A 111,622-nucleotide genomic window follows, 5' to 3' on the forward strand; every position below is an offset into this window, starting at 1 on the left:
AAATGGCCAAGGAATTCGGTGCCGACGCCGTGATCTGCAAGCACTGGGCCGAGGGTGGCGCCGGCGCGGAGGACCTGGCGAGGATCGTCGCCGAGAAGGCCGATGCGGGCGCGCCCGATTTCGACCAGCTCTATCCGGCGAATGTCTCGCTGGCCGACAAGATCCGCACCATCGGCACGGAAATCTACCGGGCAGACAACGTCCACCTCACCCCGGCGATCGAGAAGCAGCTCAAGCAGTGGGAAGAGATGGGCTACGGCCACTTCCCCATCTGCATGGCCAAGACGCAGTACTCGTTCTCCACCGATCCCACCAAGCTGGGCGCGCCCGAGGGCCACGAGGTGAACATTCGCGAAGTGCGCCTGTCCGCGGGCGCGGGCTTCGTGGTCGCCATCGCGGGCGACATCATGACCATGCCGGGCCTGCCCAAGGTGCCGAGCGCCGAGGCGATCCATCTCGACGAGAACGGCCAGATCGAGGGTCTGTTCTAGAACCGCCTCGTCATCCGAACAGCAAGGGGCCGCCTGCATGGGCGGCCCTTTCTATTTGGAGCGCTGCCTTCCGTATAACTTCGTCAGCGGCGTACCGGTTATGCCGTAGGCGACCACCGACAGCACGACCGTCAGGCTGATCAGGGGCCACAACAGCTCGCTGGCACCGTGCCTCGCGGCGAAGGCGGCATAGAACAAGGCGGCGACACCAATGGGACCGAACCAGCCGGCAAAGGCCGCCTCCCGGTAATCCGCATAGGGCCTGCCGACGGCTTGCAGCAGCAGGAACAGCGGCAGGCGGCGGAGCGCCACGATCGACAGCGCCGCTGCCAGCAGCGGCCAGCCCATGTCCATCCAGCCGGCGACAGGCGCGATCAGGCCCAGCAGGATGAACACCGGCAGGGTAAGCGAGCGGTCGACCGCGTCCTGGAAATGCTCGTGGCTTTCCTGCCTTTCCTCCTTCATCGCGCGGTTGAGCACCAGGCCGGCGACGAAGACCGACAGGATGCCGTCCGCGCCCAGCAGCGATACGCCCGCCAGCGCCAGTATCGCCAGAGCGAAAGTGGTCGCCGTGAGCGACTTGGTTTCCGCGAAGCCGTGCTTGCGGCCTGCCTTGAAGACCCACCCGGTCGCCTTGCCCAGCAACCAGCCCAGCGTCAGCGCCCCGATCACTTCCCACGCGAGGAAGCCGAACGAACCGCTGAAGGCGTCCCTCGTTTCGTCCATCAGCAGCAGGGGGAACAGCACCAGCGGCAAGGCAAGGCCATCGTTGATGCCGCTTTCCGCGGTGATGATGTTGCGCGTGCGCTTGGGCACGCAGCTTTCCGCAAGCCGGCCCGATATGATGCTGCGCGCCAGCACCGGGTCGGTGGGCGTGACGACGGCTCCGGCAAGCAGCGCAAGCATGAACGGAAGGCCAAGCCAGACCATGGCGATCCCCGCCGAGGCAAACCACATCAGCGCGGTGCCGGGCACCAGGATCAGCGCGAGGCTGCGCCAGTTGTCCGTTACATAGCCGGTGGGAAGCGAAAGTGCCGCGCTCATCACCGATAGCGCAAGGGTAAGCCGGGTGAACTGCTCGACGAAGGCGAGATGGCCCTCGTTGGCGACCGGGTCGACGTGCAGCAGCCCGATCCCGTGCTAGCCGAGCACCATGCCCACCAGCAGGCAGACCAGCGCTTCGGATGCCCACAAGTGCGACTTGATCCAGCCACTTACCAGCGTGAGCGCCAGGACCGTACCGGCAGCCACGGCAAGCGGGATATCGAGCGCCTCCATCCCGCCGCTCTAGCTCAAGCCACTCACCCTAGCCAAGGCACGTCCCCGCTCTTTCGGGGAACCCGATGATCCAAGCATCCGTAATGCCAGTGAAACTCCAGCAAAAGGCGCGCCCCCCAATGGCCAAGAACAAGCTCGGCAATCAGGTTCCCCCCACGACCACCGATGCCGGTATCCCCGCCCCCAGCGACGAACATTCGCTGACCGTCGGCAACGACGGCCCCATCGTCCTGCACGATCACTATCTGCTCGAACAGATGGCGGTGTTCAACCGCATCAACATTCCCGAACGGCGCCCGCATGCCAAGGGATCGGGCGCTTTCGGCCATTTCGAGACGACCGGCGACGTGGAGAAATACACCCGCGCCAAGCTGTTCCGGAAGGGTGCGAAGACCGATGTCGGCATGCGCTTCTCCACCGTGGCGGGCGAACGCGGCAGCCCCGATACCTGGCGCGACCCGCGCGGCTTCGCGGTCAAGTTCTACACCGAGGAAGGCAATTTCGACATGGTCGGCAACAATACGCCGATCTTCTTCGTGCGCGATCCGATGAAGTTCCAGCACTTCATCAACTCGCAGAAGCGCCGCGCCGACAATGGCCTGCGCGATCACGACATGATGTGGGATTTCTGGACCCTGTCGCCCGAAAGCGCGCACCAGGTCGCCTACATGATGGGCGATCGCGGCGTGCCGAAGACGTGGCGCGAGATGAACGGCTATTCCAGCCACACCTATATGCTCGTCAACGAAGAAGGCGAGAAGTTCTGGGTGAAATTCCACTTCCATACCGACCTCGGCGACGGCAACGCCCACTTCACGCAGGACGAAGCGGTGGAGAAGGCGGGCACCGACCCCGATTACCACCGCGAGGACCTTTTCAAGGCCATCCGCGACGGCAATTATCCCAGCTGGACGCTGAAATGGCAGGTCATGCCCTACGAGGACGCGAAGACCTACAAGTGGAACCCGTTCGACCTGACCAAGACCTGGCCGCACGAGGACTATCCGCTGATCGAGGTCGGCAAGCTCGTGCTCGACCAAAACCCCACCGACTGGCACACCGAGATCGAGCAGCTCGCCTTCGAGGTGAACAACATGGTGCCCGGCATCGGCCTGTCGCCCGACAAGATGCTGCTGGCGCGCGGCTTCTCGTACGCCGATGCGCACCGCGCCCGCCTGGGCGTCAATTACAAGCAAATCCCGGTCAACAAGCCGCAGTGCCCCGTACATTCCTATTCGCAGGGTGGATCGATGCGGGTCGAGAAATCGGAGGACCCGGTCTACGCCCCCAATTCCTATGGCGGCCCCTCCGCAGACCCGCAGCTGGCTGGCGAGGCAGGCCATTGGCAAGCCGACGGCCAGATGGTGCGAGAGGCCTACACTCTGCGTGAATGCGACGATGACTGGACCCAGCCGCGCCTGCTGGTGACGAAGGTCTTCGACGACGAGGAGCGCGAGCGCTTCGTTTCCAACGTATCGGGTCACCTGGCCAAGGATGTCAGCGAACCCGTACTGAAACGCGCTTTCGAATACTGGCGCAACGTGGACAAGTCGATCGGCGACCGGATCGAGAAGGCTACCCGCGACATGATCGGCGGCAAGTCAGAAAAGCCGGGCATGGCATCTGCCGAAGCGATCGCCGAGCCGGAACCCGCTGAATAGCACACCAAGGAGAGAAACCATGTCGATCAAGGAAATGATCAAGGAGCACCCCAGCGTAGGTGCCGACTACAACGATGAACTTGGCGAGGCCATTCGCCACGCGATGTACTGCGCCGCCATCTGCAACAGCTGCGCGGATGCCTGCAACGCCGAAAGCGGCGACATGTCGGAGTGCATCCGCAAGTGCTCGGATTGCTCGGATATCTGCCAGGCGCTCAGCCGCGTTGCCGCGCGCCGCACGCACGGCAATACGGTGGTGATCAAGTCGCTGCTGGAAGCCTGCATCATCGCCTGCAAGGTCTGCGCGGAAGAATGCGCGAAGCACGACAACGCTCACTGCAAGCGCTGCGAGAAGATGTGCCGCGAATGCATGGAAGACTGCACCAAGGCGCTGCAGGGCATGGTTGAGGCCGCCGCCGCCTAATTGCCGGCCGGCTGGTTCCAATCCCGTTCAGATAGACGGGCCTAGGCAATTTGCCTATATCGGCCTCCGGGTGCGGCCTGTTCGTTGCACCTGCTATCTGGATGGGAAACAAGATGCGTATTCGAACCGCTCTCATGGGCCTGCTGCTCGGCAGCGCGCTTGCGATCTCGGGCTGCAACACCGTTCGCGGTGTCGGCGCGGATCTCGAGTCCGTGGCCAACGCCGGAGAGGAAGCGATCAACTGACGAAGGGCGCCCTCGCTGGCGCCCTTTTTCATGGCGCGCCAGGCACAGGCGACGCCTCGACCTTTCAATTCCTCCGCGCGTCGCGCCTGGCCAGGCGGTTCATCAGAAACCGATAGCCCCCCGTGAATGCAACGAATGAAAAGGCAAAGCGAATTGCCAGTTCGTCAAAGGTCGGAGACTTGCGAAAATAGGTCCATCCGCAAGCAAGGACAGCGAAGATCAGGCCGCTGATTGCCGCTTGCCGCCAGCTGATGTGGCCCTGCCTCAGGCTGCGCGGGCCTTCTGCAGCTTCTTCAGCGCCATGCTGCGCTTTAGGCGCGAGAGGTGGTCGATGAACAGGATGCCGTTCAGGTGGTCCATCTCGTGCTGGATGCACACGGCCAACATGCCGTCCATGTCCTGCTCGTGGGTGTTGCCGTCGAGGTCCTGCCAGCGCACGCGGCACTTTGCCGGGCGCTCCACGTCCGCGAAGATGTCGGGCACCGAAAGGCAGCCTTCCTGGTAGCTCTTGGTGTCGTCCGAGGGATCGAGGATTTCCGGGTTCACGAACACGCGCGGGTCGTTGATCACCGGCTGATGCGTGTGGTTCGTGCCGTCGTGGTCGCACTCCACCGGCTCTGCGTCCGGGTCTTCTTCCTGCAGGTCGATAACCAGCAGGCGAATGGGCTCGCCCACCTGAATGGCGGCAAGGCCGATGCCGTGCGCCGCGTACATCGTCTCGAACATGTCATCGACCAGAGTCTTCAGATCGTCGTCGAACGTCTCGACGGGCTTGGACACGGTCTTGAGCCGGGGATCCGGCGCTTCCAGGATTTCACGAATAGCCATGCCGGGAATATAGGGCGAACCGCCTTAACCTTCAATTGCCGCCTTGCGCCTGGCGTCAGCCCAGCGGCCGCCGCGCCCGCAGCGCCTGTGCCAGGGTGCCCTCGTCCAGGTAGTCGAGTTCGCCGCCCACCGGCAGACCGTGGGCGAGCTGGGTGATGCGAACCGCGTGATCCTCCAGCCGCTCGGCGATGTAGTGTGCGGTGGTCTGCCCCTCCAGCGTGGCGTTCATGGCCAGCACGACCTCGTCCACCCCGCCCTTCTCCACGCGGCCCAGCAGGCTGTCGATGGCGAGATCCTCCGGCCGGATGCCGTCCAGCGCGGAGAGTCGCCCGCCAAGCACGTGGAACGTGCCCGTGAACAGGCGCGCCCGGTCCAGCGCCCAGAGGTCGGCCACGTCCTCCACGACGCAGATCGACTTCGGATCGCGCTTGGGATCGGCGCAGATAGTGCAGGGGTTCTGCGTATCCACGTTGCCGCAGATATCGCATTCGACCAGTTTGTCTTTCACCGTCCCCAGTGCGTCCAGCACCTGCTCCAGCGCCGTTTCGCGGTGCTTCACAAGCCACAGCACCGCGCGCCGCGCCGAGCGTGGGCCAAGGCCCGGAAGGCGCGCCAGGGCGGCGGCGAGGTTCTCGATCTCTTGCGATGCCATGCTCCGGCAGATAGGGCCGCGCGCAACGAATAGGAAGGCTGGCAATGCGCGTGATTTTCATGGGAACGCCCGATTTCGCCGTGCCGACGCTGAATGCGCTGGTCGAGGCCGGGCACGATGTGCCGGCGGTCTACAGCCAGCCTCCCAGCCGTTCGGGCCGCGGGAAGAAGGAGCGCCCCTCCCCCGTCCATGCGCGTGCCGAGGAACTGGGGATCGAGGTTCGCCATCCTGTCAGCCTGAAGGGCGCGGAGGAGCAGGACGATTTCGCCGCGCTGGATGCAGACGTGGCGGTGGTCGCCGCCTATGGACTCCTGCTGCCGCAGGCGGTGCTGGATGCGCCCAGGCACGGCTGTCTCAACGTGCACGGTTCGCTGCTGCCGCGCTGGCGCGGTGCCGCGCCGATACACCGGGCGGTGCAGGCCGGGGACGAGATGACGGGCATCACCATCATGGAGATGGAGCGCGGGCTTGATACGGGGCCGATGCTGCTGATGGCCGCGACGCCCATCGACCGCAAGACGACCGGCGAACTCCACGACGAACTCGCCGCCCTCGGCGCGGCCCTGATGGTGGAGGCTCTGGAGAGGTTCGACACGCTGGTGGCCCAATCGCAGGACGACACGCAGTCCACCTATGCCCCCAAGATCGACAAGGCGGAAGCGAAGCTGGATTTCACCAAGCCCGCCGAGGTGCTCGAGCGCGAGATCCGCGCATTCTCTCCCTTTCCCGGCAGCTGGTTCGAACTGGATGGCGAGCGGATCAAGCTGCTGCGCGCCGAAATTGCCGAGGGTGCAGGAGAACCCGGCACCGTGCTGGACGATCAACTTGCCATTGCCTGCGGATACGGGGCCATCCGTCCGGTAACGCTGCAACGCGCGGGTAAGCCGGCGATGCCGCTGGGCGATTTCCTGCGTGGCAACAAGGTGGCGGCAGGAGCCAGCGTCGCTTGACCCGCTTCGCCCTCACCATCGAATTCGACGGCGGCCCCTTCTTCGGCCTGCAGCGGCAGGACAATGGCCCCAGCGTGCAGCAAGCCATCGAGGATGCAGCCCACGCCGTGACCGGAGAGCGGGTCACGATGCACAGCGCCGGGCGCACCGACAGCGGCGTGCACGCGCTCGCCATGCGCAGCCATCTCGATATCGAGAAACCGTTCGAGCCGTTCCGCCTGATGGAAGCGCTCAACGCGAAGCTGCGGCCCGATCCGGTGGCGATCGTCGCCTGCGAGGTTAAGCCGGAGGACTGGCACGCTCGCTTTTCCTGCGTGGGCCGGGCCTACGAATACCGCATCCGCAACCGCCGCGCACCGCTGACGCTGGAGAAGGGATATGCCTGGCACGTCGCGCGCCCGCTGGACGCGGGGGCCATGCACGAAGCGGCGCAGGCGCTGGTGGGCAACCACGACTTCACCACGTTCCGCAGCGCCCACTGCCAGTCCGCCAGCCCGGTGAAGACGCTAGACCGCCTCGACGTCAGCCGCGAGGGCGACGGCGTGATCATCCGCGCCGCCGCGCGCAGCTTCCTTCACCATCAGGTGCGGTCGATGGTGGGTTGCCTCGCTCTGGTGGGACAGGGCACCTGGGGGATAGATCAGGTGGCCGAAGCGTTGGAAGCGAAGGATCGCTCCGCTCTCGGGCTGAATGCCCCGCCCGAGGGCCTGTACTTCGTGAAAGCCACATACCCGGAAGAGGAATAGCCGCCATGACCACCACCGGACGCCAACTCGTCTCCACCCTTTCCGCCGACGGCACCATGGTGCTGGAACTGGAGGAGAAGACCTTCCCCAAGCCGACCGGAAACCAGGTGCTGGTCAAAATGGAAGCGGCCCCCATCAACCCTTCCGACCTGTTCCTGATGACGACGGGTGCCGACCTCGAGAATGCCGATTACCGGTCCGGCAAGGTGACGATGAAGGTTGCCCCGCAGGTCGCCGCCGGACAGGCCGCCCGCCACGGCAAGCCGCAGACTGTCGGCAACGAGGGCGCGGGCGAGGTGATCGCGGCGGGCGACGGCGACATGGCTCAGTCGCTGGTGGGACAGCGCGTGGCCTGCGTGCCCGGCAACGCCTTCAGCGAATATGCCATCGCCGATGCCATGATGTGCCTGCCGCTGGGCAATCATTCCTCGGAAGAAGGCGCAAGTTCCTTCGTCAACCCGATGACCGCTCTGGGTTTCGTTGAAACCGCGAAGCGCGAAGGGCACGATGCCATCATCCACGCCGCCGCCGCTTCGAACCTCGGCCAGATGCTGAACCGCATCTGCCAGGAAGACGGCATGGGACTGGTGAACATCGTCCGCAAGCAGGAGCAGGTCGACCTGCTGAAAGGCCAGGGCGCTGCCCACGTGGTGAACAGTCCGGACGGCGATTACGAGAAACAACTGGCCGAAGCGATCCGCGCGACCGGTGCATATCTCGGCTTCGATCCCATCGGCGGCGGACAGACCACCGACACCTGCCTTCGCGCCATGGAACGGGTCGCTGCTTCGCAGATGACCGAATACAGCCGCTACGGCTCCAACCAGCAGAAGAAGATGTACATCTACGGTCGGCTGGAACTCGCGCCCACGGTCCTGACGCCCAGCTACGGTTTCGCCTGGACGGTGTCGGGCTGGTTGCTGATGCCGTTCCTGGAAAGCTGCGACATGCAGACCTTGATGGCCCTGCGCCAGCGCGTGCAGCAGGGCCTCACCAGCACCTTCGCCAGTTCGTACAAGACGAAGGTCGGACTGGACGAGATGCTGACGAAGGACGCCATGATGGATTACGCGCAGATGGCGACGGGCGAGAAATACCTCGTCACGCCGCACGGCTGAGCACCAGCCTACTGCTGCATTTCCTGGTCAAAGCGGCGTTGCAGTTCGCGCTCCGCCGCTTGCTCGTCCAGTTCCATCGAGATCTCGCCGTCGCGCACCCGCAGTTCCAGCGGCACGCCTTCGATGTCGGTGGAGAACACGGCCTCGTCGTCGTTGATGATCAGGCGACGGCCGTCACCCAGCGGGATGTCCTGCAGGTCCGGCACGTCCTGCGGCTGCACCGGCCCGCTGGGATCGGGTGATGGCGTGGGACGCGGCGGCGCGGCGGAGGCGCCCAGCGCGGCCTGCATGAAATCGCGCCAGATGCGCGCGGGCAGTCCGCCGCCGGATATGTTGCCCAGCGGCGAGTTGTCGTCGTTGCCGATCCACACGCCTACCACCAGCCTGTCGTCGCCCTGGCCGGCGTAGCCCACGAACAGGGCATCGCGGTTGTCCTGCGTGGTGCCGGTCTTGCCGTAGTTGGCGACGGAGAGCGTCGCCGCGCGCCCGGTGCCGGAATTGATCGCGCCGCGCAGCATCTCCTCGATCGCGCGGTGGTCGCTGGAGGCAAGGCTGCCCGTTCCGTTCCACAGGAAGTCGAGCCAGCCCGCTTCCTCGCGCGGGAAGGCGTGCGGCTCTACCGGGAAGTTGTTGCCGGCAATCCCGGCATAGGCGGATGTCAGTTCCAGCAGGCTCATGGTGGAGGTGCCCAGCGCCATGCTGGGATCGCCCTCCGGCAGGGCGGAGGAGACGCCGAGTTCGCGCGCGGTCTCGATCACCGCGTCGCTGCCCACGGCATTCAGCAGCCGCACGGCGGCAACGTTCGACGACTGGGCGAAGGCATCGCGCAGCGTGATGGTCTGCGAATAGCGACCGTTGGAGTTGCTCGGGCGATAAGAGCCTTCGGTGAATTCGGCGTTGGAAATCGTGTCGTCGGGCTCCCAGCCATCGCGAAGCGCGGCGAGGTAGACGAACAGCTTGAAGGTGGAGCCGGGCTGGCGCCGCGCCTGCGTGGCGCGGTTGAACGGACTTTCGGAATAGTCCTTGCCGCCCACCATGGCCACGACTTCGCCGTTCGGCCGCATCGCCACCAAGGCCACCTGCGCCCCGCCCAGCGGCGCACGCTGGATCGCGCGGTTGGCGGCGGCCTGCAACCGGCTGTCGAGCGTGGTGGTGATGGTCTGGCGCGAATAGGTCATCTCGCTCTGATCGCGGGCGGTGGGCAGCGCCCAGTCGGCGAAATAGGTGCCGGTCGGCAGGTCGTTGCGCGTGCGCACGTCCAGTGTCGGCACGCGCATCGCATCGGCTTCGGCCTGGGTGATGTAACCTGCCGCCACCATCGCGCCCTTCACCAGCGCGTAACGATCGGCGGCCAGATCGGGGTTGCGGGTGGGAGCCAGCCTGCTGGGTGCCTGGAGCAGGCCCGCCAGCATGGCCGCCTGTTCCGGCCGCAGGTTTTCCGGCTGGCGATAGAAGTAGTGCAGCGATGCCGCGCGTAGGCCGTACATGTTGTCGCCGAAGTAGGCGTTGGAAAGGTAGCGCTCGAGGATCTCGTCCTTCGTCAGCCACGCCTCCAGCCAGAAGGCAATCAGCGCCTCGCGCGCCTTGCGGGTCAGCGTCTGTTCGGGCGTCAGGAACGTGAACTTGGCAAGCTGCTGCGTGATCGTGGAGCCACCGCCCACGCCGGTGAACAGCGCCCGCGCAACGCCGCGCGGGTCCACCCCCCAGTGATCGTAGAACCGCCTGTCCTCGATCGCCAGAAACGGCTGGGTCACGTGATCGGGCAGGTTGGCGACTTCGACCGGCTCGTCCACCATGGCGCCGTTGCGGGCGATGGGCGTGCCATCGGCGGCCAGCAGGGTGATCTGCGGCGGCGCGATGGGCTCCAGGCTCTTGGACAGCGGCGCGGTGATCGCCAGCCACGCGACCAGCACGAACAGGACCGCCAGCATCGCCGCCAGGATCCGGACGCCCCACCACAGCTTGCCTCTTCCGCGCGCCCGCTCGGGCAGGAAGCGCCGCCAGCCGCTGCGGTAGCGGGAGCGGTCGTAGTGACGCCACGGACCGCCGGCATTGCCGAAATCGTCGTCGTCCAGTCCGGACAGCGGCGACCACGGCGCATTCTCCAGCGCCAGGTCGAGCTCTGCCCACCTGTCGTCGAGCGATTTGCTACGTCTGAAGGGATTTCGCCACATGCGATTCATATCGGTGTGTTAACAGAACAACACACATTTTGCGAGGGGGAGGATGAGCCTGCGCTGAAGACGGTCCTATTCCTCTCCGATGATGCGTCCGCCGAACGTGGTGCCGAAAAAGTCTCCCGGCTGCCAGGCGGGCGTCTCTTCCATGTTCGCCACGTTGCGCGCGATGGCGTGATTGACGGCGGTGAACCTTTCAAGCCCGGCGAAGTCGATGAGGCCGATCTCGTCGGACGGTTCGTGATAGTGGTTGTCGAACACCACGCCCTGCGCTTCCTCGCCCCCGTTGGCAAATCCCAGGTCCAGATACACGGCGGGAATTCCGGCCTTCACGTAGGAATACTGGTCGGACCGGGTGAAGAAGCCCTGCTCCGGCTGGGGATCGGGGCTGAGGGCGAGGCCAAAGGCCTCGGTCGCCGCCACCACCTGCGGATAGAGGTTGGATCGTTCCGCGCCGAAGGCCACGACATCGGTGAAGTCGTAGGTGATCACCGGCATGTCGAGATTGACGTTTGCCACCACCTGGTCGGCGGGAACGGTGGGATTGGCGGCATTGTAGCTGGAGCCGAGCAGCCCCTTCTCTTCTGCCGTCAGCGCGATCACCAGCACCGGGCGGCGCGGCGGATCGGCCTTCAGCAGCCGGGCGACCTCGATCATGCTGGCCACGCCCACGGCATTGTCCAGCGCGCCGTTGTAGATCTCGTCGTCGCCCTCTTCCTCGGTCGGCTGCACGCCGACATGGTCAAGGTGCGCGGTCAGGACCACGTATTCATCGGCAACCGCCGGATCGGAACCGGGCACCAGCCCGATCACGTTGGGCGTGTCGACGTCGTCGAACTCGCTGGCGAAATTTATCGTCACCGTCCTGTTCAGCGCGAAGCTTGGCAGATCCGCGTCATCGGATTCCTCGGCTTCGAGCAGGTCGCCGTAATCGAAAGCCTGCCCTTCCAGCAGTTCGCGCGAGAGATCGGGTGAAAGCGAGCCGCTGGCCAGGATATTGGGCCCGGTAGAATGGGCGCGCCCGTCCGGCCCGACCCAGGTCATGGAACTGCCGTGGCTGGAAACCTCCACCAGCCGATCCCAGGTGTAGATCTGCTCCAGCGCCGGCGTCGTCATCAGCAGCACGCCCACGGCCCCGCGATCGGAAAGCCGCTGGTTGAGCGTGGAGCGATAGTGCGCCGATTCCTCGGTGTTCAACGCGCTCGGGCCGCCATAGACGCGAATGGCGACGGCCCCTTCCAGGTCCACGCCCTCGAAGTCGTCGCGCCCCGGAAGGTCCAGCCCGTATCCGATGAAGACAAGCGGCGCCGTGAGGCTGCCGCTTTCCTGCTGAGCCGTGCCCTGGACGAAATAGTCCTCGAACATCTGCAATTCGCCCAGCCCCTCTATGGAAAGCGAATTGCCATCCTCCGCGCGCGAATAGCTGCGCATGGGAACATGCTGGAAATAGGTGCCCTCGTCTCCCGCCGGCTCCAGTCCGAGCGAGACGAAGCGGCCCGCGACGTAGCCCGCCGCGCGCTCGTGCCCGCGCGTGCCGGCCTCGCGCCCTTCCATGTCGTCGGCGGCTAGGATGGCCACGTCGCCTTCCAGCGCGTTCCGATCAACGGATTCGGCATGGGCGGCTGCGGCGAAAGCCAGCGAGGCCACGGCGGCGACAGCGGCGCCCGAAATGCGATTGAACACGAACAAGTCCCCGTATCGAAAGAGAACCGCCTGCTAGCCGAAGCAATCCGACTGGCAAGTGAACAATCGACAAACCGCGGACTCGCGGCGGACCTACGCCTTGGAAACGACGCTTTCGGTCAATTCCTCGCCCATCACGCGCTGATAGTATTCGGCCACCAGCATCCGCTCCGCCTCGTCGCACTTGTTGAGGAACGACAGGCGGAATGCGTACCCCACGTTTCCGAATATCTCGGTGTTCTGGGCCCAGGTGATGACCGTGCGCGGGCTCATCACGGTCGAGATGTCGCCGTTCATGAAGCCCTGCCGCGTCAGGTCCGCCACGCGGATCATGTCGGCCACCACCTTGTCGTCGAGCTTGGTCTTCGCCCCAACGATCTCGCGCTCGGTCTCGGCAGGCAGGTAGTTGAGGCCGACCACGATGTTCCAGCGGTCCATCTGGCCCTGGTTGATCGCCTGCGTGCCGTGATACATGCCACTGGTGTCGCCAAGGCCCACGGTATTGGCCGTGGCGAACAGGCGGAAATAGGGGTTGGGCGTGATCACGCGGTTCTGGTCGAGAAGCGTCAGCCTGCCCGACTGTTCCAGCACGCGCTGGATAACGAACATCACGTCGGGACGCCCGGCATCGTATTCGTCGAACACCAGCGCCACCGGGTGCTGCAGCGCCCAGGGCAGCAGGCCTTCACGGAATTCCGTGACCTGCAGTCCGTCGCGCAGAACGATGGCATCGCGCCCGATCAGGTCGATACGGCTGATATGGGCGTCGAGGTTGATGCGGACCGTCGGCCAGTTGAGCCGCGCCGCCACCTGTTCGATATGCGTCGACTTGCCGGTGCCGTGATATCCCTGGATCATCACGCGGCGGTTGTGCTGAAAACCGGCGAGGATCGCCAGCGTGGTATCGGGGTCGAAGACGTAGGTGGGATCGACCAACGGCACGCGCTCGTCCGGGTGCTCGAACCCCATCACCTTCATGTCGGTGTCGATGCCGAACGTCTTGCGCACGTCCACTTCGCGCGTAGGTTCGGACTGGGCGAAATCCTCGTAGGCGATCTGATTGTCGAACTGTTGCATGACCGGCGCTGCCTAGACGCGCTTGAGTTGGGCTGCAACATACATGTGCCAAGGGAGGTATGCCGATGCTGACGATCTTCGGTTTTCCGACAAGCCCCTACGTTCGCAAGGTGCTGCTGGTCATCGCGGAAAAGGGCCTGGAGACCGATCTCGTGCCCGCCACGCCGCACAAGCCGACCGACGCGTTTCTCGCGGCCAGCCCGTTTCGCATGATGCCGGCCATGGCGGACGGCGATTTCACCCTGCCCGATTCGACCGCGATCTTCATGTACCTGGACGCGAAACATCCCGAACCGCCCCTGCTGCCGGCCTCGCCGGAAGGGCGCGGGCGAGCGATGTGGTTCGATGAATTCGCCGACACCATCCTTTCGAACTGGTCGCGCACCATCGGCTTCAACCGCACCATCGGCCCCGCCCTGCTGGGCCTGAAGGGTGACGAGCAGGCCGCAGCCCGGGCCCAGACCGCCGCCACACCCGCGCTGGACTGGCTTGAGACGCAGGTGCCGGAGACCGGATGGCTGGTCGGCGAGGGATTTTCGCTGGCCGACATTTCCGTCGCCAGCGCGATGCGCACGATGATGTACGGCCTCGATCCCGATTTCCTGCGCGCACGGCCCAGGATCTCCGCCTGGTTCGCGCGGGTGGAAGAGCGGGCTGCATGGCGGCAGGTGAAGGATCGCGAGGAGAAGCTCTGGAAGGAAGCCGTTGCCAGCGGCGAGCACAGGCAGGCCTAGTCGCCGTCCAGCTTGGGCGGCAGGGCAAACAGCGACAGGAAGCGTTCCGCCACCGCGCGGTCGCCCTCGACGACGAGGCCCGCTTCCTCCTCCAGCACTTTCAGCGGCAGTCCCGAATACAGCGCACCGGCCACGGGCCGCGCGTTCGGCGCGCGCAGCACGGCGTCGCCAGCGACTGACTCGCTGCGGACCGTCGTCAGCCGGCCCTCGCGGATGTTGGCAACGAAGGTTTCGCCACCCAGGTCGAAGCCGATCGTCATGTCGGGCGCATCTGCCAGTTCCGGAAGCTGCATCGTCCGCATCGAGGCCATCAGCGACGCGGTGGAGAGCGGCAGGTTGGGGTCGTGCCGACACGAACGCGCAGCCCAGCGGCCCAGTTCATTCAGCGCCTTGTCTGCGGCATAGCCCCATTCGGTGAGCTCGTAGACCTGCACCGAGGCAGGCGACGGAAGCTGGCGTTTTTCCAGCACACCCCACGTCGCCAGCGTCTCCAGCCGCTCTGTCAGCACCTTCGCACTGATGCCGGGCAGGCTTGCCCGCAAATCCGAAAAGCGCCTCGGCCCGAGCATCAGTTCGCGCACCACCAGCATCGACCAGCGCTCGCCCAGCACCTCCAGCGCGAAGGCCGTGCCGCAGGCGTCGCCATACCATTTTCCGTGCGCAATCTCCGCCTTAGTTTCTTTTTGTAACTTCATAGTTGCTTTTAGTAACTCATTGAGGGATGGTTGCGCAAGTCGAGTCGCCGAGAGGAGAGCACCGATGTCCGCGATGCAAGCGTCCCCTGTTACCGTATCCGCTTTCTCGTGGGTGCCCGAATTCGCACGCGGGAACGTTCGAGACCTGCCCGTTCGGTGGGCGCTGGAAGAGATCGGGCGGCCCTTCGAAACCCACCTTCTCGATGCGAATACGCCGCGCGATGCCGAATATCTCGCCTGGCAACCCTTCGGCCAGGTTCCGGCCATGCGCAATGGCGGTGTGTCCGTGTTTGAGGCGGCGGCTATCCTGCTTTACCTTGGCGAACAGGAAGAGCGTCTCTTGCCACGCGATCCCGCGCCCCGCTGGCGCGCGATCAGCTGGCTTTTCGCATCCGTCAACTCGCTGGAGCCGCCCGTCAGGCAAGTCGCCCTGCTGCCTCTCTTCCACGGTGACCAGCCGTGGTGCGAGGGCGCCGTGAAGGGCCTGACGCCGCTGGCCGAGCAGCGATTGCAGCGCCTGTCCGACGCGCTGGACGACAACGACTGGATCGCGGGCGAGTTTTCCATCGCCGACATCATGCTGGTTTTCCTGCTCCGCACGGTTGGCGGGGAAGCTGTCACGAAATTCGCCAATCTCGTTGCCTATGTCGAGCGCGGAAAGGCCCGCCCCGCCCATGCGCGGGCGCTGCAGTCCCAGCTTGACGATTTCGAGGTCGAGGCAGAGGCTTGAACCGGGATTAGAGGAGAGTGCCGATGTATGTGCAGGGATTTCTGATCGCCGTGCCCGAAGGCAACAAGGACGCCTACCGCGACCTTGCCGCGCGGGCTGCGGAAAAGTTCGCCGAATACGGCGTAATCGAGATCGTCGAGGCGTGGGAGGATGACGTGCCGGAGGGCAAGGTCACCGACTTCCGCATGGCGACGAAGGCGGAAGCGGACGAGAAGATCGTCTTCAGCTGGATGGTCTGGCCCGACAAGCAGACCTGCGAGGCCTCGCATCAGAAGATGCAGGAGGACGATTTCTGGAACGAGAACATGGAAATGCCCTTCGACGGCATGCGCATGATCTACGGCGGCTTCACCCCGCTTTTCACGATGGGAAGGGACTAGCGATGAGCGGCTTTCCCATCTGGTACGAACTGATGGCGCCCGATCCGGTCGCCGTCGCTCCGTTCTACAAGGCGGTGCTGGGGTGGACCATTCCCGCCACCGGCAACGCGATGCCCAACGGCAGCGAGTATCGCGAGATCAAGCGCCCGGACGGCGGCAACGCCGGCGGCGTGCTGACGCTGACCGAGAGCATGGCCGAGAGCGGCATGCCGCCATTCTGGGCCGCCTATTTTGACGTTCCCGATACGGACGAGGCCGTCAGCAAGGCCAAGGCCATGGGAGCGGAAGTGTTCATGGAGCCGATGACCATGGACGGCGTCGGACGGATGGCCATGATCGCCGATCCGCAGGGTGCGCCTTTCTACGTCATGACGCCCACCCCGCCGGCGGACGATCCGGACGCGCAGAGCGACGTATTCAAGCCCGATACCCCCGGACATGCGGCCTGGAACGAGCTGAATACCGATGCCGCTGCCGAACAGATCGACTTCTATACCGGCCTGTTCGACTGGCAGGTGGCGGGCGAGATGCCGATGCCCGATGCGCACATCTACAAGTTCCTTGCGCACGGGGACGTCGGCGTCGGTGCCATCGGATCGATGAAGCCGGACGGCATGCCCAACGCCTGGCTGCCCTATTTCCGCGTCGCCGATATCGATGCCGCCAGCACGGCGATCGAGGCCAACGGCGGCACGCTGGTGATGGGGCCGCACGAGGTGCCCGAAGGGGACCACATCGTCGTCGCGATCGATCCATCGGGCGCGGCAGTGGGCATTGTGGGGAGGAAAGTCTGATGTCCGGGAAGCTGGCAGTATGCCTGTGGCTCGACGGCACCGCAGAGGAAACGGCGCGCTTCTATTGCGACCTGTTTCCCGACAGCGAGATCCGCGACATCCACCGCGCCCCGGCCGACAATCCCGGAAGCGAGGCCGGCGCAGTCATGCTGGTGGCGTTCAGCCTGATGGGCCAGGACATGACGGCCCTGAACGGCGGCGGCAATACCGGGTTCACGGATGCGGTCTCGTTCCAGGTCCATACCGATACGCAGGAGGAAACCGACCGCTACTGGGACGCGCTTGTCGCGGACGGCGGGGCGGAAATGGCCTGCAGCTGGTGCAGGGATCGTTTCGGCATGCGCTGGCAGATCGTGCCGCGCGTGCTGATGCAGGCGCTGGGGCACCCCGATGCCGCCGTGCGCGGACGGGTGTTTGCCGCCATGCAGCAGATGGTGAAGATCGACCATGCCGCCATCGAGGCGGCGATTGCCGGGGAATGACATGCAGGAACTCAGCGTGACGATATACATCGACGCTCCGCCGGCAAGGGTGTGGGACGTGATGGTCAACCGGCAGGAAGAGTGGTTCTGCCCCGATCCCTGGCGCTGCGAAGTCGTTCAGCAGGAAAGGCGCGCCGGCGGGGCGAACAAGGCCGTGTTTCGCGGACCCGACGGAGAGGAAATGCCGCAGGAAGGCATATACCTCGCCTGGGACGAAGGACGGCGCTTCGCGTCGACGGACGCGGTTACCGGCGATCTCGAACCTGCCGGTCCGTTCATGATCGGCATCTGGGAAGTGGAGGCCGAAGGCGACGGCTCGCGCTACACCGCCCGCGCCCGTCACTGGCGAGAGGAAGACCGGAAGGCGCACGAGGAGATGGGCTTCGTGCAGGGCTGGCAGGCCTGCGCCGAGCAACTCAAGGCGATCTGCGAAGCCGATTGACTCAGCTTCGCGGTGTTCTCATTATGTTCCTATGATTCGCGGGAGATGATCGATGGCTGGCTATACCCTGTTCTTCAATCCCATGAGCCGCGCCCTTATCGCGCAGTGGGCCTTCGCCGAAGCAGGGGTGGAGCCCGAACTGGCCATAGTCGAATGGGACAACAAGCCCGCCGCACTGCTCGAGGCCAATTCGATGGGCAAGATCCCCACCATCATCCATCATGCCGACACGGGCGACCGGGTGGTGAGCGAAGGGGCCGCCATCTGCCATTACCTGGCAGAGATGGAAGCCCCTGACCTGCTGCCGCGAGCCGAGGAGAAGGCCGACTATTTCCGCTGGCTGTTCTTCGCAGCCGGACCGGCTGAAACCGCCCTCACCAACAAGGCGATGGGCTGGGAGCCCAAGGACGCCAAGCAGGAAGGCACCGTGGGCTTCGGCAGTTACGACCGCGTGGTCGATACGCTGGATAAATGGTTTCAAGACCACGATTACACCTGCGGAGACCGGTTCACGATGGCCGACGTTTATGTCGGCAGCCAGGTCGACTGGGGCCTGAATTTCGGCACCTTGACCGACCGCCCCTCGTTCCGGGCCTATCAGTCCCGCCTTCAATCGCGCGATGGTTACAGGGCGACGCTCGGAGCCATGGGCCAATAGCCCCCTCGTAAAGGACCGTGCCGCCACCTAGATTGTGGTGATGGCCCGCCCCGACCCCATCGAACTCGCCCGCCGCAAGCTGGTGGAGGGCGTTCGCGGCGTCTTCAACGATACCCTGCAGGGCGAAACCCCGGTGCCGCCTTCGGACGAGGCCCTGTTCGCCAAGGATACGCCGATCCGCATGGTGCATGCCGACGTGGTGAGCATGATGGTGGGCGGAATGTCGGCGCTGCTGCTGCAGATGCTCCACCCCCACGCCCTGCGCGGCGTCCTCGACTTCTCCGATTTCCGCGCCGACATGCATGGCCGACTGCGGCGCACGGCGCGCTTCATTGCCGTCACGACCTACGGCCACCGGGACGAGGCCCAGAAGGCCATCGACCGCGTCAATCGCATCCACGCCAAGGTGAAAGGCACCCTGCCCGACGGCACGCCCTACTCCGCCACCGATCCCCGCACGCTGGCCTGGGTTCACGTTACCGAATCGCTGATGTTCCTCGAGGCATGGCTGACCCATGTCCGCCCGGACATGCCGCGCGAGGAGCAGGACGAGTATTTCCGCCAGTTCGCGGTCATCGCCCGGCGGCTGGGCGCCGATCCCGTGCCGGAGACAAGGGCAGAGGCACAGGCCATCTTCCGCGACATGCGCGCGGACCTGCGTGCCGGGCCGGAGGCGCGCGAAGTGGCCCATCTGATCGTGAAAGGCCGCGTGGGCGGCGTGACGGGAACGATACAGCCCTTCCTCGCCAATGCCGCGGTCGACCTCGTGCCGCCTTTCGCGCGGACCATGCTGGGCCTGGAGCGTCCCGGCTGGCAGGCTACCCCGTCGAAGCTGGTGACCGATGCGCTGGGCTCGACGCTGCGGTGGGCTTTCCGTCAGTCGCCGTCGGGAGCTCGCTCTCGCTGACGAGCGCCCGTGCGATGGGCGTCAGCCCAGGGCATCTGCCCGCCGCAGGATCTGGTAGGCCTCCACCACCCGCTGGAGCCGGGATTCGTAGGTGCGGTCGCCGCCGTTCCTGTCCGGGTGATAACGCCGCACCAGTTCCGAATAGCGCCGCCGCAGTTCCGGTCGGTCGGCCTTCGGCCCAAGGCCCATCACCGTCAACGCTTCCCGTTCGCGCGGAGTGAAACGGCTGTGCGCGGCATGGCTGCGCCCCCTTGCTGCCGTCCGCATGTCCGCCGCGCGGGCACCGATGGCGTCGAGCGGATCGTGGAAGTCGGCCCAGCGCGGCAAGCCATCGACACCGGCGGTCGGCTTGAACGCTGGCGTTTCGGTCTGCCAGCCGGATCCGGGGGCCTGCGCGGCGTAGATCTCGTCTGCGTTCATGCCTTCGAACCAGTCGTATCCGGCATTGAATTCGCGCACGTGATCCAGGCAGAACCAGCGCCATTCACCCGGCCCGTCGAACGAGTTTCCCCGCGAGCCCGGCGCGCGGAATTCGCCGGGTTCGCGGCAGGTGGGATGTTCGCAGACTCGTCCCTCGCTCTCGTAGCGTCCGTGAAATCGCGTGTTCCGCATGAACGCCCCTTGATGGGGATTGCGCAGCGTGAAGTGAAGCCCCAATTGGGGCGCATGAGCGGACCTGTTGCACAAGAGATCGAAACCCTGCTGCGCGGCGCGCTGGCCCCCACGCGGCTGGAAGTCATCAACGACAGCGCGAAGCACCACGGCCACGCCGGCGACGACGGCAGCGGCGAATCGCACTTCACCGTCATCGTCGAAAGCCCGGTGTTCGAGGGCAAGAACCGGCTTCAGCGCCAGCGCATGGTATTGGGCGCGCTGGGAGACATTCCCGGCGAGCGCGTCCATGCCTTCGCGATGAAGTGCATCGCGCCCGGAGAAACCGCGTGAGCATAGAGCTGTGGTACTGGCCGCAGATCCCCGGTCGCGGCGAATTCGTGCGACTGTTCTGCGAGGCGTTCGAGATCGAATACAGCGACATGGCGCGAGAGCAGAATGCCGATGCGCTGGTGGAACACATGCACGCCCTTGAAGGCGTGCGCCCCTTCGCCCCGCCCTACATCGTCGATGACGAGGTGACGATCGGCCAGACCGCGCTGATCCTGCAATACCTCTCCGACAAGGAAGGCCACGGATCGGGCGAGATGGAAGTGGACCTGCAACTGTTCCAGCTGCAGCTCGACATCGCCGATTTCGTTGAGGAAGTGCACAGCGTGCACCACCCTGTCGCCAGCAGTCTTTACTATGCGGACCAGATGGAGGCCGCCTTCGACAAGGCCCAGCATTTCCGCGCCGACCGCATCCCCAAGTACCTGATCCATTTCGACAACGCCATTGCCGCGCGCGGCGGGCCATTCAGCCTCGGGCAGCAGCCCACCCATGTCGACACCAGCTTGTTCCAGGTGATGGAGGGGCTGGACTATGCATTCCCCAACTACATGAAGCAGATGCAGGGCAGCTGGCCTCATCTGGAGGGCCTGCAGGGCTCCGTGCCGGAGATCGAGCCACTGGCCGACTACCTCGCCAGCGAACGCCGGATGGATTTCAACGAGGACGGAATTTTCCGCCATTACGAGGAACTGGACGAACAATAAGGGGTCAGTAGGCCATGAGCATCGTGAAGACCGTCACTCCCGTCAGCCACGACCTTGGCGACTTTACCGTGCGCCGCGCGGTGCCCAGCAAGGAGTGCCGCATGGTCGGCCCCTTCGTTTTCGTGGACCAGTTCGGTCCCGCACAGCTGGACCTTGGCAGCGGCATGGACGTGCGACCCCACCCGCACATCAACCTCGCCACCGTCACCTGGCTGTTCGACGGCGCCATCGACCACCGCGACAGCCTGGGCACCTTCTCCACCATCCGTCCCGGCACGGTGAACCTGATGACCGCGGGCAAGGGCATCGTCCATTCGGAGCGCAGCCCCAGGGAGGAACGTGCCAAGGGTCCCTCGCTGTACGGAATGCAGACGTGGCTCGCCCTGCCCGATGGCAAGGAGGAGATCGACCCCGCCTTCGAAGCCGTCAGCGACCTGCCGTGGATCGACGGCGACGGCGCCAGAGCGCAGATCATCATGGGCGAACTGTGGGGCGAGCGGGCCCAGACCACCTGCTATGCCGACACGATCTATGCCGAAATCCTGCTGCAGGAAGGCGGCTCTGTTCCCATCGACGCCGAGGCGGACGAGCGCGCGGTGATGCTCGTCGGCGGCGATGCCACGATCGATGGCATTCCCCTCACCTTGTACGATCTTGTGGTGCTGAAACCCGGCGATGCCATGACACTGGCCAGCCGGTATGGCGGACGCGTGATGTTGCTGGGCGGCGAAGCCTTTGCCACCAAGCGCCACGTGTGGTGGAACTTCGTCAGTTCCGACCGTGAACGCATCAACCAGGCAAAGGAAGACTGGCGCGAACATCGCTTCGCCGCGGTGCCGGGCGACGAGGCGGAATTCATTCCCCTGCCCGACGGCGAGCCGAAAACTGTGAGTTATCCCTGAGCCGATCACTGAGCAGGTGACGGTGCAAACACAGCGCGCTATCGACACCGCATGAACAAGCTCATCCTAGCCCTCGCCGCCCTTTCCCTTTCCGCCCCCGCCGCCGCGCAGGACGCTTCGCAGCCCGAACCCGGTGCGCCCGGCAGTCTGGCATGGCACAACACCCAGCAAGCCGCTCTTCACACCCGAACGCAAGAGGACGGGTGGGCGACGCTGGAGGACGGTATCAAGCTCCGCCGCGTAGAGGGCGATGGCAGCGGCCCTGCCCCCATCGTGCAGGACCAGATCACCATCCATTACACGGGCAGCTTCGTGGACGGCGAAGTGTTCGACAGCTCGGTGCAGCGCGGCGAGCCTGCGACCTTCCCGCTTTCCGGCCTGATCCGGGGCTGGCAGGTGGCCATCCCCTACATGGGCGTGGGCGACACCGCGGAGATCGCCATTCCCGCAACCGCCGCCTATGGCCTGCAGGGGCGCGGCCCGATCCCCGGCGGCGCGACCCTGCTGTTCACCATCGAGCTGCTCGGAATTCCCAGCCAGGGAGTGTGACATGAGCGAGCTCACCCGCGTCAAGCTGCCCACCGGGATAGAGCTGGACGTGTGGGACACCGGCCCGCGCGAAGCGCCCGCGCTGGTGTTCCTGCACGGATTTCCCGAGAACCACCGCACCTGGCGGCACCAGATCGAACACCTGAACGACCGCTTCCGCTGCATCGCGCCCGACCAGCGCGGCTATGGCAATTCCTCCCGGCCCGAGGGCGCGGAGCATTACGAGGCCATGGCGCTGGTGCAGGATATCGCCGGCCTGGCGCAGGTGCTTGAACTGCCGGAATATACCATTCTCGGCCACGACTGGGGCGGCGCGCTGGCGTGGCTGGTGGCGGCCTTCGGGCAGGCGACGGGCCATGTCACCCGCGCGGTGATCGCCAATGCTCCGCATCCGGTGATCTTTCAGCGGCTGCTTCTGACCGACAAGGACCAGCGCGCCGCCAGCCAGTACATGCGCACGTTCCGCGATCCGGCGCATGACGATACCATCCGCGAACACGGCCTTGCCGGGCTGGTGCGCACCGCGCTGACGTGGAAGGACCGGCCCGAATACGATCCCGCCGAACTGGCCCTGCTGATGGAGCAGTGGCGCAATCCGGAAAACAGCTTTGCAATGCTCAACTGGTATCGGGCCAGCGGCATTTCGGTCCCCTCGATGGACGACCCCTACGGCCTGCCGCCGGAATACGCCCCGCCGCCAATGCCGGAGATAGAGGTCCCGACCCTGGTCATCTGGGGCATGAAGGACGAGGCGCTGCTGCCCGGCAATATCGAGGGGCTGGACGAGGTCGCCTCCGACCTGACGATCGAGAGGATCGAGGGCGTCGGCCATTTCGTGCCCTGGGAAGTGCCCGAAAAAGTGAACGCGGCGCTTGACCGGTTCCTCTCCGACTAGGAAGTCGCTGGGGAAGTCCTAACCCTGCCACTCCACCCAGGCACCATGCGGGTGGGCCTCGGCCAGTTGCACCCATTCCTCGCCGCCGGGCCAGTAGCGGACCTGGCATTCGTGCTTGAAGGTCGCGCGATTGGTTTCCACGCGTATCCAGGCCAGCGGCTTTTCCTCGGTGGCCTTCTTGCCGGCCTCTTCCATCGCCGCCGTGATCCGGTCGCGGGTCGCGGTGGGCAGGTATTGCCACATGACCGTGTGGAACAGCACGCGGGTCACGCCTGCTTCCTGCTCCGAGGCCAGCATGTCGTCCACGAAATCGCTGGCGTCCTTCTTCTCCAGATCGGGCGGCGCGCGCTCTGCCATGGCGATGGCGGCATCCATGCGGGCCAGCCGGTCGAGCACTTCGGGCCAGATGTAGCTCTTCAGCTTGATGGCCTGCTTTTCGTCCGTCAGGTCGATCGGCGCGATGTCGCAGCCTTTGATACCGACGATCTCCACCGGATTGTCCGGCGGCGGATCTCCGCGCCATTCGGGCTCGATCTTGATCGATGACAGGCTTGGCCCGGTCTTCACCCCGCCAAGGTTGAAGAAGAAGCGCGCCATCATGGTGTTCACGCCCGCGCTGGCTCCGATCTCGTTCAGCTCGAACTTCGGCCCCAGCTTGCCCGACAGCCACAGTAGCGCCGCCATCACGCTGGCGCTGCGCCCGGCCTCGTTGGTCTGCGGCGGCCCGTCCAGCCAGGGCAGCAGGGTATGGTCGTGACGCTTGGCGATCTCCACGATGATGTCGTCGATCTGCCCCTGGTCGGTGATCAGGCCGCGATAGATGTCGCCCAGCCTGTCTTCCTCGCCCGTCAGCAAAAGGTAGTGAAACCCGCCCGCGACACGCAGCGGCATGGCGTCTTCCAGGGAGAGGCCCTGCCAGTTGGCCATGCGCCGCCCGGTCGCGGTATCGGTGTCCAGCAGCGCCAGCAGCGCCCGGATCACCTTGGCGTTGCGCTCCGCTCCCGCGCGCTCAAGGTGCTGCGCCTGCCATTCGATGGCCTCGGGAACGCTGGCGATTTCCATCACCTTTCCGGTCTCGTCTGCTCCTGCCATTCGCATTGCCCTTTTTGCGTTACGTCCCTACATCGCGCGGCCATGACATCCAGTTCCGACGCCAGCACTGACGATAGCCGCTTCGGCCCGCTTATCTTTGCCGTGCCCAAGGGCCGCATCCTCGACGAGGCGCTGCCAGTGATGGCGAATGCCGGCGTCGTGCCGGAAAGCGCCTTCCACGACAAGTTGGATCGCTCGCTCAGCTTCGCCGACGAGACGGGCACCATGCGCATCCTGCGCGTACGCGCCTTCGATGTCGCGACCTTCGTCGCATTCGGCGCGGCGCAGGTGGGTATCGTGGGATCGGACGTGATCGAGGAATTCGACTATACCGAGCTCTACGCCCCGGTGGATCTGGGCATCGGCCGTTGCCGGTTGTCCGTGGCCGAGCCGAAGCAGCCGGTGGAATACAAGTACGGCAACGCCAGCCACCTGCGCGTGGCGACCAAGTATCCCAACATAACAAGCCGCCATTTCGAGGCGCAGGGCATCCAGGCCGAATGCATCAAGCTGAACGGCGCGATGGAGCTCGCCCCCTCAAGCGGCCTCGCCGGTCGCATCGTGGACCTCGTTTCTACGGGCGGCACCCTGAAGTCCAACGGGCTGGTGGAGAAGGACACGATCATGCAGGTCAGCGCCCGGCTGATCGTGAACCGCGCGGCGTGGAAGACCGATCCGCGCGTTTCCGCCTTGGTGGAGCGCTTCCGCGCCGGGGCCGAAAGGCAGGCCGCCTGATGCGCCGTCTGACCGCCTCCGCCGAGGATTTCGAGACGCAGTTCGCCCGCATCGTGAACGACCGGCGCGAAAGCGACGAAAACGTCGCCAGCGACGTGCGCGGCATCATCGAGAACGTGCGCCAGAAGGGCGACGATGCCCTGGTCGAGCTGACCATGCGCTACGACAAGCATGCACTGACCGCGGACCTCACCAGCTGGCGGATCGGCAAGGACCAGTGCAAGGTCGCCTACGACATGCTGATGCCCGAGGTGCGCAAGGCACTGGACACCGCGGCAGAGCGTATCCGCGCCTATCACGAGGGCCAGCTGCCGCAGGACCGCGACTATCGCGACGAGACGAACGTTCGTCTTGGAGCGCGCTGGACAGCCGTGGAGGCCGCCGGTCTCTACGTTCCCGGCGGACGCGCGGCCTATCCCTCCAGCCTGCTGATGAACGCGATCCCGGCAAAGGTTGCCGGCGTCGATCGGCTGGTGGTGACCACCCCGACACCGCGCGGCCAGATGAACGACCTGGTCCTGGCCGCAGCGCACGTCGCCGGAGTGGACGAGATGTGGCGCATCGGCGGCGCACAGGCGATTGCCGCCCTCGCCTACGGCACGCGGCGCATCAAGGCCGTCGACGTCGTCACCGGTCCGGGCAATGCCTGGGTCGCCGAAGCCAAGCGCCAGCTCTACGGCGTGGTCGGTATCGACATGGTCGCCGGGCCCAGCGAGATCCTGGTGATCGCCGACGAGAAGAACGATCCCGACTGGATAGCCGCGGACCTGATGAGCCAGGCGGAGCACGACCCCTCCAGCCAGTCCATCCTCATTACCGACGACGAGAGCTATGCAGCGGCAGTCGAAGACGCGGTGGACGTGCTGCTGGCGCAGATCGACACCAAGATGGTCGCCCGGCAGAGCTGGGAAGACCACGGCGTGGTGATCGTGGTTGAAGACCTGATGGCCGAGGCCCCGCCCCTCGCCGACCGGCTGGCCGCCGAACACGTGCAGCTGGCGGTGGACGATCCCGAAGCGATGTTCGCCAGGATCCGCCATGCCGGCAGCGTCTTCCTGGGCCGCCATACGCCCGAGGCCATCGGCGATTACGTCGCCGGGCCGAACCACGTGCTGCCCACCGGGCGGCGCGCGCGCTTTTCCAGCGGGCTGTCGGTGCTCGATTTCATGAAGCGCACCAGCTTCATTTCGCTGGACAAGGAAGCGCTCGGGACCATCGGGCCAGCCGCCGTGACCCTCGCCGAGATCGAGGGACTGCCCGCCCATGCCGCCAGCGTGAAGGTAAGATTGCCATGAACATGCCCGCCCGCTCCAGGGCCCGCTCCGCCGCCCGCCTTGCCGCCGTGCAGGCACTGTACCAGCGGCACATGGAGAAGACGCCCACCGCTCGCCTGCTCAACGAATTTCACCAGCACCGTCTTGGCGCGGTGATCGAGGACGAGCAGTACGAGGAAGCCGAGGTAGATTTCTTCGACGATGTCGTCTCCGGCGTCGTCGCGCGCGAGGAAGAGATCGACGCCGCCCTGGTGGAGCGGCTGGCGCAGGGCTGGACCCTGGCCCGCCTCGACAAGACCATGCTGCAGATCCTGCGGTGCGGCGCTTACGAGCTGATCGCCCGCAACGATGTGCCCGTGGCCACTGCCATCAGCGAATACGTCGACGTGGCCCACGCCTTCTTCGACGAGCGCGAGGCGAAGTTCGTGAACGGCATCCTCGATGCCGTGGCGAAGCAGGTCCGTAGCTGAGCGCTTTTCCGCAGAACCCGTAGGAGGGCGGTGTGAACGAACTCGATTTCATCGCCGCCCTGCGGAACCTGCCCCTGCATCCCGGAGCACGCGGTCTGGCGGACGATGCCGCCGTTATCGAACTGGGCGGCGAAACGCTGGTGCTCACCCACGATACCATGGTGGAGGGCGTCCATTACCTGCCATCGCAGGACATGGCCGACGTTGCCTGGAAACTGGTCGTCTCCAACCTGTCGGATCTCGCCGCAATGGGCGCGGCACCGCTGAGCGTCCTGCTGGGGCATACCCTGGGCGACGACGACGAGCGGTTCCTGGCTGGTTTGCGCGAAGTGCTGGAGCACTACGGCGTAGGCCTGCTGGGCGGAGACAGCGTGACAGGCGCCGGCCCGCGCACGCTGGGGCTGACCGCCGTGGGACGCGCCGTTCATGCTCCGGTGCCGTCGCGCTCGGGAGCGCGGGTGGGCGATGGGCTGTTCGTCACCGGCACCCTGGGAGAGGCCCTGCTCGGCTTCGAGGCCCTGCGGGACGGTACGGGAGCCGATGCCTCCGCCTACACTCGCCCGCTGGCCCGCGTGGCCGAGGGCGAGGCGCTGGCCCCGCTCGTTACCGCAATGATGGACGTGTCCGACGGCCTGCTGCTCGACGCCTATCGCATGGCGGAGGCGAGTGAAATGAGCCTCGCCATCGATACCGCAGCCTGTCCCGTGGCCGACCCGGCGCGCCTGATGGAATGTCTGACCTGGGGCGAGGACTACGAACTGCTGTTCACACTGCCCGCCGAACTGGAGCCTCCCGTGCGGGCCACGCGGATCGGCGCGGTGGAGCCGCGCGGCTTCGCGCCGCTGTTCGTGGATGGCGAGCCGGTGACCAATCCTCAGGGCCTGGGATACCAGCACCGATAACGCCCCACGGGGCCGCAATCCCGCCTCACACGGGAAAAACGCGCATTCACGCTTGTGAAAGCCTGTCTTTGTGTTAGCCCTGTGCTCCTAGCGGACCCGGCAAATAACCGGGCCGTTTTCATTTTGAGGAAGAGGGGAATAGCAGGTCATGGACCTCATACTTATCGCTATTGTCCTGGGACTGCTGGCCATCGTCTATGGCTTTATCACCAGTCGCCAGGTTCTCGGGGCCGATGCCGGCAACGCTAAAATGCAGGAAATCGCCGGTGCAATCCAGGAAGGCGCGCGAGCCTATCTGAAGCGCCAGTACACCACCATTGCCATCGTTGGCGTGGTCGTGGCGGTGCTGGTGTTCGTCTTTCTCGACATGCCTCGCGGCGGCGTGCCCATCTCTGCGGCGGGCTTTCTGCTCGGCGCAATCCTTTCGGGCGTGGCGGGCTTCATCGGCATGAACATCTCGGTGAAATCGAACGTGCGCACCGCCGCTGCGGCGATGAAGGGCCTTCAGGAGGGCCTCACCCTGGCTTTCCGTGCGGGCGCGATCACCGGCATGCTGGTGGCGGGCCTCGCCCTGCTGGCGATTGCGGTCTTCTACTGGGTGCTCACCAACATGCTCGGCCTGTCGCTGGCCGAAGCGGCGGAGCGCCGCGAGATCGTGGACGCCCTGGTGGCCCTCGCCTTCGGTGCCTCTCTCATCTCCATCTTCGCGCGCCTTGGCGGCGGCATCTTCACCAAGGCTGCAGACGTCGGCGCGGACCTCGTCGGCAAGGTCGAAGCGGGCATCCCCGAGGATGACCCCCGCAACCCCGCCGTTATTGCGGACAACGTGGGCGACAACGTCGGCGACTGCGCCGGCATGGCCGCCGACCTGTTCGAGACCTATGTCGTGACCGTCGGTGCCACCATGGTGCTCACCCTGCTGCTGCTCTCCGACGTGCCGGCAGATGTCTTCGCCGGGCTGGTCGCCCTGCCCCTGCTGATCGGCGGTGCCTGCATCGTCACCAGCATCATCGGCACCTACTTCGTGCGGCTTGGCAGCGGCACCAACGTGATGGGCGCGATGTACAAGGGCTTCATCGTCACTGCCGTGCTGGCCGTGCCGCTGATCTACTTCGTCACCCAGTTCGCGCTGGGCGACATGACGACCCCCATCGGAGGAGAAAACCTCGGCAACATCGATACCGCCGCGCCAATCGCGGAGGAAGGCACCGCCGCGGTCACCTCGTTCACCGGCATGGACCTGTTCTGGTGCTCGCTGCTGGGTCTGGTCATCACCGGCCTGATCATCTGGATCACCGAGTACTACACGGGCACCAACTACCGCCCGGTGCGCTCGATCGCCAAGTCGTCCGAAACGGGCCACGGCACGAACGTGATCCAGGGTCTGGCGATCTCGCTGGAATCGACTGCGCTGCCGACCATCGTGATCGTTGCCGGCATCATCATCTCCTACCAGCTCGCCGGCCTGATGGGCATCGCCTATGCGGCTACCGCCATGCTGGCGCTGGCAGGCATGGTGGTGGCGCTGGACGCCTATGGCCCCGTCACCGACAATGCCGGCGGCATTGCCGAAATGGCGGGCCTGGACGAAAGCGTTCGCGAGAAGACCGATGCGCTTGATGCCGTGGGCAACACCACCAAGGCCGTGACCAAGGGCTATGCCATCGGTTCGGCGGGTCTTGCAGCCCTGGTGCTGTTCGCCGCCTACACCACCGACCTGGCAGAGCTGTTCCCGACGCTGGACGTCGATTTCAGCCTCGAGAACCCCTACGTCATCGTGGGCCTGCTGCTGGGCGCGCTGCTGCCCTACCTGTTCGGCGCCATGGGCATGACTGCCGTGGGCCGCGCCGCGGGCGACGTGGTGAAGGACGTGCGTGAGCAGTTCGCCAACGATCCGGGCATCATGGCCGGCACCAGCCGTCCCAACTATGCCCGCACGGTGGACCTCGTCACCAAGGCCGCGATCAAGGAGATGATCATCCCCTCGCTGCTGCCGGTGCTGGCTCCCATCGTGGTCTACTTCGTCATAACCGCCGTGGCCGGCCAGCAGAACGGCTTCGCCGCGCTGGGCGCGCTGCTGCTGGGCGTGATCGTCGGCGGTATCTTCGTCGCGCTTTCCATGACCGCCGGCGGCGGCGCATGGGACAATGCGAAGAAGTACATCGAGGACGGCAATCACGGCGGCAAGGGCTCCGACGCCCACCATGCCGCCGTGACGGGCGACACGGTCGGCGATCCCTACAAGGATACTGCCGGCCCCGCCGTGAACCCGATGATCAAGATCACCAACATCGTGGCCCTGCTGCTGCTGGCCGCCCTGGCGGTCTGATACCGACCAACAGCTGATGGTTACCAAAAACCCTGTCCGGCCCGCGCCGGGCAGGGTTTTCTTTACCTTTGCGATTAAAGCTTCCTTGTCGCCTCGTGCCCTAGGCAAGCAGGATGTTTCCAATGTCCCTTGCAACAGGCGGGTTAACCTTCTTCGTTGGCTTATGACGCTCCCCTCCCCCGGCTAGGTGCCTATCTCGGCGGCGCGACAGGTTCGCTGCCCGCGCTAGCCGCGCCGCGCGTGATGGTGGAGGAATACGGCTGGCACGAGTTCGACCGGCGGGACAGGATCGGGGCGTGGGACAAGCTGGCCGAGTGCGCGACCGAACCCAATCCGTTCTACGAAAGCTGGTATCTGCTGCCCTCGCTGCGCGCGCTGGATGCCTCGCACCACGTTACCTTGCTGGCGCTGGAGGCGGATGGCCGGCTGGCGGGCCTTATGCCGCTCGCCCGCTCGCGCGATTACTACGGGCATCCCCTGCCGCATCTCGCCAACTGGATGCATCCCAACTGCTTCCTCGGCCAGCCTCTGGTCGCGAGCGGCTTCGAGCGCGAATTCTGGCGCGCCCTGCTGGCCTGGTGCGACCGAGCCACCACGCTGCCGATATTCCTGCATCTGTCCCACATTCCGACCGATGGCCCGCTCCACGACGCGCTGGCCGCGGTGCTGGCCGAAGACTCGCGCCCCGGAGCTGTGGTGCACCAGGACGAGCGCGCCATGCTGCACGGCGAAACCTCTGCCGAGGACTATTTCGAGGCGTCGCTCTCCACCCGCAAGCGCAAGGAACTGCGCCGCCAGCAGCGCCGCCTGGCAGAGGAAGGCGACTTCCAGGTGGAACGGCTTACCGATTACACCGACATCGCCGGATGGACGCGCGAATTCCTGCAACTGGAAGCGCGCGGCTGGAAAGGCGAGGCCCGATCGGCGCTGCAGTGCAACTTCGCGACCCGGCAGATTTTCCAGCACGCCATCGCGGGCGCTGCCGCGCGGGGACGTCTGGAACGGCTGGCCCTGCGGCTGGACGGCAAGCCGATCGCCATGCTCGCCAATTTCCTCACCGCGCCGGGTGCGTTCTCCTACAAGACCGCCTTCGACGAGGATTACGCCCGCTTCTCGCCGGGCGTGCTGTTGCAACGGGAAAACCTCGCCCTGCTGGATCGCGAGGACATCGCCTGGGCCGACAGCTGCGCCGCGCAGGATCATCCCATGATCGACCACATCTGGCGTCAGCGCCGGGCGATGCGGCGCTTGTCCATCGGTATCGGCGGAGCGCTGCGCCGCGCTGCCTTCGGTGCCGTGATCCGCGCCGAAACGGGCACCTGGGCGGGGGGGCTGCGATGACCCACCACGTCGGCAATCTCCACGGCCGGTCAATCGGCGGGAAACAGGTCTTCCCGGCCCGCAGCCGCGCCTATTTCGCCGCTTCCTACCCGGAGGGTGCGCACAAGCTGACGCACGACCTCTACGAACATCCCTTGCTGGAACTCGATGCGCTGGCGATGCTGGCGGAAAGCCTTCCTGCCGAAAGCATCGAATACAACCGCGGCGACGTGCCCATCGGCGTGGACGGCAAGCCCGGCCCGACCGGGCGCGCCATCGGCGAGACGATCCGCGAGATCGATACCGCCAACAGCTGGGCCGTGCTCAAGAACATCGAGCAGGACCCGGCCTATGCCGCCCTGCTGCACGAGTTGCTGGGCGAACTGCGCGAAGCGATAGAGTCGAAAACCGGCGCATTGCTGACACCGCATTGCTTCGTCTTCGTGTCCAGCCCGGACGCGACGACCCCCTATCACTTCGACCCCGAGCACAATATCCTGCTGCAATTGCGCGGTCGCAAGTCGATGACGGTCTTTCCCGCGGGCGACCAGCGCTTCGCGCCCGACAGTGTTCATGAGGCCTATCATACCGGCGGCGGTCGGGAACTGGGCTGGCATGATAGCTTCGCCAAGGACGGAATGACGTTTCCGCTGGAATCGGGAGAGGCGGTCTACGTGCCCGTGATGGCACCGCATTTCGTGCGCAACGGCTCCGAACCGTCGATCTCGCTGTCGATCACATGGCGCTCGCAATGGAGCTACGAGGAGGCGGACGCCCGCGCCTTCAACCACTGGCTGCGCGGCCTGGGGCTAGATCCGCGACCCACCGGCCGCTGGCCGCAGCGCAACCGGCTTAAGGCGCTGGCCTGCCGCGTTGCGCGGCGAATTCGCGGCCAGTGGTAGTCCGGCCTGCTTGACGCAGCCGGGCTTACGCGCAATGGCGCGCGGGCATGGCATCGCAATCCTCCCTGACGCCCGAACAGCTGGTCGCCGACCTGGTCCTGCTGCTGGACCTCGAGCCGAAGGGCGCGGATCGTTTCGTCGGGCGGCGGCGACCTGACGGCACCGGCCGCGTATTCGGCGGACAGGCCATTGCCCAGGCGCTGGGTGCGGCAAGGCGAACGGTGGACGGCGCGCGAGAGGCACACTCGCTGCACGCCTATTTCCTGCGCCCCGGCAGCGACGATCTTCCTATCGAATACCGCGTCAAGCGCGACCTGGACGGGCGCAGCTTTTCCAACCGACGGGTGGTGGCGAGCCAGGACGGGAAGCCGATCCTGAACCTCACCGCATCGTTCCAGCTTCCCGTGGACGGGCCGCACCACCAGGCCCCGCAGATGCCGGACGTTCCCGGCCCCGAAAACCTTGAAACCGATGCAGAAGTGCGGGCCAAGGTCGCGAAATTCCTGCCCGAGGGCCAGCTGCGCACGCTGGCGCTCCGCCCCTCGCCGGTGGATTTCCGCTCCGTCGAACCGCGCGACTGGATGAAGCCCGAAGTGCGCGAACCGGTCAGCCACGTGTGGTTCCGCACCGTTGCCGCGCTGCCGGCAGAGGCCGCCGTCCACCGCGCCGTATTGGCCTACATCTCCGATTTCCAGCTGCTGGCCACCGCGTTGCAGCCCCACGCGAAGAACATCTTCGATCCATCGGTAAAGGGCGCCAGCCTCGACCACGCGCTGTGGTTTCACGAGTCGTTCCGAGCGGACGACTGGCTCCTCTACGTCACCGAGGGTCCGTGGTCGGGCCATGCGCGCGGCCTGGGGCGCGGACAGATCTTCACGCGCGACGGGCGACTGGTGGCGAGCGTGATGCAGGAAGGCATGCTGCGCCACACCTGACAGCGGCGGGTGGCGATCAGTGCGCCATCAGCACCGGCATCGGCGGCTCCGACAGGACAGAGCGCGTGACTCCGCCGAACAGCGTCTCGACAAGTCGCGACTGGCCGTAGGCGCCCATCACCATGAAGCCCGCACTGCGCATTTCCGCGGCCTTGCGAAGCGTCTCGGGCACCGAGCCCTTGCCGCCCGGCAACTCGACGATCTCGCACTCGACGCCGTGACGTTCGAGATATTCCGCAGCCGCGGTGGCGGGCAGCGCCTCTTCGACCTCGTCGCTGATCTCGCCCACGGTAAGCACGTGGACCGTACCGGACTTCTGCAACAGCGGAACCGCCGCGCGCATCGCTCGGGCAGCCTCGAGGGAGCCGTTCCAGCACAGCACCGCGGGCTCTCCCGTCGCGAAACCCTTCGAACCTTCGGGCACTACCATGATCGGCGTGCGGCAGTGGATGGCCAGCATTCCGGCCAGCGATGCCCCGCGCCGCCCGTCCTTCGCGGCGGAAGATCCGCCCACGATGGCAAGATCGTTAAGCGCGGCCCGCCGGATAAGGCTCTGGCCTTCGTATCCGGATTCGGCGTGCCAGTCCCAGCGCACGTCTTCCTGTGCAAGGCGCCTCTCAAAGCGGCCGCGAAATTCCTCGGCCTTCGCCATGGTCGCCTTGGATACGTCGACGGCGGAGAGGCCGTAGGGATCGGTCGGCACGACCAGGTCGTAGGCGATGGTCTGCATGATGGTGAGATGGCCGTCGAACACGCGGGCCAGGTCTAGGGCTGCCTGAAGGCGGGCCTCGAAACAGGCATCGTCGCTGGCGTGGACAAGGATTGAACGCATGGAAATATCCTCCTGATGACTGAAGAATAGGGCTTTCGCCGCCCGCCAACATTGACCCGTGTCAACCAACCGCAGGGGAACGCATGAAATCCGGCGGGGTTTTAGGGACATGGACTTTGAAAAAGAGCAGGCGCGCTTCCGCCGCAGCAAACCCTCCCGTCTCGGTCGCGGAATCGAGCGACTGACCCACCCCTTCGGCAAGGCGATCGCCAGCGTCGTGCCGAAAAGACTGGTGGAAGGAGTGCTGAAGGGCCTCGATACCGCCGTGGCCATGCCGCCGCTGGTGAAATTCTCGCACGATCCGGAAGACCTCGAGGCCGCCCGCAAGGCCGCCAAGAGCGTGTCCCGCGCCGCCAGCGGTATCAGCGGCGCCAGCGGGGCAGCCGCGGGCCTGGGCGGCGTTATGACGGCCGGGCTCGACATTCCCGCAACCATCGCCATCGCGCTGCGGGTGATCCGCGACACCGGCAAGGCCTACGGCTATTCCGGAGACGGCCCGCGCGAGAAGCTTTTCCGGCTGCAGGTGCTTGAGCTTTCGGCGCTCGACGACCCCGAGGAACGGCACAAGCGCATCGCCGCGCTGGAAGCGGCCATCGGTCGCGACGGCGAACTGATCGACGCAGAGCACGAGGAAATCACCCCGGTCATCGACCAGGCGGTGGAGCGCGTCTCGCGTGCCATCGCGCTGACATCGTTCCGCAGCAGAGCGGGCATGATCGTCCCGGTCGTCGGCTCCGCCATCGGCGGCATCGTGAACTCTTCCTTCCAGAACGACGTCGGCAAGGCCGCCCGCTTCGCCTTTCAGGAACGGCGGCTGAAGGCGCGGAGCATCGACATGGGTGGCGTTCCGGCGTGAAAGCGGGCTGCGCTATCCGCTGGCGTGGTAGAAATCGTAGATCGTCTGCGCCACGCTTTCGCTGACGCCCGGCACCCGTTTCAGATCGTCCAGAGCCGCGGCGCGCACCTTGCTGGCGGTGCCGAAATGCAGCAGCAGCGCGCGCTTTCTCGCCGGCCCGATGCCGGGAATCTCGTCCAGCGGAGAGGCTGAAATCGCACGGCTGCGCTTGGCACGGTGCGCCCCGATGGCAAACCGGTGCACCTCGTCGCGCAGGCGCTGGAGGTAGAACAGCACCGGCGAATTGGTCGGCAACATCTTCTCGCGCCCGTCGGGGAAATGGAACACCTCGCGCCCCTCGCGTCCGTGGTGCGGTCCCTTGGCGATGCCGATCAGCGGCACGTCCTCGATCCCCAGTTCCTCCAGCGTATCGCGTACCGACGACATCTGCCCCTTGCCCCCGTCGAGCAGTACGAGGTCGGGCCACATGCCCCCTTCGCGGTCGGGGTCTTCCTTCATCGCGCGGCTGAACCGGCGGGTCATCACCTCGCGCATCATGGCGAAGTCGTCGTTCGTCTGCGCGGACTTGATGTTGAACTTGCGATACTGGTTCTTCAGGAAGCCTTCAGGCCCCGCCACCACCATGGCGCCGACCGCCTTTGAGCCCTGGATGTGCGAGTTGTCGTAGATCTCGATCCGCGCCGGGATCTCGGGCAGCTCCAGGAAATCGGCCATTTCCCGCATGATCTTCGCCTGCGTGCCGCTTTCCGCCAGACGGCGGTCCAGCGCCTCGATGGCGTTGCGACTGGCCTGCTTCATCAACTTGCGCCGGTCCCCTCGCTGGGGAACGCTGATCTCCACCTTTCGCCCGGCGAGTTCGCCGAGCGCCTCTTCCAGCAATTCGCGTTCCGGCAGGTCGCGGTCGACCAGCACGGTGCGCGGCGGCGGTACTTCCTCGTAGAATTGCGCGAGCACGCGGGAGAGCACCTCTTCGGGCTCTGTTTCCTGCGTGTGCGTCGGGAAGAAGGCCTTGTGCCCCCAGTTCTGCCCGCCGCGCACGAAGAAGCCCTGGATGGCGATCTGGCCGCCCTTGGCCGCCAGCGCGAATACGTCCGCATCGCCGACGCCGTCGGCATTCACCGCCTGGCTGCCCTGGATGAAGGTCGCGGCGCGCAGCCGGTCGCGCAGCAGGGCGGCCGTCTCGAAATCGAGATCCTCGGCCGCCTTCTGCATCTGCGCCTCGATCTTGGTCTGCACAGCGCCCGACTTGCCGCCGAGGAAATCCTTCGCCTCGCGCAGCAGTTCGTCATAGCCCTCCTTGTCGATCCGCCCGACGCACGGCGCGCTGCACCGCTTGATCTGGTAGAGCAGGCACGGCCGGTCGCGGCGCGCGAAGAAGCTGTCGGTGCACGACCTCAGGAGGAACAGCTTCTGCAGGGCGTTGATCGTGGTGTTCACCGACCCGGCGCTGGCAAAGGGACCGTAATAGCTGCCTTTCGCCTTGCGCGCGCCGCGGTGCTTCATGATGCGCGGGAAGTCGTGGCCCTCGCGCAGCAGGATGAACGGAAAGCTCTTATCGTCGCGCAGCAGCACGTTGTAAGGCGGGCGGAAGCGCTTGATGAACTGCGCTTCGAGCAACAGCGCCTCGGCTTCCGAATTGGTGGTGACGATTTCCATCGCCCGGCACTGGCTGACCATGCGTTGCAGGCGGTTGGTGAGGTTCTTCACCTGCGTGTAGTTGGCCACCCGCGCCTTCAGGCTGCGCGCCTTGCCCACGTAGAGCACGTCTCCACGCGCATCCAGCATGCGGTAGACGCCCGGCTTGGGCTTCAGGGTCTTCACCACGTCCCGGATGGCGGTGACGCCCGCCTCTAGGTCTGGCTGTGAACTGCCTTTCACCGTGTAGGTCGCACGCTCCTCGTTGAAGCGTTCCGCTCCACGGGGGTCGGCAGGGGATCCGGCTTCGGTTCGCGACATGGCTGGTGAGATAGGTTGTGTGCATGCACTTGGCAAAGCTTGCGCTGCCCGTGGTGAACAGGCAGCGTGCCGCTTTCGGGTCCAGACAGGGAATTGGGATGGAAAAGTCAGCCGCCGTTCTGCCGCGCACGGTGGGATTCTGGGGCACGGCCCTGTTCCCGGTGAACGGCATGATCGGATCGGGCATCTTCGCCATGCCCGCGATTCTGGTCGCGGCCGTGGGCAATTTCGCCCCGTGGATGATGCTGCTGGGCGCGCTGCTGATCCTGCCGCTGGCGTGGGTCTTCGCCGCGCTGGCCATGCGGTTCGACGGCCATGGGGGGCCGGTGCTCTACGCCGATGCCGCGTTCGGCAAGTTCCTCGGGTTCCAGTCCGGCTGGATGCGCTATGCCTCTGCCGTCGTGGCCGTGGCCGCCAATGCCCACGTCGCCATCGCCTATCTCGCGGTGCTGATCCCGGCGCTGGAGGACACGACCGTGCGGTCCGTCGCGGTAGTCGCCTTCATCGCCTTCATCACGCTGGTGAACCTGGTGGGAATGCGCGCTTCCGTGCTCACGCTGGGCGCGATGACGGTGGTGAAGCTGGCGCCGCTTGTGGTGCTGGTGGTGTGGGGACTGGCCACGCGCGATCCGGCGGTGGGCTTCAGCCTGCCCGAATTCGGCGCGTTCGAAAGCGTCGTGCTGCTGACCTTCTATGCCTACATGGCCTTCGAGAACGGCAATTTTCCCGCAGGCGAATTGAAGAACCCGCGCCGCACGATCCCGCTGGCGCTGATGACCACGCTGGCAGCGGTGGCACTGTTCTACATGCTGGTGATCTGGGCCTACCTGGCCATCGCCCCCGACGCCGGGGAAGGCACCAGCGCGCTGGCCGCTGCGGCCGAGGTCATCGCCGGGCCAGCGGGAGCCATCGCCATATCGATAGCCGCCGCCTTTTCCGTTGCCGCCAACACGCTGAACGGCGGAATCGTGGTGCCGCGCATGACCTTCGGCATGGCCGAAAAGGGAACTCTGCCCGCGGTGTTCGCACACGTTTCCCCGCGCTTCAAGACGCCCGATGTCTCGATCCTGTGCTACGGCGGCGTCGCCATCCTGTTCAGCTTCTGGGGCGGGTTCGAGCAGCTGGCCATCGCCAGCACTCTCGCCCGGCTGGTGACGTACCTGCTCTCTGCCCTGGCGCTGCCCGTGCTGGAGCGGCGGGACGCCGTTCGCGCCCCGTGGTGGCACTTGCCCGCCGCCCTGCTGGCGGTGGTGGCAACGCTGTGGGTTGCCAGCCATGCCGACATCGCGGAATTCCGCATGCTTGGCATCATCTTCGTGGTGGGCACCGCGCTGTTCTTTGTCGCACGGCGCCGCGACATCACTCCGGCAGTCGATCCGGCCTGATTTCAGTGACCCAGAGTTACGATGCCATCATCCTGGGCGGCGGCGCGGCCGGCCTTTTCTGCGCAGCGCTGGCCGGGCAGCGGGGCCGCAACGTGCTGGTGCTGGAACGCGCCGGTGCCGTGGGCAAGAAGATCCTCATCTCGGGCGGCGGACGCTGCAATTTCACCAATATCGGCGCAGGGCCTGCCAACTACCTCTCCGCCAACCCGCACTTCGCCAAGTCCGCCCTCAGCCGATACACGGCGCGCGATTTCCTGGCGCTGGTGGAGAAGCACGGGATCGCCTGGCATGAAAAGACGCTGGGACAGCTGTTCTGCGACGGATCGGCGAAGCAGGTCGTCGACATGCTGCTGGACGAATGTGCAGCCGGGCCGGGCAAGGTCGACATCCGCTGCAACGAGGACGTGAGCGACGCGAAACGCGACGGCGAGACGTTCACCGTCACCACGCGGACCGATACGTTCACCGCCGCTTCGCTGGTGATCGCCACGGGCGGGCCGTCCATCCCCAAGATGGGCGCGAGCGATTTCGCCTACCGCCTGGCGCGCCAGTTCGGCCTGAAGGTCGTCGAGCCGCGCCCTGCCCTCGTGCCGCTGACGCTGGGCGGAGAAGATGCGCTTTTCCGCGAGCTGTCGGGCGTCGCTACCGAGGTGGAGGCCAGCGCCAACCGGACGACTTTCCGCGAGGCCGCCCTGCTCACCCATCGCGGGCTTTCGGGCCCCGCCATCCTGCAGGTCAGCAGCTACTGGAAGCCTGGGGACCCCGTGACCCTGCGCTTCCTGCCCGACAAGGAAGCGGACTGGCTGCCGGAGGAAAAGCGCACCCGCCCTTCCCTCACCCTGCGCACCGTCTTGCGCGAGCACCTGCCCGACAGGCTGGCCGACACCTTGGCCGAGCGCCTTGGCGTGGACGGCGATCTGGGCAACGTGCCCGACAAGACCCTTCGCGCTGCCGAAGATCGCCTGTCGGCCTGGCCATTCCGTCCCAATGGCACGGAAGGCTTTGCCAAGGCTGAAGTGACGGTGGGCGGCATCGACACGCGCGAACTGTCCTCCAAGACGATGGAGGCGCGCAAGGTGCCCGGCCTCTTCGCCATAGGGGAAGCGGTGGACGTGACTGGCTGGCTGGGCGGCTACAATTTCCAGTGGGCCTGGGCCTCGGCCCACGCTGCGGCGCAGGCATTGTAGTTAACGAACAGGGTTATTTTCGCGTTAATGCTACCGACCGTGCGGGCTTCGCGCCCGAACACGGTTAACGACATTGTTCTGTCTCGCGAACGTGATCCAATTCCGGTGGGTCGCCAACAGTCGAGGATCCTGCCTTGCGCGGATCCTTCGAGGAGACCGGCTATGAGCGATCACGAACACCACGGAATGAAGCCGCTGGAAGGCATGACCGCCTTCTGTGTCCGCGGCCACTATGAGACACACCAGCGCGACGACCGTTTCGGTCGCCTGTTCGGTCATCTGAGCCCCGCCTATACCCCGCCCGCAATCCTGCGGGACATAGGGGCGAAGAACGGCCCGATGGACGGCAAGTCCGCGAACGATCGCACCGACAGCGTGCCTGTGGGCATGGTGTTCTTCGGCCAGTTCGTGGACCACGACATCACGCTCGACGCCTCGACCACCTTCGACAGCGTGGTCGACAACCCCGGCGAGATCACCAACGTGCGCACGCCCACGCTGGATCTGGACTGCATCTATGGCCTTGGTCCGGAAGCGCAGCCCTATCTCTTCGAGCAGGGCGGCGCATTCGGCGGAGCGAAGCTGCTGACGGGGGCGGACAACCCGGGGCAGGCGGGCATCGCCGCCAGCGACCTGCTCCGCAGCCCGAACGGGCGCGCGATCATCGGCGATCCGCGCAACGACGAGAACCGCGTGATCAGCCAGCTGCAACTGGCGATCATCCGCTTTCACAACCACGTCTGCGACACGCTGAACAGCGAGCATGGATACACGGGAAGCAAGCTCTACGAGGAAGCGCGCCGCGACACGACCTGGCATTACCAGTGGGCGGTGGTGAACGACTTCCTCACCGCCATGTGCGGCACTCCGGTGGTCCACAAGATCCTCGGCTGCGGTCGGGAGCACTACTGCGGCAGCGTGCCCTACATCCCGATCGAGTTCTCGGTGGCCGCCTATCGCTTTGGCCACTCGATGATCCCGATGAAGCTGCAGGTGCAGCAGGGCGAATCTGCACTGGAGCTGTTCGGCTCCATCCTGGGCGGCGGATTCGATCCGCTGACCGACGGCAAGGGCGTGGTGGACTGGCACGAACTGCTGTTCACGCCGGAGAACCGGCAGGTGGAACGCGCCCAGAAGCTGGATACCAAGCTGGCGGGCGACCTTCTGGCCCTGCCCTTCATCGCCCCGCCGGACGAGAATTCGCTGGCCGTCCGCAACCTGCTGCGCGGCAACACCTTCCTGCTGCCCGGTGGGGAGAAAGTGGCCGAAGCCATCGGCTGCGACCGGCAAACCATCGACAAGGTGGTGAAGAAGGTTGCCCAGCTGAGCACAGACCTGCCTGCCGACGGCATCCCCCTGTGGCTCTACATCCTGGCCGAGGCCGAGGTGATCGGCCGCGCGGAAACGAACGGCAGCACGAAGGAAGGCGAGGCCCTCGGCCCGGTCGGCGCGACCATCGTGGCCGAGACGATCATCGGCCTGCTGGAGCTGGACGATCATTCCTATCTGGGAGCCAATCGCAACTGGCACCCGCGAGACGAGTGGAACACGCTCGGCAAGCTGGTGACCGTGGCCCAGCCCTGACCCGCGATCAGGGGGCCGGTCTGCGCGGCCGGCCCCGTGCTGCTTCTTCAGAAGATCTTGCGGAACTCGATTTCGAAACTGCGCCCGACCGGATCGATCAGGAACGGCTGGTATCTCAGGGGAACATCGCCGTTTCCGTCGGTCACGCTCTGGCGGGCATCGAACACGTTGTCGATGCCGATACCCACGCGCGTGCCCTTCAGGAAGGGCACCGCTTCCACCAGCGATTCCCGCCGGTCGAGGTCGGCAAAGGCGCGCAGGTTGATGGTCAGGTAGTCGCCAAAGAACAGGTCCGTGCTGCCCGCCTGGCCAGATCCGTCGAGACGCGAGGACCCGGTGTAGTTGGCAAAGGTGATCAGGCCGAACCCGTCGTAGAACACGCCGCCGCGCGCCCGAACCGAATGGCGCGGATCGCCCCCGCCCGTCAGCGCGTCGCCATCCAGCAGGTCCAGCACCGGCAGGCCCGGCGCGATCAGCACGGTATTCTCTAGCTCGAGCGTGTAATCGAGGTTGAAGAACCAGCGTCCCGTCGGCGGACCGTCGCCGCCGCCACCAAAGCGCCCGAAACCGCGGAAGCCGCCACCGCCGCCGCGATTGCCGCCGCGCTCGCCGCCATCGGCTTGCTGCTGCGGCGGCCCGTCGGCGCTGCAGATGCGCTCGCGAATGGCGGCGAAGCGTTCGGGATCGACCTGGCCATCCTCGCCCGCGAGACGCTGCAGCATCTGCGGCGGGATGCTAATCGGTTCGCCGTCCGGGCCGAGCGGCGGATCCTCGCCCGCGGCCTGTGCCGCCAGCGCGCGGTTGAACAGGTCGACAAGCACGTCCGGCTCGCTTTCGCAGAAGGTCGCGCGCATCTGCTGGAACTGCTCGGCATTGGGCGGGCCGCCCTGGGGGCCACCCGGTCCATCGGGAGGGCCGCCTTCGCCGCCACCGCGATTGCCGCCGCCCATGCCGCCCGGCCGCCCCCCCCGACGTCCCTCGCCGCCGCCGCCTTCGCGGTCGCCGCCGATCTGGTCGGAAAGGTTGAGGCCGAATTGCAGGCGCTGCTCGTCGCGCTCCGCGAAGGTCACGAAGCGGTCGTCCAACTGCACCAGTCGCCCTGTGGCATCGCGGGTCACGCGGCCGGGAAATGCGGCTTCGATCTCCGGCGTCAGCGTGGGCAGTCCGCTGGTGACGTCGCTGGAATGGTTGTCGAAATAGTCGATCGAGAAGGAGCCGTTGTCGATGAACGGCAGTTCCCAGATCAGCCCTAACTTCCAGTCGCTCTGCGACTGCGCCGGCAGGTTGGGATTGCCGCCGCTGATCACGGTGGCCAGCACCGTCTCGTTGTTGGCTATGTCGAACACCGGCACGTTGGGCGTGGCGATCGCCGGGTTGCCCAGCTGGCTGAGCGTCGGGGCGACCTCGCGGTTGATATGGTTGACCGTGAAGGTGAGGTTGTCGGTCACGCCCCAGGTCAGCCCGACGGTCCAGTCGTGCAGGGTGCCGAAGTCGGAAAGGTAGTCGAACCCTCCGTTCAGGTTCAGCGACAGGTCGCCGACCGCGCCGAGGAAATCCTCCTCGCGGCTGGTCAGCGGAATGGAGACGTTGGCCCCGCCCAGAACGCGCCCGCGCGTCAGCTGCGCATCGCTGGCAAGAGCGCGCGTGTCGCTGCTCTCGATGCGGTTCCAGCGATAGCCGCTGCGCAGCGTCACGGAAACGTCGCCCGCCGGCAGGTAGATCGGGTTGCCGCGCGCCGTTGCCAGCGCGTTGAAGGTATATGTGTCGCTCAGCGATTCATCGAAACCGGCATCGGCAAAGGCGCCAAGGTCCGCGTCCAGCGGCAAGAGTCCCGCCGCCGCGTCCGCCACGACGTCCGCCGTGTCCACCCGGCGCTGCGTGCGGCTGACGTTGTCGGTATAGGTGCCGTCCAGCGTGCCGGTCACTTCCCAGTCGCCCAGTCCCAGGTTCAGGGTGCTGCCGACGGAATAGGACTGATTGCGACTGTCCACCGTCAGCGGATCGTCGGCGTTGAAGGCGCGCAGGGCGGAATTGCCGCTCGCATCGGTCAGCAGCACGGTGTCGAGACCCTGCAGGCGCAGGTTGTCGTCGCGTTCGTAGGTGGCGTTGAGGGACAGCGAATTGCCGCTGTCGCCAAGGCTCGTGCTCCAGTTCGCCGTTGCCTCCACCCCGGCGCTGTCCGCCACCAGGCTGCGGAATTGCGCGGGATCGGGATCGCCCGCCACGTCGGGCACGTTGCCCTCGGCCTGCACGATGCCGCGCTCGGCTTCGGTCAGGGTGCTGGAGTTTTCCCATTCAAGGTTGAGATTGAGCCTGCTGGGCCCGTCGATCCGCAGGTAGGTGCCTTCCACCTCCTGCGTGGAATAGCCGCCGTCGAACGGCTGGCCGTATTCCACTTCGATCTCGCGGCTGGAGAAATTGTCCTTCAGGATGAAGTTCACCACCCGCTGGTCTGGCGAATAGCCGTAGCGCTGGGCCACTTCCTCGGTGAACACCTCGGTCCGCTCGATCGCTTCGGGCGGGTAGCTGCGCAGTTCGCGGAAAGAGGAAATGCGCACCCCGTTCACCAGGATGACCGGGCCGCCGCCGCCGCCAAAGCCGCCGCTCCCGCCGCGACCGCGCGAGGAATTCACCTGCGGCCCCAGCGCCTGCAGCAGCTCCTCGATGGACCCTGCGCCGTAGGCGGCGATGTCCTCCTGATCCAGCTCAAGGATCGGGGGCTCCGGCGCGTCGACCTGGTCGATCAGCCGGGCGCCGAGGACCAGGATCGTGTTGACGTCCTCGTCCGGCGTCTGCGGCGGTGGAGGGTCGCTGTCTTCCTGGGCCGTACCGGGGACGGTCGAAGGTGCGGGCGCGTTGTTCTGAGCCAGTGCGAGACTGGAAGGAAGCGCGCACAGGGCAGCGGCCATGGCAAGGGCACTGCAGGACAAGATTGGTTTCAAGATATCGGCCTTCCGGACAGAATCAACTTCCCCGCCGGGGATGCGTATGTTGTGCAACGCACAAACAAGCAAGACGGCCCGTTGTCGTATTTTGTCGCAGATGTATCGCAGCTTGCGGGTGATTTTCGGCCGGATTAATGCCCCATCTTCCAATTTGTCCGCTGTGCGGCTACAGCGCGCCGCCGGGGAACACGGATTCTCTCGAATATCAAAAGGACCAAGAGACTGAATGGCTAAGGAAGAACTTCTCGAAATGCGCGGCAAGGTGGTTGAACTGCTGCCCAACGCTATGTTCCGCGTCGAGCTCGAGAATGGCCACGAAGTCCTGGGACACACCGCTGGCCGGATGCGCAAGAACCGGATCCGCGTGCTGGTGGGTGACGAAGTGCTGTGCGAACTGACGCCCTACGATCTTACCAAGGCGCGCATCACCTATCGCTTCATGCCGGGTCGCGGCGGACCGCCGGGCCACAACGGCTAGGCCGCGGGCACGGCTCGTAACGGTGACTGTGACCGATAGCCGCCCTACCCTTACCCTCGCTTCCGCTAGTCCGCGCCGCCGCGAATGGCTGGTTCGGCTGGGTATCGAGCCCGACAGCATAGCTCCCGCCGACATCGACGAGACGCCTCGCAAAAGCGAGCTTCCACGCGCCTATGCCCAGCGCATGGCGCGGGAAAAGGCCGTGGCCGTCGATGCCGGGGGGTCGCATGTGCTCGCCGGCGATACCGTCGTCGCCGCAGGTCGCCGCATCCTGCCCAAGGCGGAGGACGAGGCGACCGCCCGCCAATGCCTTGACCTGCTATCGGGCCGCCGCCACCGCGTGTTTTCCGCCGTAGCGCTCGCCGCGCCCGACGGGACCGTGCGCGAACGGGTGAGCGAAACGCAGCTGAAGTTCAAACGCCTCTCGAACGACGAGATCGACGCCTACATCGCCAGCGGCGAGTGGCACGGCAAGGCCGGCGGATACGCGATCCAGGGCCTGGCCGAGTCCTTGATCCCGTGGATACAGGGCAGTCATTCCGGCGTCGTCGGCCTGCCGCTCTACGAGACTCGCGCGTTGCTGAAGGCAGCAGGCTTTCCCGTTGGCTGAGTGGTTCCTCGAGGAAGGGATCGGCGAGCACCGCGCCGTCCGCCTGGAGGGGGGCATCATTGCAGAGGCCATGGTTTCGTGGCCGGGCGGGCTTTCCACCGGCCTGGTGGAGGAAGCGACGCTCACCGCGCGCCGCAGCGGATCACCGCGGGGAACCGCCACCTTCGACAACGGCCAGGTCGCCCTCGTCGACCGCCTTCCGAGAGAAGCCAGCGAAGGGTCGCGCATCCGCCTGCAGGTGGTGCGCCCCGCCCTCGCCGAAGCAGGCCGCGCCAAGCATGCGCAGGCCCGCCCCACCGATGCTCCGCCCCGCGCCGCGCCCACGCTCGCCGAAGCGCTGGCCTCGGCAGGCCATGCCGTGCGCAAGGTCCATCGCTTCCCGGATTGCGACTGGGGAGAGTTGGTGGCCGAAGCGATGGAAGGGCGCGTCGATTTCACCGGCGGCAGCCTGCACTTCGCCTGCACCCCGGCGATGACCGTGTGCGATGTCGATGGAGACCTTCCCCCGGCCCAGCTGGCAGTGGCTTCTGCCAAGGCCCTCGCCGCTGCGGTGAAGCGGCTGGACCTTCGCGGGAACATCGGGGTCGATTTTCCGACCCTGCCCGACAAGCAGGATCGCCGCCGCGTGGATGCCGCGCTGGCCGATGCCCTTTCGCGCTGGCCGCACGAGCGCACGGCGATGAACGGCTTCGGTTTCGTGCAGCTTGTCGCCCGGCTGGAACGCCCGTCCCTGCTGCAACGCGCCGCCTATCACCGCGCCGCCTTCGCCGCCCGCCAGTTGTTGCGACGGGCGGAACAGCTGGACGGGCCGGGAACGACGGAGCTTCGCGCCCATCCCGCCGTCATCGGCCAGCTCACGGCCCAGTGGCTGGACGAGCTGCGACGCCGCACCGGCAGGGAGGTGTCGACAAGGCCCGATCCAGCCCTTGCGATGGAAGCGCCGCACGCCCAGCTAACAGGGGCATGAGCAACAAACCCTGCCCTATCTGCAAGAAGCCTCGCGTCGAGGAATTCCGGCCCTTCTGCTCCAGTCGCTGCCGCGACCGCGACCTGGCGCAGTGGTTCAACGATGGCTACGCCGTGCCCGGCCCGGCTGTGGACCCTGAGGATATCGCGAAGGAAGAGTGAATTGGGGTCTTGCCAAGACTTCGGCACTTCGCCATAGGCGCCCACTCATTCGCGTGACCGGCGCTTCGAAGATGCCTGTCGCCGATGCGATGCCTGGGTAGCTCAGTGGTAGAGCAGACGACTGAAAATCGTCGTGTCGGTGGTTCGACTCCGCCCCCGGGCACCACTCCCTAAAGCGCTACGCCTCGCCGTTCATCTGGGCCACCAGATGGCTTCAGGCCGCGCTGATCACCACGCTTCCGGTTATGATTTGATCGGAAAGCCCGGGCACCCGGCGCATAAGGTCGAGCATCTGCTCGCACGGTGTCATAACGCACCGAACCGCGCGGCGTTGCAAGCGGGCTTTTCGGTCTGTCCGGATTCCCTCCGCGCAAACGTGGGCGCGCGCTGCAGCACGGCCTTTTGTCCCGTTGCGGAACCTGCCGGTGCCCCCGACATTGCCAAGGTGGACGAAATCAACCTACGCATGCTTCCGCCCCTGCCGCGCAACTAGCGGCGATGGCCCATGCGGCAAGCGAAAGGACCAAACATGGCTCGCATCCTCGTGCTCTACTATTCCTCCTACGGACATATCTCGACCATGGCAGAGGCCGTGGCCGCGGGAATCCGCGATGCCGGTCACCAGGCCGATATCCGCCGCGTGCCCGAAACCGCGCCGGAGGAAGTGGTGAAGAACTTCGGCTTCCAGGCGAACGAGGATCACCCGCTGATCGAGGGCCCCGACGCGCTGGCCGAATACGACGGCATGGTGCTGGGCGCTCCCACCCGCTTCGGTCGCCTGCCCAGCCAGATGGCCAGCTTCCTGGACACCTGCGGCGGCATCTGGGCCAGCGGCGCCCTGATCGGCAAGCCGGGCGCGGTCTTTACCAGCAGCAACTCGCAGCACGGCGGGCAGGAGACGACGCTGTTCTCCATGATCACCAACCTGCTTCACTTCGGCATGAGCATCATCGGGCTGGATTACGGCTTCGAAGGCCAGAACGGGGTGGACGAAGTGAAGGGCGGCGCGCCTTACGGTGCCACCACAATCGCCGGACCGGACGGCAGCCGCCAGCCGAGCGAGACCGAGATCGAGGGCGCGAAGTACCTGGGCCGCCGCGTGGCCAATACCGCAGCGAAACTGGCGGGGTAGGTTTTCCCGCCGGCGCGGTCTAAGCCCGCGGGATGGAACACGAAACCGGCGGCCTTTCCCCGTTCGACCTTGCAGCCATGCTGGTGGTGGCCTCCGCCCTGCTGGGCTGGTTCAACCACCATTTCGTGAAGCTGCCCCACGTCGTCGGGCTGACGGCGATGGGGGCCATCGCGGCCATCGGCTTGCTGGCGGCCAATGCCCTGCTGCCCGGCGTCACGCTGGACGATACCGTGGCGCGCCTGCTGGTGCAGATGAACTTCACCGAGACCCTGCTGCAGGGCATGCTCAGCTTCCTGCTGTTCGCCGGCGCGCTGCACGTGGACCTGGATCGGCTGAAGGCGGACTGGGTGCCGGTGCTGCTGCTCTCCACCGTGGGGGTGATCCTTTCGACGGTGATCGTGGGCCTGCTCACTTGGGGTCTCGGCCTATTGCTGGACCTTCCCATCGCGCCGATCTGGTATTTCGTCTTCGGCGCGCTGATCGCCCCCACCGATCCCGTCGCCGTGCTGGGCGTTCTGAAAGAAGAGCAGGTGGACGAGAGCCTGCAGGCGAGCGTCGCGGGCGAAAGCCTGTTCAACGACGGCGTTGGCATCGTGGTGTTCACCATCCTGCTGGGCGCGGCGGTAACGGGCACCGAATTCAGCGTCGGCGAAGGCGCGCGGCTGTTCCTGATCGAGGCGGGCGGCGGCCTGCTGGTGGGCCTGGTGTTCGGCTATCTCGGCTTTCGCGCCATGCGCTCGATGGATGAATACGCGCTCGAGGTCACGATCACGCTGGCGGTGGTGATGGGCGGCTATGCGCTGTGCACCTGGCTGCACATCTCCGGCCCGCTGGCCATGGCCGTGGCCGGATTGCTGATCGGCAACCACGGCATGACCTACGCGATGAGCGACATCACCCGCGACTACGTGATCAAGTTCTGGGAAGTGGTGGACGAGCTGCTCAACTCGGTCCTGTTCCTGCTGATCGGGCTGGAGATGATCGCGTTGGTGCCCGCCGTGGACGAGGCCATCCTGATGGTCGCCGCCATTCCCATCGCGCTGTTCGCCCGCGCGGCTGCCGTCACGCTTTCCACCCGCGTCGTTCCCGCTGCCCGGCCCCAGGCCGACGGTGCCTGGGGCGTGCTGTGGTGGGGTGGCCTGCGAGGTGGCATTTCCATCGCCCTTGCACTGTCGCTGCCGGAAGGGACCGTGCGCGACCTGCTGCTGGCTGCGACGTTCGGCGCGGTTCTGTTCAGCGTGCTGGTGCAGCGCGCCACGCTGGGCCGCATGATCGAACGCGGCAAGGTGCCGCACAAGGGTCGCAAACCCGAAGGCGGAGGCGCTCCCGACACCATCGGGTGAATCGCTTTCGGCAACAGCAGACAAGAAAGGGGCGCCGCGGCCAGGCCGCAGCGCCCCTCCAAGCTTACTGGATGCAATCAGGCGTCGACGCGGGCAATCGTCGCCACTTCGCCGCTTTCCCGATCGGTCGAGGTCCAGACACCGTCGTCGCCGACGATCTCGTCGTTGCAGCTTTCCTCTTCGCCTTCCTCGGTGGTGCACCATACGTTGGGCCCGTCGGTGCGCCAGGTTCCGCTGCCGCTTTCGCCGGTGGTGGAGGTCCAGGTGTAGGTTCCGTCGGGATTCACCGTCTCGGTAAATACGTCGCCGTTTTCCAGGGTCACCTCGTAGATGCCCGGCGCGGGCTGGCCGTCGGCCGCTAGCTGAATTTCGGCTGCCGGTTCCTCGACGGCAACTTCTTCCTCGACAACTTCTTCCTCTGTCGCCGGTTCGGCGCAAGCCGCCACGCCAAGCGCAATCACGATCGCAAGCTTCTTCATTTGCATTTCCCCTGTTGTTGGAGGACGCGAAGCTAGCACTCCCGACAGTCTCGCATAGCTCTATCCGGCATGTCGTTGGTTTGGCCCGCAAAGGCGGACGGTTTCGACGGCGCAGCGATTCATATGCGGGCAAACGACTCGAACCGCGTCCGCGCCGATTGCCCCGCTGCCCACTTCGGTGTATAGGCCGCTCTCCCGCGCGCCCCGGCCCATGCGAACCTGTTTCGCGTCGCCGGGGCGCTCGCTTTTTCGCCCCGTTGCGATGTGTTCGAAAGGTTGTCGCCCATGTCCCGCCGCCGCCAGATCTACGAAGGCAAGGCCAAGATCCTCTACGAAGGGCCGGAGCCCGGCACCATCATCCAGTATTTCAAGGATGATGCCACCGCCTTCAACGCCCAGAAAAAGGGCACGATCAACGGCAAGGGCGTGATCAACAACCGCATCAGCGAGTACGTCTTCACGCGCCTGACGCACATCGGCATCCCCACCCACTTCATCCGCCGCCTGAACATGCGCGAACAGCTGGTGAGGCAGGTGGAAATCATTCCGCTGGAAGTGGTGGTGCGCAACGTGGCCGCCGGCTCCATCGCCAAGCGCCTCGGCATCGAGGAAGGCGAGATGCTGCCTCACACCCTGCTGGAATACTACCTGAAGGCAGACGATCTGGGCGATCCGCTGGTGTCGGAAGAACACATCGCCTGCTTCAACTGGGCCAGCCACGAGGAGATGCAGGACATCGCCGCCATGGCGATCCGCATCAACGATTTCCTCGCCGGCATGTTTGCCGCGGTCGATATCCGCCTGGTGGATTTCAAGCTGGAATTCGGCCGCATCTACGACGGCGATTTCAGCCGCGTGATCCTGGCCGACGAATTCAGCCCGGACAACTGCCGTCTGTGGGACATGACCAGCGGAGAGAAGCTGGACAAGGACCGGTTCCGCCGCGACCTAGGCGGAGAGGAAGAGGCCTATCAGGAAGTGGCCCGCCGCCTGGGCGTGCTTTCGGGAGAGGACAACGGCCCGGGCGAAGTACTGGACATGGATGCCCACCGCTCGCGCCTGCGTACCCCGCCCTCGCCCAAGCCGAAGAAGTAGCCTTCGCCGCTCCGTGGCGGGGGACGGCTTCGGTCATTGCCCCTTAAGCTAATGCTTGGCATGGAGGCTGCATGAAATTCCGTCGCTACGCGGCTGCACTTGCCGCGCTCGCCCTTCCGCTTGCCGCATTACAGCCTCTCGCCGCGCAGGCTCCGGAATACGCCGCGCAGGAAGCCGAAAGCGCGTCCGGCATCCCTGCCGACGTGGCCGAGGCGTTCCCCGAAATCGCCGACAGCGACCTGCCGTTCGACACCGGCTACCGCGTTGGCGAGCTGGAAAACGGCATGCGCTACATCATCCGGCCCAATGCCACTCCGCCCGAGCAGGGGCTGGTGCAGTTCTGGGTGGACTTCGGCTCCGCTGCCGAGGGTGCGGACGAACAGGGCTATGCCCACTTCATCGAACACATGGCATTCAACGGTACCACTAACCTGCCCGAAGGCGAGATGGTGCGCCTGCTGGAACGCGAAGGCCTGGCCTTCGGCGCGGATACCAACGCCTCCACCGGGTTCGACAACACGCACTACCGGCTGGACCTGCCGCGCAACGACATGGACCTGCTCAACACCGCGCTGATGCTGATGCGCGAAACCGCCAGCGAGATCACTTTCGACGACGAAGCGGTGGACCGGGAAAAGGGCATCATCCTGTCCGAACGGCGCGTGCGCGATACCTATCAGCTGCGCTCGCTGGTGGACAACCTGGGCTTCCTCTACCCCGGCAGCCGCATTTCCCAGCGCCTTCCCATCGGCACTGTCGAAACCATCGAAGCCGCGGACGGCGCATCGCTACGGGACCTGTACGAACGCTATTACCGTCCCGAGAACACCGCCCTCGTGGTGGTGGGCGACTACGATCCCGACGCTGTCGAGGCCGCGATCCGCGAGCACTTCGGCGACTGGGAGGGCGAACCCCGCCTCGAACTGCCGGCCTTCGGCCCGGTAGACCTCGATCACGAGGGCGCCACCGACGTCTATCTCGACCCGGCCCTTTCGGAATCGATCACCGTTTCCGCCAACGGCGAGTGGCTGGACCGCCCCGACACCGTCCAGACCCGGCGCGAGCGGGTGCTGCGGCAGATCGGCTACGGCATCATCAACCGCCGCCTGCAGCGCATCGCGCGGCAGGAAGACCCGCCGTTCCGCGGCGCCGGCCTGGGCACCAGCGAATTCTTCGAGGAAGGGCGCACGACCAACCTGATCGTGCAGGCGGCCGAGGGCGACTGGCAACGCGGCCTTGCCGCCGCGCAGGAGGAATATCGCCGCGCGCTGGAATTCGGCTTTACCGAGGCGGAAGTGGCCGAACAGGTCGCCAACCTGCGGCAGGCCATCGAAAGCAATGCCGCCGGTGCCGCCACTCGCGCGAACAACGGTTTCGTGACCGGCGCCGTCACCCTGTGGCGCGACGGGCAGGTGCCCACCACGCCCGAAAGCGCGCTGGAACGCTGGAACGCGCACGAACCCGAGATCACGCCCGAAGCCGTGCTGGCCGCCTTGCAGGACGAGCTTGTGCCGCTGGATAACCCGCTAATCCGGTTCGAGGGACGCACCGCGCCCGCGGGCGGCGAAACCGCCCTGCTCGAAGCCTGGAACGAGGGCATGGAACTGGCGCTGGAGGCCAATGAGGACGCCGAGACCGTCGAATTCGCCTACACCGATTTCGGCGAGCCGGGCGAAGTCGTGGCCGACACCGTGGACGAACGCCTGGGCATCCGCACCGTGCGCTTCGCCAACGGCGTGATGCTGAACCTCAAGCAGACGGACCTGGAGGACGACCGCGTCCGCGTGCAGGTAAACGTCGATGGCGGCAACCTGCTCGACACGCCGGAGAACCCGTTGGCGACGGCCATGTTCACCTCGCTGCCGATCGGTGGCCTTGGCGAACACACGCTGGACGAATTGCAGACCGTGCTGGCCGGACGCCGCGTGGGTATCAGCATCAATTCGACCGACGATACCTTCCGCTTCTCCGACACGACCACGCCGCGCGATCTGGAACTGCAATTGCAGGTCTACACCGCGACGATTGCCGATTCCGCGTACCGCCCCACGGGTGAACCGCAATACTATCGCAACGTGGAAAACTGGTTTGCCCGGCAGTACGCCACCCCGTCCGCCGCCTTCAGCAGCGACATCGGCGGCATCATTTCCGACGGCGATCCGCGCTTCACGCTGCAACCCAAGGACGAGTATCTATCGCTCACCTTCGCACGGCTGCGCGACGATATTTCCGAGCGGCTGGCCAATGGCGCGATCGAAGTCGCGCTGGTTGGCGACATCGACGAGAGCGCCGCCATCGACATGGTGGCATCGACGCTCGGCACGCTGTCCCCGCGCGAGAATTCGTTCGGCGAATATCCCGACGCGCGCGAACGCACCTTCACGCAGGATCGCTCCGTCCGCACCATCTATCACGACGGACAGGCGGACCAGGCCATGCTGGTGATGGCCTGGCCCACCCGCGACGATTCCGATCCGGTCGAGAGCCTGCAGCTGGCCATGCTGGAACGCGTGATGCGGCTGGAACTGACCGACACGCTGCGGGAGGAACTGGGCCAGACCTACTCCCCCTCGTCGGATGCGTCGCAAAGCCGCGTCTACACCGACTACGGCACCTTCGATATTTCCGCCCAGGTGGACACCGGCGAAGTCGAGGCCGCGCGCGAAGCCATGCTGCAGACGCTCGACAGGGTGCGGTCCGCGCCGCTGGAAGAAGACGTGCTGCTGCGCGCCCGCCAGCCGCTGCTCGAAGCCTACGACAACGCGCTGGATACCAATACCGGCTGGATGAGCCTGGCCGACCGGGCGCAGACCGAGCCGGAGCGCATCGACCGCTTCCTGGCCGGGGCCGAGCGGATCCGGGCAATCACTCCCGCCGACGTTCGGGCCGTGGCGCAGCGTTATCTCGACCCGGCCCAGCGGCTGGAAGTCGTCGTGCTCCCTCGCCCGGAGGAATAGAAACAAAGGCGGCGCGCCGTGCGTAGGTCTTTCGAGACAGTCGAAAGGACCTGCCATGGCCGCCGCTACCCATCCCTATATCCCGCGCGTCGGAGTCGTCTTCGATTTCGACAGGACGCTGGCCAGCGACACCATCGACGCGCTGTGCGCCGAGTGGGGGCTGGATCGCACCGAGTGGGAAGAAACCTACCAGGATCCGCTGGGCGATCACTGGGACGGTATCATCAAGCGCGGCTGGGCCCTGATCCAGTGCGGCCATGACCGCGGCGACAGGCTGACGCGCGACTTCTTCCACCGCGCCGCTCGCCATATCGACATCTATCCCGGCGTAACCGAACTGAAGGACCGGCTGGGCGCGGTGGCCGCCGAGATCGACGAAGACTGCGAAGTCGAACTGGTTGTGCTTTCCGCGGGCTATATCGAGATGATCGAACAGACCGCCTGCGAAGAGGCTTTCGACCGCACCTGGGCCGGATCCTTCCATTTCAACGATCATGACGAGGCGGTGGCGGTGAAGCGGATCATCCCGCATCCGGCCAAGTCGCTGTATCTCGAAGCCTATGCCAAGGGCATGAGCGTGGACACCGCGAACGAGCCGCAGACCGACCAGCCGGACCGCGATCCCGACGACATGCACGTGCCCTTCGACCAGCTGATCTATGTCGGCGACGGGCTTTCGGACCTGAAGGCGTTCGAATTCATCAACCGCTGCGGCGGCCAGGCCATCGCGGTGGACAAGGATGAGAAGTTCGATCACGCCGACAAGCAGACCCGCGAGCAGCGGGTAGAGAACCTTGCCCCGCCCGACTACTCCGAGGGCAGTCAGATGCTTGAATCGCTTTCCCATGCGGTGGCCGGTGCGGCGCGCCGCGCCGCCCTGCAGAAACAGGGGCAGGACGAATAGGCTAGTCGTCGATCAGCGTTGAATGGATATGCAGGTCGCCTTCCAGGGTCTTGTGAACCGGGCACTTGTCGGCGATGTCCATCAGGCGCGTGCGCTGTTCGGGCGATAGGTCGCCGGTCAGTTCGATCGCGCGGTCGATCACCTGGATGGGCGAGCCGTCCTTCTCGCAGTCCACGCAGTCGGTGTGGTGGTCCCGGCTGTGCTCCAGTTCGATGCGAACGCCTTCCAGCGGGATGTTCTTGCGATCCGCATACATCTTGATCGTCATGCTGGTGCATGTGCCCAGCGCCGCCAGCAGCAGGTCGTAGGGGGTGGGTCCGTGGTCGGAGCCGCCGTAGCTTTCGGGCTCGTCGGCGATGAACTGGTGGCTGGCCGTGCGCACCCATTGCGCGAACTTGCCGCCCGCCGTTGTCACTTCCACCGTGCCGGCAAAGTCCTCCCGCACCTCTTTCGCCAGGTCGGCGAGATAGGGCGTGGCCCATGCCGCTATCAGGTTGGCGGCGTATTCGGCACTGCCCGGTTCGGTCAGCAGGTGATCGGCATTGTCCAGCGCCACGAAGCTCTTGGGATGCACCGCCTTCTCGAAGATCAATCGGGCGTTGTCGATGCCGACGACTTCGTCTTCCGGACAGTGCATCACCATCAGCGGCAGGCCCAGGTTGGCGATGCGTTCGCCCTGCGGCTGGTCGCGCCCCTGTTCCAGGAAAGCACGGGCGATGCGGAACTTGCGGCCCGCCAGCGTGATCTCGCCCTCGCCGTCCTCCTCGATGTCCTCGATGGCATCGCCGAAGTGTTCGAACACGTGAGCGGCATCGTAGGGGGCATTCAGCGTCGCCACGCCGCGCGCCTGCGGGATGTGTTCCGCCGCCGCCACCACCGCCGCGCCGCCCAGCGAATGGCCCACCAGCAGCACCGGCGGCAGGCCGCGCTCGTCCAGCGCCCGCGCCGCGCAGACAAGGTCGTCCACGTTGCTGGCGAACCCGGCGTTGGCGAAATCGCCGTCGCTGCCGCCCAGCCCGGTGAAATCGAACCGCAGCACGGCCAGTCCCTTCGCCGCCAGCGCGGACGCGACCCGCGTGGCGGCGTGGCTCTGCTTGGTGCAGGTGAAGCAGTGGGCGAACAGGACCGCGGCGTGCGGCCTTGTATAGAGCGGCAGTTCCAGCCGTCCGTCCAGCGTCTGCCCCTTCTTCCCGGTGAAGGTGAATTTCTCGGTCGCTATCATCGCTGGTGCCTCCCGCCGCGCGGCTTTCCTACCTGCGCCATGGCACACCAATGCACCGCGCGATGCAACGGTTTCCTGCCCCTCCCCGCGCTTTCCGGCCACTAATGCCCGGGCGCAGGCCTTTCACGCCAGGACTGTGCTCCATGTGTTCCACATTAGTTGGAAATCGCCCGGTCAATCATGGCAAAATGGCTGTCCGCCCCTTGCCGACGGGCCGCGCAATCGCCATAGGCTGCGGCGAATTTCCGCTTTGTCGCAAAAGGGCAGCCATCATGAAAGTCCGCATCCATGTCAGCCTGAAGCCCGGCGTGCTCGACCCGCAGGGCCGCGCCGTGCACCACGCCCTCGACGGGCTGGGTTTCGAAGGCGTGAAGGACGTCCGCATCGGTCGCCTGGTGGAAATGGAAGTGGCCGACGACACCAGCGACGCTGCGCTGGAGGACATGTGCCAGAAGCTGCTGGCGAACATGGTGATCGAAAACTACCGCATCGAGAAGGTATCCGCGTGAAGACCGCCGTCGTCACATTCCCCGGTTCGAACTGCGACCGCGACATGTGGGTCGCGCTGCGCGACGTTTCGGGCAAGGATCCGGTCAAGGTCTGGCACGGCGATGCCCAGCTGCCCGATGGCCTCGATTTCATCGCCCTTCCCGGCGGCTTCTCCTACGGCGACTACCTGCGCAGCGGCGCGATGGCTGCGAACAGCCCGATCATGCGCTCTGTGATCGAAGCGGCTGAGCGCGGCGTGCCCGTGCTCGGCGTGTGCAACGGCTTCCAGGTGCTGACGGAAGCACGACTGCTGCCCGGCGCGCTGATGCGCAACGCGGCGCAGACCTTCATCTGCCGCACCGTGCCGCTTCGGGTGGAGAACAACCAGAGCCTGTTCACCTCCGCCTACGAGGCGGGAGAGACGATCCACATTCCGGTGGCTCACCACGATGGCAACTACTTCGCCGATGCGGAAACGCTGGACCGACTGGAAGGCGAAGGTCGCGTGGCCTTCCGCTATGTCGAGAACTGCAACGGCTCGCAGCGCGATATCGCCGGCGTTCTGAACAAGAGCGGCAACGTGCTGGGCATGATGCCCCACCCCGAACGCGCCATAGAGGCCGACCATGGTGGCAGCGATGGCCGGCGGCTGTTCGAAAGCGTGATGAACGCGCTTTCGGTCGCCTGACCGCTGATACCGGGAGCTTGCCTACAGCTTCGAGCCGCGCCTAGCGCCCCAGGTCATGCCGCGCGAATGCGGTCGCGCCCCTTGTTGACGATGGAGCGGGCTTCCGAGGCTATCATCGGTCGGCCGAAGTAATAGCCCTGGATCTTGGTGCAGCCCAGTTCGCGGATCAGCGCGGCCTGCTCTGCGTCCTCCACGCCCTCGGCGGTGGTGGTCATGTCAAGACTGCGCGCCATGGCGACGACGGCGCGGATGATGGCCAGGCTTTCCTGGCTCTCGTGGGAAGCGCCCTGGACGAAGCTGCGATCGACCTTGATCGTGGAGAAGCGCAGCGTGCGAAGGTAGCCGAGCGAGGAGTAGCCCGTGCCGAAATCGTCGAGCGCGATGGAGCAGCCCAGCGCCATGATCTCTTCCAGCGCCTGCCGGGCGATACGCCCGTCGCGCAGGAACACGCTCTCGGTCACTTCCACTTCCAGGCGATGCGCGGCGAGGCCGGTGTCGGCCAGCGCCCGAACCACGGTGGTGGCAAAATTGGGTTCGAGCAGCTGTTCACCCGAAACGTTCACCGCAACCTTGATGTCGTCGGGCCAGCGCGCCGCCTCGCGGCAAGCCTCGTACAGAACCCATTCGCCGATGGGGACGATCAGGCGGGTATCCTCGGCCAGCGGGATGAACTTGCCCGGACTGACGATGCCATGCTCCTCGCTGTTCCAGCGCAGCAGCGCCTCGAAGCTGACGACGTTCTCGGTACGGGCGTTCACCACCGGCTGGAAATTCAGTTCCAGCTCGTCTTTCCCGATGGCGCGGCGCAGCGACAGCTCCAGCTTGCGGCGTTCCTCCGCATCGGCGTGGAGCGAAGGCAGGTACCTGTAATGCGTGTTCCCGCCTTCGTCCTTCGCCCGGTAGAGGGCGAGGTCGGCGTTACGCATCAGCGTTTCCACCGAAGACCCGTCGCGCGGCCCCATGGCAGAGCCGACGCTGGCGCCGATGAACAGCGTGTGGTTGTCGATCACGTAGGGTTGCGACAACGCATCTATCACCGCATCGGCCAGGCGATCCACGCGGCCCTTGTCGCTTGCGTCGCGGATCACGACCGCGAACTCGTCGCCGCCCAGCCTGCCGCACTGCTCGTTTTCCGTGATGACGCCGGCAAGCCGCTTCGACACGTCGGCCAGCAGGCGGTCGCCAAGCTGGTGGCCGAGCGAATCGTTGACGGCCTTGAAGCGGTCGAGGTCGATCATCAGGAAGGCGCAGCGCGTCTTCCACTGGTCGGCATAGCGCATGGCTTCGCCGAGTGCTTCCGTCAGCATCAGGCGATTGGGCAGGCCGGTCAGCGTGTCGTAGCGGGCCAGGTAGGCGATTTTCTCGTCGCGGTCGCGCTGCTCGGTCACGTCCGAGCCGACGCCGCGAAATCCGATGTAGCTGCCGTTGTCGTCGTAAAGCGGCGTGCCGGACAATTCCCACCAGCGACGGCCCGCCTCCAGATAGACCTGGACCAGCAGGTTGGAGAAATGCTCTCGCCGTTTCAGCTTCTCGGCGAGCTCATGCAGGCTGCGGGGGAAATCCCCGCTTTCCCAGGAGGAACCCGCGATCAGCTTTATGAAGCTTTCACCCTCCAGCTCGTCCGGCGCACTGCCGAATGCGAAGGCGAAGCGCGGGGAGGCGGAGCGGATGCGGCGGTTGGTATCGACCTGCCAGAGCCAGTCGGATTCCTTCTCCTCGAATTCGCGCAGCAGGAGGGAGACAACCTCGTCCTTCTCGGCAACGCCCGCCTCGGCGATCTTGGCCGACAGGTAGGTGCGTGCGGAGCGCAGTCCGCCCGCGACAATCGTGAAGGTGTATGCTGCGGCCGCGATGGCGAAGAGGAAGTCGCCAGTCAGGATGAACGACGCGACGCCCGCCGCGCCCACGACCAGGTCGAACACCACGATGGCCACCGGCGCGCTGGCCATGGCCGCGGCGCTGCCGGCGATCAGCATGGCCGCGATCGCCCACAACGCGTAATGATCGGTCGTCGAGCCGAGCGGCACGAAGAACATCAGTGCCGCGACCCAGGGCAAGGTGCACAAGGCCACGCCCAGCGCCTGCCAGGTAAACTCGTTCCACTGCACGCCGCGCGCTTCGATATCGATGAACTTGTGATCGATCCGGGCAACGTTCCAGACCGCGGCCACGATACTGAGCAGCCAGACCGCCAGTACCCAGTGGGGCACGGAATCCATGTACAGCGCGACGGCCAGCATCGCGGCAAGACCATGCGCTGCGATACGGATTACGCAGACCTTGTGCAGCTCGGAATATTGCAGCGTGCGCAAGCGGGTCCAGTCGCCCTCCCCTGGGTCGCGCAAACCGATCACCTGCAAAATGCTCATCTGCAGAGGAAGTGTCGGCAATCCAGAGTGCTTGTCTTTCACTCCGTTGCCCTAGACCGCCAATGGTTATCGCGCGGTAAAATGGACGGCCTTCTAGGGAGTTAAGGCGCCGTTTACTCCACGGTAACGGATTTCGCCAGGTTGCGTGGCTGATCGACGTCCGTGCCCTTGGCCACGGCCACGTGATAGGCCAGCAACTGGACGGGCACGGCATAGACCAGCGGTGCGATCAGCGGATGAACCTTGGGCATCTCGATCACCGCCATGCAGCCCTCTCCCGCAGCCTCGATGCCCTTCCTGTCGGAGATAAGCACTACCTTGCCACCGCGCGCCTGCACTTCCTGCATGTTCGACACGGTCTTCTCGAACAGCGGACCACTGGGTGCCAGCACGATCACGGGTACGGAATCGTCGATCAGGGCGATCGGGCCGTGCTTCATTTCGCCGCTGGCATAGCCTTCGGCATGAATGTAGCTGATTTCCTTGAGTTTCAGGGCACCTTCGAGGGCGAGAGGAAAGTCCGCACCACGCCCAAGGTAAAGCACGTCACGCGCGGGCGCGATCAGGTGCGCCATGTCGGCAATTTCCTCGTCGTGGTCCAGCGCGGCGTTGAGGCAGGCCGGAGCTTCCATGAGGTGGCCGACGATGATCGCTTCCTCGCGGTGGTTCAGCAGACCCTTCTTCACCGCGAAATGAGCGGCCAGCGCGGCAAGCACGGCCAGCTGACAGGTGAAAGCCTTGGTGGAGGCGACGCCGATCTCCGGCCCCGCGTGCGTCGGCAGCAGCAGGTCAGCCTCGCGCGCCATCGAACTGGTGGGCACGTTTACAACGGCGGCGATAACCTGACCCTGTTCGCGGCAGTGGCGCAGGGCCGCAAGGGTATCGGCGGTCTCTCCGCTCTGGCTGATGAAGAGCGCAAGCCCGCCATCGGGCAACACCGGCTCGCGGTAGCGGAACTCGGACGCGTAATCGATGTCGACAGGAACGCGGGCGAACTGCTCGAACCAGTATTTCGCCACCATCCCGGCATAGTAGGACGTGCCGCAGGCGACGATGGTCACGCGGTCGATGGCCGAGATGTCGAAATCGATCTGCGGCAACGCCACGCGCTGCTCTCCGGGCCGCAGGTACGAACGCAGGGTTTGCGCCACGACCGTGGGCTGCTCGAAGATCTCCTTCTGCATGAAGTGGCGGTAGTTGCCCTTCTCGATCGCCGCCGCGGAGGCGCCCGACGTCCTGACCTCGCGCTCGACTTCGTTCCCGTCGCCGTCGCGGATGGTCGCGCCCTCGCGCGTGATCGTCACCCAGTCGCCTTCTTCGAGATAGGCGATCTCCTGGGTCAGCGGGGCCAGCGCAAGTGCGTCGGAGCCGAGGTACATCTCGTCCTCGCCATAGCCCACGACCAGAGGCGAACCCAGTCGCGCGCCGATCAGCATGTCGGGATGATCGCGGAAGGTGATTGCGAGCGCGAACGCGCCGCGCAGGCGCGGCAGCACGTTGGCCACGGCATCCTCGGGCGAGGTGCCCTCCTCGATCTGGCGCGAGATCAGCTGGACGACGACCTCGGTATCGGTCTCGCTCTCGAAAGTGCGGCCATCGGCGCGCAGTTCGTCGCGCAATTCCTTGAAATTCTCGATGATCCCGTTGTGGACCAGCGCCACGTGCTCGGTGGCATGGGGATGCGCGTTCTTCTCGGTCGGCGCGCCGTGGGTGGCCCAGCGAGTGTGGGCGATGCCCGTGTTGCCCGGTGCGGGATTTCTCGCCAGCTCTTCAACGAGGTTGTTGAGCTTCCCCTCGGCGCGGCGGCGCAACAGGGCGCCGTCGTGCGCCGTGCAGACCCCCGCGCTGTCGTAGCCGCGATATTCCATCCGCCGCAATCCATCGACGAGCCGCGCCGCCACGTCTCGCTGTCCAACGATTCCGATAATTCCGCACATGTTCGCGAGATTCCCCGATTTCTGTCCGGCGCATCAGGATGCGCCCCGATTTGTCAATTAGCGTGTAGAGCCGAGCCGCGTTCCCTGCCAAGCGCGGAGTGAACGCGCGATGGCTAGGCCGAATCGGCGAAAATTTTCGCTTCGGCCTCGAACGGCACCAACTTGCCTGGAGAAACGGTGGCGGCCTTGCCGTCCGCGTCAGGCTCGAAGCGGTAGAATGCCAGGAACTGGCGCGCAAAGCCTGGCGCCTCGATCTCGATCCGGACCGCGTCCTCCATCCCGTCTTCGGGCCGCGCCAACCGGACGCCGGAAACGATGCCGGCCGCCAGCAGCGCCCCCTTGTCCGCCTGCGCCCTCACCTCGTCATGGGTCAGCGAGAGAACTTCCTCGGGCGTCTTGTCGGTGCCGGGTTCGGCAAAGCGGACGAAGTTCATATCGCCGTCGGGATCGACGCAGGAAGCGAAGGGCAGCATGGGCATGCCCTCCGCGATCTGCTGGAACGCGAAATCGCGGGAAGCCTGCAGCAACAGGGCCAGTTGCTCGTCGGTAAAGGTGCGCTCAGCCATCGGTCTTCTTGCTCGCCGCCTTGCGCTTTTTCATCGTGTCGTGGAAGCGATCGGCCCATCCCGGCTTCACCATTTGGTCCGCCCGCACCATGCGGAGTTCGCCATCGGCGACATCGCGGCTGACCGCGCTGCCCGCTGCCACGATGGCGTCGGCCCCAATGCTGACGGGTGCGATCAGCGAGGAATTGGACCCGATGAATGCCCGCGGGCCGATGGTCGTCTGGTGCTTGAAATAGCCGTCGTAATTGCAGGTGATCGTCCCCGCGCCGACATTGGCCCCTGCCCCGACCGTGGCATCGCCAAGGTAGGTAAGGTGGTTGGCCTTGGCCCCTTCTCCCAGCGTCGCCTTCTTGATTTCCACGAAATTGCCCACCTTGCTGTTCGCTTCCAGCACGGTGCCGGGGCGCAGGCGCGCGTAGGGGCCGACTTCCACGCCCTCACCGACCTGCGCTCCTTCCAGATGGCTGAATGCCTTGATCGTGGCACCTGTCGCAATCGAGACGCCCGGGCCGAACACGACGTTCGGTTCCACCACGACGTCGGCGGCGATTTCGGTATCCCAGCTGAAGTGCACGGTATCGGGCGCACGAAGGGTGACGCCTTCGGCCATGGCCTCTTCACGGCGAAGCTCCTGCCACTGCGCCTCTGCCGCGGCCAGTTCGGCCCGGCTATTGATGCCGGCCACCTCGTCCGCGCTGTCGCAGGCCACGACGGCGCAGTTGCGCCCGTCGGCAATGGCGATGTTGACGATATCGGGCAGGTAGTATTCGCCCTGCGCGTTTGCGTTCCCGACGCGCTCGAGCAATGCAAAGAGGTCTTCCGACCGCGCCGCGAGCAGGCCGGAATTGCACATACGGCATGCACGCTCCTCCTCGGTGGCATCCTTGTATTCCACCATCTTCAGGATGCGGCCCTGCTGGGCGATCACCCTTCCGTAGCGAAGCGGATCATCCGGCTCGAACCCCAGTACCACGGCGGCGGGGGTATCCGCCGAGCGCAAGCGCTCGATCATGGAGCGCATGGTGCCGGCCTTCACGAAGGGCACGTCACCGTAAAGCACCAGCACGTCCCCATCGAAGTCGGCCAGCGCTTCCTGCGCCTGCTGAACCGCGTGGCCCGTCCCCTTCTGCGGGTCCTGCACCGCGAAGTCGACCTTATCGGCCAGCCGCTCCTGCAGCTGCTCGCGGAACTCGCCCACGATGGTGACCAGCTTGTGGGGGGCCAGCTGCTCCACGCTGGAGAGCAGGTGCTCTATCATCGGACGCCCGGCAATCTCGTGCAACACCTTGTGGCGGCTGCTCTTCATGCGGGTGCCCTTGCCCGCGGCAAGGATGATGGCGGCAATAGGTCTTTCACTCATGAAAGCGCCCATGCCATCAATTGATTGCAGTTTCCACATCGCTGCCCCACATGGCCCCGCGATGAGTGATTTTCCCTTCGATATCGTCCTTTTCGACCTCGATGGCACGCTGGTCGATTCCAATCTCGACCTCGGCCCCGCCATCAATCACGCACTCGCCCTCGAAGGGCGCCCCGCCCTGCCGCTGGCGGAGGTCCGCCAGCTGATCGGCGGCGGCGCGATTCCCATGCTGGAACGTGGGCTCGAACGCACCGGGGGATCCGTGTCGCAGGAACGCTTCGAGGAACTGAGCCAGGCGCTGCTGGAACATTACTGGGCGCATATCGCCGACAACACCGTGCCCTTTCCGGGCGTGCTGGGCGCGCTGGACCTGCTGGCATCGAAGGGCTGCAAGGTGGCGGTATGCACCAACAAGTCCGAAGAACCTGCGCGCCAGCTGATCGAGGCGCTGGGAATGACGGACCGCTTCTGCTCCATCCAGGGCGGTGACACGTTCGGGCGCGAAAAGGCCAAGCCGCAGCCCGACATGCTGCTCGCCGCGATCGAGGATTGCGGAGGGGGTCGCGCGGCCATGGTGGGTGATTCGACCTATGACGTGCGCGCCGCGCGCAATGCGGGAATCCCGGTGGTCACCTACCGTTACGGCTATCACGACGTTCCGGTGAACGAACTGGGCGGCGATGTGATGATCGACCACTTCGACGAACTCGTGGGCGTTCTGGAAGACCTGTGAGTCGGGTGGTCGGCTAGACCGCCCACTGAGAGATTCTAGGAATCGACCAGCTTCAGCAGTCGCCTCTCCACGGGCGCCAGCACGTTTGCCAGCTCGTGTCCGCGTTTCAGCACCTGACCCTGTTCGCCGAACAGCGCCCACATGCCCTGTTTCTGGTGCAGCGCGGGCCGCTTCTCCAGCCGCATCTGCGGAACCTCGGCCGTGCGTCGAAACGCTGCGAAGGTGGCGCAGTCGCGGGTGAAATCCATGGCGTAGTCACGCCATTCCCCAGCGGCGACCATCCGTCCGTAAAGGTCGAGTATGCGCATGAGTTCATGCCTGTCGAAGCCTATCTGTTCCGGGGCGCGCTGCCCGGGGAAGGCGACGATATTGGGCATGCCGTTCCTGGCTGCCATCAACCCTGTGCCCCGTGCTTGCGACCTTTTTGATCGTCGTCCGACGGATTGCCTGACGAATGCATGGCTGCGCGCATTTCGTCGAGCTGCTCCCGCAGCAGCTGAACCTCGGCTTCCAGCTGCTGTACCCGCTCGGTCGGTGCGGGTTCGCAAGGTTCATCGCACGGGGTGCCGTAGGGTATGAATTCGCGAATCCACGTTTCTGCGGGCACAAGCGTCGAGCGGGCCTTGAGGCCGATCATGGTCGCGCCTTCGGGCACATCGTCCGTGACCACGGCATTCGCGCCGACGCGGGCGCGCTCGCCCACCGTGATCGGCCCGATCACCTGCGCGCCGGACCCGATGATGACATTGTCCTTCAACGTCGGGTGACGCTTGCCGCCCTCGCCGTTGGTCGGATTCGTGCCCCCCAGCGTGACGCATTGATAGATGGTCACGTTGTCGCCGATTTCCGCAGTCTCACCGATGACGGTAAAGCCATGGTCGATAAAGAAATTCTTGCCGATTTTCGCACCGGGATGGATGTCTATCGCGGTCATCCAGCGCGACAGGTGGTTCACCAGCCGGGCAAGGAAATACATTTCCGCCTCGAACAGCCAGTGCGCGATCTTGTGCATGCCAAGAGCTAGCACGCCGGGATACAGGAGGATTTCCCAGCGGGAGCGCGGAGCGGGATCGCGCTCACGCACGGAGTCGAGATAGGCTACAAGTCGCTCGAACATCGTTGCTCCAATGTTCCACCAAAGTACGCTCAGATCAAGCGCGGCTCCTCCGGCCCGTGCACCTCCTCAAGGGCAGCGCGCCAGATACCCATGGTAGGTGGGGCCTTTCGCTCAAGAGACAAGCGGTCGATCGTCGCCACCAGCTTCTCCAATTCCTCCTGCGAACGCGAGGCGCGCGGAACGAGGTAATCCGCGGCATCCTCTCGCAGCATGAGGCCGCGTTCGCCGGCCAGCGACTGCAACAGATCCCGGGCCATTTCGTCGTCGGGCTGGCCGATCTCCAGCTGGAGCGAGCCGCCAAGCCGCGAACGCAAATCGGGGAGCGCAATGTTCCACGGCGGCTCACCACCCACGATCAGCAGGGCCGTTCCGCTTTCCTGGGCGCGGTTCCAGCGATGGAAGATCTCGTCTTCGGGCAGTTCCTGCGCGTCGTCGATGGCATCGCCCTTTCCGCTTTTCGCGAACCAGCTCGCCAGCAACGACTTGCCGGACCGGGGCGGCCCGGTGAGCACGGCCGTACGATAGGGCCAGGTTTCCGGGGACAGCATCGCCTCTGCGACGTGGGCGTTGGCATTGCCGATCACGATCCGTGCAGGCCCGCTTCCGCGAGCGGCAAGAGGAAGGGCGATCTGGCTCATGCGCCTATCCTAGCGCGAAATGCCGAGTGCGTTCTGCCCTTCGTTTACCGCCCACCCGCGCTGGCGCAGCAGGGCGGCCAGGGCGGAAAGATCCCCGGCGTAGGTCACGTCGAACACCGAAGCGCCGCCGATAGCCGTCGAGCGAACCGTTACCCGCGTGACGCCGGGCACGGCCCGCAGGGCCGAGAGAGCCCCGTCGAAATCGGAAGCAGCAGGGGTTGCCACCTGCACGCCGTAGCTGGCGCTGGGAACGGTGGTTTCCACCGGCTGCGATTCGCCGGTTCCGCCGGTGGTGACGTCGATTCCAATATCGTCCGCGCCGGCCTGGGCGGCCTGTTCCGCCTCCTCGGCCGCCCGTGCCTGCTCGAGCAGGGCGCGCACCTCGTCGCTGATCTCGATGTTGTCGAGCGTCAGCGTGGGGTCGGGGCGCAAGGTCCCGTCGGCAAGGGCCTCGGCATAAATCGCGTTGAAGCGCGCTACGGCACGGGTCAGCATCGCGGGCAGCTCGTCCGTGCTGTCGGCGCGCATGCTGAACTCGTCCAGGAAACGGTTGTCGGGGCCGTAGCGGGCGGTGAAGCGCCCCTCCACCGGGCCGCCGGGCCATTCCCAGCGCAGGTTGGCGATCGGCACGAGCACGTCGGCGGCACCGAACTGGTCGAGAATGTTGTTCCACCAGGCGCGGCTGCGGCGCCCGGTCTGGCCGTAGGTAAGCAGCAGCGATTCGCCGCCCGAGCCGGATGGCCGGACATAGTCGATGGTGCTGGAGCCGAACTGGTATTCCGCCCAGGCCCGCTGCCACGGATTGCGCACTTCGAACATGGTCTGCGTGCCACCCGAAATCATCACGGGAAGCGTCAGCATCGGGGCGGATCGCGCCCGCTCTCCGCTCGCTCCCAACAGGGCTCCTGCCCGCTGGCGATCGAAAATCACGCCGAGGCGGGCGATGTAGCGGCGCGGCCCGATGTTCTCTTCCTCCACCACGATGGCGGCAACCAGCGATTCGAGCCGCGAATCGGGTATCTCGGGTCCTTCCAGCCGCTCCCACGCAAGCCGCTGGGCCTCGCGCCAGCCCTCGGCGCGCGCCTCTTCGGCGCTGTCGCCACGCACGTCCACCTCGATCCCATCGACGGTGATATCGCTGCTGCTGGCTACCGGCGCGATGCCGCGCTCGCCCGAAACCTGCGCCATAAGCGCCACTGCGGCGACAGCGGCCAATACCACGAGCAAGCCTGCTGCGATGGCGGCGGGCAGGCGGTCTGGAAAGTGCCGGGAAAGGGGAAAAGCGATGTTCATCGGGGAATTTGGGGGTCTTTTGCCCAAAGGCGAGTGGAATTCCAAGCCCGAAAGACTATGGCAGGGGCATGAGTTCCAATACGCCCTCCTACACATATGAACAGGCCGGAGTTTCGATCGACGCGGGCAACCGCCTCGTAAAGGCTATCGGCCCCCTGGTGAAAGCAACCATGCGCCCCGGCGCCGACGGAGAGATCGGAGGCTTCGGCGGCTTCTTCGATCCGAAGGCAGCAGGTTACAAGGACCCGCTGCTGGTTGCCGGCAACGATGGCGTCGGCACCAAGCTGAAGCTGGCGATCGAGACGGACCGTCACGACACCGTCGGGATAGATCTTGTCGCCATGTGCGTGAACGACCTGATCGTTCAGGGGGCTGAGCCGCTCTTTTTCCTCGACTATTTCGCCACCGGAAAGCTGGAAAACGGCATCGCCGAGCGCGTGATCGCGGGCATCGCCGACGGCTGCAAGCAGGCGGGCTGTGCGCTGATCGGCGGTGAGACCGCGGAAATGCCCGGCATGTATGCCGAAGGCGATTACGACCTGGCAGGCTTCTGCGTGGGCGCTGTCGAGCGCGGCGAGCAGCTGACCGGGGAGCGCGTGGCCCCCGGCCACGTCTTGCTCGGCCTGGCCAGTTCGGGTGTCCATTCCAACGGCTTCTCGCTGGTGCGGCGTCTGGCCGCGGACAAAGGCTGGAAGCTGGATCGCCCCGCCCTGTTCGATCAGGACCAGCTGCTGATCGACGCACTGATCGCGCCGACCCGGATTTACGTGAAAAGCCTTCTGCCCGTCGTCCGGGCTGGCCATGTCGATGCGCTGGCGCACATCACCGGCGGCGGTCTGCTGGAAAACCTTCCCCGCGTCCTGCCCCAGAGCGCGCGCGCCGTCGTGGATGCCGACAGCTGGGACCAGCCGCGACTCATGGCCTTCCTGCAGGCGCAGGGGAATATCGAACCCGGCGAGATGGCGCGCACGTTCAACTGCGGCGTGGGCATGGTGCTGGCCGTTACGCCGGACAAGGTGGATACCGTCACTGCCGCGCTTTCCGAAGCGGGCGAAGACGTATTCCGCATCGGCGTGATCGAGAAAGGCCAGCGCGGTTGCACGGTCAAGGGATCGGCGGGCACCTGGTCGGCCAAGGCGGATTGGGTTGCCGATCACGATGCCTGAACAGGCAACGGACAAAAAGGCGAAGATCGCCTGCCTGCTGTCAGGCAACGGCACGACCATGTCGGCCCTGCTGTTCCAGTCGCGTCTGCCCGGCTGCCCTTACGAGATCGTTCTTGTCGCGAGCAACAATCCCGAAGCGCCCGGCCTCAAGATCGCCGCGGCAGAAGGGATCGCCACCTTCAGCCACGATCACCGCGGGATGGATCGCCGCGCGCACGAGGAAATCATGGACGCGGCCCTGCGCGAAAGCGGCGCTGAGTACCTGGCGCTGTGCGGTTACATGCGCATCCTCACTGCCGATTTCGTGCAGGGCTGGGAAGGCCGGATGGTCAACACGCACCCTTCGCTGCTGCCCAAGTACAAGGGGCTCGACACCCACAAGCGCGCCATCGAGGCGGGCGAGCGGTTCGGTGGCTGCTCGGTCCACATCGTCACGCCGGAACTCGATGGCGGTCCGCTGCTGGGGCAGGTGCCCGTCGCCATCCTGCCCAACGACACGCCCGAGAGCCTTGCCCATCGGGTGATCCTTGCCGAATACCAGCTCTACCCTCGCATGGTTGCCGACTATGTCGGGCGGCACTACCGCGCCGACTGGCTGCTGGAGAAGGTGCGCGAACTTGCCCTCGCCCTGCCGGAGGCGGAAGAACGCGAGAGCCACGGTGCGCCCGGCTGGCGCAGCGGAGGCAAGAGCGGCAAGTACTTCGCCTACTTCCAGGATCAGCATCACGGCAGCGATCATGTCGCCGTGCTGGTGAAGACAGGCGGTGCCGACGAACTGGCAGGCCTCGTCGAAACCGCGCCGGAGACCTATTTCAAGCCCGCCTATTACGGTGCCAGCGGATGGGTCGGGATCGTTCTCAACCGGCCGGGCGTTGATTGGGACCATGTGGCTGAATGGCTTGAGAGAAGCTGGCGCGCCGTCGCCCCAAAACGCCTTGCCGGGTTACGAAGCGCCGCGGACGAATTCTGACGCATGACGCTGCCGCCCCGCCCGCATCCCTGCGCCCGCTCCTCCCGCGTCGATCGTGTGAACGGATGGCTGGAGGCCGTCTGGAACAAGGGGCTGTGCGACCGGCCCTCGCTCGATCCCGATGCACTGTGGGCCAAGGCCCTGCGCGATGCCCCCGCGATAGGCGAACGCGGCCCCCGCAGCGATGCGGACATGGCCGATTTCCGGCTGCGCCTGGAAATCCTCGCCGATTCGCTTGCTGAGGAGGCGAGGCTCAATCCGCTGGGCCTGACGATGGCGCACGGGCAACTGGTGCGCGTGGTGCGCCAGCGGCTGGAACTGGGCGCGCTTTGGCAGCTGGAACCGGAGATCCTGGAAACCCCGCTCGCCCCGCCGATCATCGTGGTCGGCCACATGCGGTCGGGAACCACTCGCGTCCATCGGCTGCTAGCATCGGACCCGGCGCTTGCCGCCACGCGCTTCTGCGATAGCTGGCATCCCGTACCGCGATCTCCCGACACGCGGCCAGCCTGGTCTACACTGTCGCTCGTCTTTGCGCGGGCGCTCAATCCGTGGCTCGACGCCATCCACCCCTTCGGTGTCACCCGCCCCGACGAGGAACTGGGATGGCTTGCCACCGCGCTGGATCACTGCGCCTACGAGGCGCAGTGGCGCATCCCGACTTTCACCGCATTCAGCGAGGCGCGCGATCCCGCGCCAGTCTATCGCGAATTTGCCAGGATGCTGCGGACCGATGCCAGCTGGCACGAGAACGCCGATCGCCCGCGCGTGCTGAAAGTTCCGCAATTTGCCGAGGACCTGCCCGCCCTGCTGGCCGAATTCCCCGATGCGCGCGTGGTGATGACCAGCCGCTGCCGGAATGAAACCGCAGCAAGCGCGGCCTCGCTGGTGGCCAACCAGATGGCGATGCAGTCGGATGACGTGGACTTCGGCTGGATCGAGGGCGAAGTCACGCGCAAGATCGCGCTGCGCCAGGATCGCATGGAAGCGGCCCTCGCCGACTTCGCTGGACCGCTGGCGGTGGTGGAGTTCGAGCAGCTGAACGCCGATTGGGAAGCCGAAACAGCGCGAATCTATGCTGAGCTTGACCTGCCGCTGTCCGACGAAGCGCTGGCGACGATGCGCGCGGAACAGGGCCGCGCCCACCGGTCACCGCACAAGGCACATGGCCAGCAGCTGCGAAATTTCAGCGAAACAACGGCCTAGGCGGCGCGTCGGGCCTCACCCGGACGCATTCGCCTGGATGTTGACTTGCAGCTCCTGCGTTTCCTTCGAAAGGATGCGGGCCAGTGGCAGGGCTTCCGCCCCATAACTTTGCCAGTGGGCAATCTTGCCGTCGGCCACCCTGGCCCGCCAGAGGGAATCGGTCGCCAGTTGCGGATTGTTTGCCCTCACGGCACCGCGAACCAGCACTTCGTCGCCGCGCAGCACGATATCGTGCTCGGTCAGGTGAAAATCGGTCTCGAAATCGAAGAAGGCGCGCGTCGCCGCCATGGCGCTTTCGCGCCCCTCAATCGATCCTCCCGAACTGTCCACCAGTCGGCAATTGTAGGCCAGCAAGGCATCAATGGCTTCGGCGTCGCGCGCGTTCAGCGCTGCGATATAGCGTTTCACGACGGCGATCGACCTGGATTTGTGTGATGCGAAAATAATCACGCCCCAATGCTTCCGATTACGGCAGCGAATTCATTTTCTGCTGAAGTATCGGTGCGAACAGGGCCGTTATCATGGTGCTGCGAGTCGCACCTAATCACAACTCAGACACTGTCGGCGCGCTGGATCATCCTGATCATCGATGGCGTCAGCGCAGCGCTATAGGATTGCCATTCCAGCATGTGGGTTCGCGTGGCCCTCGCTCTCCACTGTGAGGCGCTGCCGATTTCCGGGGTGGTGTTGCGCGACGCACCGGAAATGAGGATGTCGTCGCCGCGTTCGACGATGCTCTTGGCCCTGAGTTGGTATTCGGGCGCGATTTCCGCCACCCTTTTCAACAGGGAGAGACATTCCGCGCGGCCGGTAAGAACCTTGTCGGCGTTGTCGATTATCTTGAAATTGTCGTCTAGGAGGCTTTCGACGGTGTCGAAATCGCGCGCATTCATCGCATCGATGAAGCGCCTCACCGTTTGCGCAGGCGATTTCCTTTTCCACCCCTTCAACAACAGATTTCTCCCGACGTCGCGCGCGAAAAAACACGCGAGTCGCCGGAAAAAATTCCGCGAAAACAGAAAATCCCCCTACGACCGATGCTGAATATATCATCGGTCGAGGGGGATTCAAAAACGTTTGTTAAGACGCCGAAGCTTGATCAGCCGACGATTTCGTCTTCATCGAAGAAGAAATCGATCTCGATCTTGGCGTTCTCTTCGCTGTCGGACCCGTGGACGGAATTCGCCTCGATGCTCTCGGCGTAGGTCTTGCGGATCGTGCCTTCGTCTGCGTCTGCCGGATTGGTTGCGCCCATCACCTTGCGATTGCGCGCCACGGCATCCTCGCCTTCCAGAACCTGCACGACGACGGGGCCGCTGGTCATGAAGGATACCAGGTCGCCGAAGAAGGGGCGTTCCTTGTGCACGGCGTAGAAGCCTTCCGCCTGTTCCTGCGTCATCTGGATGCGCTTGGAAGCGACGACGCGCAGGCCGGCGTCTTCCAGCATCTTGGTCACGGCGCCGGTCAGGTTGCGACGCGTGGCGTCGGGCTTGATGATGGAAAAGGTGCGGGTAACCGCCATGGGAATTTCCTTTGCGAGAAGCTTGTTGCGTTGTGGAGATTTCGCGCGCGCCCTAGCGCCCCCGCAGGCGCAGGGCAAGACGGCTTGCGCCGCATGCAACCGGCGTGCCGCCCTTCAGGGGGTGATCAGTTGATGTCCTGACCCACGACGAGCTGGCCCGTCGTCCCCTCGCCCGAGGATGACGCGTTGAAGCTGAAGGTGCCGCCCTCGTCGCTCTCGCCGGCGATCATCAGGTTGCCGTTGGAATTCATCTCCATGCCGATCTCGATCCCCGCGGCCTCGGCCTGTCGGCGGTAGAAGGTCACCATCTGCTCGGGCGAGGAATCGCTCTGCATGATGACGAGCGAGCCCTGCCCGTCGGGCTGGTTCATCGTGGTGGTGGAGACCACCTGGGCATCGGGATAGATCGAGAAGCCATCGGGCAGGTCGACCTCGACGTCGGAGCCCGAATTGATGACCAGGCCTTCCCCGTTCTCGCCGGAGAAGCGTATCTCGGAATCACCGCCGCTGTTGTCTATGTCGTAATCGACCGTGGTGCCGTCTTCGGTTTCATAGGAGCCCTCGTCGGGCCCGCCGCAAGCGGCAAGCAGGATGGCTGCAACGGATGCTGCGGTGATATTGCGCATGAAGGGCCCCTTGCTGGATGGCCCGACTGTCCGTGCAGATGGGCCGGGCGTCAAGGCCCCTCGACCCAGCGCCCGTCCTGCTGCTTCCAGAACCTGCGCTCGAACCCCTCGCGGTCCTCCAGCGCTTTCCACGTCTTGCGAGCACCGTCGATGGTCTGCTGGTCGAACAGGTAAAGAAGGCGTTCGATGCCCTCGCGCGGCTCGCGCCACAAGCCGTCGGCGATCAGCATGAAGCTTGCGCCGTTTGCCGGTTCGACATCGTTGGAAAGGAGGATCGGCTGCACCGCGTCGTGCTCGTCCCCGGCGATCCCGTTGGCGAGAAACGCCTCGGGAGCGGTTTCCCACAGGGTCCGGCTCGTCTCCTCGAGCAGCGCCAGGTCATCCGCCACCACCAGCAGTCGCTGCCCCGCCTGCCGCACCTTGCCGGCCAAAAGGGCCACGGTGGAGGGCACCGTATCGGATGAAAGGAGGTAGAAATCCACTCTCATGGTCGTGCCTCGCCCATTGCCGGACTAGGTAAGGCCATCGCTCTTCCCCTTCGACCTGCGGCAGCGCTCGGAACAGTAGCGGACGTTGTCCCAGTCACGTTCCCACTTTTTGCGCCAGGTGAAAGGCAGGCCGCAGGCGGCGCATGTCTTGGACGGCAAGTCCGACTTGCGCCGCATCCGGGCCATGCCCGACACCTATCCCTTCACGGTGTTGCGAATGAAGCGATCAAGCAGGCGCACGCCGTAGCCGGTCGCGCCCTTGTCCCACGTGGCACCGGGCTTGTCCGCCCAGACCATCCCGGCAACGTCCAGATGCGCCCAGGGCGTCTCGTTCTCGATGAAGCGGCCCAGGAACTGTGCGGCGGTGATCGACCCGGCATAGCGCCCGCCGATGTTCTTCATGTCGGCAATCGGGCTGTCGAGCAGCTTGTCGTACTCGGGTGCCAGCGGGAAGCGCCACAGCTTGTCGCCGCTCTGCTTGCCGGCGTGGAGAAGGTCGTCTGCCAGTTCGTCGTTATTGGAAAAGACGCCGGCGTGTTCGTTGCCCAGCGCGATCAGCATCGCGCCCGTGAGCGTGGCGAGATCGACGATCCGGGCGGGCTTGAATTCCTTCTGCACCCAGGTCAGCGCATCGCACAGCACCAGCCGGCCCTCGGCATCGGTGTTGAGCACCTCGATCGTCTGGCCCGACATCGAGGTGACCACGTCGCCGGGACGCATCGCCTTGCCATCGGGCATGTTCTCCACAAGGCCGCATACGCCGATCACGTTGGCCTTCGCATTGCGCAGGGCCAACGCCAGCATCGCGCCCGCCACGGCGCCCGCACCGCCCATGTCCCATTTCATGTCTTCCATGCCGGGGCCTGGTTTCAGCGAGATGCCGCCGGTATCGAACGTCACGCCCTTGCCGACGAAGGCGACAGGCGCATCGCCGCTCTTGCCGCCCATCCACTTGATCGCCAGCAGGCGGGACGGACGCTCCGAGCCGAGACCCACGCCCAGCAGCGCGCCCATTCCCAGCGTTTCCATTTCGGCGTCGTCCAGCACCACCAGCTCCGCGCCGGTGCCTTCGAAGCGCTTGCGGCAACGCTCCACGAAGCTTTCCGGGTAGATGATGTTGGCCGGTTCGGCGACGAGTTCGCGGGTGAATTCAACGCCCTTGGCAACGGCCTGGGCGTCTTCCCATTCCGCCGGGGCCCCTTCCGGCGCACCGAGGACCACGATGCTGGTCAGCGTACGCTTCTGTTCGTCGCGCAGCTTCGTGCGGTATTGGTCCCAGCGCCAGGCACGCAGCCGCGCGCCCATCAGCACCGCGGCCGTCTCTTCCGCGTCGAGGCCGCTGGCGGCCGCATCGATCGCCAGGGACTTCTCGCCGCTGGTCAGGAATTTCGCGGTCAGAGCCGCACCCGCCTTTTCCAGCGCGGCGTGCCTGCCTTCCTTGTCCTTCTTTCCGGCACCGGCCAGCGCAAGGCGCACCAGTTTGCCGTCATGTTCCGCAAAGCCATCGAACACCTGACCCGGCTTTCCCGTGAAGCGCGTCGCGTCCGCCCCTTCGCGGATCGTTCGGGGCAGGTCGTCGGGCAAGCTGTCCTGATTGATGATGCGAGCGACGATGCGCGGTGAGTCCGAGCCGGGCTGATTGCGGAATTCGATGTCCATTGGGGGGGCTGCTCCTGCAGGTTTGTCCGTGTCGACCGCTCGGTTCGTCGCCGTGCGGCAAAGCTTGCGTTGCGATTAGGAGCGCGTGGTGCAATAGGCAAGCCATGCTCCCCGGCCTGCTTCCCGCATTGCCAGCCCATTCGCTAAGGCTGTCCGCTGCAGGCATCGCCTCCGCGCTGGTACTGCTTGCGGCCCATCCGGCCTATGCGCAGCAAGGCGCTGCACCGGGAGTGGAGACGGCGATAGAGCCCGTCCAGACCCCCGAACCCGGCGACGACGAGGAACAGGGTTTCCCCCTCATCGACGATTCCATCCTGTCGACGCAGGACGCCGATGGAACGCCGCGCGAGATCGCCTTCGAGGCGAACGAACTGCGTTACGACCAGAACACCGACACCATCACGGCCGCAGGCAATGTCCTGCTGCGATCGGGCGATCAGTCCGTGCGCGCGGAGGCGGTTACATGGAAACGCATGACGGGGGAAATCGTCGCCACCGGCAACATCCGGCTGGTGGATGAGAACGGCAACCAGCTGTTCACCGACAGACTGGTGCTGACCGACGAACTGGAAGCGGGCGCGATGGACAACCTGCTGCTCGCCTTCCGCCAGGGCGGCAGGCTGGCGGCGGAACAGGCCACGAGGGCAGAGGGCGGCGACATCGAGCTGACCCGCGCGGTCTATTCCTCGTGCGCGGTCATCGACGCGCAAGGCTGCGACAAGAGCCCCAGCTGGCGCGTGACGGCAGAGCGCGTCTATTACGATCAGGACACGGCCCGCATCCGCTTTCGCAATGCCTACCTGGAACTGTTCGGCGCGCGGGTACTGCCGCTGCCCGGCCTCACCGTGCGCGCCGACGGCGGACCCAGTTCGGGCTTCTTCATTCCCGATATCGGCCTCACCGCCTCCAACGGCATCGAGATTACCGACAGCTACTACTGGCGCATTGCCGACAACCGCGACCTGACCCTTTCCGGCTATCTCTATACCGAGGCCGCGCCGATGGTTTCGGCGCAGTACCGCCACCTGACCGGCAACGGCGCGTTCCAGGTGACGGGCTATGCGACCTACAGCAGCCGCATACCTCTGAATTCCCTGCAGGCGACCGAGGAAAACGACTTTCGCGGCTACCTGTTCACCAACGGGCAGTTCCAGCTCAGCGAGCACTGGCGCGCGCAGGGCTCCATCCGCCTCGCCAGCGACCGCACGTTCCTGCGCCGCTACGACATCAGCCGGGAAGATCGCATCCGTTCGGTGGTGGAACTGACGCGGCAGGACGAGAACTCCTATGTATCCATCGCCGGCTGGGCGACCCAGGCGCTGCTGGTAAGTACCGACCAGGGGGAGGTTCCGCTCGCCCTGCCGCTGATCGACGCGCGCTACCGGATGGAAGACCCCGTGCTGGGCGGCACGCTCGAACTGCAGGCCAACACGCTGGCGATCACCCGTGCCGAGGGCCAGGATACGCAGCGCGCCTTCGCCCGCGCGCGCTGGGACCTGCGCCGCATCACGCCGCTCGGACAGGAAGTGACCCTGACCGGCCTCGTGCGCGGCGACGTGTACCATTCGGATGAAAACCTGCTGACCAACACGGCCATCTATCGCGGCGAGGAAGGCTGGCAGACCCGGGGCGTGGCCACGGCCGCGATCGACGTGAAGTGGCCCTTGATCGGCGAATTCATGGGCGGCTCGCAGATCCTCACTCCTCGGGTGCAGATCGTTGCCACGCCCGACGTCCGCAACCTGGACATCCCCAACGAGGACGCGCGGGCCATCGACCTCGAGGACTCCAACCTCTTCGCGTTGAACCGCTTCCCGGGATACGACCGGGTGGAGGACGGCGTTCGCGTGACCTACGGGCTGGACTGGCAGGCGACGTTCCCCGGATGGCGGCTGGAGACGACCGTCGGCCAATCCTACCGTCTGAACGACGCCTTCGAACTGTTCCCCAACGGTACCGGGCTGAACGAACAGTTTTCGGATTTCGTCGGGCGCACCCAGGTGCGGTATCGCGATTTCCTGAAGTTCACCCACCGCTTCCGCCTCGACAAGGATAACCTCGCAGTGCGCCGCAACGAGGTGGATGCGACCGTGGGCAGCGACCGCACCTATGTCGAAGTCGGCTACCTGCAGTTGAACCGCGACGTCGATTTCACGCTGGAAGACCTGCAGGATCGCGAGGAAATCCGCCTGGCGGGCCGCGTCGCCTTTGCCCGGCACTGGTCGGTCTTCGGTTCGGCGGTGGTCAACCTGACGGATCGCGCGGAAGACCCGACTTTCGAGGCCGACGGCTTCGAACCGCTGCGCACGCGCCTTGGCATTGCCTATGCCGACGATTGCCTGGAGTTCGGCTTCACTTGGCGGCGCGATTACATCCAGCTTGCGGACGCCCAGTCCGGCAGCAGCTTCCGCATCTATTTCAACCTGCGCAACCTGGGCTTCAACTAGTCTTTCCCCTGCCGGATTGGCAGCGCGCGCGCATTTGGCTAGGAGGGGCCGGCTCAGGTGGGGTTAAGCCATGATTTGCAATTGCCCGGCCCTCTTAAGGGCGCTTTTCCCTGCGCTATAGAAAAGACAAGGTAACAACGTGATCGTGTTTGCGACCAAGATGCTGAAATATTCCGCCGCTGCCATCGGTGCCATGGTGATGGCCGGCAGCGCGCAGGCCCAGGGCTTGCAGGTGCAGGGCTCCGACGCCTTCAACCTGCCCGACGACATTTCCTTCATAGTCGAACGGGCCGATCCGAACGTGCGCCGCGCAACGGCGCGGGTGAACGGCAACATCATCACCGGCACTGACGTCGATCACCGTGTCGCCCTGATTCTCTCCTCGCAGGAACAGGAAATCCCCGAAGAGGAAATCCAGCGCCTGCGCCTGCAGGTTCTCCGCAACCTGATCGACGAGACGCTGCAGGTCCAGGAAGCCGCCGCGCAGGAAATGGCCGTGACTTCGGAAGAGGTAGACGCCGCCTACGAACGCTTCGCCCGCGAGGGGCGCGGCATGACGTCGGAGGAGCTGGACGCCTACCTGCGTTCCATCGGCTCTTCCCCGCGCTCCATCAAGCGGCAGATCCAGGGCGAACTGGCCTGGGACCGCCTGCTGCGACGCAACGTGCAGCCCTTCGTCAACGTCTCGGAAGGCGAGGTGAACGAACTCTACGACCGCCTGCAGGCCTCGCGCGGGACGACCGAGTATCGCCTCGGCGAAATTTTCCTGTCTGCGAACCCGGCCAACCGCGAGCAGGTGCTGAGCAACGCCAACCAGATCATCGAACAGCTGCGCGCCGGCGGCAGCTTCGTGGCCTATGCCCGTCAGTATTCGGAGGCATCCAGCGCCATCGTCGGTGGCGACCTTGGCTGGATTCGCCTGGAGCAGCTGCAGCAGCCCACCCTGGAAGCCGCGGCTCAGCAGATGATGCCCGGCCAGCTGGTCGGCCCGCTGGAAATTCCCGGTGGCTATTCGATCCTGCTGATGATCGACCAGCGCCAGATCGGCATGGCTGATCCGCGCGACGCGGTACTCAGCCTGAAGCAGATCAGCATGGATATTCCCGCCGATTTGACGCAGGCGGAAGCCGAAGAGCGCGGCACGTCCTTCGTCGAATCCGTGCAGTCGCTGAACGGTTGCGGTGACGCGAACATGCGCGCCGCCACCATCGGCGCAACCACGGTCGACAACGAGCTGACCGTTCGCCAGTTGCCCGAAGCCCTGCAATCCGCCCTGCTGCAGCTCAGCGTCGGTCAGTCCAGCCCGCCTTTCGGTGAGCTGGTGCCCGGCGGCAACCTGCGCGTCCTGATGCTGTGCGGCCGCGACGATCCGCAGGAGACGCAAGGCCCCAGCACCGACCAGATCATGGCCCAGCTGGAAGACGAGCGCGTCAACCGCCGCGCCCAGCGCTACCTGCGCGACCTTCGTCGTGACGCGGTGATCGAATACAATTGATCCGTATGACCGGGACCCCGCCGCTTGCCGTTTCGATCGGCGACCCGGCGGGGGTCGGTCCGGAAATCATCCTCGAAGCGTGGTCCCGCTGCGACGAGTTGCGCCTGCCGCCGTTCGTCCTGTGCGGCGGCGCGGCTGCCTTGCATGAAGCCGCGCGCAGGCATGGCATCGCCTTCCCTGACGACCTCGTAGTCGCGGTCGATCCCGATGCCGGTTACACGCCCGGAAAGCCCACGCGCGATGGCGCGGCGATGGCCAGGGCGGCGCTGGCAAAGGCGCTCGACATGGCGCGCAGCGGAGAAGCATCGGGCGTCGTAACAGGCCCCGTCGCGAAGTCCGCGATCCACGAGGTCGACGAGAGTTTCGTGGGCCAGACCGAGTTCTGCGCCGACGCCTGCGGCTCCGCGCGAGAGGATGCGGTCATGATGCTGGCGGGCCCTTCGCTGCGCACCGTTCCCATGACGGTCCACTGCGCGCTGGCGGACGTTCCCGGGCGAGTGACCCAGGATCTAATCGTGCGGCGCGTCCGCATAGTCGCCCGCGCCATGCATACCGATTTCGGAATTGCCAGGCCGCGCCTCGCCATCGCCGGGCTGAACCCCCATGCAGGTGAGGACGGGCGCATGGGCCGCGAGGAAATCGAGACGATCGCCCCTGCCATTGCCGCCTTGCGGGCGGAGGGTATCGACGCCACCGGCCCGCATCCGGCCGACACCCTGTTCGCGCCGCACCGGCGCGCCACCTACGACGTGGCGATTGCCATGTACCACGACCAGGCGCTGATCCCGTTGAAGGCGCTCGATTTCGACGAGGGCGTGAACGTCACCCTTGGCCTGCCGCTGGTTCGCACTTCGCCCGATCACGGTACCGCCTTCGATATCGCGGGACAGGGCGTGGCTCGCCCCCAGGCGATGATCGCCGCGATCCGCATGGCCGGCGAGATTGCCGCACGCCGGGCGGCGCTGGCGTGAGCCTGCCGCCGCTGCGCGAGGTCATCGCCGCGCATGGCCTTTCCGCCAGCAAGGCGCTGGGCCAGAATTTCCTGCTGGACGGGCAACTGCTCGACCGCATCGCCGCCATCCCCGGCGACCTGCAAGACAAGGCCGTGCTGGAAATCGGCCCCGGACCGGGCGGGCTGACCCGCGCCCTGCTGCGCGCCGGTGCCCGCGTGACCGCCATCGAACGGGACAGCCGCTGCATCCCGGCGCTCGCCGAATTGCAGCAGGCCTTTCCCGGCCAGTTGCGGGTGGTGGAGGACGATGCCCTGGCGCTGAATCACGCGGAGCTGATGGGCGAGCCGTTCGCCGTGCTGGCCAACCTGCCCTACAATATCGGCACGCTGCTGTTCACGCGGTGGATGGGCGGCGGGAAGTGGCCGCCCGAGTGGACCAGCCTGACCCTGATGTTCCAGCAGGAGGTGGCCCAGCGCATCGTCGCCAGGCCGGACACGAGTGCCTATGGCCGCCTCGCCGTGCTGGCGCAGTGGCGTGCGGAGGCGAAGCTGGCAATGAAGGTGCACCGCAGCGCCTTCACCCCGCCGCCCAAGGTGATGAGCGCCGTGGCCCACATCACTCCGCGCGAGGCACCCGAGGGCATATCGGCGAGAGTGCTCGAACGACTGACCGAGGCTGCCTTCGGTCAGCGGCGCAAGATGCTGCGGCAGAGCGTGAAGGGCCTGCCCGGCGCGCTGGATGCCCTGGCCGCCTGCGACATCGATACCACCCGCCGCGCCGAAACGCTCAGCGTCGCGGAATTCGTTGCCGTCGCCCGCGCAATGTCGGCCAGCGGTTAGTCCGGCTTCGGGCCCGGTTGCATTGCGCGGCTGGGCGCGTAATGCGGTTCGCGATGCAACCACTTACCCAGACCGAACGCGACCTCGTCGCGCCAATCGACCAGCAGCGCATGCTCGCCCGTACGCAGGAGTGGGCGGCGATCAATTCGGGCACCGGCAACCTGGAAGGTCTCGCCCGGATGGCAGAAGCCCTCTCGCAAGCCTTCGCCGAACTGCCCGGAGAGGTGACGCTGCACGATCCGGCTCCGGTGCGCGTGGTGGATGCCGAAGGTCGCGAAGTCGAGAAGCCCCATGGCCGTCATCTAGTCTGTTCGATTCGGCCCGATGCGCAGCGACGCTTCCTGCTGACCGGGCACATGGACACCGTCTTCCCCGCAGACCACCCCTTCCAGGACCTGACATGGCTGGACGACGAGGTGCTGAACGGCCCCGGCACGGCAGACATGAAGGGCGGCATCGCCGTTATCGTAGAGGCACTGCTGGCGCTGGAGACCTCCTCGGCGGCGGCAGGCATCGGCTACGACGTGATGATCAACGCGGACGAGGAAACGGGATCGCTCTCCTCCGCGGCATTGATCGACCGACTGGCGCGCGGCAAGTTCGCCGCGCTCACCTACGAGCCGAGCGCCCTGCCCGACGGCACGCTGGCCCATGCGCGCGGGGGCAGCGGCAACTATTCGCTCACCTTCACGGGTCGATCCGCCCACGCCGGGCGCAACCCGCAGGACGGGCGCAACGCGATTGTCGCCGCTGCCGACTGCGCGGTACGGCTGAAGGCGATGCAGCACGGCGACCTGCCGATCAACCCGGCGAAGATCGACGGCGGCGCGGCCAACAACGTCGTGCCCGACCATGCCGTGCTGCGTTTCAATATTCGCCCCAAGACCACCGAGGCGGCGGAGGAATTCGCCACCGGATTGCAGGCTCTGGTGGATGACCTTGCAGCCGAGCACGATCTCGCCATCGCTGTCCACGGCGGCATCTCCCGCCCGCCCAAGCCGGTGGACGAGCGAGCGCAGAAACTGTTCGACCTCGTGCGCGATACCGGCGCGGCGCTGGGTCAGAAGATCGACTGGCAGAGCAGCGGCGGCGTGTGCGACGGCAACAACATCGCCGCCAACCACGTGCCGGTGGTGGATACGATGGGCGTGCGCGGCGGGAAGATCCACTCGCCCGACGAATTCATGATCGCCCCGTCGCTCACCGAACGGGCCCAGCTCTCGGCCATCGTGCTTCATCGCCTCGCTACCGGAGACGCGCTGTGAGCTTCGTGATCCGTCCGGCCGCCCCAGACGACCTGCAGCACCTCTATGAAATGGCGAAGCTCACCGGCGGCGGCTTCACCAACCTGCCGCCCGATCGCAACTCGCTGACCGGCAAGCTGGAAGGATCCGAAGCGGCCTTCCTGCGCGAAGGGTCCGACATCGTTGGCGAGACCTTCGTGCTGGTGCTGGAAAATACCAAGACCAGGGACGTGCGCGGCACGTGCCAGCTGTTCACTGCCGTCGGCCATCAGTACCCCTTCTATTCCTACCGCATCAACACGCTGACGCAGTATTCCCGCGAGCTGGACCGGACGGTGACGGCAGAGCTGCTGAGCCTCGTCAACGACCTTGGCGGCACCAGCGAGGTGGGCGGCCTGTTCCTCCACCCGGGCGAACGCGCGGGCGGTCTGGGCCTGTTGCTGGCGCGCAGCCGCTACCTGTTCATCGCCGCGCACCGCCACCGCTTCGGCAATCGCATCCTGGCGGAGCTGCGCGGCATCATCGACGAGCGCGGCGGCTCACCCTTCTGGGACGCCATCGGCGGCAGGTTCTTCGGCATGAGCTTTCAGGAAGCGGACGAGTTCAACGCCATCCACGGCAACCAGTTCATCGCCGACCTGATGCCCAAGCACCCGGTTTACATCGCCATGCTGGACGAGGAAGCGAAGAAGGTGATCGGCCTGCCCCACCCCAGCGGCCGCGCGGCCATGCGCATGTTGGAGAACGAGGGGTTCTCCTACCAAGGCTATGTCGACATCTTCGATGGTGGCCCCACTATGCTGGCCGATACCGACAAGGTGAAAAGCATTGCCGAAGCCCATCACGGAGAGGTGGTGGAAGAAACGCTGGAGAAAGGCGAGAAGGCCCTGATCGCGGCCGGCCAGTTCAAGGATTTCCGTTGCTGCTACGGGGCGCGGGACGTGCGCGGCGACGGCATTGCCATCGACGCCCAGGCAGCCGAGTTGCTGCGCGTCGGCAAGGGCGACAGGGTGTGGAGCATTGCGCGATGAACCTTCAGGAAATCAATTTCGACGGCATCGTCGGCCCCAGTCACAACTACGCCGGCCTCAGCCTGGGCAACCTTGCGGCGACGAAGAACGCCGGCGAAACCAGTTATCCGCGCGCGGCCGCGTTGCAGGGGCTGGCCAAGATGAAGGCGAATATGGCGATGGGACTGGCGCAGGGTTTCCTGTTGCCCCTGCCCCGCCCCGATACCGGCTGGCTGGATGCGCTGGCGGCGGACGAGAATACCGATCCCGCACTGGTGGCGGGGGCATGGTCTGCCAGTTCGATGTGGACGGCCAACGCCGCCACCGTCTCTCCCGCGCCCGATACTGCGGACGGAAAGTGCCACCTGACGGTCGCCAACCTCGTCACCATGCCGCATCGCAGCCACGAATGGCCCGATACGCTGGCACAGCTGCGGCTGGCCTTCGCCGATAGCGCGCACTTTGCCGTCCACGAGCCCGTTCCGCCGTGCTTCGGTGACGAAGGCGCGGCAAATCACATGCGCTTTGCGGGAAGCCACGGCGAGCCGGGGCTGGAAGTGTTCGTCTACGGCAGGCCGGGCGGCCGCTTTCCCGCACGCCAGCACGAAGAGGCCAGCCGCATCGTCGCGCGCCGCCACGGGCTCAACGCGGAGCGCGCGCTGTTCGTGGAGCAGAACCCGGATGCGATCGAAGCGGGAGCCTTTCACAACGACGTGGTCGCCGTGGCGAACGAGAGCGTGCTGTTCACCCACGAGCTGGCCTTTGCCGATCCGCAGGGCACCTACGATGCCATCGCCGCCCGCTGCCCGGGTGCCCAGGTGGTGGAAGTGCCTGCCGACCGGGTGAGCCTGGACGATGCGATCACGTCCTACCTGTTCAACGCGCAGCTGCTCACCCCGCCCTCCGGCGAGATGACGCTGGTCGTGCCCGAGGAATGCCGAGACAACACCAACGTGTGGAACTGGTTGCAGGACATGCTGGCGGGCAACGGCCCCATTCGCCACGTCAATGTGGTGGACGTGCGCCAGTCGATGGCCAACGGCGGTGGTCCAGCGTGCCTGCGCCTGCGGGTCGTGGCCGACCCCGCGACGGTGGACCCGCGCTTCATGCTGGACGAAGCGAAGGCGGCTAGGCTGGAGTCGGTAGTGGCGGAATACTGGCCCGAAAGCATCGCCCCCGCGCAGGTGGGGAACGAGGCGCTGGCTGAAAAGGTTCGAGCCGCGCGCGGCAAGTTGCTGGAAACCCTGGAGATCACCGAACTGGGCTGAATCAGCCGTCCGGGTGTCGGTTTGCCTTACACTCACGGCTGCCTTAACCATGAAAACGGCGGAACTACGTGCTTGGCACGGTAGTTGCGACGACATGCGTTAAGAAAGGTGCATGATGCTGAAAAAGATCTCCCGACTGTTCAAGATCAAGACCCGCTGGGAAGCCTTTCTCATCATCTACGCCTTGGCGCTGGGCGCCATGGACCGCGGCACGCACTATCTGGAGCAGTATCCAGGCTGGGGCGGCTACATGCTGATGGCGGCCTGCAGCGGCGCTGTATTCCTGGGCGGCGCGAAGATCCTCGACTGCCTGAAATACGAACGCGCCGAGGCGGAAGCGCGCAAGGCGATCCCCGAGAAGTTTTGAGTAAACCTTCACGAAAACTGTTCGACAGCTTGGCAGGCGGGATGAGCTTCATGCCCGTCACCCTGACAGGCTGTGGCTGTTTCGCAGCCTCGATCATTTTTATGCTCGGCGTCATCTTTGTCGGAACATCACTCGGCGAAGCGTTAGATAGCTCGATACCGGAGATCATTGGCTGGCTGGTGGCCGGCATAGTCTTCATTGCCTCGATGCGCTTCGCCCGAAGCCACAGTTAGGGCCAAAGAATTCATGTAATCTGGAAAGTTGGGGTGGGGGTTTCTGTTGCTAGCTACCCCCGGAGCCCCGGAATCCGCTTCTGTTGCCCGGTGGGTCCAACCGCGCTTTAGCTTTGTAAATTCAGTCCGTTAGGACATCAAATTACGCAGCGATTGCGAGTGCTTCGTTATCGTTGGCACTTGTGTGTTTTGAACAGTTTTACGGGGTACTCAGCCCGAGCAAAAACACCGTCTTTCAGCACACGTCGATCCTGGTTCGGCCCCGTCAGGACCCGCGGAAAACCGCGGATTTTGGTGGAGCCGCCGGGTACTGCCCCCGGGTCCGCTGTACCTATTGCACGGCGCAATTTATCGCCATAGCCCGCCGAAGCGAGCACGACTCATATAGGCGATAATCGCTTAATGTGAAGTGACAGCGACGGACAGGGAGCGGACAGCATGGGTCACGCCCCGGTCCGGAACCTACCCCATGGGGCCCTTGCCCGGCGCAGCAGGCGCCCCGCCCTTCAGCGTGTCGCGAATCTCGGTCAGCAGCTCGATCTCGGTCGGGCCGGCGGGCTCCTCCGCCGCGGCTGCCTCTTCCTTCTTCTCGAACCGTTCCTGCACCTTCTTGGTATAGCGGACGAGCAGGAAGATCACGAAAGCCAGGATCAGGAAGTTGATCACGGTGGAGACGAAGTTGCCCCAGGCCAGCACGTTGGCCCCCGCTTCCCGCGCGGCTTCCAGCGACATGCCCGGTTCGATCACGTCGCCGCCCGCCAGCACGATGTACTTGTCGCTGAAATCCACATTTCCGAACACCGCACCGACGATCGGCATGATTATGTCGGCGGTCATGCTGGCCACGATCAGTGCGAATGCCCCGGCGATGATCACCGCCACGGCCAGTTCCATCACGTTGCCCTTGGCGATGAAGGCCTTGAAATCGTTAAGCACGGCTGGAGTCCCCTTCGTGATCCCGTTGAACAGAAGGGACGACCCTGCCCCAATCAACATTTGTTGTGAAGTGCGGCCTAGGCCGCGGCCTTCTCCCGGCGCATCTCGGCGAGGATTTCCTTGAGCACGTCCAGCTGCGGATCGGTGGGAATGTCACCTTCCTTCGAACTGTCGCTTGCCTGCTTCTGCTTCTCCTGCATCTCGTCCAGCACACGGTTCACGGTGCGAAGGATGAAGAACAGCGCCAGGGCGATGATGAGGAAGTCCACCGTCTGAGTGATGAAATCGCCATAGCCGATCATCGCCACGCCCGCCTCTTTCAGCTCGGCGTAGTTGGTCAGGCTGCCATCGTAATCGGCAGGAACCTCGCCCAGCAGGATGAACCAGTTGGAAAAGTCGATATCGCCGAAGATCCAGCCGATAACCGGCATGATCATGCTTTCGTTGAGCGACGTGACGATGCGTCCGAAGGCCGCGCCGATGATGACGCCCACGGCCAGGTCCAGCACGTTGCCGCGAGCGATGAATTTCTTGAATTCGGTGAACATGATTGCGAAAATCCCCTTCGTGTTGCGCTAGGCTGCAACGCGGATTGGCAAGGGTTTTTCCCGCTTGCAATCGCCCGACTGTCCTTGAACGCTCGCATCACCGTGCTATATAGGCAACACACCACGTTCTCTGGAGGGATCACGAACATGTTCACGCGCATGGCCAAGGCGGCCACCCTGATTGTCGGCAGCATCGCGCTGGCATCGTGCGGCATCAACTCGGTGCCCGCGGCAGAGGAGAATGCGAAGGCCAAGTGGGCCGACGTGGAGGCGCAGTTCCAGCGCCGCGCCAACCTGATTCCCAACCTTCAGGAAATCGTGATGAGCTCTGCCGAGGAAGAGCGCGAGACACTGAACGCGGTGATCGAGGCGCGCGCCTCGGCAACGCGGCCGGAAATCCAACTGGACGAGGACGACCTGAACGATCCGGAAGCCATGCAGCGCTACAGCCAGGCGCAGAGCGAACTCGGCGGCGCGCTGTCCCGCCTTCTCGTCTCGGTCGAGCAATATCCCCAGCTGCGCAGCCAGGACAATTTCGGTCGCTTCATGACGCAGCTCGAAGGCACCGAAAATCGGATTGCCGTGGCCATTCGCGACTACAACGAGGCCGTGCGCCAGTATAACACCACGATCCGCACCTTCCCCGATACGATCGGCGCGAACATCATCCACGGAGCGGAACCGATGGTGCCCTACGAGGCCGTGACCGAAGGCGCCGAAGTCGCGCCCGAACTCGACATGCGCGGCGAGTGAGGCTGACAGCAACTCCTCGTCCGCATCTGCGGCACATCTCAGTCCTGCTCGGCGTCCTGGTGGCGCCGTGCTGGGCGAGCCTTGCTGCCGCCCAGCCCTCCTTCCCCGAGCGCGGCACCGCGCCCGTGGTGGACGAGGCGAACATCATCGACGAGGCGACCGAGGCCCGACTGACTCAACAGCTCGACCGGTTCGAGGAAGAGAACCAGCGTCAGTTCGTCGTCGCCACGGTGGACAGCCTCGACGGCTACGAGATCGAGGAATACGGCTACCAGCTGGGCCGCGAATGGGGCCTTGGCGATGCCGAGAACGACGATGGCGTCATCCTGCTCGTCGCGCCGAACGAGCGGCGGATGCGGGTCGAGGTCGGCTATGGCCTGGAGGGCATCATTCCAGACGGCCTGGCCTTCGAATATATCGAGGGGATGAAGCCCTATTTCCGCGACGGCGATTATTCCGCCGGGATAGAATGGGGTGCCAACCAGATCATCCAGCAGCTTGAACTGCCGCCCGAGGAAGCAGCGCAGGTGGCCCAGCAGGCCACCGAGCAGCGCCAGAGCGACGGCGGCTTCCCCATCGGAACGCTGATCTGGCTGGGTTTCATATTCTTCTTCTTCATCCTCCCGATGCTGGGCGGCGGCAAGCGGCGACGCTATCGCCGTGGCGGCGTCGGCGGCGTGGTGGGCGACATCATGCTGTGGGAAGCGGGCAAGGCCATCGCCCGCGGTATCGACGGCGGGGGCGGCTGGGGCGGCGGTGGCGGCTTCGGCGGCGGTGGCGGCTTCGGGGGCGGTGGCGGCTCTTTCGGAGGCGGCGGCGCCTCCGGTGGCTGGTAAGGCGAGGCTGGTCAGATGCCCATACTGAACGAAGCGCAGCACAAGATCGTCTCCGACGCGGTGGCCGAGGCGGAAGCGAACACCAGCGGCGAGATCGTGCCTGTCCTGGCCGAGCGATCCGACGACTATTCCGACATTGCCCTCACCTGGGCGGCGGCCGTCGCCTTCACCGCGATGAGCGCCTTCGCCTTCGTGCCCCGCCCCTTCCTCGATCTGTGGGATCGGCTGGCAGGCGGGTGGGAGCATGAATGGACCACCGGCGAAACCGCCACCATGACCATCGCGCTGGGCCTGATCGCCTTCATCGCCATGTGGCTGGTGCAGCTGGCGCCGGCGATCCGGTTCGCCCTTGTCCCGCGCCCGGTCAAGCAACAGCGCGTGCGCCAGCGTGCCATCCGTCATTTCAAGGTCGGCGCCGACGGGCGGACCCACGGGCGCACCGGCGTCCTGCTGTATCTTTCCATGCGCGAGCACCGGGCAGAGATCGTCGCGGACGAGCCGATCCACGAGAAGGTGGAAGCGGAAGTATGGGGAGAGGCCATGGCCGACATGCTGGACGAGATCCGCAAGGGCTGCATCGCCGAGGGCATCGCGGCGGGCGTGCGCGACGTGGGCCAGGTGCTGGCTCCGCACTTCCCCCGCCGCGACGATGATACCAACGAACTGCCGGATCGCTTGATCGAACTGTAAGGCTCGGATAGCCCGGCTGTCATGAGCACGCCCGACGCCGACGCACCCGAGGAAATAGTTTGGCAGGGCAAGTGGATCGTCGCCAAGAGGCGCGGGCGCTGGGAATATGCGGGCCGCGCCAACAGCATCCGGGCCGCGGTGATCCTGGCGGTCGAGAACGGCGAGATCCTGCTGGTTGAGCAGTACCGCGTACCGCTGGGCCAACGGTGTCTCGAACTGCCCGCGGGCCTGATCGGCGACGATGACGGCGGCGAAGACGACGATCCCCTGAATGCCGCGAAGCGCGAGCTCGAGGAGGAAACCGGCTATGCCGCCGCGCACTGGCAGGACTGCGGCGACTTCTTCTCCTCCCCCGGCATGGTGAGCGAAAGCTTCACGCTGCTGAAGGCCACCGGGCTGACCAGGGTCGGCCCCGGCGGGGGCACGGATGGGGAGGACATCACCGTCCACCGGGTGAAGCTGGCCGAGTTCCCGCAGGTGATCGAAGACTTCCGCGCGCGCGGCATTGGCGTCGATACGCGCATGCTGCTGGCACTGGGTCCGCATCTGCTGGGAGATTGCACGTGAAGGTCATCGTATTGGGATCGGGAGCCATGGGCTGCCTGTTCGGCGCCGCCTTTCACCGCGCTGGCGCCGAGGTGACTCTGGTGGACGTGAACCGCGAACACATCGACGCGATCAATGCGAATGGCCTCGAGGTCGATCTGCGCGGCGGCGTGGAACGCCTGCCGATCCGCGCCGCCCTGCCCGAGGCTGTGACCGATCCGGTCGACCTGGTGCTGGTCTTCACCAAGACCTTCCACACCGCTGCCGCACTGGAGGGTATTGCCGCCGCGATCGGGGACGATACCCACCTGCTCAGTCTCCAGAACGGGCTTGGCAACGACCGGCGGCTGGCGGGCTTCGTTGCCGACGAACGCGTGATGGTCGGGGCCAGCATGTTGCCGAGCGACATGGTCGGTCCGGGGCGCATCCGCAGCCACGGGGAGGGTTATTCGAAGCTTTCCCCGGCGTTCGGCAGCGATACCGCGATGGCGACACGCATCGCGGCCATGCTGTCGGAAGGCGGGCTCGAAACCGTGCTGGATCCCCAGATTCACGAGGCGATCTGGTCCAAGGCTATCTTCAATGCCGCGATGAACCCGCTGTGCGCCCTCACCCGCCGCACGCCCGGCTTCCTTGGCGCGAACCGGGAGGCGCGCGACACCATCGAGGCAGTCGTGAGGGAGGGGGTAGCCACGGCTCGTGCCGCAGGCGTGGACATCGACGCGACGCCAATCCTCAACCTGACCCAGACCAGCATGACCGACCACGCCGATCACGAGGCGAGCATGTTGCAGGACATGAAGGCGGGCAGGCGGACGGAGATCGACGCGATCAACGGCGCCATCGTGGAAGCGGCGCAGGAACAGAGCCTTTCCGCCCCTGTCACGCAGACCCTGTGGCACCTCGTGAGGCTGGAAGAGGCCAAGCTTTCCTGAACGACACTTTGACTTTGTCTGGAGAGTGGCTAGCACACACTCCGCACCGGAGGATGAGGAGGCATTCGGATGGCGACAAGGAGCGTCACTTTCTACGATCTGCAGGTTTCGACCGGGGCCACCATCAGCCCGTTCGTCTGGGCCACCAAGTTCGCGGTGAAGCACAAGGGGCTGGACCTCGACGTGGTGGACGGCGGCTTCACCGGCATCATGGAACGCACCGGCGGCAGGACCGAGCGCCTGCCCGCCATCGTCGACGACGGAAAATGGGTGCTCGATAGCTGGGGCATCGTCGAATACCTCGACGAAACCTATCCCGACGCGCCGCCGCTGATCCCGCACGAAAGCGTGGCGGTGATGATCCAGGCGCTGGACGCGTGGTTCTGGAGCACGGCGGTGGGGCCGTGGATGCGCTCCTACTGCGCCGACTATCGCAACGTCTGTTTCGAGCACGACAAGGAATACGTCACCAGCTCGCGCGCGGTGATGCTGGGCGGCAAGCTGGAGGATATCCAGGCCGGGCGCGAGGATCGCCTGCCCGCTATTTCCGCCGCGCTGGAACCGTTGAGGCTGGCGCTCCGCAACAGCGATTTCCTGGGCGGCAGCAGCCCGAACTACGCCGACTACCGCATCATCGGCGGGTTCCTGTGGCTCGCATCGCTGGCGCAGACACCGGCGCTGGCGGCGGACGATCCTTTGCGCGGCTGGTACGAGCGGGTATGCGCCCTCTACGGGGGCCTGGGGGAGCACCCCGGCCTGTTCCCCATCTTCGGCCTCGAACAGCGCGAAGGGGATCCGGACCTGTTCGTGCGCGACGCCGGACTAGGCGGCATCTTCAAGCGCAACACCGGCCCGGCATCGACCAGCGCCGAAACCGCGAAGATCGGCAAGCCGGACTGATCGTATGCGCATTCTCGTGACCCGCCGCTGGCCCGAACCCGTCGAACGCGCGCTGCGCGAGCGGTTCGACGTCGTTCTGAACGAGAGCGACCAGCCGCTGAGCCAGGCCGATCTTGCCTCGGCCATGGGGGAGTTCGACGTTCTGGCCCCCACCGTGTCCGACAGGATCGACGCCGATGTGATCGCGGGCGGGGACAGGTGCAGGCTGATCGCCAACTACGGCGTCGGCTTCGACCATATCGACGTGGCGGCAGCGAAAGCGGGCGACGTGGCCGTGACGAACACCCCCGGCGTTCTCACCGACGCCACAGCAGATCTCGCGATGACGCTGATCCTGATGGCCGCCCGCCGAGCGGGCGAAGGAGAACGTGAACTGCGCGCCGGGAACTGGAGCGGCTGGCGCCCCACCCACCTGATCGGCAGCGCGTTGAAGGACAAGGTGCTGGGCGTCGTCGGCTTCGGCCGCATCGGACAGGCGACCGCCGAACGGGCGCGGCACGGCTTCGGCATGAAGATCGCCTACTACGCAAGGCAAGCCAGGGACGAGGCGGCGGCGCTGGATGCCGAGTTCTGCCCCGCCCTGCCCGATCTGCTGGCGAAATCGGATTTCGTTTCGCTGCACGTGCCGGGCGGCGCGGAAACCGAGAACCTGATCGACGCAGATGCCCTGGCGACGATGAAGCCGGGAAGCTACCTGATCAACACCGCGCGTGGCGGTGTGGTGGATCACGATGCCCTCGCCGCCGCACTGAAAGCCGGTCATCTCGCGGGCGCTGGCCTCGATGTCTATCCGCACGAGCCCGAGGTGCCCGAGGCCCTGCTCGATCTCGAGAACGTCGTCCTGCTGCCGCACCTCGGCAGCGCGAACGCCGAGACGCGCGAGGCGATGGGCATGCGCGCGCTCGCCAATATCGAGGCATTCGCCGCCGGAAAGGCCCTGCCGGACTGCGTGGCATGAGCGACCCGATCGACGACCTGATCGCCGCCGAGGGTCTCCCCGCCGACTATCGCCAGATCGTGGAGCAGCATTGGCAGCCGCTGGCGACGCGCATCGCCCGCTTTCCCGCCGCCCGCGCGCCGCTAGTGGTGGGCATCAACGGGGCGCAAGGATCCGGCAAGACAACGCTGTGCAAGTTCCTGGAAGTGCTGCTTGCCCGCCGCCAGATCCGCGCCGTCACCCTCTCGCTCGACGACCTCTACCTCACCCGGAGCGAGCGGCAGGAACTGGCGAAGAACGTGCATCCCCTGTTCGCCACGCGCGGCGTTCCCGGCACCCACGCCGTCGCCATGGGCCTCGGCATCATCGAGGACATGCTGGCGGGCCGCGAGCTGGACCTGCCGCGCTTCGACAAGGGCAAGGACGACCGCGCCGAAGACGGCACCCGCATCACCGGACCGGTCGACGTGCTGCTGCTGGAGGGTTGGTGCGTCGGCGCGAAACCGCAGGATGCCGAAGCTCTCGCCGAACCGGTCAACGATCTGGAACGGCAGGAAGACCCGGAGGGTATCTGGCGCGGACTGGTGAACCACTGGCTGTCGGAAGACTACGCCCGCCTGTTCGAGCAGATCGACCTGCTGATCATGCTGAAGGTCGACGATTTCGCAGCCGTGCGCCGCAATCGCGCCCTGCAGGAAGACAAGCTGCGCGCCGCCGATCCCGATGCGCCGGGCCTGATGGATGCAGAGGCGCTGGACCGCTTCTGCGCGCATTACGAGCGGCTGACCCGGCACATGCTTGCAGAAATGCCCGACCGCGCCGACGTGGTGATACCCATAGGGCCGGACCAGAGACCGAGAGACACCGGCGAAGATTGACTTTGCCCGATGGACTCATGCGCGCTTCCGCCATAGTCTGCCCGGCCGGAAGGTGACGCGTCGCAGACAGGCGCGCATCGGGGAGGAAATTCGTTCATGTCCGCAGGGCGTCTTGTCACCGCTTTGATTCTCGGCCCCCTTGCGCTGGCCACTGCCGCTTGCGGCGATCTGGAAGCGAGCGCTGCGGGCGCAGGCAATGTCACGCAGGCCCGCCTGCTGGATGCCGACAGCGATCCCGCCAACTGGATGGCCCACGGCCGCACGTGGAGCGAGGACCGCTTCAGCCCGCTGGACCAGATCAACAGCGAGAACATCGGGCGCCTGAGCCTCGCCTATGCGGTCGAGTTCGATACCAACCGGGGGCAGGAGGCCACACCCATCGTGGTCGACGGCGTGATGTATGTCTCCACCGCGTGGTCGAAAGTCATGGCGCTGGATGCTGCCACGGGTGAACAGCTGTGGTTCTACGACCCGCAAGTGGACGGCGCGAAAGGCGCGCATGCCTGCTGCGACGTGGTGAACCGCGGCGTGGCTGTGTGGGAGGGCAAGGTCTTCGTCGGCACGATCGACGGGCGGCTTGTGGCGCTGGACGCCGCCACGGGTGATGAGCTGTGGGACGTCGTCACCGTAGATCAGGAACAGCCCTACACCATCACCAGCGCGCCGCGCGTGGTGAAGGACAAGGTGATCATCGGCAATTCGGGCGCGGAGCTGGGCGTGCGGGGCTATCTGGGTGCCTACGATGCCGACACCGGGGAGCAGGTCTGGCGCTTCTACACCGTTCCGGGCAATCCGGCGGACGGCCCCGATGGCGCGGCTTCCGATGCCGTGTTCGAGGAATTCGCCGCCGAAACGTGGTCAGGCAAATGGTGGGAAATGGGCGGCGGCGGCACCGTGTGGGATTCCATCGTCTACGACGCCGAGCTGGACCAGTTGCTGGTGGGCGTGGGCAACGGTTCGCCGTGGAACCACCGCGCGCGCAGCGACGGCAAGGGCGACAACCTGTTCCTCGCCTCGATCCTCTCGCTTGATCCCGACACCGGGGCCTACAACTGGCACTACCAGCAGAACCCCGGCGAGACCTGGGATTTCACCGCCACCCAGCAGATGACGCTGACCGACATGGACGTGGACGGCGAAAGCGTGCCGGTGGTGATGCAGGCTCCCAAGAACGGCTTCTTCTACGTGCTCGACCGGCGCGATGGCTCGCTGCTGAGCGCGGAGCCCTATGCCGAGCAGAACTGGGCCGAGCGTATCGACCTTGAAACGGGGCGCCCGGTGGAAATTCCCGAGGCACGTTTTGCCGACGCGCCCTACCTCGTCACCCCGAGCGGCCTTGGCGCCCATGCCTATCATCCGATGAGCTATTCGCCGCAGACGGGCCTTGTCTACATTCCCGCCATGCAGACCCCGTCGGCCTACATGGACGATGTGAACTACACGCGGAACATCGGGCGCTGGAATACCGGCGTCATCTTCCTCACCCCGCCGGAGGGGCTGGTGCCCGGCGACACGCCCGAGGCGCGCCGCGCCTATGTCACCGCCAATACCAAGGGCACGCTGGTGGCCTGGGACCCGGTGGCGCAGGAAGCGCGCTGGAGCATCGAGCGCGAGTGGCCGTGGAACGGCGGCACGCTGGCGACTGCCGGCAACCTGGTGTTCCAGGGCCTGCCCGATGGCACCTTCAACGCCTACGACGCGCGCGACGGCGAGCATCTGTGGAGCTTCGACGGGCAGCGCGGCATCGTGGCGGGCGGCATCTCCTATGCGGTGGATGGCACGCAGTACATCGCGGTGGTGGCGGGCTACGGCGGTTCGATGGGCATGGCCAGCCAGGCCGACTGGATGCGCCGCCCTCCGCCCAACGGCATGTTGTTCGTCTTCAAGCTGGACGGCGAGGGGGAATACGATCCTCTGCCTCCGCACGAGCCTCCGCCCTATGTCGCGACCGGCGAGACGTTCAGCGCGGAAACCGTCGCCATGGGACAGGAGGCCTATCTTGGCTTCTGCACGATCTGCCACAACGGCCCTGTCAATCCGAACCTGATGCGCAGTGTCTATGCCACCGATGCGCGGGCATGGAACGCCGTGGTGATGGACGGCGCGCTGTCGGATAACGGCATGGTCAGCTTCGCGCCATGGATCGATGCCGAACAGAGCGAGGCGATCCGCGCCTATGTCTTGAGCGAGGCCGCGCGCCGGGCGGAAGAGGACAGCGAATAGTGGCTGAAGCAACCGATGTCGTGATCGTGGGCGCGGGGCCGGTGGGCATGCTCACCGCCCTTGCGCTGGCGCAGACAGGCGCCAGCGTGCGGGTGCTGGAAAAGGAACCGCACATCATCAACAGCCCGCGCGCGGCGGTCTATTTCCCCTCGACGCTGATCATCCTGAAAGAACTGGGCATCCTCGACGAATTGCTGGAGATCGGCTTCACCAACCGCACCTTCGGCACGCACATACCCGAATTCGACTACCACTCGGTGGTGGAGACGAGGCCGGTGGAGGGCATTCCCTTCGATTACCAGTTGCACGCCGGCCAGCATGACGTGGCGCGCGTGGCCATGGAGCACGCGCAGAAACTGGGCGTGGAGGTGCTGTTCGATCACGAGGTCACCGCCATTGCCGAGGACGGCGACGGCGTGACTGTGACCGCCGGGGGCACGGACTTTCGCGCCCGCTGGCTGATCGGCGCAGACGGCGCGCGCAGCACCGTGCGCAAGCTGGCGGGGATCGAATTCGAAGGCCACACCTGGCCCGAACGCTTCGTCGCCACCAACGTGAAATTCCCTTTCCAGGAGCTGGGATACCAGCAGGCGAACTTCGTCTGCGATCCGGTGAACATGGCGGTGATCGCGCAGCTAGACCGCGAGGGGCTGTGGCGTTGCACCTACATGGAGGATGCCGCCCTGCCGCTGGAAAGCTACGAGGACCGGATTCACCAGCGCTACGAATGGTTCATGCAGGGACGCAAGGATTACGAGATCGTCTCCTCCAGCCCCTACATGCTGCACCAGCGCGCGGGCGAGACGCTGCGCAAGGGGCGCGTGCTGCTGGCGGGCGATGCCGCCCATGCCACCAACCCGTGCGGCGGACTTGGCCTGACCTCGGGCGTGTGGACGGGCGTCGTGCTGGCCGACGTGCTGGGAGCGGTGCTGCGCGGCGAGGAGGACGAAGCGATCCTCGACCGGTTTTCCGACGAGCGGCGGCGGATCTTCTGGGAGGTCGTCTCCCCCGCCGCCACCGAGAACAAGCGGATGCTGCAGGAAAGCGACATGGAGGCGCGCAAGCGTGACCTCGAGCATGTCCGCGCGCTGGGGACGAACCCCGAAAGCGGGGCGCTGCTGATGCTGTTCGCCTACAAGGTGATCGGCGATACCCTCCGCCCCGCCAGCCGCTGGGCCGATGCCGATCCCAGCAACCGTGTCGCCATCGACATCAGCGGAAGACAAGGACAGATCCATTGACGAGACTTCGCCCACTTCTTGCCGGCGCTGCCGCGCTGTCGCTGGCCTTCCCCGCCCTGGCGCAGCAGGAACCGGCGGACGGCGACTGGCCGCACTATGCGCGCAACCACGCGGGCCAGCGTTATGCGCCGCTCGCCGACATCACCCGCGACAACGTGGACCAGCTGGAACGCGCCTGGGAATTCCGCCTGCGACCGCAAGGCGGCGGATTCATCCTGGCGGGCACCGTGCCCAGCGTGGTGGACGGCATCATGTACCTGCCGCTGGGCGATTCGGTGGTGGCGCTGGAAGCGCACACGGGCCGCGAGATCTGGCGCCATGCCATCCAGAACACCACGGTCCGCCGCCGCGTCACCTACTGGGCGGGCGACGGCGAGACGGGAGCGCGGCTGTATTACAACGGCGGTAACGAGATCGTCGCCATCAGCGCCGAAACGGGCGAGATCGTGGAGACCTTCGGCGACAACGGCCGCGTCGGGTTCGAGGTTCGCTATTCCTATCCGCCCAGCATCTTCGGCGACGTGCTGGTGATCGGTGCCTCGACTCCCGAACTGCCCACCGGGCCGCTCGGCAATTCCAAGGGTTACGACGCGCGGACGGGCGAGCTGCTGTGGGATTTCAACACCGTGCCGCAGCCCGGCGAGATCGGGCACGAGACATGGCTGGACGAGGGCTGGCGCGACAGGCCCGGCAACAACATGTGGGTCTGGTACATGACCGGCGATGTCGAGCGCGGCCTGATCTACATGACGCTCGGCAGCCCCGCCCCCAACTATTACGGCGGCGACCGGCCGGGCGACAACCTGTTCGGCAATTCCATCCTCGCGCTGGATGCCCGCACGGGCGAGTACCGCTGGCACTTCCAGACCATCCATCACGACCTCTGGGACTGGGACCTGCCCGCCCCGCCGGTGCTGGTGGACGTCGAGAAGGACGGCGAGACGATTCCCGCCCTCGCCCAGACCGGGAAGCCCGGCCTGATGTACATCCTCGACCGCCGCACGGGAGAGCCGGTGCACGGGGTGAACGAAATGCTGGTGGCACGGGCCGACGTGCCGGGCGAATGGTATTCCCCCACCCAGCCGATCCCCGTCGCGCCCGAGCCGCTTTCGCGCATGTGGTGGACGCCGGACGACGTCGTGACGGAAGCGGATACCAACGCGGAGCACGTCGCGGCCTGCCACGCCCTGCTCGACAGCTATGGGGGCAGTTTCTTCAATGCCGGGCCGTTCACGCCGTTCTTCCTGCACGAGGAAGGCGATCCCCCGCGCGCCTCCATCAACCTACCGCACAACGGCGGTTCGAACTGGGGCGGCAGCGCGGCGGATCCCACCACCGGCTACGTTTTCGTCAACACCAGCGAGAGCGGTTCGATCGGCTGGATCGAGGAGCGCGATCCGGAAGGCGACTACGGCCGCGGAACCGCTGCATCGTCGCAAGAATACGATCGCGGATCGCTGAGCGGACCGGGCGCCTATTCCAGCTTCTCCGCCAGTTTCACCGACGAGGACGGCCAGCAGGTCAACCTGCCCTGCATCCGCCCGCCGTGGGGTCGCCTCGTCGCCGTGGATGCCAACACCGGCGAAATCGCCTGGGCATCGAAGCTCGGCACCACGCCCGAACTGGGCGAGGACAAGCAGGATACGGGCTCCAACAACACCTTCGGCGGGCCGATGGTGACGGCGGGCGGCCTCGTCTTCATCGGCGCGACCTCGGACGGGATATTCCGCGCCTTCGACTCCGCCACCGGCGAAGTGGTATGGGAAGAGAAGCTCGATTACGCCGCCAACACGGTTCCGATGAGCTATCGCGGCGCGGACGGGCGCCAGTATATCGCCGTCGTGGCCGCGGGATCGGGCTTCGGCCCGCCGCAAATGGGGCCGGACGGCCCGCTGAACAACGAGAGCCTGATTACCTGGGCCCTTCCGGAGGATTGATCGTCATGCGCCTCGCATTCACGTCACTTGTCGCCACCGCCCTGGTGGCCTGCACCGCCACCGCGCAGGAGGAAGGCGTGCGCACGCCCGAAGGCGCGCTGCTCGATACCAGCGGCGACCTGGCCTATGAGCCGGGCGAGCTTACCGAAGCCCAGCTGCGCGACGACAACGGCGACATGTTCGTGCAGGATTCGATGAACGTCTTTCGCCGCTTCCCGCGCGACCTGACCGAGGAAATGGTGAATTTCTACGTCAACGCGCTGGGCCTGCGATCGCTCAATCCGATCCAGCTTACCGATACGCAGCAGATGATCCTGACGGGTGTGGGAAGCGGACAGGTGAAACTTTCCGCCGGGCAGCAGGGGGATCGCAGCTACGATCTTTCCGGCGGGCTCAAGGGCGGAACCGGTATTCGCTACCTTCGCTTCACCTACCCGGATGCCGACATCGTGCGCGAGCGGTTCGCCGAGGCGGGCCTGCCCGAACCCGAATTCACGCAAGCCGACGGCTTCCCCGCAGCACTCGTTACCGATCCGGCGGGACTATCCATCCTGATCGCGATCGATCCCGAGGCGAAGGATCGATCCGATGACGGCATCGGCGTCGGCATCGCGGTGTCGGATCTGGAGGAATCGCGCGCATTCTACCGAGACTTCGTGGGACTGGAGGAGCTGGACGCCGTCACGTCGCGGCAGCTTGGCCTTACCCTCTATCCCTACCGTCACGACGAGACGACCGTGCTGCTCTACGAGGTAGCCGAGGGCCTGCCTGCCGATACCGGCAGTTCGGGCATCCAGTACGTGGTGCGCGACGCGGCCCTGGCCGCTGCCAGGGCGGATCATCGCGACATCGCGGTGGAAACCCCGCTCAACCGCCTGCGCGGGTTCGATCTCACCACCGTGTGGCTGAACGATCCCGATGGGGTGACGAACTATTTCGCGCAGGTCGGCCCAAATTCGCGCACCGCGCGGGAGCAGGCAGGCGACTGATACGAAAAAGGGGGCCGCAAAGCCCCCTCCCCCGTCTAAACTATGGGTCCGATTCTAGTCGGCCTTGTTTTCCACGATGTACTGCGAAAGCGCCTCGATCTCTTCCTCGCTCACCATACCACCGAAGCTGGGCATCGCGCCCTGGCCGTTGCTGATGATCTGGTTGACGTAGGCGATGGTCAGCGTGTCGTTTCCGTCCAGCGCGGGGCCGATGTGGCCATATCCGTTGGCGTCGGCAAAGCTGTGGCAGGTGCCGCAACCGTACTGGCTGAACAGCGCGCGGCTGGATTCGACCTGGGCGTCCGTCAGCGGAGCAACTTCCTCTGCCGCGGCCTCACCTTCCTGGGCCATCGGAGTGAAGGACGGAGACGCCAGGGCAGTCGCACCGAGTGCGACGAGAGCCAACTTGCCAAAATTCTTTGCGGACAAAACCATCTATCTCAAACCCCTTCGAAAATTCATGTGCGGGCCAGTGCGATCTCGGCCCTAGTCAATATGTGATTTAACAGAGTCAAACTTTACCGCAGATTTATCGGGTGTTGCGACCCGCTAAAAAATTGGACATTGTCAACAAGACGCGCCACTACCATCTAAGCCGGGGGTCGGCAAGACAGGTTATTGCGCCTAAAGGCGGGTGGACAGGAGAGACCATGAGCAAGCCCAATCGTATCCGTGCCGGTGTGACGGCCCCTGCCCTCACGCTGCTTCTGGCGCTTGCCGCCTGCAACCAGGCGGAGGACGTTCCGCCGCTGGGCACCGCGCAGCAGATGATGGCGCAGGAAGTGCAGCCCACTGCCGAGGTGTTCTGGGGCGCGGTCGGCTCCAAGAGCGAACTGATCGACGGTGAACCGGTCTTCACCGACTGGCAGCCGGAAGGCGATGTCGAATGGGAAGAGGTTCGCGCCTCCGCAGCGCGACTGGGCGAACTGGGCCGGGTGCTGATGACCCCGGACTATGCAGAGGGTCGCGGCGATGACTGGATCGCCTATTCGCAGGGCCTCGTCGATGCCGCCGTGCAGGCCGAACAGGCGGCGCTCGCCCGTGATCCCGACGCCGTGTTCGAGGTGGGCGGCACGATCTATGCCGTGTGCAGCGCCTGCCACCGCATGTATCCCCCCGAACAGCTGCCCGAAGGCGTGACCGTGGACGACATCGCCCAGCCGCGTCCGAACGAAGACCTGTCGCTCGAGGAATACGTCGAGGAGAGTGAGCCCGACTAGTGGGATACCTGCTCATCAAGGCTGCGATATCGGGCGTGATTGTCGCCGTGGCGTCGGAAGTGGCCCGACGCTGGCCCGGCGCAGGTGCGCTGATCGTCTCGCTGCCCCTGGTATCAATTCTGGCGATGATCTGGCTTTGGCGCGACACGTCCGACGTGGAAAGGTTGGCGGACCATTCCAGCGCCACGTTCTTCTTCGTCCTTCCTTCGCTGCCCATGTTCCTGCTGGTTCCCTTGCTGCTGCGCCAGGGGATGGGATTCTGGCCCGCACTGGCGCTGGGCTGCGCGCTTACGGCCGTGCTTTACCTGGCGATGGTGGTGATCGGCGCGCGCTTCGGGCTGGACCTGTGAACCGCGCCGTTCCTGTCGCCTTTGCTGGGCTTGCCGTCGCCCTCCTGCTCACTCCGTTGGCGGCCTTCGCGCACGATGTGGCCGAAGGCGACAAGGCCTTCGTTCGCACCATAGACGGCCCGGCGATCATCCCCTTCATGTACCTGGGCGCCAAGCACATGGTGACCGGCTACGATCACATCGCCTTCCTGGTGGGCGTGGTGTTCTTCCTGCACCGGCTGAAGGACGTGCTGCTCTACGTCTCGATGTTCGCCATCGGCCATTCGATCACCCTCATTGGCGGCGTGCTGATGGGAACGGGCGCCAATGCCTATATTGTCGATGCCATCATCGGCGTGTCGGTGATCTACAAGGGGGTGGAGAATATCGGCGGATTCCAGAAGCTGGGCTGGAATTTCGATACCCGCATCGCGGTGCTGGTGTTCGGCCTGTTCCACGGCCTTGGCCTCGCGACCAAGGTGATGGACCTGGGCGTCTCGCCCAACGGCCTGCTGACCAATTTGATCGCGTTCAATGTCGGGGTGGAACTGGGTCAGGTAATCGTGCTTACGCTCGTGGTGCTGGCGCTGGCGGCGTGGCGGCACAGGGCCAGCTTCAAGCGCTATGCCTTTGCCGCCAACGTCGCGCTTATTCTCGTGGGCGTGGCGCTGACGGCCTATCAACTGGAAGGATACTTTTCGTCATGACACAGATCGCAGCCGATGGATCGCGCGCGAAGGGGCGCCGCGGGCTCTTGCTGGGCGCGGGCCTTGGCGCCGTTGCCGCCCTGCTGGTGCTCGTCGTGCTGCCTGCCGAAACCGGGTGGGACCCGACGGGCGTGGGCGAAACGCTGGGTCTTACCGAGATAGCCGAGCCCACCAACCTCGAACTTGAACGCGGCATGGCGCGCATGGAGAGCCAGGAAGTGCTCACCGTGTCGGAGACGCCGCTGCCCGCCAGCGACGGCGTGTCCGACGTGTGGGAATACGAGTTGCTGCCGTTCGAATCCGTCGAATTCAAGTACACCATGCCCGAAGGCCAGCCGATGACGTTCCGCTGGGAGGGTACCGATACGCTCGCCTACGACATGCATGCCCACCCCTTCGAGGGCGGGGAAGAAGTCACCGAGAGCTATGGCGTGGACGAAGCGCAGGCGATGAACGGCCTCTACACCCCGGCCTTCACCGGCATCCACGGCTGGTTCTGGGAAAACCGCTCGATGAACCCGGTCATGCTGCGGCTCGAAGCCAGCGGCGCGATGACGGCGTCCACGGTCTATTCCGCCGCGGGCGAGCAGGAGCGCGTGCTGGAAGGCGCGGCGGAAAGTCCGCAGGGCAGCGTGGAGGGCCACGAGATGCAGTCGCCCGACGAACCGGCTGCGACACAATGATACAAATTGCGTGAGTCCGAAATTTCCGGATTTTATCAATTTCGGTGCCGTTTCACCCTTGTTGAGCAGGGGCGAATCCGGCTAGGCAGAGTCATGCAAGACGGCCGATCAGGCTGCGTATCAACATGGGAGCATTGGGTTGATCACTTCGAACTGTCGTAACAGGTCCGCGCGCAAGGCATCGCTGCGCATTGCCCTGGCCGCTTCGCTCGGGCTGGCGCTGGCCGCCTGCGCCGCAACGCCGCAGGGCGAAATGGCGTCCGCCTCTTCGGGCGTGGTTGGCGTGTCGGACTATGACTATGCCGGCTGGGATGCCTATCTCGGCGGCGGCGACAGCTCGCAGTATTCCTCGCTCGACCAGGTCAACCGCTCCAACGTCTCGCAGCTCGAGATCGCCTGGGAATTCCCCACCGGCGAAGGCATGCCCCCGCTGTTCAACCCGGTGGTTGCGGGCGGACGGATGTACGTGATCAACGGCTCCGGCCAGCTGGTCGCTCTCGATCCCGCCACGGGAACGCAGATCTGGGAAAGCAGCCTCGAAGGCCGCATCGGCACCCGCGGGATCAACTACTGGACCGACGGCGCGGGTGACGAGCGCCTGATGGTGCTCAACAACGGCATCCTGCGCGCGGTCGACGCCTCCACCGGCGAGGTGATCGAGAGCTTCGGCGGCGATGGCGGGGTGGACCTGCGCGATGCCCTGCCGGGCGACGTGGCCATGCCCGGCGGCCCGCTGCAGACCAACAATCCCGGCCGCATCTACCGCGACACAGTGATCATGAGCCTGCCCGCAGGCGCCTATGACTATGCCAGCGCGCCGGCCAACATCCAGGCCTACGACGTGCGCACCGGGGCGCTGAAGTGGACGTTCAACACCGTCCCGCGCGAAGGTGAATTCGGCCACGACACCTGGCCCGATACGGAAGATTTCAGCAAGTTCGGCGGCGTGCACAACTGGTCCGAAAGCACCATCGATACCGAGCTGGGCATCATCTACATTCCCACCGGCACGCCGCGCTACGACTTCTACGGCGGCAACCGCGAAGGCGACAACCTGTTCGGCAACTCGATCATCGCCATCGACGCCGAGACGGGCGAACGCATCTGGCACTTCCAGACCGTGCACCACGACCTGTGGGACTTCGACCTTCCGGTGGCGCCCAAGCTGATGACGATCACCCGTGACGGCGAGGAAATCCCCATCGTCGTGCAGGTGACCAAGCAGGGCTACATCTTCACTTTCGACCGCCGCACGGGCGAGCCGATCTGGCCGATCGAGGAAGTCCCGGTTCCGGCCAGCAACGTGCCCGGCGAACACGCCAGCCCGACCCAGCCGGTCCCCACCTGGCCCGAACCCTTCATGCGCACGCAGTTCCGGCCCGAGGATATCAATCCCTACCTGCCGGAAGAGGATCAGGAGGCTCTGCGCGAGCTGTTCGCCAATTCGCGCCCCGATTCCGGCACCGGCCCGTTCGTGCCGCCCAGCATCGAGGGGACCATCGGTTTCCCCGGCCATAACGGCGGCGCCAACTGGGGCAACGTGGCGGTGGACCCGGTGAACCAGCGCCTGTTCGTGGTCAGCCGCGAATTGCCGCTGCTGCTGAAGATCCAGGCCGACAACCGGCCAGAGGCGCTGGAAGCCATGCCCAACGCCGACGGGGAAGACCTGCCCTATCGCTGGCCGGTCAATTTCATGCTGCAGTCGAACGGCATGGTGGCGATCAAGCCGCCCTTCTCCAACCTCACCGCCTACGACATGAACACCGGCGAGCAGCTGTACTCCATTCCCAACGGCGAGATCCTGACGCTGGAGGAACAGGGCATCACCGGGGTCGGCGCGCAGACGCCGCGGTCCGGCCCTGTCGCCACGGCCGGCGGCCTGCTCTTCGTCAACACGGCCAGCGACCGGGCCTTCCGCGCCCGCGATGCCGCCACCGGCGAGATCCTCTGGGAGCATCGCTTCGACGCCGGGACCGAGGGTGTTCCCGCCGTCTACGAGGTGAACGGCCGCCAGATGATCACCGTGCCTGTCGGCGGCATGGGCCACTTCCTGGGCGGCCTCGGCCTGCCCGAGCCCGGCCCCAGCCGCTATGTGACCTTCGCCCTTCCCGCTGGAGCCGAGTAATGATCTGGCGGGTCTTCCCCTTGCTTGCTGCCGCCTCGCTGGCCTTGCCGGCGAGCGCGCAGCAAGTGCCGGAAGACCTGACCGTGATGCCGCCGGTCCCCGCCGATTTCGCGCCGCCGCGCACGAGCTGGGGCGATCCCGATTTCCGCGGCACTTTCCCGATCGACGACATCGCCCGCATCCCGTTCGAACGGCTTCCCGAATACGGCGACCGCTTCTGGCTGACGGAAGCGGAGTTCGCGGAGCGGCAGGGGCAGATCGAGGCGACCGAGCAGAACACCGAGGCCGCCGCGAATGCCAGCGACAGGCTTGGCTTCGCTGCCTTCCTCACGGCGAACGCGTCCGGCCGCAGGACTTCGCTGCTCGTTTCGCCGGTCGACGGAAAGCTTCCGGAACTCACCCCCGATGCCCGGGCGAAGTACGCCGCGGGGCGGTCCAGCTGGACCGACGGCGTGGACTTCGACTGGACATCGGATTTCGATACCTTCGACCGCTGCATCACGCGCGGGTTTCCCGCCACCATGATGCCGCACCGCTACAACAACGGCATCCGCGTGATGCAGGCACCGGGTCACGTCGTCATCATGACGGAGATGGTGCACGAGGCGCGCATCGTTCCGGTGATGGCGCGCGAGGAAATGGCCGCGCAACGCTGGCCAGCCGGAACGCGGACGTGGCTGGGCCAGTCGCTCGGCTGGTGGGATGGCGACACGCTGGTGATAGAGACCGGCAACCTGCGCACCGGCGACAGCGTCGATGACGATCACCACGCGCGCGGCCCTTCCCCGCTCAACCTGGCGACCCATGGCCGGGAGCCGTGGAACATCCTTCCCACCAGTCCGGATGCCCGGGTGGTCGAACGCATCACCATGACCGGGCCGGACTCGCTCGTATACGAGGTGACCTACACCGATCCGCAGGTCTTCACCCAGCCCTGGACGGCACGGCTCGATTGGTCCCGCGACGAGGATTACGAACTGTTCGAATACGCCTGCCACGAAGGCAACGTGCAGATCCGCAACTACATCACCGCAAGCCGCGCCGAACGTGCCGCGGGTGCGAACGGAGAATGACAATGAAACGCCTTATGCTCGTCTGCGGAGCGCTGGCTCTTGCTGCGCCGGTTGCGGCCCAGCAGAGCGTGCCCGACGACCTGACCACGATGCCGGCGGTGCCGGACGACTACACGCCCGCCACCACCCCCTGGGGCGACCCCGATTTCCGCGGCATCTGGCCGCTCAACGATTTCGCCGAGCTGCCGGTGAACCGCCCTGCCCAGTACGGCGACCGCTTCTGGAAGACCGAACAGGAAATCGCGCAGGAACAGGGCCGCGTGGAGCAGCTTGAGGAAGCCTACGAGACGGAGGACGAGGAAGGCACGATCGGCCTTGGCCACTGGATCGAGTACCAGGCCGGAAGCCGCCGCACCTCGATGATCGTGTCGTCGCAGGATGGCCGGCTGCCCGCCTTCACCGAAGAAGGAAAGCGCCGCTCTGCGCTGATGCGTGCCAGCTGGATCACCGGGCAGACCTTCGACTGGGTCACCGATTTCGACAGTTGGGATCGCTGCATAACGCGCGGTTTCCCCGCCAGCATGTTCCCCTTCCGCTACAACAACGGCGTGCGCATCTTCCAAGCGCCCGGCTACGTCACCATCGCGCTGGAGATGCTGGGAACCCGCGTCATACCCGTTTCCGGCGAGGAAGAGCCATGGCCCGCCGGCGTTGACGGCTGGTTCGGCAACAGCCGGGGCCGCTGGGTAGACAGCAACACGCTGGAAGTGGTGACCACCAATATCAAGCCGGGCGCTTCCGCGCTGAACGTGGCGACCCGCGGCGTGCCTTCCGGCAATTCCATCCCGATGAGCGAGGAAGTGACCGTGACAGAGCGGTTCCACATGGTGGGCCCCGACACGATCACCTACGAGATGCACTATTCCGATCCGGTCGTGTGGGAGGACGATTTCACGCTGCGGGTAAACTGGTCGCGCGATGACGATTACGAGTTCTACGAATACGCCTGCCACGAGGGGAACGTGCAGGTTCGCAATTACATCACCGCCGACCGCACCCGTCGGCAACAGGAATACGAACGCGGAGCCATGGTGGAGCCGATCGATCCGAACGCCGGACCGCCCCCGGCCATGGACCCGGCCAGCCGCGGCACCCAGCAACGAAATACCGAGGAGACTGAATGATGCCCCGTAATACTCTGAAGACCATCGCCGTGATCACGGCCAGTGCCTTGGCGCTGACGATGCCCGCCGCCGCGCAGGATACCGTTCCTGACGACCTGACCACGATCGCGCCGGTGCCGACCGACTTCGAGCCGCCGCGCACCAGCTGGGGCGCCCCGGATTTCCGCGGCATGTTCCCCATCGACAATATCGCCAGCATCCCGATGCAGCGGCCGGAACGCTTCGGCGCCCGCTTCTACCTGAACGACGAGGAATACCAGCAGCGCCTGGAACAGGCGAGCGGCTCGGACGAACGCTACGAGGCGGAAGACGAGGCCGGCACCATCGGCTTCGGCCACTGGGTGGAATCCGACGCGTCGGGCCGCCGCACCTCGCTGCTGGTCTACCCGGAAGACGGCCAGCTGCCGGATATGACCGAATGGGCGCAGGAAATGTACCAAGCCGGTCGTTCCAGCTGGACGCCCAACACCCACTTCGACTGGGTGGACGATTTCGATACCTGGGATCGCTGCGTGACCCGCGGCTTCCCGGCCTCGATGTTCCCGTTCCGCTACAACAACGGCATCCGCGTGATGCAGGCGCCGGGCTATGTCATCATCTCGCTGGAAATGATCCACGACGCCCGCGTGATCCCGATCGTCGATGGCCCCGAAGCGGCTGACGCCATGCGCTGGCCGGACGAAGTGCGCACGTGGATGGGCCAGTCGATCGGCTGGTGGGAAGGCAATCAGCTGGTGATCGAGACCACCAACATCGAGGACGGTGCCAGCGTTTCGGAAGACAACTACGAACGCGGTCCCAGCCCGCTGAACATGGCGACGATGGGCGTTCCGCCTTTCAACACCATCCCCACCAGCGATCAGGCCCACGTGCTGGAACGGCTGACGATGACCGGCCCCGACCACATCGTCTACGAGCTGACCTACACCGACCCCGAGGTCTTCACCGACAAGTGGACGGCCCGCCTCGACTGGACGCGTGACGAGGAATACGAGTTCTTCGAATACGCCTGCCACGAAGGCAACGTGCAGATCCGCAACTACATCACGGCGGCAGCTGCCGGTGTCGAGAACACCGAAGGCGGCGCTGCCGAGGGTGAAGGCGGCGGCCATTAAGGCCTGACTCGAAACGGGCGCGCCGGGACTACCGGTGCGCCCCTTTTTTTCGCCCGCACCAACGGGCAATGCAAAGCGGGATGGATGCGATGATGAGGACTTTTGCAAGCGGCGCCGTGATGGCGCTGGCCAGTTTGGCGATGGGCGGCTGCGCGACCGCGCAGGAGGCGCCGGGCGCATCGGCTACCATCGCGAGCGGCCCCGTCGCGACCGATAACGGCCTTGTCCAGGGCGTGTCATCGGAAGCCGTGGGCGGCGTCACGGTCTTCAAGGGCATCCCCTTTGCCGCTCCGCCCGTGGGCGACCTGCGCTGGGAAATGCCGCAGCCCGCCGCCGACTGGGACGGTGTCCTGAATGCCGATACCTGGGGCGATTCCTGCGTGCAGAATCCCGCGCCGCAGCGCTTCCCCGTCAATTCCGCCACCGACATGCCGGATAGCCCCGGCACGTCAGAGGACTGCCTCTATCTCAACGTCTGGACGCCTGCCGACAGCGCGGACGAGAACCTGCCGGTGATGGTGTGGCTCTACGGCGGCGCCTATAACGAGGGCGGCGGCTCCAGCCCGTTCAGCCATGGCGACTACCTGGCCGAGAAGGGCGTTGTGATGGTCACCTTCAACTACCGCGTCGGCTCGCTGGGCTTCTTCGCCCACCCGGAACTGACCGAGGCGAACGGCGCCAGCGGCAACCAGGCGCTGGGCGATGCCATCGCCGCGCTGCAGTGGATCCAGGACAACATCGCTGCCTTTGGCGGCGATCCCTCGCGCGTTACCATTTTCGGCGAAAGCGCCGGCTCCGCCATGAACGCCGCGCTGGTCGGCGCGCCGCCGGCCGAAGGGCTGTTCGCCCGTGCCATCGCGCAGAGCGGAACGTTTCAGGGTCTCAATATCGGCCAGATGGTGCCGCGCGAGGCAGCGCAGCAGCGTTCGCTGGGCGCGGCGGCAGAGAATTTCGGCACCACCAGCCTGGCCGAACTGCGCGCCCTTCCGGCAGAGGAAGTGCACACCAACATTCCCGGCCAGGGCATGATCGTCGACGGCTATATAATCCCCGAAGACCTGGCGATCACCTTCTCCGAAGGGCGCCAGCTGCCGGTGGACGTGCTGGTGGGCTCCAACGAGGACGAAGGCAGCTTCACCGCCATCTTCGGCCCGCCCGCCACGCTGGAAAGCTGGCAGCAGGGCGAAGCCATGCGCTGGGGTGAGCGGGTCGAAATGGGCCGTGCAGCCTATCCGGTCTCCACCGACGAGGAGGCGCGGGTCACCGCTACCCAGCCGTTCGGCGACAACATGAGCTGGCTGATGCGGCAGTACGCCGAGTGGCAGGGCGCCATCGGCGAAGGGGCCTATCACTACTGGTTCCGCCACGATCCGCCCTATGACGCGGACCGCGGCGATCTTGGTGCCGCGCATACGGGCGAAATTCCCTACGTGTTCGACAACCTGTGCGCCCCTCGCACCTTCCCCGGCGGTTCGTCCGTCGAGCTGATGTGCGACAATCCGGAGGAGGAGGCATTCGCCGATCTCGTTTCCCAGTACTGGGTGAACTTCGCGCGCACCGGCAACCCCAACGGCAATGGCCTGCCGCAATGGCCTGCTGTGGGCGAGCTGGACCCGAACGAGGTGTTCGTTCTGGACGCCGGAAATACCGGTGTCGCCGAATGGTTCGGCACCACCAAGGCCGATCTCTACGCCGCCATCTACCAGGATCGCGTGGGCGGACCGCTGGGACTTGATTAAGCGGATTGCCACGGACGAATAGTCTGCGGCACAGTGCGCGCTTTCTGGGGAGAGGAACGCGGATATGATCGGTAGACTGTGGCTCGCGAGTGCGGGCGTGATGGCGCTGACCCTTGGCGGGTCCGGACTTGCGCAACAGGGTGCGGCGCTGGCCGACCAGCTGGATGCCGGTCGGCAGGCCTATGCCGCCAACTGCGCCTCCTGCCACGGGGCGGACCTTTCAGGTGGCCAGTTCGCCGGTACGCTGACCGGTGCCGCGTTCCTTTCGACCTGGGGCGAACAGCCCTCGGGCGCCTTGCTGGACTACATCTCCACCTCGATGCCGCCCGGCGGGGGCGGACGCCTCGATGCGGAAACCTACGCCGCGCTGACGGCGCTGATCCTGGCCGAGAACGGCGTCGACACCTCCGTCACCCTGGCTGCGGCGAGCGTGCCGACCCTGTCCGTCGATGACGAGGCGGGCAACGAGATCGGCCTTCCCGGCATCACCAGCCGATACCCCTTCCCCCACCGCGATCCCCCGCCCAATCCGCTCGACGGTTTCACCCCGGTGACGCAGGCCGAACTGGTGGCCCCGGCGGACGAGGACTGGGTGGCATGGCGGCGCAGCCAGTCAGGTCAGGGCTTCTCTCCGCTGGCGCAGATCACGGTCGGGAACGTGGACGATCTCAATGTCGCGTGGTCCCAGGCGCTGCCTGCGGGGCCGACCATGGCAGAGCCGCTGGTGCGCGACGGGGTGATGTACGTCCACGGTTACGGGGAGGAAGTGTTCGCCTTCGATGCCGCGACCGGCCGCCAGCTTTGGCGCTACCGGCGGCAGATGCCCGAAGGCACATTGATGCAGGGCAAGAAGACCATCGCGCTGTGGAACGACAAGCTGATCCTGGCGACGTCGGACCTGCACATGATGGCTCTGGACGCACGCACCGGGCGCCCGGTGTGGGATGTCGCCATTCCCGATGCCGCCGACACCCGCAGCAACGGCGGCCCGCTGGTGGCGGACGGCGTGGTGATGATCGGCCTCGCCACACAGCGTGCCGGCGGCGGACTGATCGCCGCCTTCGATGCCGAGACCGGCGAGCACCTGTGGAATTTCGACACCGTCGCCAAGACCGGCACGACCGGCGGCGACACATGGAACGGCCTGCCCGATGACGAGCGGCACGGCGGGTCCGTCTGGACCAGCGGCAGCTACGATGCCGAAACCGGCCTGGCGCTGTGGGGCGTGGCGCAGACATACGATACCGGTCCGGTGCGCGATCGCATTCCCGGCGGCAACAACGACGGGCTGTTCACCAACTCCACCCTCGCCTTCGAGCCACGCAGCGGCGAGCTCGTCTGGTACTTCCAGCACATGCCGAACGACCAGTACGACCTCGACTGGGTGTTCGAACGCGTAGTGGCCGATATCGAGGTGGACGGGGAGCAGCGCCACGTGGTGATCACGGGCGGCAAGGAAGGCCTGTTCGACACGATCGACGCACGCACGGGCGAATATCTCGACACCGCCGACATGGGCTTTCAGACCTTCATTTCCGAAATCGATCCCGAAACCGGCCGCAAGACGCCGGATCCCGCGTTGTTGCCGGGGCGCGACCGCGGCTCTGTATTCATGTGCCCGCACGCGGGCGGTGGCCGCAACTGGAGCCCCACCGCGCTGACGCAAGACAACGCCATGCTGTTCGTGAACGCACGCGACACCTGCATGGAACTCCGGCCGACCGAGGGCGGGTTCCTGACCAGCGGCGTGGACATCTACTATTCCGCCCCGCCCGACAGCGACGGCAACTTCGGCATCCTCCAGGGCATCGACATGGAAACGGGCGAAGTGGCCTGGGAACACCGCCGCCGCGCGCCCTACAACGCCGGCATCCTCGCCACGGGCGGCGGGCTGCTGTTCACGGGCGGAATGGACCGCGAGTTCCTGGCCTATGACCAGGCGAGCGGCGAGCAGGTGTGGCGCACCGGCCTGACGGGCGTGCCCAATGCCAGCCCCATCACCTATGCGGTGGACGGCAAGCAATACGTTGCCGTGGTGACGGGCATGGGCAATCCGCTGGCCTTCGGTCTGCCCAACTTCACGCCGGAATTCCCGCTGCCCGAAGTCAACAGCGCGGCGGTGTATGTCTTCGCGTTGGAATAGGCCGTTTCGCCAAGCCGGTCCCGTATGAGCGTTCTCGTTGGGCGCGCAGCATAGTCAGGCCAGCTGAAGGCTGGCGTTTGCCCTCGGGGCTCACCACCAAACAAAAAGGACCGCGCAGTTGCCTGCGCGGTCCTTCTTTATCCGGCGCCTGGCCGAATGGTCAGTAGTAGATGCCCAGCGTGAAGCCGATCGCGCGGCCGCAGAAGACCACGCCGATCCACAGCACCATCGATGCGGTGGCGGCGAACTTCGCGCCTGCGGGCAGCACCGGATGCGAATCCCAGTCGCTCACCGTCTTGTAGGTGACGAAATGGAAGTAGAGCATGTTCAGCCCCGCCAGCGCCAGGAGCCCCATCTTTATCAGGAAGTAGGGGTTGATCATGTAGCTGGATGCCTTGCTGATGAACAGCAGGGTGCCGGTGATCGCGGCCAGCACGAAGGCTGCCCAGGTCCACGGCAGGGTATCCTTGCTCATCTGCGTCACCGCCCATTTGTTCGATGCCAGGCCCAGCAGCCGCAGGTCCATGATCAGGATGGTGCCGAACACGGTCACCAGCGCGATGACGTGGATCGTCTCCAGCGTGGGGAAGGCCCACAGGCTTTCGGCAATCGACGTGCCGAGAGACGAATATTCGATCGATTCCCAGATATTCGTGGGTTCAGGATAGTAGGAAGCCATTATTCAAAATCCCCTCAAACCGGCGCGTAGGCGATCCAGCGGCCGCCAGCCATCACAAGGCACCAAAGGATGACGATGATCCACGAGGTGGCGCGCATTCCGCCACTCGCTCTCCACGTCGGGCCAGCGGCATGCGCCTGCGCGCGTGCCGTGTTCTGGAAACCGATGGTGATGGCGATCGTCAGCAGGACGAGGATCATCTTGGTCCAGAACACGCCGTTGATCATGTTGCGAACCGGTTCCGCCCAGAGCATCAGGAAACCACTCACCACAATCCAGATCAGCGACCACCAGATCCACGGAATGTAGCGTTCGGAAACCTGCGGCACCGTGCGCGCGCCGCCCGCCAGGTCGTTGACGCGCAGGGTCAGCATCAAGCTGGCAGCAAAACCGGCGGCAATGCCGAGGATGTGCAGAACCTGTGCGATCGGCACGGCCCAGAAGTTTTCGACCA

The 111,622-nt window shown here is 65.6% G+C and carries 113 protein-coding genes, 1 tRNA gene and 1 other RNA gene (2 of these 115 running past the window's edge); 79 read left to right on the forward strand and 36 right to left on the reverse strand.

Going from position 1 to position 111,622, the window contains the following annotated elements:
• Nucleotides 1-491, forward strand: partial view of a formate--tetrahydrofolate ligase gene (locus tag AAA989_RS01395; RefSeq protein WP_338240641.1) — the final stretch only. Its footprint begins 1,171 nt before the window's first position; 491 of the gene's 1,662 nt are visible here — the last part of the coding sequence; its start codon lies beyond the left edge, outside the window; it ends in the stop codon at nt 489-491.
• Between the two features lie 51 nt (nt 492-542).
• On the opposite strand, the gene AAA989_RS01400 is transcribed toward AAA989_RS01395, so the two are convergent.
• Nucleotides 543-1,625 (reverse strand): cation:proton antiporter domain-containing protein, encoded by a 1,083-nt coding sequence (locus AAA989_RS01400; RefSeq protein ID WP_338242168.1) that lies wholly within the window; start codon nt 1,623-1,625, stop codon nt 543-545.
• A gap of 6 nt (nt 1,626-1,631) precedes the next feature.
• Nucleotides 1,632-1,769 carry a hypothetical protein gene (locus tag AAA989_RS01405; protein ID WP_338240643.1) on the reverse strand — a complete coding sequence of 46 codons (138 nt, stop codon included), beginning with the start codon at nt 1,767-1,769 and terminating at the stop codon, nt 1,632-1,634.
• A gap of 119 nt (nt 1,770-1,888) precedes the next feature.
• Between AAA989_RS01405 and AAA989_RS01410 the strand changes: the two genes are divergently transcribed.
• From AAA989_RS01410 to AAA989_RS01420, 3 genes are all read left to right on the forward strand, one after another.
• Nucleotides 1,889-3,430, forward strand: coding sequence for a catalase (locus tag AAA989_RS01410; RefSeq protein ID WP_338240644.1), 1,542 nt, complete (start codon nt 1,889-1,891; stop codon nt 3,428-3,430).
• A 19-nt stretch (nt 3,431-3,449) separates the two neighbouring features.
• Complete coding sequence (locus AAA989_RS01415) at nt 3,450-3,854, forward strand: four-helix bundle copper-binding protein (RefSeq protein ID WP_338240645.1); 405 nt, start codon at nt 3,450-3,452, stop codon at nt 3,852-3,854.
• A 113-nt stretch (nt 3,855-3,967) separates the two neighbouring features.
• Nucleotides 3,968-4,099 carry an entericidin gene (locus AAA989_RS01420; protein WP_338240646.1) on the forward strand — a complete coding sequence of 44 codons (132 nt, stop codon included), beginning with the start codon at nt 3,968-3,970 and terminating at the stop codon, nt 4,097-4,099.
• Nucleotides 4,100-4,363: 264 nt separating this feature from the next.
• Here the strand turns inward: AAA989_RS01420 and AAA989_RS01425 are convergent, their stop codons facing one another.
• A complete protein-coding gene (locus AAA989_RS01425) occupies nt 4,364-4,927 on the reverse strand; it encodes a peptide deformylase (RefSeq protein ID WP_338240648.1) in 564 nt (187 codons plus the stop codon).
• A gap of 55 nt (nt 4,928-4,982) precedes the next feature.
• The gene (gene recR, locus AAA989_RS01430) at nt 4,983-5,579 is read right to left on the reverse strand and encodes a recombination mediator RecR (protein ID WP_338240649.1); all 597 of its coding nucleotides are present in this window, start codon (nt 5,577-5,579) and stop codon (nt 4,983-4,985) included.
• Nucleotides 5,580-5,623: 44 nt separating this feature from the next.
• Between recR and fmt the strand changes: the two genes are divergently transcribed.
• From fmt to AAA989_RS01445, 3 genes are read left to right on the forward strand one after another with little or no spacing between them, the layout of a single operon-like run.
• On the forward strand, nt 5,624-6,529 hold the full coding sequence (fmt, locus tag AAA989_RS01435; RefSeq protein WP_338240650.1) for a methionyl-tRNA formyltransferase: 906 nt from the start codon (nt 5,624-5,626) through the stop codon (nt 6,527-6,529).
• Nucleotides 6,526-7,275: a tRNA pseudouridine(38-40) synthase TruA gene (gene truA / locus AAA989_RS01440; protein WP_338240651.1), complete on the forward strand. Its 750-nt coding sequence runs from the start codon at nt 6,526-6,528 to the stop codon at nt 7,273-7,275. Before fmt ends, truA begins: the two co-directional genes overlap by 4 nt.
• A gap of 5 nt (nt 7,276-7,280) precedes the next feature.
• A complete protein-coding gene (locus tag AAA989_RS01445) occupies nt 7,281-8,393 on the forward strand; it encodes an alcohol dehydrogenase catalytic domain-containing protein (protein ID WP_338240652.1) in 1,113 nt (370 codons plus the stop codon).
• An 8-nt stretch (nt 8,394-8,401) separates the two neighbouring features.
• Here the strand turns inward: AAA989_RS01445 and AAA989_RS01450 are convergent, their stop codons facing one another.
• The 3 genes from AAA989_RS01450 to AAA989_RS01460 form a co-directional block, all read right to left on the reverse strand.
• Nucleotides 8,402-10,576: a transglycosylase domain-containing protein gene (locus AAA989_RS01450; RefSeq protein ID WP_338240653.1), complete on the reverse strand. Its 2,175-nt coding sequence runs from the start codon at nt 10,574-10,576 to the stop codon at nt 8,402-8,404.
• A gap of 66 nt (nt 10,577-10,642) precedes the next feature.
• Nucleotides 10,643-12,253: a M28 family peptidase gene (locus AAA989_RS01455; protein ID WP_338240655.1), complete on the reverse strand. Its 1,611-nt coding sequence runs from the start codon at nt 12,251-12,253 to the stop codon at nt 10,643-10,645.
• Nucleotides 12,254-12,346: 93 nt separating this feature from the next.
• Nucleotides 12,347-13,330, reverse strand: a complete 984-nt coding sequence (locus AAA989_RS01460) for an AAA family ATPase (RefSeq protein ID WP_338240657.1) — start codon at nt 13,328-13,330, stop codon at nt 12,347-12,349.
• 65 nt (nt 13,331-13,395) lie between these two features.
• Here AAA989_RS01460 and AAA989_RS01465 point away from each other — a divergent pair, with 65 nt between their 5' ends.
• On the forward strand, nt 13,396-14,064 hold the full coding sequence (locus AAA989_RS01465) for a glutathione S-transferase family protein (RefSeq protein ID WP_338240658.1): 669 nt from the start codon (nt 13,396-13,398) through the stop codon (nt 14,062-14,064).
• Here AAA989_RS01465 and AAA989_RS01470 read toward each other — a convergent pair.
• Nucleotides 14,061-14,759 (reverse strand): winged helix-turn-helix transcriptional regulator, encoded by a 699-nt coding sequence (locus tag AAA989_RS01470; RefSeq protein WP_338240659.1) that lies wholly within the window; start codon nt 14,757-14,759, stop codon nt 14,061-14,063. The genes AAA989_RS01465 and AAA989_RS01470 overlap by 4 nt on opposite strands.
• Before the next feature lie 64 nt (nt 14,760-14,823).
• On the opposite strand from AAA989_RS01470, the gene AAA989_RS01475 reads away from it, so the two are divergent.
• Genes AAA989_RS01475 through AAA989_RS01505 form a run of 7 tightly spaced genes read left to right on the forward strand, consistent with a single transcriptional unit; the run spans nt 14,824 to nt 19,152 of the window.
• Nucleotides 14,824-15,489 (forward strand): glutathione S-transferase family protein, encoded by a 666-nt coding sequence (locus AAA989_RS01475; RefSeq protein ID WP_338240660.1) that lies wholly within the window; start codon nt 14,824-14,826, stop codon nt 15,487-15,489.
• A 23-nt stretch (nt 15,490-15,512) separates the two neighbouring features.
• Nucleotides 15,513-15,869 carry a DUF1428 domain-containing protein gene (locus tag AAA989_RS01480; protein WP_338240661.1) on the forward strand — a complete coding sequence of 119 codons (357 nt, stop codon included), beginning with the start codon at nt 15,513-15,515 and terminating at the stop codon, nt 15,867-15,869.
• A gap of 2 nt (nt 15,870-15,871) precedes the next feature.
• On the forward strand, nt 15,872-16,663 hold the full coding sequence (locus tag AAA989_RS01485) for a VOC family protein (protein WP_338240662.1): 792 nt from the start codon (nt 15,872-15,874) through the stop codon (nt 16,661-16,663).
• Nucleotides 16,663-17,145 (forward strand): VOC family protein, encoded by a 483-nt coding sequence (locus AAA989_RS01490; protein WP_338240663.1) that lies wholly within the window; start codon nt 16,663-16,665, stop codon nt 17,143-17,145. Before AAA989_RS01485 ends, AAA989_RS01490 begins: the two co-directional genes overlap by 1 nt.
• Before the next feature lies 1 nt (nt 17,146).
• Complete coding sequence (locus tag AAA989_RS01495) at nt 17,147-17,587, forward strand: SRPBCC domain-containing protein (RefSeq protein WP_338240664.1); 441 nt, start codon at nt 17,147-17,149, stop codon at nt 17,585-17,587.
• Nucleotides 17,588-17,639: 52 nt separating this feature from the next.
• Nucleotides 17,640-18,245, forward strand: coding sequence for a glutathione S-transferase family protein (locus AAA989_RS01500; protein ID WP_338240665.1), 606 nt, complete (start codon nt 17,640-17,642; stop codon nt 18,243-18,245).
• A 40-nt stretch (nt 18,246-18,285) separates the two neighbouring features.
• Nucleotides 18,286-19,152, forward strand: a complete 867-nt coding sequence (locus tag AAA989_RS01505; protein ID WP_338240666.1) for an oxygenase MpaB family protein — start codon at nt 18,286-18,288, stop codon at nt 19,150-19,152.
• 21 nt (nt 19,153-19,173) lie between these two features.
• Here AAA989_RS01505 and AAA989_RS01510 read toward each other — a convergent pair whose 3' ends face one another.
• The gene (locus tag AAA989_RS01510; protein ID WP_338240667.1) at nt 19,174-19,764 is read right to left on the reverse strand and encodes a J domain-containing protein; all 591 of its coding nucleotides are present in this window, start codon (nt 19,762-19,764) and stop codon (nt 19,174-19,176) included.
• A gap of 54 nt (nt 19,765-19,818) precedes the next feature.
• Between AAA989_RS01510 and AAA989_RS01515 the strand changes: the two genes are divergently transcribed.
• From AAA989_RS01515 to AAA989_RS01535, 5 genes are read left to right on the forward strand one after another with little or no spacing between them, the layout of a single operon-like run.
• Nucleotides 19,819-20,097 carry a BolA family protein gene (locus tag AAA989_RS01515; protein ID WP_338240668.1) on the forward strand — a complete coding sequence of 93 codons (279 nt, stop codon included), beginning with the start codon at nt 19,819-19,821 and terminating at the stop codon, nt 20,095-20,097.
• On the forward strand, nt 20,094-20,801 hold the full coding sequence (locus AAA989_RS01520; RefSeq protein ID WP_338240669.1) for a glutathione S-transferase: 708 nt from the start codon (nt 20,094-20,096) through the stop codon (nt 20,799-20,801). Before AAA989_RS01515 ends, AAA989_RS01520 begins: the two co-directional genes overlap by 4 nt.
• Before the next feature lie 14 nt (nt 20,802-20,815).
• Entirely contained in the window at nt 20,816-21,703 is an 888-nt protein-coding gene (locus AAA989_RS01525) for a pirin family protein (protein ID WP_338240670.1), read from the forward strand.
• Nucleotides 21,704-21,754: 51 nt separating this feature from the next.
• Complete coding sequence (locus tag AAA989_RS01530; protein ID WP_338240671.1) at nt 21,755-22,252, forward strand: FKBP-type peptidyl-prolyl cis-trans isomerase; 498 nt, start codon at nt 21,755-21,757, stop codon at nt 22,250-22,252.
• Nucleotide 22,253: 1 nt separating this feature from the next.
• Nucleotides 22,254-23,147 (forward strand): alpha/beta fold hydrolase, encoded by an 894-nt coding sequence (locus tag AAA989_RS01535; protein WP_338240672.1) that lies wholly within the window; start codon nt 22,254-22,256, stop codon nt 23,145-23,147.
• Nucleotides 23,148-23,165: 18 nt separating this feature from the next.
• On the opposite strand, the gene AAA989_RS01540 is transcribed toward AAA989_RS01535, so the two are convergent.
• The gene (locus AAA989_RS01540) at nt 23,166-24,239 is read right to left on the reverse strand and encodes a DUF2332 domain-containing protein (RefSeq protein WP_338240673.1); all 1,074 of its coding nucleotides are present in this window, start codon (nt 24,237-24,239) and stop codon (nt 23,166-23,168) included.
• Nucleotides 24,240-24,281: 42 nt separating this feature from the next.
• Between AAA989_RS01540 and hisG the strand changes: the two genes are divergently transcribed.
• The 8 genes from hisG to AAA989_RS01580 all read left to right on the forward strand — a co-directional run bounded on the left by hisG (nt 24,282) and on the right by AAA989_RS01580 (nt 33,106).
• Complete coding sequence (hisG, locus tag AAA989_RS01545; RefSeq protein WP_338240674.1) at nt 24,282-24,974, forward strand: ATP phosphoribosyltransferase; 693 nt, start codon at nt 24,282-24,284, stop codon at nt 24,972-24,974.
• The gene (gene hisD, locus AAA989_RS01550) at nt 24,974-26,269 is read left to right on the forward strand and encodes a histidinol dehydrogenase (RefSeq protein WP_338240675.1); all 1,296 of its coding nucleotides are present in this window, start codon (nt 24,974-24,976) and stop codon (nt 26,267-26,269) included. Before hisG ends, hisD begins: the two co-directional genes overlap by 1 nt.
• A complete protein-coding gene (nusB, locus tag AAA989_RS01555) occupies nt 26,266-26,718 on the forward strand; it encodes a transcription antitermination factor NusB (RefSeq protein ID WP_338240676.1) in 453 nt (150 codons plus the stop codon). The genes hisD and nusB overlap by 4 nt, the downstream gene beginning before the upstream one ends.
• A gap of 32 nt (nt 26,719-26,750) precedes the next feature.
• Entirely contained in the window at nt 26,751-27,620 is an 870-nt protein-coding gene (thiL, locus tag AAA989_RS01560) for a thiamine-phosphate kinase (RefSeq protein ID WP_338240677.1), read from the forward strand.
• A gap of 148 nt (nt 27,621-27,768) precedes the next feature.
• Complete coding sequence (locus AAA989_RS01565; RefSeq protein WP_338240679.1) at nt 27,769-29,949, forward strand: sodium-translocating pyrophosphatase; 2,181 nt, start codon at nt 27,769-27,771, stop codon at nt 29,947-29,949.
• A gap of 156 nt (nt 29,950-30,105) precedes the next feature.
• Nucleotides 30,106-31,290: a GNAT family N-acetyltransferase gene (locus AAA989_RS01570; RefSeq protein WP_338240680.1), complete on the forward strand. Its 1,185-nt coding sequence runs from the start codon at nt 30,106-30,108 to the stop codon at nt 31,288-31,290.
• Nucleotides 31,287-32,171, forward strand: coding sequence for a cupin-like domain-containing protein (locus tag AAA989_RS01575; RefSeq protein ID WP_338240681.1), 885 nt, complete (start codon nt 31,287-31,289; stop codon nt 32,169-32,171). The genes AAA989_RS01570 and AAA989_RS01575 overlap by 4 nt, the downstream gene beginning before the upstream one ends.
• Before the next feature lie 47 nt (nt 32,172-32,218).
• On the forward strand, nt 32,219-33,106 hold the full coding sequence (locus AAA989_RS01580) for an acyl-CoA thioesterase (protein ID WP_338240683.1): 888 nt from the start codon (nt 32,219-32,221) through the stop codon (nt 33,104-33,106).
• A gap of 16 nt (nt 33,107-33,122) precedes the next feature.
• On the opposite strand, the gene AAA989_RS01585 is transcribed toward AAA989_RS01580, so the two are convergent.
• Nucleotides 33,123-33,938, reverse strand: a complete 816-nt coding sequence (locus tag AAA989_RS01585; RefSeq protein WP_338240684.1) for a universal stress protein — start codon at nt 33,936-33,938, stop codon at nt 33,123-33,125.
• A gap of 109 nt (nt 33,939-34,047) precedes the next feature.
• Here AAA989_RS01585 and AAA989_RS01590 point away from each other — a divergent pair, with 109 nt between their 5' ends.
• Nucleotides 34,048-34,794, forward strand: a complete 747-nt coding sequence (locus tag AAA989_RS01590; RefSeq protein WP_338240685.1) for an EcsC family protein — start codon at nt 34,048-34,050, stop codon at nt 34,792-34,794.
• Nucleotides 34,795-34,806: 12 nt separating this feature from the next.
• Here the strand turns inward: AAA989_RS01590 and uvrC are convergent, their stop codons facing one another.
• Nucleotides 34,807-36,750, reverse strand: a complete 1,944-nt coding sequence (gene uvrC, locus AAA989_RS01595) for an excinuclease ABC subunit UvrC (RefSeq protein ID WP_338240686.1) — start codon at nt 36,748-36,750, stop codon at nt 34,807-34,809.
• Nucleotides 36,751-36,848: 98 nt separating this feature from the next.
• Here uvrC and AAA989_RS01600 point away from each other — a divergent pair, with 98 nt between their 5' ends.
• From AAA989_RS01600 to AAA989_RS01610, 3 genes are all read left to right on the forward strand, one after another.
• A complete protein-coding gene (locus AAA989_RS01600; protein WP_338240687.1) occupies nt 36,849-38,135 on the forward strand; it encodes an APC family permease in 1,287 nt (428 codons plus the stop codon).
• Between the two features lie 5 nt (nt 38,136-38,140).
• Entirely contained in the window at nt 38,141-39,322 is a 1,182-nt protein-coding gene (locus AAA989_RS01605; RefSeq protein ID WP_434781419.1) for a BaiN/RdsA family NAD(P)/FAD-dependent oxidoreductase, read from the forward strand.
• A gap of 162 nt (nt 39,323-39,484) precedes the next feature.
• The gene (locus AAA989_RS01610; protein WP_338240689.1) at nt 39,485-40,906 is read left to right on the forward strand and encodes a peroxidase family protein; all 1,422 of its coding nucleotides are present in this window, start codon (nt 39,485-39,487) and stop codon (nt 40,904-40,906) included.
• Nucleotides 40,907-40,953: 47 nt separating this feature from the next.
• Here AAA989_RS01610 and AAA989_RS01615 read toward each other — a convergent pair whose 3' ends face one another.
• Nucleotides 40,954-43,815 (reverse strand): TonB-dependent receptor, encoded by a 2,862-nt coding sequence (locus AAA989_RS01615; protein ID WP_338240691.1) that lies wholly within the window; start codon nt 43,813-43,815, stop codon nt 40,954-40,956.
• Nucleotides 43,816-44,077: 262 nt separating this feature from the next.
• Here AAA989_RS01615 and infA point away from each other — a divergent pair, with 262 nt between their 5' ends.
• The 7 genes from infA to AAA989_RS01650 all read left to right on the forward strand — a co-directional run bounded on the left by infA (nt 44,078) and on the right by AAA989_RS01650 (nt 48,542).
• Entirely contained in the window at nt 44,078-44,329 is a 252-nt protein-coding gene (gene infA / locus AAA989_RS01620) for a translation initiation factor IF-1 (RefSeq protein WP_338240692.1), read from the forward strand.
• A gap of 28 nt (nt 44,330-44,357) precedes the next feature.
• A complete protein-coding gene (locus AAA989_RS01625; protein WP_434781431.1) occupies nt 44,358-44,939 on the forward strand; it encodes a Maf family protein in 582 nt (193 codons plus the stop codon).
• Nucleotides 44,932-45,906: a ribonuclease gene (locus tag AAA989_RS01630; RefSeq protein ID WP_338240695.1), complete on the forward strand. Its 975-nt coding sequence runs from the start codon at nt 44,932-44,934 to the stop codon at nt 45,904-45,906. The genes AAA989_RS01625 and AAA989_RS01630 overlap by 8 nt, the downstream gene beginning before the upstream one ends.
• Nucleotides 45,903-46,067 carry a DNA gyrase inhibitor YacG gene (locus tag AAA989_RS01635; RefSeq protein WP_338240696.1) on the forward strand — a complete coding sequence of 55 codons (165 nt, stop codon included), beginning with the start codon at nt 45,903-45,905 and terminating at the stop codon, nt 46,065-46,067. The genes AAA989_RS01630 and AAA989_RS01635 overlap by 4 nt, the downstream gene beginning before the upstream one ends.
• 91 nt (nt 46,068-46,158) lie before the next feature.
• Nucleotides 46,159-46,233, forward strand: a tRNA-Phe gene (locus AAA989_RS01640).
• A 363-nt stretch (nt 46,234-46,596) separates the two neighbouring features.
• Nucleotides 46,597-47,199, forward strand: a complete 603-nt coding sequence (gene wrbA / locus AAA989_RS01645) for an NAD(P)H:quinone oxidoreductase (RefSeq protein WP_338240697.1) — start codon at nt 46,597-46,599, stop codon at nt 47,197-47,199.
• 32 nt (nt 47,200-47,231) lie between these two features.
• Nucleotides 47,232-48,542 carry a cation:proton antiporter gene (locus AAA989_RS01650; protein ID WP_338240699.1) on the forward strand — a complete coding sequence of 437 codons (1,311 nt, stop codon included), beginning with the start codon at nt 47,232-47,234 and terminating at the stop codon, nt 48,540-48,542.
• Nucleotides 48,543-48,619: 77 nt separating this feature from the next.
• Here AAA989_RS01650 and AAA989_RS01655 read toward each other — a convergent pair whose 3' ends face one another.
• A complete protein-coding gene (locus AAA989_RS01655; protein WP_338240700.1) occupies nt 48,620-49,021 on the reverse strand; it encodes an immunoglobulin domain-containing protein in 402 nt (133 codons plus the stop codon).
• A 285-nt stretch (nt 49,022-49,306) separates the two neighbouring features.
• On the opposite strand from AAA989_RS01655, the gene purC reads away from it, so the two are divergent.
• The 3 genes from purC (at nt 49,307) to AAA989_RS01670 (ending at nt 53,977) form a co-directional block, all read left to right on the forward strand.
• Complete coding sequence (gene purC / locus AAA989_RS01660) at nt 49,307-50,116, forward strand: phosphoribosylaminoimidazolesuccinocarboxamide synthase (RefSeq protein WP_338240702.1); 810 nt, start codon at nt 49,307-49,309, stop codon at nt 50,114-50,116.
• Between the two features lie 71 nt (nt 50,117-50,187).
• The gene (locus AAA989_RS01665; protein WP_338240703.1) at nt 50,188-53,073 is read left to right on the forward strand and encodes a M16 family metallopeptidase; all 2,886 of its coding nucleotides are present in this window, start codon (nt 50,188-50,190) and stop codon (nt 53,071-53,073) included.
• 55 nt (nt 53,074-53,128) lie between these two features.
• Complete coding sequence (locus tag AAA989_RS01670) at nt 53,129-53,977, forward strand: HAD family hydrolase (protein WP_338240704.1); 849 nt, start codon at nt 53,129-53,131, stop codon at nt 53,975-53,977.
• A 1-nt stretch (nt 53,978) separates the two neighbouring features.
• Here the strand turns inward: AAA989_RS01670 and AAA989_RS01675 are convergent, their stop codons facing one another.
• Nucleotides 53,979-55,199, reverse strand: a complete 1,221-nt coding sequence (locus AAA989_RS01675) for a bifunctional alpha/beta hydrolase/OsmC family protein (RefSeq protein ID WP_338240705.1) — start codon at nt 55,197-55,199, stop codon at nt 53,979-53,981.
• Nucleotides 55,200-55,471: 272 nt separating this feature from the next.
• Between AAA989_RS01675 and purS the strand changes: the two genes are divergently transcribed.
• On the forward strand, nt 55,472-55,708 hold the full coding sequence (gene purS / locus AAA989_RS01680) for a phosphoribosylformylglycinamidine synthase subunit PurS (RefSeq protein WP_338240706.1): 237 nt from the start codon (nt 55,472-55,474) through the stop codon (nt 55,706-55,708).
• Entirely contained in the window at nt 55,705-56,376 is a 672-nt protein-coding gene (gene purQ, locus AAA989_RS01685; protein WP_338240707.1) for a phosphoribosylformylglycinamidine synthase subunit PurQ, read from the forward strand. Before purS ends, purQ begins: the two co-directional genes overlap by 4 nt.
• 53 nt (nt 56,377-56,429) lie before the next feature.
• Here the strand turns inward: purQ and AAA989_RS01690 are convergent, their stop codons facing one another.
• From AAA989_RS01690 to glmU, 4 genes are all read right to left on the reverse strand, one after another.
• A complete protein-coding gene (locus AAA989_RS01690) occupies nt 56,430-58,745 on the reverse strand; it encodes a putative bifunctional diguanylate cyclase/phosphodiesterase (protein WP_338240709.1) in 2,316 nt (771 codons plus the stop codon).
• A gap of 113 nt (nt 58,746-58,858) precedes the next feature.
• A complete protein-coding gene (gene glmS / locus AAA989_RS01695; RefSeq protein ID WP_338240712.1) occupies nt 58,859-60,682 on the reverse strand; it encodes a glutamine--fructose-6-phosphate transaminase (isomerizing) in 1,824 nt (607 codons plus the stop codon).
• A gap of 113 nt (nt 60,683-60,795) precedes the next feature.
• Nucleotides 60,796-61,248 carry a hypothetical protein gene (locus AAA989_RS01700; RefSeq protein ID WP_338240714.1) on the reverse strand — a complete coding sequence of 151 codons (453 nt, stop codon included), beginning with the start codon at nt 61,246-61,248 and terminating at the stop codon, nt 60,796-60,798.
• Nucleotides 61,241-62,608 carry a bifunctional UDP-N-acetylglucosamine diphosphorylase/glucosamine-1-phosphate N-acetyltransferase GlmU gene (glmU, locus tag AAA989_RS01705; protein WP_338240715.1) on the reverse strand — a complete coding sequence of 456 codons (1,368 nt, stop codon included), beginning with the start codon at nt 62,606-62,608 and terminating at the stop codon, nt 61,241-61,243. Before glmU ends, AAA989_RS01700 begins: the two co-directional genes overlap by 8 nt.
• Before the next feature lie 61 nt (nt 62,609-62,669).
• On the opposite strand from glmU, the gene AAA989_RS01710 reads away from it, so the two are divergent.
• Entirely contained in the window at nt 62,670-63,341 is a 672-nt protein-coding gene (locus AAA989_RS01710) for an HAD-IA family hydrolase (protein ID WP_338240716.1), read from the forward strand.
• A 35-nt stretch (nt 63,342-63,376) separates the two neighbouring features.
• Here AAA989_RS01710 and AAA989_RS01715 read toward each other — a convergent pair whose 3' ends face one another.
• The 4 genes from AAA989_RS01715 to AAA989_RS01730 are packed head-to-tail and all read right to left on the reverse strand — an operon-like array spanning nt 63,377 to nt 66,389.
• On the reverse strand, nt 63,377-63,718 hold the full coding sequence (locus AAA989_RS01715; protein ID WP_338240718.1) for a DUF2794 domain-containing protein: 342 nt from the start codon (nt 63,716-63,718) through the stop codon (nt 63,377-63,379).
• Nucleotides 63,719-63,735: 17 nt separating this feature from the next.
• The gene (gene epsC / locus AAA989_RS01720; protein ID WP_338240720.1) at nt 63,736-64,458 is read right to left on the reverse strand and encodes a serine O-acetyltransferase EpsC; all 723 of its coding nucleotides are present in this window, start codon (nt 64,456-64,458) and stop codon (nt 63,736-63,738) included.
• Nucleotides 64,459-64,487: 29 nt separating this feature from the next.
• Nucleotides 64,488-65,096 (reverse strand): HdaA/DnaA family protein, encoded by a 609-nt coding sequence (locus AAA989_RS01725; protein WP_338240723.1) that lies wholly within the window; start codon nt 65,094-65,096, stop codon nt 64,488-64,490.
• 9 nt (nt 65,097-65,105) lie between these two features.
• Nucleotides 65,106-66,389, reverse strand: a complete 1,284-nt coding sequence (locus tag AAA989_RS01730; RefSeq protein WP_338240726.1) for a heavy-metal-associated domain-containing protein — start codon at nt 66,387-66,389, stop codon at nt 65,106-65,108.
• A gap of 68 nt (nt 66,390-66,457) precedes the next feature.
• Here AAA989_RS01730 and purM point away from each other — a divergent pair, with 68 nt between their 5' ends.
• Genes purM through AAA989_RS01745 form a run of 3 tightly spaced genes read left to right on the forward strand, consistent with a single transcriptional unit; the run spans nt 66,458 to nt 69,731 of the window.
• Nucleotides 66,458-67,555 carry a phosphoribosylformylglycinamidine cyclo-ligase gene (gene purM / locus AAA989_RS01735; RefSeq protein WP_338240728.1) on the forward strand — a complete coding sequence of 366 codons (1,098 nt, stop codon included), beginning with the start codon at nt 66,458-66,460 and terminating at the stop codon, nt 67,553-67,555.
• The gene (purN, locus tag AAA989_RS01740) at nt 67,548-68,525 is read left to right on the forward strand and encodes a phosphoribosylglycinamide formyltransferase (protein ID WP_338240730.1); all 978 of its coding nucleotides are present in this window, start codon (nt 67,548-67,550) and stop codon (nt 68,523-68,525) included. Before purM ends, purN begins: the two co-directional genes overlap by 8 nt.
• A 3-nt stretch (nt 68,526-68,528) precedes the next feature.
• Nucleotides 68,529-69,731: a sulfotransferase family protein gene (locus AAA989_RS01745; RefSeq protein WP_338240731.1), complete on the forward strand. Its 1,203-nt coding sequence runs from the start codon at nt 68,529-68,531 to the stop codon at nt 69,729-69,731.
• Between the two features lie 15 nt (nt 69,732-69,746).
• Here the strand turns inward: AAA989_RS01745 and AAA989_RS01750 are convergent, their stop codons facing one another.
• The 7 genes from AAA989_RS01750 to AAA989_RS01780 form a co-directional block, all read right to left on the reverse strand.
• The gene (locus AAA989_RS01750) at nt 69,747-70,139 is read right to left on the reverse strand and encodes a nuclear transport factor 2 family protein (protein ID WP_338240734.1); all 393 of its coding nucleotides are present in this window, start codon (nt 70,137-70,139) and stop codon (nt 69,747-69,749) included.
• Between the two features lie 143 nt (nt 70,140-70,282).
• Complete coding sequence (locus tag AAA989_RS01755; protein ID WP_338240736.1) at nt 70,283-70,645, reverse strand: nuclear transport factor 2 family protein; 363 nt, start codon at nt 70,643-70,645, stop codon at nt 70,283-70,285.
• Nucleotides 70,646-70,830: 185 nt separating this feature from the next.
• The gene (gene ndk / locus AAA989_RS01760; RefSeq protein WP_338240738.1) at nt 70,831-71,253 is read right to left on the reverse strand and encodes a nucleoside-diphosphate kinase; all 423 of its coding nucleotides are present in this window, start codon (nt 71,251-71,253) and stop codon (nt 70,831-70,833) included.
• A gap of 125 nt (nt 71,254-71,378) precedes the next feature.
• Nucleotides 71,379-71,879 carry a hypothetical protein gene (locus AAA989_RS01765; protein WP_338240740.1) on the reverse strand — a complete coding sequence of 167 codons (501 nt, stop codon included), beginning with the start codon at nt 71,877-71,879 and terminating at the stop codon, nt 71,379-71,381.
• A 50-nt stretch (nt 71,880-71,929) separates the two neighbouring features.
• Entirely contained in the window at nt 71,930-72,367 is a 438-nt protein-coding gene (locus tag AAA989_RS01770; RefSeq protein WP_338240742.1) for a DNA polymerase III subunit chi, read from the reverse strand.
• A 24-nt stretch (nt 72,368-72,391) separates the two neighbouring features.
• Nucleotides 72,392-72,553: a DUF2256 domain-containing protein gene (locus tag AAA989_RS01775; RefSeq protein WP_338240743.1), complete on the reverse strand. Its 162-nt coding sequence runs from the start codon at nt 72,551-72,553 to the stop codon at nt 72,392-72,394.
• A 9-nt stretch (nt 72,554-72,562) separates the two neighbouring features.
• Nucleotides 72,563-74,026 carry a leucyl aminopeptidase gene (locus tag AAA989_RS01780; protein WP_338240745.1) on the reverse strand — a complete coding sequence of 488 codons (1,464 nt, stop codon included), beginning with the start codon at nt 74,024-74,026 and terminating at the stop codon, nt 72,563-72,565.
• Between the two features lie 104 nt (nt 74,027-74,130).
• On the opposite strand from AAA989_RS01780, the gene AAA989_RS01785 reads away from it, so the two are divergent.
• The 9 genes from AAA989_RS01785 (at nt 74,131) to AAA989_RS01825 (ending at nt 83,882) form a co-directional block, all read left to right on the forward strand.
• Complete coding sequence (locus tag AAA989_RS01785; RefSeq protein ID WP_338240747.1) at nt 74,131-76,473, forward strand: LPS-assembly protein LptD; 2,343 nt, start codon at nt 74,131-74,133, stop codon at nt 76,471-76,473.
• Nucleotides 76,474-76,633: 160 nt separating this feature from the next.
• The gene (locus AAA989_RS01790) at nt 76,634-77,968 is read left to right on the forward strand and encodes a peptidylprolyl isomerase (protein WP_434781432.1); all 1,335 of its coding nucleotides are present in this window, start codon (nt 76,634-76,636) and stop codon (nt 77,966-77,968) included.
• Between the two features lie 5 nt (nt 77,969-77,973).
• Nucleotides 77,974-78,939 (forward strand): 4-hydroxythreonine-4-phosphate dehydrogenase PdxA, encoded by a 966-nt coding sequence (gene pdxA, locus AAA989_RS01795; RefSeq protein ID WP_338240749.1) that lies wholly within the window; start codon nt 77,974-77,976, stop codon nt 78,937-78,939.
• On the forward strand, nt 78,936-79,760 hold the full coding sequence (gene rsmA, locus AAA989_RS01800) for a 16S rRNA (adenine(1518)-N(6)/adenine(1519)-N(6))-dimethyltransferase RsmA (RefSeq protein ID WP_338240751.1): 825 nt from the start codon (nt 78,936-78,938) through the stop codon (nt 79,758-79,760). Before pdxA ends, rsmA begins: the two co-directional genes overlap by 4 nt.
• A gap of 53 nt (nt 79,761-79,813) precedes the next feature.
• Complete coding sequence (locus AAA989_RS01805; protein WP_338240752.1) at nt 79,814-81,025, forward strand: hydrolase; 1,212 nt, start codon at nt 79,814-79,816, stop codon at nt 81,023-81,025.
• Nucleotides 81,022-82,035: an arginine N-succinyltransferase gene (locus tag AAA989_RS01810; RefSeq protein ID WP_338240753.1), complete on the forward strand. Its 1,014-nt coding sequence runs from the start codon at nt 81,022-81,024 to the stop codon at nt 82,033-82,035. The genes AAA989_RS01805 and AAA989_RS01810 overlap by 4 nt, the downstream gene beginning before the upstream one ends.
• Complete coding sequence (locus AAA989_RS01815; protein ID WP_338240754.1) at nt 82,032-83,282, forward strand: N-succinylarginine dihydrolase; 1,251 nt, start codon at nt 82,032-82,034, stop codon at nt 83,280-83,282. The genes AAA989_RS01810 and AAA989_RS01815 overlap by 4 nt, the downstream gene beginning before the upstream one ends.
• 115 nt (nt 83,283-83,397) lie before the next feature.
• The gene (locus AAA989_RS01820; RefSeq protein ID WP_338242170.1) at nt 83,398-83,649 is read left to right on the forward strand and encodes a hypothetical protein; all 252 of its coding nucleotides are present in this window, start codon (nt 83,398-83,400) and stop codon (nt 83,647-83,649) included.
• A gap of 50 nt (nt 83,650-83,699) precedes the next feature.
• A complete protein-coding gene (locus tag AAA989_RS01825; RefSeq protein WP_338240755.1) occupies nt 83,700-83,882 on the forward strand; it encodes a hypothetical protein in 183 nt (60 codons plus the stop codon).
• A gap of 69 nt (nt 83,883-83,951) precedes the next feature.
• Here the strand turns inward: AAA989_RS01825 and ssrA are convergent.
• From ssrA to mscL (AAA989_RS01840), 3 genes are all read right to left on the reverse strand, one after another.
• Nucleotides 83,952-84,295: a transfer-messenger RNA gene (gene ssrA, locus AAA989_RS01830) on the reverse strand.
• A 49-nt stretch (nt 84,296-84,344) separates the two neighbouring features.
• Nucleotides 84,345-84,818 (reverse strand): large conductance mechanosensitive channel protein MscL, encoded by a 474-nt coding sequence (gene mscL / locus AAA989_RS01835; protein ID WP_338240757.1) that lies wholly within the window; start codon nt 84,816-84,818, stop codon nt 84,345-84,347.
• A gap of 77 nt (nt 84,819-84,895) precedes the next feature.
• Nucleotides 84,896-85,366 carry a large conductance mechanosensitive channel protein MscL gene (mscL, locus tag AAA989_RS01840; RefSeq protein ID WP_338240758.1) on the reverse strand — a complete coding sequence of 157 codons (471 nt, stop codon included), beginning with the start codon at nt 85,364-85,366 and terminating at the stop codon, nt 84,896-84,898.
• Nucleotides 85,367-85,513: 147 nt separating this feature from the next.
• On the opposite strand from mscL (AAA989_RS01840), the gene AAA989_RS01845 reads away from it, so the two are divergent.
• The 12 genes from AAA989_RS01845 (at nt 85,514) to AAA989_RS01900 (ending at nt 98,231) form a co-directional block, all read left to right on the forward strand.
• Complete coding sequence (locus AAA989_RS01845; RefSeq protein ID WP_338240759.1) at nt 85,514-86,119, forward strand: LemA family protein; 606 nt, start codon at nt 85,514-85,516, stop codon at nt 86,117-86,119.
• Nucleotides 86,116-86,955 (forward strand): TPM domain-containing protein, encoded by an 840-nt coding sequence (locus AAA989_RS01850; RefSeq protein WP_338240760.1) that lies wholly within the window; start codon nt 86,116-86,118, stop codon nt 86,953-86,955. Before AAA989_RS01845 ends, AAA989_RS01850 begins: the two co-directional genes overlap by 4 nt.
• 15 nt (nt 86,956-86,970) lie before the next feature.
• The gene (locus tag AAA989_RS01855; protein WP_338240761.1) at nt 86,971-87,645 is read left to right on the forward strand and encodes a TPM domain-containing protein; all 675 of its coding nucleotides are present in this window, start codon (nt 86,971-86,973) and stop codon (nt 87,643-87,645) included.
• A 21-nt stretch (nt 87,646-87,666) separates the two neighbouring features.
• Nucleotides 87,667-88,212: an NUDIX hydrolase gene (locus AAA989_RS01860; RefSeq protein ID WP_338240762.1), complete on the forward strand. Its 546-nt coding sequence runs from the start codon at nt 87,667-87,669 to the stop codon at nt 88,210-88,212.
• Nucleotides 88,209-89,126, forward strand: coding sequence for a ketopantoate reductase family protein (locus AAA989_RS01865; RefSeq protein WP_338240763.1), 918 nt, complete (start codon nt 88,209-88,211; stop codon nt 89,124-89,126). Before AAA989_RS01860 ends, AAA989_RS01865 begins: the two co-directional genes overlap by 4 nt.
• A 69-nt stretch (nt 89,127-89,195) precedes the next feature.
• Nucleotides 89,196-90,026, forward strand: coding sequence for a beta-etherase (locus AAA989_RS01870; RefSeq protein ID WP_338240764.1), 831 nt, complete (start codon nt 89,196-89,198; stop codon nt 90,024-90,026).
• Between the two features lie 4 nt (nt 90,027-90,030).
• Nucleotides 90,031-90,984 (forward strand): 2-hydroxyacid dehydrogenase, encoded by a 954-nt coding sequence (locus AAA989_RS01875; protein ID WP_338240765.1) that lies wholly within the window; start codon nt 90,031-90,033, stop codon nt 90,982-90,984.
• Nucleotides 90,981-91,841, forward strand: a complete 861-nt coding sequence (locus AAA989_RS01880) for a kinase (protein WP_338240767.1) — start codon at nt 90,981-90,983, stop codon at nt 91,839-91,841. Before AAA989_RS01875 ends, AAA989_RS01880 begins: the two co-directional genes overlap by 4 nt.
• 96 nt (nt 91,842-91,937) lie before the next feature.
• Nucleotides 91,938-94,064, forward strand: a complete 2,127-nt coding sequence (locus AAA989_RS01885; RefSeq protein WP_338240768.1) for a PQQ-dependent dehydrogenase, methanol/ethanol family — start codon at nt 91,938-91,940, stop codon at nt 94,062-94,064.
• Nucleotides 94,064-95,305 carry an FAD-dependent oxidoreductase gene (locus AAA989_RS01890; RefSeq protein WP_338240769.1) on the forward strand — a complete coding sequence of 414 codons (1,242 nt, stop codon included), beginning with the start codon at nt 94,064-94,066 and terminating at the stop codon, nt 95,303-95,305. Before AAA989_RS01885 ends, AAA989_RS01890 begins: the two co-directional genes overlap by 1 nt.
• On the forward strand, nt 95,302-97,242 hold the full coding sequence (locus tag AAA989_RS01895; protein WP_338240770.1) for an outer membrane protein assembly factor BamB family protein: 1,941 nt from the start codon (nt 95,302-95,304) through the stop codon (nt 97,240-97,242). Before AAA989_RS01890 ends, AAA989_RS01895 begins: the two co-directional genes overlap by 4 nt.
• Nucleotides 97,243-97,247: 5 nt before the next feature.
• Nucleotides 97,248-98,231, forward strand: a complete 984-nt coding sequence (locus tag AAA989_RS01900; protein WP_338240771.1) for a VOC family protein — start codon at nt 97,248-97,250, stop codon at nt 98,229-98,231.
• A 54-nt stretch (nt 98,232-98,285) separates the two neighbouring features.
• Here AAA989_RS01900 and AAA989_RS01905 read toward each other — a convergent pair whose 3' ends face one another.
• The gene (locus tag AAA989_RS01905) at nt 98,286-98,582 is read right to left on the reverse strand and encodes a c-type cytochrome (protein WP_338240772.1); all 297 of its coding nucleotides are present in this window, start codon (nt 98,580-98,582) and stop codon (nt 98,286-98,288) included.
• A 299-nt stretch (nt 98,583-98,881) separates the two neighbouring features.
• Here AAA989_RS01905 and AAA989_RS01910 point away from each other — a divergent pair, with 299 nt between their 5' ends.
• From AAA989_RS01910 to AAA989_RS01955, 10 genes are all read left to right on the forward strand, one after another.
• On the forward strand, nt 98,882-99,451 hold the full coding sequence (locus AAA989_RS01910; protein ID WP_338240773.1) for a hypothetical protein: 570 nt from the start codon (nt 98,882-98,884) through the stop codon (nt 99,449-99,451).
• On the forward strand, nt 99,451-99,801 hold the full coding sequence (locus AAA989_RS01915) for a DUF3147 family protein (RefSeq protein WP_338240774.1): 351 nt from the start codon (nt 99,451-99,453) through the stop codon (nt 99,799-99,801). Before AAA989_RS01910 ends, AAA989_RS01915 begins: the two co-directional genes overlap by 1 nt.
• A complete protein-coding gene (locus tag AAA989_RS01920; RefSeq protein WP_338240775.1) occupies nt 99,798-100,487 on the forward strand; it encodes a HupE/UreJ family protein in 690 nt (229 codons plus the stop codon). The genes AAA989_RS01915 and AAA989_RS01920 overlap by 4 nt, the downstream gene beginning before the upstream one ends.
• Nucleotides 100,484-101,170 carry a hypothetical protein gene (locus AAA989_RS01925; protein WP_338240776.1) on the forward strand — a complete coding sequence of 229 codons (687 nt, stop codon included), beginning with the start codon at nt 100,484-100,486 and terminating at the stop codon, nt 101,168-101,170. Before AAA989_RS01920 ends, AAA989_RS01925 begins: the two co-directional genes overlap by 4 nt.
• Nucleotides 101,171-101,309: 139 nt before the next feature.
• Nucleotides 101,310-103,295, forward strand: a complete 1,986-nt coding sequence (locus AAA989_RS01930) for an outer membrane protein assembly factor BamB family protein (protein ID WP_338240778.1) — start codon at nt 101,310-101,312, stop codon at nt 103,293-103,295.
• On the forward strand, nt 103,295-104,368 hold the full coding sequence (locus AAA989_RS01935) for a hypothetical protein (protein ID WP_338240780.1): 1,074 nt from the start codon (nt 103,295-103,297) through the stop codon (nt 104,366-104,368). Before AAA989_RS01930 ends, AAA989_RS01935 begins: the two co-directional genes overlap by 1 nt.
• Before the next feature lie 2 nt (nt 104,369-104,370).
• On the forward strand, nt 104,371-105,492 hold the full coding sequence (locus tag AAA989_RS01940) for a hypothetical protein (protein WP_338240783.1): 1,122 nt from the start codon (nt 104,371-104,373) through the stop codon (nt 105,490-105,492).
• Nucleotides 105,489-106,607 (forward strand): hypothetical protein, encoded by a 1,119-nt coding sequence (locus AAA989_RS01945; RefSeq protein ID WP_338240785.1) that lies wholly within the window; start codon nt 105,489-105,491, stop codon nt 106,605-106,607. Before AAA989_RS01940 ends, AAA989_RS01945 begins: the two co-directional genes overlap by 4 nt.
• A gap of 89 nt (nt 106,608-106,696) precedes the next feature.
• Entirely contained in the window at nt 106,697-108,346 is a 1,650-nt protein-coding gene (locus AAA989_RS01950; RefSeq protein WP_338240787.1) for a carboxylesterase/lipase family protein, read from the forward strand.
• Between the two features lie 64 nt (nt 108,347-108,410).
• Nucleotides 108,411-110,489 (forward strand): outer membrane protein assembly factor BamB family protein, encoded by a 2,079-nt coding sequence (locus tag AAA989_RS01955; protein ID WP_338240788.1) that lies wholly within the window; start codon nt 108,411-108,413, stop codon nt 110,487-110,489.
• A gap of 160 nt (nt 110,490-110,649) precedes the next feature.
• Here the strand turns inward: AAA989_RS01955 and AAA989_RS01960 are convergent, their stop codons facing one another.
• Together AAA989_RS01960 and AAA989_RS01965 are read right to left on the reverse strand one after the other, a co-directional pair.
• The gene (locus AAA989_RS01960) at nt 110,650-111,168 is read right to left on the reverse strand and encodes a DUF6644 family protein (RefSeq protein ID WP_338240789.1); all 519 of its coding nucleotides are present in this window, start codon (nt 111,166-111,168) and stop codon (nt 110,650-110,652) included.
• Between the two features lie 14 nt (nt 111,169-111,182).
• Nucleotides 111,183-111,622, reverse strand: partial view of a hypothetical protein gene (locus tag AAA989_RS01965; RefSeq protein WP_338240790.1) — the 3' portion only. The gene runs 97 nt beyond the window's last position; only the last 440 of its 537 coding nucleotides appear in the window; its start codon lies beyond the right edge, outside the window — the gene reads right to left on this strand; its stop codon occupies nt 111,183-111,185.

The sequence above is a fragment of the Aurantiacibacter hainanensis genome (assembly GCF_036321025.1).
GTDB classification, from domain to species: Bacteria; Pseudomonadota; Alphaproteobacteria; order Sphingomonadales; family Sphingomonadaceae; genus Alteraurantiacibacter; species Alteraurantiacibacter hainanensis.

What these genes read in the sequence shown, in the direction of transcription:
- AAA989_RS01935 (WP_338240780.1), top strand. Translation starts at nt 103,295, where the DNA reads ATGATCTGGCGGGTCTTCCCCTTGCTTGCTGCCGCCTCGCTGGCCTTG.
- AAA989_RS01860 (WP_338240762.1), top strand. Translation starts at nt 87,667, where the DNA reads ATGAGCACGCCCGACGCCGACGCACCCGAGGAAATAGTTTGGCAGGGC.
- AAA989_RS01535 (WP_338240672.1), top strand. Translation starts at nt 22,254, where the DNA reads ATGAGCGAGCTCACCCGCGTCAAGCTGCCCACCGGGATAGAGCTGGAC.
- purN (WP_338240730.1), top strand. Translation starts at nt 67,548, where the DNA reads ATGCCTGAACAGGCAACGGACAAAAAGGCGAAGATCGCCTGCCTGCTG.
- AAA989_RS01745 (WP_338240731.1), top strand. Translation starts at nt 68,529, where the DNA reads ATGACGCTGCCGCCCCGCCCGCATCCCTGCGCCCGCTCCTCCCGCGTC.
- AAA989_RS01815 (WP_338240754.1), top strand. Translation starts at nt 82,032, where the DNA reads ATGAACCTTCAGGAAATCAATTTCGACGGCATCGTCGGCCCCAGTCAC.
- purS (WP_338240706.1), top strand. Translation starts at nt 55,472, where the DNA reads ATGAAAGTCCGCATCCATGTCAGCCTGAAGCCCGGCGTGCTCGACCCG.
- purM (WP_338240728.1), top strand. Translation starts at nt 66,458, where the DNA reads ATGAGTTCCAATACGCCCTCCTACACATATGAACAGGCCGGAGTTTCG.
- AAA989_RS01905 (WP_338240772.1), bottom strand. Translation starts at nt 98,582, where the DNA reads ATGGCCCAGGAAGGTGAGGCCGCGGCAGAGGAAGTTGCTCCGCTGACG.
- AAA989_RS01845 (WP_338240759.1), top strand. Translation starts at nt 85,514, where the DNA reads ATGTTCACGCGCATGGCCAAGGCGGCCACCCTGATTGTCGGCAGCATC.
- AAA989_RS01480 (WP_338240661.1), top strand. Translation starts at nt 15,513, where the DNA reads ATGTATGTGCAGGGATTTCTGATCGCCGTGCCCGAAGGCAACAAGGAC.
- AAA989_RS01635 (WP_338240696.1), top strand. Translation starts at nt 45,903, where the DNA reads ATGAGCAACAAACCCTGCCCTATCTGCAAGAAGCCTCGCGTCGAGGAA.
- AAA989_RS01910 (WP_338240773.1), top strand. Translation starts at nt 98,882, where the DNA reads ATGAGCAAGCCCAATCGTATCCGTGCCGGTGTGACGGCCCCTGCCCTC.
- AAA989_RS01700 (WP_338240714.1), bottom strand. Translation starts at nt 61,248, where the DNA reads ATGGCTGAGCGCACCTTTACCGACGAGCAACTGGCCCTGTTGCTGCAG.
- AAA989_RS01820 (WP_338242170.1), top strand. Translation starts at nt 83,398, where the DNA reads ATGCTGAAAAAGATCTCCCGACTGTTCAAGATCAAGACCCGCTGGGAA.
- mscL (WP_338240758.1), bottom strand. Translation starts at nt 85,366, where the DNA reads ATGTTCACCGAATTCAAGAAATTCATCGCTCGCGGCAACGTGCTGGAC.
- AAA989_RS01900 (WP_338240771.1), top strand. Translation starts at nt 97,248, where the DNA reads ATGCGCCTCGCATTCACGTCACTTGTCGCCACCGCCCTGGTGGCCTGC.
- AAA989_RS01450 (WP_338240653.1), bottom strand. Translation starts at nt 10,576, where the DNA reads ATGAATCGCATGTGGCGAAATCCCTTCAGACGTAGCAAATCGCTCGAC.
- AAA989_RS01510 (WP_338240667.1), bottom strand. Translation starts at nt 19,764, where the DNA reads ATGCGGAACACGCGATTTCACGGACGCTACGAGAGCGAGGGACGAGTC.
- AAA989_RS01950 (WP_338240787.1), top strand. Translation starts at nt 106,697, where the DNA reads ATGATGAGGACTTTTGCAAGCGGCGCCGTGATGGCGCTGGCCAGTTTG.
- wrbA (WP_338240697.1), top strand. Translation starts at nt 46,597, where the DNA reads ATGGCTCGCATCCTCGTGCTCTACTATTCCTCCTACGGACATATCTCG.
- AAA989_RS01775 (WP_338240743.1), bottom strand. Translation starts at nt 72,553, where the DNA reads ATGGCCCGGATGCGGCGCAAGTCGGACTTGCCGTCCAAGACATGCGCC.
- AAA989_RS01855 (WP_338240761.1), top strand. Translation starts at nt 86,971, where the DNA reads ATGCCCATACTGAACGAAGCGCAGCACAAGATCGTCTCCGACGCGGTG.
- nusB (WP_338240676.1), top strand. Translation starts at nt 26,266, where the DNA reads ATGAACATGCCCGCCCGCTCCAGGGCCCGCTCCGCCGCCCGCCTTGCC.
- AAA989_RS01955 (WP_338240788.1), top strand. Translation starts at nt 108,411, where the DNA reads ATGATCGGTAGACTGTGGCTCGCGAGTGCGGGCGTGATGGCGCTGACC.
- AAA989_RS01485 (WP_338240662.1), top strand. Translation starts at nt 15,872, where the DNA reads ATGAGCGGCTTTCCCATCTGGTACGAACTGATGGCGCCCGATCCGGTC.
- AAA989_RS01650 (WP_338240699.1), top strand. Translation starts at nt 47,232, where the DNA reads ATGGAACACGAAACCGGCGGCCTTTCCCCGTTCGACCTTGCAGCCATG.
- glmS (WP_338240712.1), bottom strand. Translation starts at nt 60,682, where the DNA reads ATGTGCGGAATTATCGGAATCGTTGGACAGCGAGACGTGGCGGCGCGG.
- AAA989_RS01565 (WP_338240679.1), top strand. Translation starts at nt 27,769, where the DNA reads ATGGACCTCATACTTATCGCTATTGTCCTGGGACTGCTGGCCATCGTC.
- AAA989_RS01880 (WP_338240767.1), top strand. Translation starts at nt 90,981, where the DNA reads ATGAGCGACCCGATCGACGACCTGATCGCCGCCGAGGGTCTCCCCGCC.
- AAA989_RS01495 (WP_338240664.1), top strand. Translation starts at nt 17,147, where the DNA reads ATGCAGGAACTCAGCGTGACGATATACATCGACGCTCCGCCGGCAAGG.
- hisG (WP_338240674.1), top strand. Translation starts at nt 24,282, where the DNA reads ATGACATCCAGTTCCGACGCCAGCACTGACGATAGCCGCTTCGGCCCG.
- AAA989_RS01725 (WP_338240723.1), bottom strand. Translation starts at nt 65,096, where the DNA reads ATGAGCCAGATCGCCCTTCCTCTTGCCGCTCGCGGAAGCGGGCCTGCA.
- AAA989_RS01585 (WP_338240684.1), bottom strand. Translation starts at nt 33,938, where the DNA reads ATGCGTTCAATCCTTGTCCACGCCAGCGACGATGCCTGTTTCGAGGCC.
- AAA989_RS01410 (WP_338240644.1), top strand. Translation starts at nt 1,889, where the DNA reads ATGGCCAAGAACAAGCTCGGCAATCAGGTTCCCCCCACGACCACCGAT.
- AAA989_RS01575 (WP_338240681.1), top strand. Translation starts at nt 31,287, where the DNA reads ATGACCCACCACGTCGGCAATCTCCACGGCCGGTCAATCGGCGGGAAA.
- AAA989_RS01580 (WP_338240683.1), top strand. Translation starts at nt 32,219, where the DNA reads ATGGCATCGCAATCCTCCCTGACGCCCGAACAGCTGGTCGCCGACCTG.
- fmt (WP_338240650.1), top strand. Translation starts at nt 5,624, where the DNA reads ATGCGCGTGATTTTCATGGGAACGCCCGATTTCGCCGTGCCGACGCTG.
- AAA989_RS01655 (WP_338240700.1), bottom strand. Translation starts at nt 49,021, where the DNA reads ATGAAGAAGCTTGCGATCGTGATTGCGCTTGGCGTGGCGGCTTGCGCC.
- AAA989_RS01785 (WP_338240747.1), top strand. Translation starts at nt 74,131, where the DNA reads ATGCTCCCCGGCCTGCTTCCCGCATTGCCAGCCCATTCGCTAAGGCTG.
- AAA989_RS01415 (WP_338240645.1), top strand. Translation starts at nt 3,450, where the DNA reads ATGTCGATCAAGGAAATGATCAAGGAGCACCCCAGCGTAGGTGCCGAC.
- AAA989_RS01670 (WP_338240704.1), top strand. Translation starts at nt 53,129, where the DNA reads ATGGCCGCCGCTACCCATCCCTATATCCCGCGCGTCGGAGTCGTCTTC.
- uvrC (WP_338240686.1), bottom strand. Translation starts at nt 36,750, where the DNA reads ATGTCGCGAACCGAAGCCGGATCCCCTGCCGACCCCCGTGGAGCGGAA.
- AAA989_RS01690 (WP_338240709.1), bottom strand. Translation starts at nt 58,745, where the DNA reads ATGAGCATTTTGCAGGTGATCGGTTTGCGCGACCCAGGGGAGGGCGAC.
- AAA989_RS01805 (WP_338240752.1), top strand. Translation starts at nt 79,814, where the DNA reads ATGCAACCACTTACCCAGACCGAACGCGACCTCGTCGCGCCAATCGAC.
- AAA989_RS01780 (WP_338240745.1), bottom strand. Translation starts at nt 74,026, where the DNA reads ATGGACATCGAATTCCGCAATCAGCCCGGCTCGGACTCACCGCGCATC.
- AAA989_RS01885 (WP_338240768.1), top strand. Translation starts at nt 91,938, where the DNA reads ATGTCCGCAGGGCGTCTTGTCACCGCTTTGATTCTCGGCCCCCTTGCG.
- AAA989_RS01675 (WP_338240705.1), bottom strand. Translation starts at nt 55,199, where the DNA reads ATGATAGCGACCGAGAAATTCACCTTCACCGGGAAGAAGGGGCAGACG.
- AAA989_RS01420 (WP_338240646.1), top strand. Translation starts at nt 3,968, where the DNA reads ATGCGTATTCGAACCGCTCTCATGGGCCTGCTGCTCGGCAGCGCGCTT.
- AAA989_RS01500 (WP_338240665.1), top strand. Translation starts at nt 17,640, where the DNA reads ATGGCTGGCTATACCCTGTTCTTCAATCCCATGAGCCGCGCCCTTATC.
- glmU (WP_338240715.1), bottom strand. Translation starts at nt 62,608, where the DNA reads ATGAGTGAAAGACCTATTGCCGCCATCATCCTTGCCGCGGGCAAGGGC.
- AAA989_RS01525 (WP_338240670.1), top strand. Translation starts at nt 20,816, where the DNA reads ATGAGCATCGTGAAGACCGTCACTCCCGTCAGCCACGACCTTGGCGAC.
- AAA989_RS01590 (WP_338240685.1), top strand. Translation starts at nt 34,048, where the DNA reads ATGGACTTTGAAAAAGAGCAGGCGCGCTTCCGCCGCAGCAAACCCTCC.
- AAA989_RS01870 (WP_338240764.1), top strand. Translation starts at nt 89,196, where the DNA reads ATGGCGACAAGGAGCGTCACTTTCTACGATCTGCAGGTTTCGACCGGG.
- AAA989_RS01945 (WP_338240785.1), top strand. Translation starts at nt 105,489, where the DNA reads ATGATGCCCCGTAATACTCTGAAGACCATCGCCGTGATCACGGCCAGT.
- AAA989_RS01470 (WP_338240659.1), bottom strand. Translation starts at nt 14,759, where the DNA reads ATGAAGTTACAAAAAGAAACTAAGGCGGAGATTGCGCACGGAAAATGG.
- AAA989_RS01925 (WP_338240776.1), top strand. Translation starts at nt 100,484, where the DNA reads ATGACACAGATCGCAGCCGATGGATCGCGCGCGAAGGGGCGCCGCGGG.
- AAA989_RS01530 (WP_338240671.1), top strand. Translation starts at nt 21,755, where the DNA reads ATGAACAAGCTCATCCTAGCCCTCGCCGCCCTTTCCCTTTCCGCCCCC.
- hisD (WP_338240675.1), top strand. Translation starts at nt 24,974, where the DNA reads ATGCGCCGTCTGACCGCCTCCGCCGAGGATTTCGAGACGCAGTTCGCC.
- recR (WP_338240649.1), bottom strand. Translation starts at nt 5,579, where the DNA reads ATGGCATCGCAAGAGATCGAGAACCTCGCCGCCGCCCTGGCGCGCCTT.
- AAA989_RS01490 (WP_338240663.1), top strand. Translation starts at nt 16,663, where the DNA reads ATGTCCGGGAAGCTGGCAGTATGCCTGTGGCTCGACGGCACCGCAGAG.
- AAA989_RS01445 (WP_338240652.1), top strand. Translation starts at nt 7,281, where the DNA reads ATGACCACCACCGGACGCCAACTCGTCTCCACCCTTTCCGCCGACGGC.
- AAA989_RS01790 (WP_434781432.1), top strand. Translation starts at nt 76,634, where the DNA reads ATGCTGAAATATTCCGCCGCTGCCATCGGTGCCATGGTGATGGCCGGC.
- AAA989_RS01940 (WP_338240783.1), top strand. Translation starts at nt 104,371, where the DNA reads ATGAAACGCCTTATGCTCGTCTGCGGAGCGCTGGCTCTTGCTGCGCCG.
- AAA989_RS01460 (WP_338240657.1), bottom strand. Translation starts at nt 13,330, where the DNA reads ATGCAACAGTTCGACAATCAGATCGCCTACGAGGATTTCGCCCAGTCC.
- AAA989_RS01540 (WP_338240673.1), bottom strand. Translation starts at nt 24,239, where the DNA reads ATGGCAGGAGCAGACGAGACCGGAAAGGTGATGGAAATCGCCAGCGTT.
- AAA989_RS01770 (WP_338240742.1), bottom strand. Translation starts at nt 72,367, where the DNA reads ATGAGAGTGGATTTCTACCTCCTTTCATCCGATACGGTGCCCTCCACC.
- AAA989_RS01505 (WP_338240666.1), top strand. Translation starts at nt 18,286, where the DNA reads ATGGCCCGCCCCGACCCCATCGAACTCGCCCGCCGCAAGCTGGTGGAG.
- purC (WP_338240702.1), top strand. Translation starts at nt 49,307, where the DNA reads ATGTCCCGCCGCCGCCAGATCTACGAAGGCAAGGCCAAGATCCTCTAC.
- AAA989_RS01600 (WP_338240687.1), top strand. Translation starts at nt 36,849, where the DNA reads ATGGAAAAGTCAGCCGCCGTTCTGCCGCGCACGGTGGGATTCTGGGGC.
- AAA989_RS01665 (WP_338240703.1), top strand. Translation starts at nt 50,188, where the DNA reads ATGAAATTCCGTCGCTACGCGGCTGCACTTGCCGCGCTCGCCCTTCCG.
- ndk (WP_338240738.1), bottom strand. Translation starts at nt 71,253, where the DNA reads ATGGCGGTTACCCGCACCTTTTCCATCATCAAGCCCGACGCCACGCGT.
- pdxA (WP_338240749.1), top strand. Translation starts at nt 77,974, where the DNA reads ATGACCGGGACCCCGCCGCTTGCCGTTTCGATCGGCGACCCGGCGGGG.
- AAA989_RS01715 (WP_338240718.1), bottom strand. Translation starts at nt 63,718, where the DNA reads ATGCCCAATATCGTCGCCTTCCCCGGGCAGCGCGCCCCGGAACAGATA.
- AAA989_RS01515 (WP_338240668.1), top strand. Translation starts at nt 19,819, where the DNA reads ATGAGCGGACCTGTTGCACAAGAGATCGAAACCCTGCTGCGCGGCGCG.
- AAA989_RS01615 (WP_338240691.1), bottom strand. Translation starts at nt 43,815, where the DNA reads ATGGCCGCTGCCCTGTGCGCGCTTCCTTCCAGTCTCGCACTGGCTCAG.
- AAA989_RS01475 (WP_338240660.1), top strand. Translation starts at nt 14,824, where the DNA reads ATGTCCGCGATGCAAGCGTCCCCTGTTACCGTATCCGCTTTCTCGTGG.
- AAA989_RS01425 (WP_338240648.1), bottom strand. Translation starts at nt 4,927, where the DNA reads ATGGCTATTCGTGAAATCCTGGAAGCGCCGGATCCCCGGCTCAAGACC.
- AAA989_RS01765 (WP_338240740.1), bottom strand. Translation starts at nt 71,879, where the DNA reads ATGCGCAATATCACCGCAGCATCCGTTGCAGCCATCCTGCTTGCCGCT.
- AAA989_RS01960 (WP_338240789.1), bottom strand. Translation starts at nt 111,168, where the DNA reads ATGGCTTCCTACTATCCTGAACCCACGAATATCTGGGAATCGATCGAA.
- AAA989_RS01825 (WP_338240755.1), top strand. Translation starts at nt 83,700, where the DNA reads ATGCCCGTCACCCTGACAGGCTGTGGCTGTTTCGCAGCCTCGATCATT.
- AAA989_RS01730 (WP_338240726.1), bottom strand. Translation starts at nt 66,389, where the DNA reads ATGAACATCGCTTTTCCCCTTTCCCGGCACTTTCCAGACCGCCTGCCC.
- AAA989_RS01610 (WP_338240689.1), top strand. Translation starts at nt 39,485, where the DNA reads ATGAGCGATCACGAACACCACGGAATGAAGCCGCTGGAAGGCATGACC.
- AAA989_RS01405 (WP_338240643.1), bottom strand. Translation starts at nt 1,769, where the DNA reads ATGGAGGCGCTCGATATCCCGCTTGCCGTGGCTGCCGGTACGGTCCTG.
- infA (WP_338240692.1), top strand. Translation starts at nt 44,078, where the DNA reads ATGGCTAAGGAAGAACTTCTCGAAATGCGCGGCAAGGTGGTTGAACTG.
- epsC (WP_338240720.1), bottom strand. Translation starts at nt 64,458, where the DNA reads ATGTTCGAGCGACTTGTAGCCTATCTCGACTCCGTGCGTGAGCGCGAT.
- AAA989_RS01875 (WP_338240765.1), top strand. Translation starts at nt 90,031, where the DNA reads ATGCGCATTCTCGTGACCCGCCGCTGGCCCGAACCCGTCGAACGCGCG.
- AAA989_RS01710 (WP_338240716.1), top strand. Translation starts at nt 62,670, where the DNA reads ATGAGTGATTTTCCCTTCGATATCGTCCTTTTCGACCTCGATGGCACG.
- AAA989_RS01465 (WP_338240658.1), top strand. Translation starts at nt 13,396, where the DNA reads ATGCTGACGATCTTCGGTTTTCCGACAAGCCCCTACGTTCGCAAGGTG.